General features: G+C 64.1%; 109 protein-coding genes and 2 pseudogenes (2 of these 111 cut by a window edge). 51 read left to right on the top strand and 60 right to left on the bottom strand.

Annotation, left to right across the window (positions count from 1 at the left end; translation table 11 throughout):
* Both ASG79_RS17945 and ASG79_RS17940 read left to right on the top strand, forming a co-directional pair.
* A protein-coding gene (locus ASG79_RS17945; RefSeq protein ID WP_056392918.1) for an OmpL47-type beta-barrel domain-containing protein crosses the window boundary here: on the top strand, positions 1 to 1,993 show its 3' portion. The gene continues 140 nt to the left of window position 1, outside the view; only the last 1,993 of its 2,133 coding nucleotides appear in the window; its start codon lies off the left edge, out of view; its stop codon occupies positions 1,991 to 1,993.
* 175 nt (positions 1,994 to 2,168) lie between these two features.
* A complete protein-coding gene (locus ASG79_RS17940; protein ID WP_056392916.1) occupies positions 2,169 to 2,795 on the top strand; it encodes a maleylpyruvate isomerase family mycothiol-dependent enzyme in 627 nt (208 codons plus the stop codon).
* Here ASG79_RS17940 and ASG79_RS17935 read toward each other — a convergent pair.
* The 6 genes from ASG79_RS17935 to ASG79_RS17910 all read right to left on the bottom strand — a co-directional run bounded on the left by ASG79_RS17935 (position 2,777) and on the right by ASG79_RS17910 (position 7,617).
* Positions 2,777 to 3,139 (bottom strand): ArsR/SmtB family transcription factor, encoded by a 363-nt coding sequence (locus ASG79_RS17935; protein ID WP_018768690.1) that lies wholly within the window; start codon positions 3,137 to 3,139, stop codon positions 2,777 to 2,779. The genes ASG79_RS17940 and ASG79_RS17935 overlap by 19 nt on opposite strands.
* A complete protein-coding gene (locus ASG79_RS17930) occupies positions 3,136 to 3,594 on the bottom strand; it encodes an SRPBCC family protein (protein ID WP_018768691.1) in 459 nt (152 codons plus the stop codon). The genes ASG79_RS17935 and ASG79_RS17930 overlap by 4 nt, the downstream gene beginning before the upstream one ends.
* A 130-nt stretch (positions 3,595 to 3,724) precedes the next feature.
* The gene (locus tag ASG79_RS17925; RefSeq protein WP_056392914.1) at positions 3,725 to 3,937 is read right to left on the bottom strand and encodes a hypothetical protein; all 213 of its coding nucleotides are present in this window, start codon (positions 3,935 to 3,937) and stop codon (positions 3,725 to 3,727) included.
* 517 nt (positions 3,938 to 4,454) lie between these two features.
* Positions 4,455 to 5,804 carry an MFS transporter gene (locus ASG79_RS17920; protein ID WP_056392912.1) on the bottom strand — a complete coding sequence of 450 codons (1,350 nt, stop codon included), beginning with the start codon at positions 5,802 to 5,804 and terminating at the stop codon, positions 4,455 to 4,457.
* 222 nt (positions 5,805 to 6,026) lie between these two features.
* Positions 6,027 to 7,079 (bottom strand): S1C family serine protease, encoded by a 1,053-nt coding sequence (locus ASG79_RS17915; RefSeq protein ID WP_223992434.1) that lies wholly within the window; start codon positions 7,077 to 7,079, stop codon positions 6,027 to 6,029.
* Positions 7,080 to 7,152: 73 nt separating this feature from the next.
* Positions 7,153 to 7,617, bottom strand: a complete 465-nt coding sequence (locus ASG79_RS17910) for a hypothetical protein (protein ID WP_056392911.1) — start codon at positions 7,615 to 7,617, stop codon at positions 7,153 to 7,155.
* A 435-nt stretch (positions 7,618 to 8,052) separates the two neighbouring features.
* On the opposite strand from ASG79_RS17910, the gene ASG79_RS17905 reads away from it, so the two are divergent.
* The 4 genes from ASG79_RS17905 to ASG79_RS17890 all read left to right on the top strand — a co-directional run bounded on the left by ASG79_RS17905 (position 8,053) and on the right by ASG79_RS17890 (position 13,245).
* On the top strand, positions 8,053 to 10,158 hold the full coding sequence (locus tag ASG79_RS17905) for a transglycosylase domain-containing protein (RefSeq protein ID WP_056392909.1): 2,106 nt from the start codon (positions 8,053 to 8,055) through the stop codon (positions 10,156 to 10,158).
* Positions 10,159 to 10,380: 222 nt separating this feature from the next.
* Positions 10,381 to 11,073: a phosphatase PAP2 family protein gene (locus ASG79_RS17900; protein ID WP_235509848.1), complete on the top strand. Its 693-nt coding sequence runs from the start codon at positions 10,381 to 10,383 to the stop codon at positions 11,071 to 11,073.
* Between the two features lie 133 nt (positions 11,074 to 11,206).
* The gene (locus ASG79_RS17895) at positions 11,207 to 12,280 is read left to right on the top strand and encodes a glucose 1-dehydrogenase (protein WP_056392906.1); all 1,074 of its coding nucleotides are present in this window, start codon (positions 11,207 to 11,209) and stop codon (positions 12,278 to 12,280) included.
* The gene (locus ASG79_RS17890; RefSeq protein ID WP_056392904.1) at positions 12,277 to 13,245 is read left to right on the top strand and encodes an aldose 1-epimerase family protein; all 969 of its coding nucleotides are present in this window, start codon (positions 12,277 to 12,279) and stop codon (positions 13,243 to 13,245) included. Before ASG79_RS17895 ends, ASG79_RS17890 begins: the two co-directional genes overlap by 4 nt.
* Positions 13,246 to 13,366: 121 nt before the next feature.
* Here the strand turns inward: ASG79_RS17890 and ASG79_RS17885 are convergent, their stop codons facing one another.
* Entirely contained in the window at positions 13,367 to 13,867 is a 501-nt protein-coding gene (locus ASG79_RS17885; protein WP_056392902.1) for a MarR family transcriptional regulator, read from the bottom strand.
* Between the two features lie 84 nt (positions 13,868 to 13,951).
* Between ASG79_RS17885 and ASG79_RS17880 the strand changes: the two genes are divergently transcribed.
* From ASG79_RS17880 to ASG79_RS17845, 8 genes are all read left to right on the top strand, one after another.
* Positions 13,952 to 14,419 carry a hypothetical protein gene (locus ASG79_RS17880; protein ID WP_018768701.1) on the top strand — a complete coding sequence of 156 codons (468 nt, stop codon included), beginning with the start codon at positions 13,952 to 13,954 and terminating at the stop codon, positions 14,417 to 14,419.
* The gene (locus ASG79_RS17875) at positions 14,416 to 15,081 is read left to right on the top strand and encodes a gluconate 2-dehydrogenase subunit 3 family protein (protein WP_056392901.1); all 666 of its coding nucleotides are present in this window, start codon (positions 14,416 to 14,418) and stop codon (positions 15,079 to 15,081) included. The genes ASG79_RS17880 and ASG79_RS17875 overlap by 4 nt, the downstream gene beginning before the upstream one ends.
* On the top strand, positions 15,078 to 16,733 hold the full coding sequence (locus tag ASG79_RS17870; RefSeq protein WP_056392900.1) for a GMC family oxidoreductase: 1,656 nt from the start codon (positions 15,078 to 15,080) through the stop codon (positions 16,731 to 16,733). The genes ASG79_RS17875 and ASG79_RS17870 overlap by 4 nt, the downstream gene beginning before the upstream one ends.
* 2 nt (positions 16,734 to 16,735) lie before the next feature.
* Positions 16,736 to 18,526, top strand: a complete 1,791-nt coding sequence (locus tag ASG79_RS17865) for a thiamine pyrophosphate-requiring protein (RefSeq protein WP_056392898.1) — start codon at positions 16,736 to 16,738, stop codon at positions 18,524 to 18,526.
* 3 nt (positions 18,527 to 18,529) lie between these two features.
* Complete coding sequence (locus ASG79_RS17860; RefSeq protein WP_056392896.1) at positions 18,530 to 19,636, top strand: enolase C-terminal domain-like protein; 1,107 nt, start codon at positions 18,530 to 18,532, stop codon at positions 19,634 to 19,636.
* A gap of 42 nt (positions 19,637 to 19,678) precedes the next feature.
* On the top strand, positions 19,679 to 20,296 hold the full coding sequence (locus tag ASG79_RS17855) for a hypothetical protein (RefSeq protein ID WP_056392894.1): 618 nt from the start codon (positions 19,679 to 19,681) through the stop codon (positions 20,294 to 20,296).
* Positions 20,296 to 21,051, top strand: a complete 756-nt coding sequence (locus ASG79_RS17850; protein WP_056392892.1) for a ZIP family metal transporter — start codon at positions 20,296 to 20,298, stop codon at positions 21,049 to 21,051. Before ASG79_RS17855 ends, ASG79_RS17850 begins: the two co-directional genes overlap by 1 nt.
* 63 nt (positions 21,052 to 21,114) lie before the next feature.
* Positions 21,115 to 22,920: a glycoside hydrolase family 15 protein gene (locus ASG79_RS17845; protein WP_056392890.1), complete on the top strand. Its 1,806-nt coding sequence runs from the start codon at positions 21,115 to 21,117 to the stop codon at positions 22,918 to 22,920.
* 5 nt (positions 22,921 to 22,925) lie between these two features.
* Here the strand turns inward: ASG79_RS17845 and ASG79_RS17840 are convergent, their stop codons facing one another.
* From ASG79_RS17840 to ASG79_RS17810, 8 genes are all read right to left on the bottom strand, one after another.
* Positions 22,926 to 25,373, bottom strand: coding sequence for a hypothetical protein (locus ASG79_RS17840; RefSeq protein WP_056392887.1), 2,448 nt, complete (start codon positions 25,371 to 25,373; stop codon positions 22,926 to 22,928).
* Positions 25,374 to 25,378: 5 nt separating this feature from the next.
* Entirely contained in the window at positions 25,379 to 26,050 is a 672-nt protein-coding gene (locus ASG79_RS17835; RefSeq protein WP_235509847.1) for a peptidoglycan-binding protein, read from the bottom strand.
* 246 nt (positions 26,051 to 26,296) lie between these two features.
* Positions 26,297 to 27,118: an alpha/beta fold hydrolase gene (locus tag ASG79_RS17830; protein WP_056392884.1), complete on the bottom strand. Its 822-nt coding sequence runs from the start codon at positions 27,116 to 27,118 to the stop codon at positions 26,297 to 26,299.
* A 38-nt stretch (positions 27,119 to 27,156) separates the two neighbouring features.
* Positions 27,157 to 28,053 (bottom strand): diacylglycerol/lipid kinase family protein, encoded by an 897-nt coding sequence (locus ASG79_RS17825; RefSeq protein ID WP_056392882.1) that lies wholly within the window; start codon positions 28,051 to 28,053, stop codon positions 27,157 to 27,159.
* A 10-nt stretch (positions 28,054 to 28,063) separates the two neighbouring features.
* Entirely contained in the window at positions 28,064 to 28,216 is a 153-nt protein-coding gene (locus ASG79_RS23595; protein ID WP_018768715.1) for a hypothetical protein, read from the bottom strand.
* Entirely contained in the window at positions 28,213 to 28,491 is a 279-nt protein-coding gene (locus ASG79_RS17820) for a hypothetical protein (protein WP_018768716.1), read from the bottom strand. The genes ASG79_RS23595 and ASG79_RS17820 overlap by 4 nt, the downstream gene beginning before the upstream one ends.
* Positions 28,488 to 28,739, bottom strand: coding sequence for a hypothetical protein (locus ASG79_RS17815; protein WP_018768717.1), 252 nt, complete (start codon positions 28,737 to 28,739; stop codon positions 28,488 to 28,490). The genes ASG79_RS17820 and ASG79_RS17815 overlap by 4 nt, the downstream gene beginning before the upstream one ends.
* 216 nt (positions 28,740 to 28,955) lie before the next feature.
* Positions 28,956 to 29,231: a hypothetical protein gene (locus ASG79_RS17810; protein ID WP_056392880.1), complete on the bottom strand. Its 276-nt coding sequence runs from the start codon at positions 29,229 to 29,231 to the stop codon at positions 28,956 to 28,958.
* A gap of 265 nt (positions 29,232 to 29,496) precedes the next feature.
* Between ASG79_RS17810 and ASG79_RS17805 the strand changes: the two genes are divergently transcribed.
* A complete protein-coding gene (locus tag ASG79_RS17805) occupies positions 29,497 to 29,775 on the top strand; it encodes a hypothetical protein (RefSeq protein ID WP_056392878.1) in 279 nt (92 codons plus the stop codon).
* Between the two features lie 84 nt (positions 29,776 to 29,859).
* Positions 29,860 to 31,047 carry a hypothetical protein gene (locus ASG79_RS23590; RefSeq protein ID WP_056392876.1) on the top strand — a complete coding sequence of 396 codons (1,188 nt, stop codon included), beginning with the start codon at positions 29,860 to 29,862 and terminating at the stop codon, positions 31,045 to 31,047.
* An 84-nt stretch (positions 31,048 to 31,131) separates the two neighbouring features.
* Here ASG79_RS23590 and ASG79_RS17795 read toward each other — a convergent pair whose 3' ends face one another.
* Positions 31,132 to 31,503 carry a hypothetical protein gene (locus tag ASG79_RS17795; RefSeq protein WP_056392874.1) on the bottom strand — a complete coding sequence of 124 codons (372 nt, stop codon included), beginning with the start codon at positions 31,501 to 31,503 and terminating at the stop codon, positions 31,132 to 31,134.
* Between the two features lie 170 nt (positions 31,504 to 31,673).
* Here ASG79_RS17795 and ASG79_RS17790 point away from each other — a divergent pair, with 170 nt between their 5' ends.
* Positions 31,674 to 32,384: a hypothetical protein gene (locus tag ASG79_RS17790; protein WP_056392873.1), complete on the top strand. Its 711-nt coding sequence runs from the start codon at positions 31,674 to 31,676 to the stop codon at positions 32,382 to 32,384.
* Between the two features lie 24 nt (positions 32,385 to 32,408).
* On the opposite strand, the gene ASG79_RS17785 is transcribed toward ASG79_RS17790, so the two are convergent.
* The 3 genes from ASG79_RS17785 to ASG79_RS17775 all read right to left on the bottom strand — a co-directional run bounded on the left by ASG79_RS17785 (position 32,409) and on the right by ASG79_RS17775 (position 35,809).
* Positions 32,409 to 33,278 (bottom strand): class II glutamine amidotransferase, encoded by an 870-nt coding sequence (locus ASG79_RS17785; RefSeq protein ID WP_056392871.1) that lies wholly within the window; start codon positions 33,276 to 33,278, stop codon positions 32,409 to 32,411.
* A 239-nt stretch (positions 33,279 to 33,517) separates the two neighbouring features.
* Positions 33,518 to 34,918: a glutamate decarboxylase gene (locus ASG79_RS17780; RefSeq protein WP_056392869.1), complete on the bottom strand. Its 1,401-nt coding sequence runs from the start codon at positions 34,916 to 34,918 to the stop codon at positions 33,518 to 33,520.
* Positions 34,919 to 35,110: 192 nt separating this feature from the next.
* Complete coding sequence (locus ASG79_RS17775; RefSeq protein ID WP_018768725.1) at positions 35,111 to 35,809, bottom strand: GntR family transcriptional regulator; 699 nt, start codon at positions 35,807 to 35,809, stop codon at positions 35,111 to 35,113.
* Between the two features lie 228 nt (positions 35,810 to 36,037).
* On the opposite strand from ASG79_RS17775, the gene ASG79_RS17770 reads away from it, so the two are divergent.
* From ASG79_RS17770 to ASG79_RS17750, 5 genes are all read left to right on the top strand, one after another.
* A complete protein-coding gene (locus ASG79_RS17770) occupies positions 36,038 to 36,952 on the top strand; it encodes an ABC transporter substrate-binding protein (RefSeq protein ID WP_082581813.1) in 915 nt (304 codons plus the stop codon).
* A 4-nt stretch (positions 36,953 to 36,956) separates the two neighbouring features.
* Positions 36,957 to 37,919: an amino acid ABC transporter permease gene (locus ASG79_RS17765; RefSeq protein ID WP_056392864.1), complete on the top strand. Its 963-nt coding sequence runs from the start codon at positions 36,957 to 36,959 to the stop codon at positions 37,917 to 37,919.
* Positions 37,916 to 38,680: an amino acid ABC transporter ATP-binding protein gene (locus tag ASG79_RS17760; protein WP_056392863.1), complete on the top strand. Its 765-nt coding sequence runs from the start codon at positions 37,916 to 37,918 to the stop codon at positions 38,678 to 38,680. The genes ASG79_RS17765 and ASG79_RS17760 overlap by 4 nt, the downstream gene beginning before the upstream one ends.
* Positions 38,681 to 38,703: 23 nt before the next feature.
* Positions 38,704 to 39,879, top strand: a complete 1,176-nt coding sequence (locus ASG79_RS17755) for an alpha-hydroxy acid oxidase (protein ID WP_056392861.1) — start codon at positions 38,704 to 38,706, stop codon at positions 39,877 to 39,879.
* Between the two features lie 349 nt (positions 39,880 to 40,228).
* The gene (locus ASG79_RS17750; protein ID WP_056392859.1) at positions 40,229 to 40,759 is read left to right on the top strand and encodes a hypothetical protein; all 531 of its coding nucleotides are present in this window, start codon (positions 40,229 to 40,231) and stop codon (positions 40,757 to 40,759) included.
* 299 nt (positions 40,760 to 41,058) lie between these two features.
* Here the strand turns inward: ASG79_RS17750 and ASG79_RS17745 are convergent, their stop codons facing one another.
* Both ASG79_RS17745 and ASG79_RS17740 read right to left on the bottom strand, forming a co-directional pair.
* Entirely contained in the window at positions 41,059 to 42,447 is a 1,389-nt protein-coding gene (locus tag ASG79_RS17745) for a MinD/ParA family protein (protein ID WP_056392858.1), read from the bottom strand.
* Between the two features lie 247 nt (positions 42,448 to 42,694).
* Positions 42,695 to 43,522 carry an MBL fold metallo-hydrolase gene (locus ASG79_RS17740; protein ID WP_056392856.1) on the bottom strand — a complete coding sequence of 276 codons (828 nt, stop codon included), beginning with the start codon at positions 43,520 to 43,522 and terminating at the stop codon, positions 42,695 to 42,697.
* Between the two features lie 449 nt (positions 43,523 to 43,971).
* Between ASG79_RS17740 and ASG79_RS17735 the strand changes: the two genes are divergently transcribed.
* Together ASG79_RS17735 and ASG79_RS17730 are read left to right on the top strand one after the other, a co-directional pair.
* Complete coding sequence (locus tag ASG79_RS17735; RefSeq protein ID WP_056392854.1) at positions 43,972 to 45,393, top strand: hypothetical protein; 1,422 nt, start codon at positions 43,972 to 43,974, stop codon at positions 45,391 to 45,393.
* Positions 45,308 to 46,510 (top strand): acyltransferase family protein, encoded by a 1,203-nt coding sequence (locus tag ASG79_RS17730; protein WP_156400235.1) that lies wholly within the window; start codon positions 45,308 to 45,310, stop codon positions 46,508 to 46,510. Before ASG79_RS17735 ends, ASG79_RS17730 begins: the two co-directional genes overlap by 86 nt.
* Before the next feature lie 595 nt (positions 46,511 to 47,105).
* On the opposite strand, the gene ASG79_RS17725 is transcribed toward ASG79_RS17730, so the two are convergent.
* The 14 genes and pseudogenes from ASG79_RS17725 to ASG79_RS23175 form a co-directional block, all read right to left on the bottom strand.
* A complete protein-coding gene (locus ASG79_RS17725) occupies positions 47,106 to 47,366 on the bottom strand; it encodes a hypothetical protein (protein ID WP_156400234.1) in 261 nt (86 codons plus the stop codon).
* Positions 47,367 to 47,487: 121 nt separating this feature from the next.
* A complete protein-coding gene (locus ASG79_RS24490) occupies positions 47,488 to 47,730 on the bottom strand; it encodes an SIS domain-containing protein (RefSeq protein ID WP_162256830.1) in 243 nt (80 codons plus the stop codon).
* 18 nt (positions 47,731 to 47,748) lie between these two features.
* A pseudogene (gene glmS, locus ASG79_RS24485) lies at positions 47,749 to 49,427 on the bottom strand (glutamine--fructose-6-phosphate transaminase (isomerizing)); the annotation flags it as partial.
* 1 nt (position 49,428) lies between these two features.
* Positions 49,429 to 49,718, bottom strand: a pseudogene (locus ASG79_RS24185) (glutamine--fructose-6-phosphate aminotransferase); the annotation flags it as partial.
* Positions 49,719 to 50,293: 575 nt separating this feature from the next.
* A complete protein-coding gene (locus tag ASG79_RS23185; RefSeq protein ID WP_235509845.1) occupies positions 50,294 to 50,953 on the bottom strand; it encodes an acetyltransferase in 660 nt (219 codons plus the stop codon).
* 1,464 nt (positions 50,954 to 52,417) lie between these two features.
* Positions 52,418 to 53,698, bottom strand: a complete 1,281-nt coding sequence (locus ASG79_RS17715) for a nucleotide sugar dehydrogenase (protein WP_235509844.1) — start codon at positions 53,696 to 53,698, stop codon at positions 52,418 to 52,420.
* A 101-nt stretch (positions 53,699 to 53,799) separates the two neighbouring features.
* Positions 53,800 to 55,821, bottom strand: coding sequence for an asparagine synthase (glutamine-hydrolyzing) (gene asnB / locus ASG79_RS17710; protein WP_082581810.1), 2,022 nt, complete (start codon positions 55,819 to 55,821; stop codon positions 53,800 to 53,802).
* 7 nt (positions 55,822 to 55,828) lie between these two features.
* Positions 55,829 to 56,929, bottom strand: a complete 1,101-nt coding sequence (locus tag ASG79_RS23580) for a hypothetical protein (RefSeq protein WP_156400232.1) — start codon at positions 56,927 to 56,929, stop codon at positions 55,829 to 55,831.
* Positions 56,930 to 56,931: 2 nt separating this feature from the next.
* The gene (locus tag ASG79_RS23575) at positions 56,932 to 58,083 is read right to left on the bottom strand and encodes a glycosyltransferase family 4 protein (protein ID WP_235509861.1); all 1,152 of its coding nucleotides are present in this window, start codon (positions 58,081 to 58,083) and stop codon (positions 56,932 to 56,934) included.
* A gap of 59 nt (positions 58,084 to 58,142) precedes the next feature.
* Positions 58,143 to 59,081 (bottom strand): NAD-dependent epimerase/dehydratase family protein, encoded by a 939-nt coding sequence (locus tag ASG79_RS17705; RefSeq protein ID WP_056393158.1) that lies wholly within the window; start codon positions 59,079 to 59,081, stop codon positions 58,143 to 58,145.
* Between the two features lie 89 nt (positions 59,082 to 59,170).
* Positions 59,171 to 59,803 (bottom strand): sugar transferase, encoded by a 633-nt coding sequence (locus ASG79_RS17700; protein ID WP_056392847.1) that lies wholly within the window; start codon positions 59,801 to 59,803, stop codon positions 59,171 to 59,173.
* A 35-nt stretch (positions 59,804 to 59,838) separates the two neighbouring features.
* Positions 59,839 to 60,981 carry a DegT/DnrJ/EryC1/StrS family aminotransferase gene (locus ASG79_RS17695; RefSeq protein ID WP_056392845.1) on the bottom strand — a complete coding sequence of 381 codons (1,143 nt, stop codon included), beginning with the start codon at positions 60,979 to 60,981 and terminating at the stop codon, positions 59,839 to 59,841.
* Entirely contained in the window at positions 60,978 to 62,831 is a 1,854-nt protein-coding gene (locus ASG79_RS17690) for a polysaccharide biosynthesis protein (protein WP_082581808.1), read from the bottom strand. The genes ASG79_RS17695 and ASG79_RS17690 overlap by 4 nt, the downstream gene beginning before the upstream one ends.
* 54 nt (positions 62,832 to 62,885) lie before the next feature.
* Positions 62,886 to 64,292: a polysaccharide biosynthesis tyrosine autokinase gene (locus tag ASG79_RS23175; RefSeq protein ID WP_082581807.1), complete on the bottom strand. Its 1,407-nt coding sequence runs from the start codon at positions 64,290 to 64,292 to the stop codon at positions 62,886 to 62,888.
* Between the two features lie 787 nt (positions 64,293 to 65,079).
* Between ASG79_RS23175 and ASG79_RS23170 the strand changes: the two genes are divergently transcribed.
* The 3 genes from ASG79_RS23170 (at position 65,080) to ASG79_RS24180 (ending at position 68,203) form a co-directional block, all read left to right on the top strand.
* A complete protein-coding gene (locus ASG79_RS23170) occupies positions 65,080 to 66,726 on the top strand; it encodes a DUF4012 domain-containing protein (RefSeq protein WP_235509843.1) in 1,647 nt (548 codons plus the stop codon).
* A 170-nt stretch (positions 66,727 to 66,896) separates the two neighbouring features.
* Positions 66,897 to 67,499 (top strand): LPXTG cell wall anchor domain-containing protein, encoded by a 603-nt coding sequence (locus tag ASG79_RS17680; RefSeq protein WP_056392841.1) that lies wholly within the window; start codon positions 66,897 to 66,899, stop codon positions 67,497 to 67,499.
* A 452-nt stretch (positions 67,500 to 67,951) separates the two neighbouring features.
* Entirely contained in the window at positions 67,952 to 68,203 is a 252-nt protein-coding gene (locus ASG79_RS24180; RefSeq protein ID WP_235509860.1) for a VanZ family protein, read from the top strand.
* A 1-nt stretch (position 68,204) separates the two neighbouring features.
* On the opposite strand, the gene galU is transcribed toward ASG79_RS24180, so the two are convergent.
* The 12 genes from galU to paaA all read right to left on the bottom strand — a co-directional run bounded on the left by galU (position 68,205) and on the right by paaA (position 78,724).
* Entirely contained in the window at positions 68,205 to 69,095 is an 891-nt protein-coding gene (galU, locus tag ASG79_RS17675; RefSeq protein ID WP_056392840.1) for a UTP--glucose-1-phosphate uridylyltransferase GalU, read from the bottom strand.
* A gap of 90 nt (positions 69,096 to 69,185) precedes the next feature.
* Positions 69,186 to 70,028 (bottom strand): nucleotidyltransferase family protein, encoded by an 843-nt coding sequence (locus ASG79_RS23160; protein ID WP_235509859.1) that lies wholly within the window; start codon positions 70,026 to 70,028, stop codon positions 69,186 to 69,188.
* 46 nt (positions 70,029 to 70,074) lie between these two features.
* A complete protein-coding gene (locus tag ASG79_RS17670; RefSeq protein ID WP_056392838.1) occupies positions 70,075 to 71,562 on the bottom strand; it encodes a polysaccharide biosynthesis tyrosine autokinase in 1,488 nt (495 codons plus the stop codon).
* Between the two features lie 45 nt (positions 71,563 to 71,607).
* Positions 71,608 to 72,849, bottom strand: coding sequence for a hypothetical protein (locus tag ASG79_RS17665; RefSeq protein ID WP_235509842.1), 1,242 nt, complete (start codon positions 72,847 to 72,849; stop codon positions 71,608 to 71,610).
* A complete protein-coding gene (locus ASG79_RS17660) occupies positions 72,821 to 73,081 on the bottom strand; it encodes a PqqD family protein (protein ID WP_235509841.1) in 261 nt (86 codons plus the stop codon). Before ASG79_RS17660 ends, ASG79_RS17665 begins: the two co-directional genes overlap by 29 nt.
* Before the next feature lie 26 nt (positions 73,082 to 73,107).
* Positions 73,108 to 73,674 carry a hypothetical protein gene (locus ASG79_RS17655; protein WP_156400229.1) on the bottom strand — a complete coding sequence of 189 codons (567 nt, stop codon included), beginning with the start codon at positions 73,672 to 73,674 and terminating at the stop codon, positions 73,108 to 73,110.
* A gap of 181 nt (positions 73,675 to 73,855) precedes the next feature.
* Positions 73,856 to 74,644, bottom strand: coding sequence for an enoyl-CoA hydratase/isomerase family protein (locus ASG79_RS17650; protein ID WP_056392833.1), 789 nt, complete (start codon positions 74,642 to 74,644; stop codon positions 73,856 to 73,858).
* A 24-nt stretch (positions 74,645 to 74,668) separates the two neighbouring features.
* A complete protein-coding gene (paaE, locus tag ASG79_RS17645; protein WP_056392831.1) occupies positions 74,669 to 75,895 on the bottom strand; it encodes a 1,2-phenylacetyl-CoA epoxidase subunit PaaE in 1,227 nt (408 codons plus the stop codon).
* A gap of 9 nt (positions 75,896 to 75,904) precedes the next feature.
* A complete protein-coding gene (paaD, locus tag ASG79_RS17640) occupies positions 75,905 to 76,426 on the bottom strand; it encodes a 1,2-phenylacetyl-CoA epoxidase subunit PaaD (RefSeq protein ID WP_156400238.1) in 522 nt (173 codons plus the stop codon).
* 5 nt (positions 76,427 to 76,431) lie between these two features.
* Complete coding sequence (gene paaC / locus ASG79_RS17635) at positions 76,432 to 77,355, bottom strand: 1,2-phenylacetyl-CoA epoxidase subunit PaaC (RefSeq protein ID WP_056392826.1); 924 nt, start codon at positions 77,353 to 77,355, stop codon at positions 76,432 to 76,434.
* Positions 77,352 to 77,732 carry a 1,2-phenylacetyl-CoA epoxidase subunit PaaB gene (gene paaB / locus ASG79_RS17630; RefSeq protein WP_056392823.1) on the bottom strand — a complete coding sequence of 127 codons (381 nt, stop codon included), beginning with the start codon at positions 77,730 to 77,732 and terminating at the stop codon, positions 77,352 to 77,354. Before paaB ends, paaC begins: the two co-directional genes overlap by 4 nt.
* Entirely contained in the window at positions 77,729 to 78,724 is a 996-nt protein-coding gene (paaA, locus tag ASG79_RS17625; RefSeq protein WP_056392821.1) for a 1,2-phenylacetyl-CoA epoxidase subunit PaaA, read from the bottom strand. Before paaA ends, paaB begins: the two co-directional genes overlap by 4 nt.
* 362 nt (positions 78,725 to 79,086) lie before the next feature.
* On the opposite strand from paaA, the gene ASG79_RS17620 reads away from it, so the two are divergent.
* The 8 genes from ASG79_RS17620 to ASG79_RS17585 all read left to right on the top strand — a co-directional run bounded on the left by ASG79_RS17620 (position 79,087) and on the right by ASG79_RS17585 (position 87,648).
* Positions 79,087 to 80,106 (top strand): hypothetical protein, encoded by a 1,020-nt coding sequence (locus ASG79_RS17620; RefSeq protein ID WP_156400228.1) that lies wholly within the window; start codon positions 79,087 to 79,089, stop codon positions 80,104 to 80,106.
* A gap of 106 nt (positions 80,107 to 80,212) precedes the next feature.
* Positions 80,213 to 80,605 (top strand): cupredoxin domain-containing protein, encoded by a 393-nt coding sequence (locus tag ASG79_RS23155; protein WP_082581805.1) that lies wholly within the window; start codon positions 80,213 to 80,215, stop codon positions 80,603 to 80,605.
* A gap of 154 nt (positions 80,606 to 80,759) precedes the next feature.
* Positions 80,760 to 81,530, top strand: a complete 771-nt coding sequence (locus tag ASG79_RS17610; protein ID WP_026265692.1) for a CHRD domain-containing protein — start codon at positions 80,760 to 80,762, stop codon at positions 81,528 to 81,530.
* Positions 81,531 to 81,799: 269 nt separating this feature from the next.
* Positions 81,800 to 82,261, top strand: coding sequence for a sortase domain-bontaining protein (locus tag ASG79_RS17605; protein ID WP_235509840.1), 462 nt, complete (start codon positions 81,800 to 81,802; stop codon positions 82,259 to 82,261).
* Between the two features lie 48 nt (positions 82,262 to 82,309).
* On the top strand, positions 82,310 to 82,942 hold the full coding sequence (locus ASG79_RS17600; protein ID WP_056392814.1) for a hypothetical protein: 633 nt from the start codon (positions 82,310 to 82,312) through the stop codon (positions 82,940 to 82,942).
* A gap of 74 nt (positions 82,943 to 83,016) precedes the next feature.
* Positions 83,017 to 85,692, top strand: a complete 2,676-nt coding sequence (locus ASG79_RS17595; RefSeq protein WP_056392813.1) for an AMP-binding protein — start codon at positions 83,017 to 83,019, stop codon at positions 85,690 to 85,692.
* Between the two features lie 169 nt (positions 85,693 to 85,861).
* On the top strand, positions 85,862 to 86,836 hold the full coding sequence (locus tag ASG79_RS17590; RefSeq protein WP_056392811.1) for a hypothetical protein: 975 nt from the start codon (positions 85,862 to 85,864) through the stop codon (positions 86,834 to 86,836).
* A 230-nt stretch (positions 86,837 to 87,066) separates the two neighbouring features.
* Positions 87,067 to 87,648, top strand: coding sequence for a hypothetical protein (locus tag ASG79_RS17585; protein ID WP_018768771.1), 582 nt, complete (start codon positions 87,067 to 87,069; stop codon positions 87,646 to 87,648).
* Positions 87,649 to 87,790: 142 nt separating this feature from the next.
* Here ASG79_RS17585 and ASG79_RS17580 read toward each other — a convergent pair whose 3' ends face one another.
* Positions 87,791 to 88,672 (bottom strand): helix-turn-helix transcriptional regulator, encoded by an 882-nt coding sequence (locus ASG79_RS17580; RefSeq protein ID WP_056393152.1) that lies wholly within the window; start codon positions 88,670 to 88,672, stop codon positions 87,791 to 87,793.
* 93 nt (positions 88,673 to 88,765) lie between these two features.
* Here ASG79_RS17580 and ASG79_RS17575 point away from each other — a divergent pair, with 93 nt between their 5' ends.
* The 4 genes from ASG79_RS17575 to ASG79_RS17560 are packed head-to-tail and all read left to right on the top strand — an operon-like array spanning position 88,766 to position 91,916.
* Complete coding sequence (locus tag ASG79_RS17575) at positions 88,766 to 89,623, top strand: aldo/keto reductase (protein WP_056392809.1); 858 nt, start codon at positions 88,766 to 88,768, stop codon at positions 89,621 to 89,623.
* Between the two features lie 25 nt (positions 89,624 to 89,648).
* Positions 89,649 to 90,677: an aldo/keto reductase gene (locus tag ASG79_RS17570; RefSeq protein ID WP_056392807.1), complete on the top strand. Its 1,029-nt coding sequence runs from the start codon at positions 89,649 to 89,651 to the stop codon at positions 90,675 to 90,677.
* Positions 90,674 to 91,048, top strand: coding sequence for a nuclear transport factor 2 family protein (locus ASG79_RS17565; protein WP_056392805.1), 375 nt, complete (start codon positions 90,674 to 90,676; stop codon positions 91,046 to 91,048). The genes ASG79_RS17570 and ASG79_RS17565 overlap by 4 nt, the downstream gene beginning before the upstream one ends.
* Before the next feature lie 37 nt (positions 91,049 to 91,085).
* Positions 91,086 to 91,916, top strand: coding sequence for an oxidoreductase (locus tag ASG79_RS17560; protein ID WP_056392803.1), 831 nt, complete (start codon positions 91,086 to 91,088; stop codon positions 91,914 to 91,916).
* 206 nt (positions 91,917 to 92,122) lie between these two features.
* Here the strand turns inward: ASG79_RS17560 and ASG79_RS17555 are convergent, their stop codons facing one another.
* Genes ASG79_RS17555 through ASG79_RS17540 form a run of 4 tightly spaced genes read right to left on the bottom strand, consistent with a single transcriptional unit; the run spans position 92,123 to position 95,140 of the window.
* Positions 92,123 to 92,671 carry a DinB family protein gene (locus ASG79_RS17555; protein ID WP_056392800.1) on the bottom strand — a complete coding sequence of 183 codons (549 nt, stop codon included), beginning with the start codon at positions 92,669 to 92,671 and terminating at the stop codon, positions 92,123 to 92,125.
* Positions 92,672 to 92,709: 38 nt separating this feature from the next.
* Positions 92,710 to 94,092, bottom strand: coding sequence for an FAD-dependent oxidoreductase (locus tag ASG79_RS17550; protein WP_056392799.1), 1,383 nt, complete (start codon positions 94,090 to 94,092; stop codon positions 92,710 to 92,712).
* Positions 94,089 to 94,793 (bottom strand): aquaporin, encoded by a 705-nt coding sequence (locus ASG79_RS17545; protein ID WP_056392798.1) that lies wholly within the window; start codon positions 94,791 to 94,793, stop codon positions 94,089 to 94,091. Before ASG79_RS17545 ends, ASG79_RS17550 begins: the two co-directional genes overlap by 4 nt.
* Entirely contained in the window at positions 94,790 to 95,140 is a 351-nt protein-coding gene (locus ASG79_RS17540; RefSeq protein WP_082581804.1) for an ArsR/SmtB family transcription factor, read from the bottom strand. The genes ASG79_RS17545 and ASG79_RS17540 overlap by 4 nt, the downstream gene beginning before the upstream one ends.
* A 139-nt stretch (positions 95,141 to 95,279) precedes the next feature.
* Here ASG79_RS17540 and map point away from each other — a divergent pair, with 139 nt between their 5' ends.
* On the top strand, positions 95,280 to 96,053 hold the full coding sequence (gene map, locus ASG79_RS17535; protein ID WP_018768780.1) for a type I methionyl aminopeptidase: 774 nt from the start codon (positions 95,280 to 95,282) through the stop codon (positions 96,051 to 96,053).
* A gap of 3 nt (positions 96,054 to 96,056) precedes the next feature.
* Here the strand turns inward: map and ASG79_RS17530 are convergent, their stop codons facing one another.
* Positions 96,057 to 96,575 (bottom strand): GNAT family N-acetyltransferase, encoded by a 519-nt coding sequence (locus ASG79_RS17530; protein WP_056392797.1) that lies wholly within the window; start codon positions 96,573 to 96,575, stop codon positions 96,057 to 96,059.
* Between the two features lie 166 nt (positions 96,576 to 96,741).
* Between ASG79_RS17530 and ASG79_RS17525 the strand changes: the two genes are divergently transcribed.
* Positions 96,742 to 97,182, top strand: coding sequence for a hypothetical protein (locus ASG79_RS17525; protein WP_056392795.1), 441 nt, complete (start codon positions 96,742 to 96,744; stop codon positions 97,180 to 97,182).
* Here ASG79_RS17525 and ASG79_RS17520 read toward each other — a convergent pair.
* From ASG79_RS17520 to ASG79_RS17510, 3 genes are all read right to left on the bottom strand, one after another.
* Entirely contained in the window at positions 97,151 to 99,127 is a 1,977-nt protein-coding gene (locus tag ASG79_RS17520) for a hypothetical protein (protein ID WP_056392793.1), read from the bottom strand. The genes ASG79_RS17525 and ASG79_RS17520 overlap by 32 nt on opposite strands.
* Before the next feature lie 142 nt (positions 99,128 to 99,269).
* Positions 99,270 to 99,953: a response regulator gene (locus ASG79_RS17515; RefSeq protein WP_056392791.1), complete on the bottom strand. Its 684-nt coding sequence runs from the start codon at positions 99,951 to 99,953 to the stop codon at positions 99,270 to 99,272.
* On the bottom strand, positions 99,950 to 102,523 hold the full coding sequence (locus ASG79_RS17510) for a DUF4118 domain-containing protein (protein WP_056392789.1): 2,574 nt from the start codon (positions 102,521 to 102,523) through the stop codon (positions 99,950 to 99,952). The genes ASG79_RS17515 and ASG79_RS17510 overlap by 4 nt, the downstream gene beginning before the upstream one ends.
* A gap of 141 nt (positions 102,524 to 102,664) precedes the next feature.
* Between ASG79_RS17510 and ASG79_RS17505 the strand changes: the two genes are divergently transcribed.
* A complete protein-coding gene (locus tag ASG79_RS17505; RefSeq protein ID WP_018768787.1) occupies positions 102,665 to 103,411 on the top strand; it encodes an ABC transporter permease in 747 nt (248 codons plus the stop codon).
* 41 nt (positions 103,412 to 103,452) lie between these two features.
* On the opposite strand, the gene ASG79_RS17500 is transcribed toward ASG79_RS17505, so the two are convergent.
* Both ASG79_RS17500 and ASG79_RS17495 read right to left on the bottom strand, forming a co-directional pair.
* Positions 103,453 to 104,814, bottom strand: a complete 1,362-nt coding sequence (locus tag ASG79_RS17500) for a phenylacetate--CoA ligase family protein (RefSeq protein ID WP_056392787.1) — start codon at positions 104,812 to 104,814, stop codon at positions 103,453 to 103,455.
* Positions 104,815 to 104,852: 38 nt separating this feature from the next.
* Entirely contained in the window at positions 104,853 to 105,398 is a 546-nt protein-coding gene (locus tag ASG79_RS17495) for a YceI family protein (RefSeq protein WP_018768789.1), read from the bottom strand.
* 160 nt (positions 105,399 to 105,558) lie between these two features.
* Here ASG79_RS17495 and ASG79_RS17490 point away from each other — a divergent pair, with 160 nt between their 5' ends.
* Positions 105,559 to 105,972: a hypothetical protein gene (locus tag ASG79_RS17490; protein ID WP_056392785.1), complete on the top strand. Its 414-nt coding sequence runs from the start codon at positions 105,559 to 105,561 to the stop codon at positions 105,970 to 105,972.
* Positions 105,973 to 106,013: 41 nt separating this feature from the next.
* Positions 106,014 to 106,784, top strand: coding sequence for a CDP-alcohol phosphatidyltransferase family protein (locus ASG79_RS17485; RefSeq protein WP_235509839.1), 771 nt, complete (start codon positions 106,014 to 106,016; stop codon positions 106,782 to 106,784).
* A gap of 78 nt (positions 106,785 to 106,862) precedes the next feature.
* Here the strand turns inward: ASG79_RS17485 and ASG79_RS17480 are convergent, their stop codons facing one another.
* Together ASG79_RS17480 and ASG79_RS17475 are read right to left on the bottom strand one after the other, a co-directional pair.
* A complete protein-coding gene (locus ASG79_RS17480) occupies positions 106,863 to 107,267 on the bottom strand; it encodes a DUF302 domain-containing protein (RefSeq protein ID WP_056392781.1) in 405 nt (134 codons plus the stop codon).
* 45 nt (positions 107,268 to 107,312) lie between these two features.
* Positions 107,313 to 107,570 (bottom strand): metal-sensitive transcriptional regulator, encoded by a 258-nt coding sequence (locus ASG79_RS17475; protein WP_018768793.1) that lies wholly within the window; start codon positions 107,568 to 107,570, stop codon positions 107,313 to 107,315.
* A gap of 124 nt (positions 107,571 to 107,694) precedes the next feature.
* Between ASG79_RS17475 and ASG79_RS17470 the strand changes: the two genes are divergently transcribed.
* The 7 genes from ASG79_RS17470 to ASG79_RS17440 form a co-directional block, all read left to right on the top strand.
* Entirely contained in the window at positions 107,695 to 108,312 is a 618-nt protein-coding gene (locus tag ASG79_RS17470; RefSeq protein WP_018768794.1) for a rhodanese-like domain-containing protein, read from the top strand.
* Positions 108,309 to 109,067, top strand: coding sequence for a sulfite exporter TauE/SafE family protein (locus ASG79_RS17465; protein WP_018768795.1), 759 nt, complete (start codon positions 108,309 to 108,311; stop codon positions 109,065 to 109,067). The genes ASG79_RS17470 and ASG79_RS17465 overlap by 4 nt, the downstream gene beginning before the upstream one ends.
* Positions 109,068 to 109,087: 20 nt before the next feature.
* On the top strand, positions 109,088 to 109,429 hold the full coding sequence (locus ASG79_RS17460) for a rhodanese-like domain-containing protein (RefSeq protein ID WP_056392779.1): 342 nt from the start codon (positions 109,088 to 109,090) through the stop codon (positions 109,427 to 109,429).
* A 53-nt stretch (positions 109,430 to 109,482) separates the two neighbouring features.
* A complete protein-coding gene (locus tag ASG79_RS17455) occupies positions 109,483 to 109,779 on the top strand; it encodes a rhodanese-like domain-containing protein (RefSeq protein WP_018768797.1) in 297 nt (98 codons plus the stop codon).
* Between the two features lie 50 nt (positions 109,780 to 109,829).
* Positions 109,830 to 110,192: a thioredoxin gene (gene trxA / locus ASG79_RS17450; RefSeq protein ID WP_056392777.1), complete on the top strand. Its 363-nt coding sequence runs from the start codon at positions 109,830 to 109,832 to the stop codon at positions 110,190 to 110,192.
* Between the two features lie 105 nt (positions 110,193 to 110,297).
* Complete coding sequence (locus ASG79_RS17445; RefSeq protein ID WP_056392775.1) at positions 110,298 to 111,698, top strand: MBL fold metallo-hydrolase; 1,401 nt, start codon at positions 110,298 to 110,300, stop codon at positions 111,696 to 111,698.
* Between the two features lie 140 nt (positions 111,699 to 111,838).
* A protein-coding gene (locus ASG79_RS17440; RefSeq protein WP_056392772.1) for an MFS transporter crosses the window boundary here: on the top strand, positions 111,839 to 111,895 show its 5' portion. 1,221 nt of this gene lie beyond the right edge of the window; the window shows 57 of its 1,278 coding nt (coding positions 1-57); its start codon is at positions 111,839 to 111,841; the stop codon falls past the right edge of the window.

Genomic DNA, 111,895 nt, shown 5'->3' with positions numbered 1-111,895 from the left:
CGCCGCTGCCGACACGCTCTCCGCGGGGTCCAAGCCCGCCGTCACCGCCAATGGTGCCTCGCTCAGCGTCAGCTGGGCGGCCGGCACCACGGTCAACGGCCGGGCGGCCACCGGGTACACCGTCACCAGGTACGCGGCGGCCACGGGCGGCACCGGAACACCGGCAACAGGTGGTTGCGCGGGGACCGTCACCACCCTCACCTGCACCGAACAGAATGTCCCGGGCGGCATCTGGTACTACACGGTCACCCCCACCATCGCGCTGTGGACGGGTTCGGAAAGCCCGCGCAGCACCGGCGTCAGCAGTGACTCCACCGCCCCGTTGGCCTCGGTGTCCGGCATTTCGCCCACCCCCAACGCCGCCGGCTGGAACAGCACCAGCCCGGTCACCGTGACCATCACCGCCGACGACGGGACGGCTGGATCCGGCGTCGCCTCCATTACCTACGCGGTCGACGGCGGCGCCAAGCAGACTGTGGGCGGCAGCGTCACCAGCATCCCCGTGAGCGGCGACGGAACGCACACGGTCTCCTACTTCGCCACCGACAACGCCGGCAATGCCGGCACGGCGCAGAGCCAGACGGTGCGGATCGACACCCAGGCGCCTGCCGCACCGGGGCTCAGCGTGCCCGGCTTTGTGAACTCCGCCAACGTTGCCGCCGTACCCGTCACCGGAACGGCGGAGGCGGGGGCCAAGATCACCCTTACTGCCAGCGATACCGGTTCCGCCCATTCCGCTCCCCCCGCGACCGCCACGGCTGACGGGACCGGAAATTGGACCGCGAGCCTGGACCTGACCAGCCTGAACCAGGGCACAGTGACCTACTCGGCGGTGGCCACGGACGCTGCCGGAAACACCAGCACGGCCAGGACGGCGGCGAGCATCAAGGACACCATTGCTCCTGCGCCAGCGCAGGGCGTGGGCGTGCCGGTATACGTCAACAGCTCCACCGTTTCCTCCGTTCGGGTCTTCGGAAGCGCCGAAGCCGGGACCACTGTGACGGTTGCGGCCACGGACACCACTACTGCCCCTCCGGTCACTGGCACGGCCACTGACGCCGGAACGGGTTGGTCACTGAACCTGAACCTCACGCCGCTCAAGGATGGAACGGTCACCTACGCCGTCACCGTCAAGGACGCCGCAGGCAACAGCAGTTCGGCCGTGACACCGAGCCCCACCAGTTTGAAGGACACTGTGGCACCGAAGCTGACCATTGACACCCCGGCGTACATCTACTCGGGCAACGTGGGCGGCTATAAGGTCAGCGGCACCAATGATCCTGGCCTGACCGTCAGCCTGAGCGTCAGCGATTCAACCACCAGTGTCCCGGCAACGGCATCAGGCACGCAGTGGACAACCGGCGGCCTCAATCTGGCGGGCCTCAAGGAGACGTCCACGGTTGTACCGGTGGTCACGGTCACTATCACTGCCACCACCAGCGATGCGGCAGGGAACAGCAGTACGGTCACGGCCACAGCGGTCAAGGACACCCAAGGGCCCACAGTTACCTCAGTCAAGCTGCTCAACGGCGGCTCGACCAATACCCGCCAGGCCTCAGCGGACGCTGGCGACACCATTACCCTCAAATTCTCGGAAAAGTTGGACCTGGCCAAGGTGTGCACCAACTGGACCGGCTCCCAGTTGTCGGGCACTGCAACGATCACTGATAATGCGGGCAATGACACGCTGGGTGTCACGATCCCCGGCTGCTCCGTCGGCACGGTATCCCTCGGCGGGGACTACCTCAACGGCGCCGCGGCTACCTTTGGAGCCCAGGGAACAGGCTCAACCCTCAACTGGGATGCCGCCAACAACGCCATGGTTATCAAACTCGGCAATGCGCCTAACGGCAGCGCAGGCGCGGGCACACTCAACGCGGGTGTCCCTGCGGGCCTGCCGGCGTACGCCCCACCACAGAGCCTGACCGACGTGGCGGGGAACCTGATCGGTACTGTCTCGTTCAGAGACACCCTCTCCTCAGGACTGGGATAGGTGACGCGTTACCGGCTCCCCACCGACTATTCGGCGGGGAGCCGGTGCGTGTCCGGCCGGGGTGTGGTTCACGCTCCTTACGACACACCCCACATACACTTTGGCTAGCGGATCCAGCAAAGGGGCGCGTGATCAAGCACCCCCGGACCGCCCAAGGGAACAGGAACCCAACGTAATGACGGACTTTGATGCCTTGATCGACGCCGAACGGAACCGCCTCATCGGCGCCCTGGAAAGGCTCGACGACGAACGTTGGAACTCACCGAGCCTGTGCGGTGGCTGGCGGGTGAGGGACGTCGTCGTCCATCTCCTGATGCCCTACCAAATGTCCCTACCGCGGTTCTTCATCAATATGGCCGCAGCCGGGTTCGCGTTCGACAGGATGGCGGACCGCTGGGCCACCCGGGACACCCGCCCGAAGGATGAACTGCTGTCAGCCCTTCGGCGCACGAAGGCGGAGCGTTTCGGGGTTCCAGGCACCGGCCCTGAAGCACCGCTGAGCCACCTTGTCATACATGCGGAGGACATCTACAGGCCCCTGAAGATCGACCATGTGATAGAGCCGGAGAGTGCCAACATCGTCCTGGACCAGCTCACCACGCCCCAGGCCCAGCGTTCACTGAAACCGGGCCTGATCGATGGGCTTGCCTTCTCCACCCAGGACACGGGCTGGAGGCACGGCACCGGCGCCCAGGTGCTGGGCAGCGCGTCGGCCCTGATCTCCACCCTTGCGGGGCGGCAGGGATCCGTAGCCGAGCTGACCGGCGAAGGAGCCATTCTGCTTCAGGGCAGGGGCCGCTGACTTTCCCGATCCCGGCTGCTTCGTTGAATGGCTTCGGCCATGCTCTTGATTCTCTGGAGCCGGGCATCCCATGCAGCGCTGACCGACGACAACTGGGCAACGGCGCGGGAAAGCTCTGCCTGGTTCACCTCATAAACGCGTTGCCGGCCTGCGGGCCTGACATAGACCATCCCCGCACGGTGCAGTACCTCCAGGTGCTTCGCCACCGCCTGCCTGGTCACGGGCAGCCGGGTGCTCAGGCCCGTGGCCGTGCCGCCGCCTTCGGACAGGATCAGGTCGAGCATCTTCCGCCGGGTGGGATCACCCACCGCGGACCAGAGATCGTCGTCGATAGCGATGGTCATTGCGCAGCGACCAGCCGGCCGATGTAGGCCACAAGCCGTGGCAGGAAGTAGTCCCAGCCCCGGACGTGGTCATTGTAGTTAAGCTCGACGTCAGCTTGCTCCCATCCCTTGTCCTGGAACCCTGCCTCCGTAAAGCGCAGCAGTGTCCCCGAGCCCTGCGGAATCAGCTCAAAAGTCACCAGGAGGGAGTTTTCCGGCGATGCCGCGGCTTCGTCGTAAACCCACCTGAAGGAGAAGCGCCGCGACGGCTCGACCTCCACAACCGTCAGCTTCACCACTTTTGCATCTGCCGCCGTCCGGTCGCCGAAGACTATGTCCCCGCTTGAACCCGCGGTGGGGTCAAAGGCGGCCTCATCGGGCCACCATTGGCGCAGGTGTTCGGGGGTGCTGATGACCTCGAAAACAATCTCCGGCGCCGCTTCAATGTGGATTTCCCGCTCAATGCTGTTGTGCATGTCCAGTTCCTTTCGCAACCATTGGTTGCTAAGAGCCTAAACGACGCAGGACCCGAAGCGCAACCATCGGTTGCGCAGGCGTCTTCGCCAACCCGGAGCGGCAGAGATGACGACGGCTGAGATCGCCTGCCTACTTCTGCTCGGGTATCCAGAAGGGAGCATTCACCCCCGCTCCTGTGAGGTTGTCGCAGCGGACCAGCTGGGTGCCGATGCGCTCCAGCGGGCAATCCACGTAGGTTTTAAGGACTTCCTCGTCATAGCCCGCGGTGGCCGGGGCTGGCCCTGCGGAGAGGAAGAGTGCCGGAAAAACGGCAGCGATGACCGGGACAGTGCGCTTGTGCAACGGGGGGCTCCTTGGATTCGGCAAGGGAGATTGACGGGCGGCCGGCCCTGGACGAGGGCCAGCGCAACTGGGTCCCCAGCCGATTCCCCAAAATGCGAATCCTGCCAGCTCAGGACTCTCCGGCAGGACCAAAGTACATGAACCGCCCGGGCAGCCATAAGGGTCCCGGGCACCCCTTATGCAGCACGGCCTACCCAATCATGACTCCCGCAATCCCGGGAACGGGCGCGGGGTGGGCCTACGCAACGAAAGGAAAATCCCCTCCTCCTGGAGGCTTATCCCCCAACACCCACCCCTCCGGAACCCTCTCCGGCCCTTAGTTGTTCGCGTGGATATGCGGACTCCTCTCCCCCACAAACCCACAATCCGTTGCACTGGCGCAACTGATGCGGGGGTGGGTCATGTCTCGGAATGGCCCACCCTCACCGCTGAGTTACCGTGACGAGCGCCTACCAGTGACGAGGCTGCGACCGGCATCCCGCTACCGGCGCAGTTGCCCGTGCTGCAAGGGCGCCCGTCAGGATGTTTTCTTCCTGGTTGCTTCTGCCTCTGCCCCGCCGGAGAGGGCACCCTGCAGCCGGGCACCGGACAGCGGCCTGTCACCGCTTCGCCGCAATGCCAGCATCACCAGGCCTGCAGCCAGGAGGCAACATGCCAGGAAGATGGACGTGGCCAGGAAACTGCCGTGCGTCACATCCTGCAGGAAACCACCAACGTAGGGTCCAACGAATCCGCCGAGGTTTCCTACCGCATTGATCAGTCCCATAGCGGTGCCGGCGACGGCCACCGGCATGGCCCGGGACGCTGAAGCCCAGAATGGACCGTCGTAGGCCAAGGCCCCGGCGACGGCGATGCTAATGAGGGTAACCGCAAGGAACGGCATATTGTCTCCGGTTGCTACCGAGACCACCAGCGCAACAGCACCGACTGCCATCGACAGCAGCACGTGAGTGGAGTAGCGGCCGGAACGGTCGGCCGCTTTGGCGTTGTACCAGAGGCCGACCATCGCCAGCACGTACGGAACTGCGGTGATGAGCCCCACCTCCATAGACGATCCGGAGGTAATTGTCTTGATCACGTGCGGCAGCCAGATGTTGATGCCATAGAAGCCAATCTGGATGAGGAAGTACACCAAGGTCAGTCGCCACACAACCGTGTTGGACATAACGTGGCGCAGGCCCAGTTTCTCCTGCTGAGGATGTTCCCTTGCATCCGCAGCAAGCCCATTCTCGATGTACTCACGCTCCTGGACCGAGCACCATGCCGCCTCGCGCGGATGGTCAGCAATCAGGGCCCACCACAGGGGTGCGGCGATGACGAAGGGGAAGATGCCCTCGATGATGAACAGCCACCGCCAGTCCGAGAAGGAGAGAATCCAGCCGGAGAGGGGGGCCGTAATGATGGAGGCGATGGCGATGTTCATCATCCAGAATGCGTAGGCCCGTGCCCGCTCAGCGGCCGGGAACCAGTGGCTGATCAGGACAAGGATCGCAGGCCAGATTCCGGCCTCGGCGACACCCAGGAAAAAGCGCACCACCAGCAGTTGCGTGAAATTTTGGATGAATCCGGAAAGAACGGCCAGTACGCCCCAGATGAGCACCATGATTCCGACGAACTTCTTCGCGCTCCAGTGCTCGGCGAGGTGGCCGCCTGGAATTTGCAGGACGAGATAGCCGATGAAGAAGATGCCTGCAGCCAGGCCCTGCTGGGCGGCGTCGATGCCCAGGTCCTGATGGAGTCCGTTCAGGGCGAACCCGATATTGGTCCTGTCCATAAACGAAATGATGTAGACGACAATGGCGACGGGAATCAACCGCTTCCACCGGGCATTGCCCACTGCCGTTGCTGACTTGACGTTCTGTGCCATTGGAAATGCTCCTTCGCGATATGGCTGATCAGACCGCCCCCCAGTAAAGCTACTGCTCTCCCGCGGACCTCGTCGGGGTTCGCTTTCCGCCAAGCGGCGGAACGAGCGGGACTTGTTCGGACAGAGCCGACCTGACGTTGCAGGCTTTTACGCCTTGAGTTGCGACCCTTACCCGAGCAGCATTTTCTTATTTTCACGCAACTATTGCGTTAGCGCAATAAGTCATTTAGCCAGGTCGCCAAGGGTGACGTGCAGGTTCTGGGATGCTGAGCCGCGCTGCACGATGACGTCCACCTGCTGCCCGGGGTCCTGTTTCCTGAGGGCCACCAGCAGGTCCGTCACGTTTCCAATGTCTGCCTGGGCGAACTTGGTGATGATGTCTCCTGCCTTCATGCCGGCTTGTTCCGCTGGGCTTCCTTGCGAAACGCTCACGATCAGCGCCCCCGCCGTCGTGGGCAGGGAGAACCGTTGGGCGAGTTGCGGCGTGATGTCGGTGGGGACCACACCGAGGGCGGCGTGTTTGACCGATCCGCTGGCCAACAGCTGGTCTGCAACGTCGGTGACAGTGGAAGATGGCGTAACGAACCCGATGGCTACGGCTCCGGTGCTGGGTGGAAGGTAAGCCTCGGAAAGACCGATTACCTGTCCGCCGGCATTCGCCACCGCACCGCCGGAATTACCGGGGGAAATCGGCGCATCGGTCTGCAGCAGGTCGATGGCGCCGTGGGGTGATTCCTTCGACGGCGGCATGTTCCGGTGCAGGCTCGAGACAATTCCGGCAGTGACGGTTTCCTCCAACCCCAGCGGGCTTCCGATGACAACGGTCATCGAACCCACCTCCGGATCTGTTGCAGCAAATTTTGCGGCCGGAAGGCCGGTGCGGTCGACCTTGAGGACAGCAAGGTCCGTGACGTCGTCAACGCCAACTATTGTGCCTTGGGACTGAGAGCCATCAGCGAACTGGACCTCAACGTTCTTAAAGGGCTGTTTTTGCTGGTCCTCCACGACATGGGCGTCTGTGACAATGGATCCATTGCCGTCGTAGATGACACCGCTGCCAAGGCCGACAGCAGTCCTGATGGTGACCACGGATGGTTCGACCTCCCTGACCACGCCGGGAACCGCGGCCAGGCCGCCGCCACCCGACAGGCTTGCCTTGGATGCGTCCGGTGATGCAGTGGAGGAACCGGGCCCCGGTGCCGGGTTTCCCGTACAGCCCGTCAGCGTCAGCGCCGCTGCGGTCATTCCAGCCGCCGCGTAGAGTCTTAACCTCATTGGATACCTCCTCTTTGAGAGATCGCCCGGGAGGGGCGGTCGCCTGTCTTGCCCAGCAGGGCTGCTGCCAGCGTCAAGGGCTGGGCGAAGGAACATAAGGCTGGTACTGGTCAAAAGTCCCGTCCTGAATGGGGACGTTGATTCTGGTTTCCTGCCCCTTCACGCTTACTGTCAGGTCAGTGCGCGCCCCGGGAGCCTCCGCGGCACTGTTGAGAATGAGGGGCGTCTGGTCAAACTCCTTGTTCCCGCTTGCCGGGATCCTGACCTGGACTTGCTCGTCGGAGTCGGCCAGGACCATCTCAATATCAGCAGCCGTGGTGTTGATGATCGTTCCCAACACGCGTGCGGGTTCATTTTGCCCTGATGTCACCAGCAGAACGCTTCGCAACTCCAGCCCGGCAAAGTTCAAGTCGGAACCGAGCGCAATGGGATCGCGGTCCCCTTCGGAAGGGTTGTAGCAGCCGGTAGCCAGAAGGGCCGAGATCACCAGGACGGGCAGGAGGCGGAGAAACCGTATGGTGCCGTGGGCGGGTTTCATGGATGTTCCTTTCCCTGGCGTTGAGATGCTGCCGGCTGGTCAAAACAGAAGCCTGCATGAGATCTGCAGGTGACAATGCGGCGGAGATGGCGCAGGTCGCCTGGCAGCCCAGTACAGCTTTTCCCCTGCCCCACCGTGGTTAGCTTTAGGGCTTCATCCGTGGGCTTCCCCGGTATATCCCCCCCCTCAGTGTGGCGCAGCACTTGCGCCAACGCAATCACTATCCACTTAGCAAGTTCCACTTTTCTGAATTGTTGCCCTCCTGTTACCGGATTCAGCCCTGTCGATGCAGATTCGGGACATAGCATTGTTTGCACATTGGCAATCATTCCGAGACAAGCGGCACTAGACCCAGGAGGGGTTGCTTCCAGGCACCCCTGTCCATGCGACGCCTTGATCGAAGTGCAGTGACGACACGACAAGGAATTCTCCTGCATGCTCCTTAGAGACAAACTGTGGCGAAAGGCTGCCGCCTTCATGGCTGCCTGCGTCATCGGCGGCTTCCTGGTCACCGGGCTCCTGGTCCCCGCGGCGGCGTTGGGCTCATCCCTGGCCGCTACATCCACCAAGCTTTTCGAGCAGCTGCCCTCAGTGCTGGATCTGAACCCCCCGGCCCGGAACTCGGAGGTGCTGGCTAAAGATGGGTCGGTCATCGCCACGTTCTATTCGCAGAATCGCGTGCCGGTGGAACTGGAGCAGGTATCACCGTTTATGCGCGACGGGATCGTGGCCATCGAGGACTCCCGTTTCTATGAGCACGGCGGCATCGATCCAGCGGGCATTCTCCGGGCCCTCTACGTGGACACCTTGGGCGGCCGGCAGGGCGCATCGACCATCACCCAGCAGTACGTCAAGAACGTGCTCATCCAGGCGCTGATCTCCAGCGGCAGGGCGGACGAGGTCAAGTCCAGCGCGGCCAGGACCATCGGCGACAAACTTCGGGAGATGAAACTCGCCGTCAGCCTCGAGGACAAGTACTCCAAGGACCAGATCCTTCAGGGCTACCTGAACCTGGTGTATTTCGGCAACGGAGCCTACGGCATCCAGTCGGCAGCCAAAGAGTATTTCGGCGTCCCCGCAAGCGACCTCAGCCTTACCCAAGCCGCCGCCCTGGCAGGAGTGGTCAACAGGCCCCTGTACTACGATCCGATCACCGAACCAGGCCATGTGGTGGCCCGGCGCAATGAAGTTCTGGACCAAATGCTCCAACAGGGTTACATCTCCACGGTCCAGCACGACAAGGCTACCGCCGCGCCCCTCGCCTTGAACGTCCAGCCAACCGTCCAAGGATGCGCCGCGGCGACTTCTCCATACTTCTGCGACTACGTCCAACGTTTGATCCTCAACGACCCCGCCTTCGGGGCCGACGAGACGGCCCGGCGCAGGCTTTTGTACCAGGGTGGGCTGTCCATCCACACCACTCTGGACCCGGACCTGCAAAAAGTGGCCCAGGGACAGGTCAATGCCTCGCTTCCCCCGGCGGATCCCCTGCAGCGCGGGGCCGCCCTTGTCAGCGTCCAGCCCCGGACGGGCAAGATCCTTGCCATGGCCCAAAACACCATATACAACCCGGCGCCTGGGCCCGGACACTACACGGGCAACTTCGCCCTCCCAGAAACGGACAGCCGCGGTAAGCCGCTCCATGGTGCCGGCGGCTTCCAGATCGGTTCCACGATGAAACCATTCGTCTTTGCTGAATGGCTCAATTCCGGCCGGTCCATGGCTGTCCGGCTGGACGGCTCGGTCCGCACCTACAAGGCCGGCTTCCCATGGAAAAACAGCTGCGGCACGACGGCCGGGTCCTACGATCCCGCCCTCGGCCAGACACCCCTGCCCAACGACGACCCCTACCACTACTACCGGATGAGTGTCCTGGAAGGCCTGTACCACTCCATCAACACCATCACGTTCCAGTCAGCAACGCAGCTGGATTTCTGCAACATCCAGAAGATGGCCACAGCGGCGGGCATCAAGGACGGCCACACCAACAAGCCCTACGACCTCTCCAGTATCGCCAACCTGATCGGCACCCAGGATGTCGCGCCGCTGGACATGGCTACCGCTTACGCAACTTTCGCGGCCGGAGGAATCCGCTGCAGACCCGTCGCCTTGGAGACGGTCACCGGACCCGGCGGACACCACTACCCGGTGCCAGCCGCGGACTGCACCCAGACCATCGACCCGGACGTCGCTGCCGGCGTCACGTACGCCCTGAAGCCAGTACTGACCAAAGGATCGGGCTACAACATTCCCGTGAACAAGGAACAGGACATCTTCGCCAAAACCGGCACCACCGACGGACACACCCAGACATGGACCGTTGGCGCCACCACAGGCATCGCCACCGCCTCATGGTTCGGAAGCTACAAAGGATTCGGGCCGGAATGGGCAAATGAGCACATCACCATCAACGGAAAGTACTACGCCGGTCTGGACGGAGCAAACATCGCCGGCACCCAGTGGGCCCACCTCATGAACGCCGCGGCCCCAAAATACCCAGGCGGCCCTTTTCCCTCGCCACCACCATCAATGCTCCGCTGACGGGGGCGGGCCAGCCCCGTATTCCATTGCGCAATTACAATTATTGCGCTATCGTTCATTGATACTCGGTGAAGCAACGGTGGCTTTTTCACGAGCTTCACTTCCCAAACCGCGAAAGTTCCCCAACGACGAGGAACCAGTCCAGCAGGAGGAATGGGTGCCGCCGTGGCAAGCGATTACGACGATGTCCGCCCTGATGTAAAAGAGTCGCAGTCTCAATCCTTGGCTTTTCGCTTAGGCGACGGATTCATTGTTCCCCCAGGCCGGTTCCTCGTCCTGAGCGCAGTGTCACTTGCGCTGGCCCTGGCCGGCGCCGCTTCCTTCTTGCTGACGCTGGGGGAAGTGCTTCACGGCAATGGCGTCACAGCGGCTGACGGGCCCATGACCGAGTGGTTCGTGAATCACCGGACCAGTGCTGCCACCATGGTTCTGGCGGGACTCGCCATTGTGTTCGGCCCGGTCGCCCTTCCGCTGATAACACTGCTCGCCACCACGGCCTGGGCCCTTTTGACCCGCCGCCTTTGGCGCCCCTTGCTGCTCGCCGGGTCGATGCTCACGGGGGTCATCATTACGGAGGTCATCGCCCACGCCGTGGGACGTTCCCGTCCCCCAGCGGCACTGATGATGCTGGGCGCCGATGCCACTTCATCGTTTCCTTCCGGGCACGTCGTCGGTGCCTCAAACTTTCTGCTGATCGGCGCATACCTGCTCTATTCCCGCTCCTCCCGCACGGTTTCCGTAATCGTTGCCTTCAGCGCTGCAGCCGGAGGCCTGACACTGGAAGCAGCAAGCCGCGTTTACCTCGGCTATCACTGGTTTACAGATACGCTCGCCTCCGCCTCCATCTCCGTGGTTCTCCTCGCGGTCGTGATCATGCTGGATATCAACCGCGGCGGCCATGCGGCAGAACAATGAGTGCGAAAGCCGACTGGCTGCCCGGCTGCTGAGCGGGCTCGATGGACGTTAGCGCTTGCTTCCCCCGCACTGTTGCGTCATCGCAAATAAAGCGAGACACTGGCCAGGACAACCACGGCTAAAGGGAGACATCATGCGTGCGCTGACAGTGACCCCGGGAGTCAAGGACTCCCTTCACCTGCGCGACATTCCGGAACCGGCAGCGGGTGAAGGACAAGTGCTGGTGGATGCCCTGGCGGTTGGCCTCTGCGGCACCGACGCCGAGATCATCGCGGCAGATTACGGCGAGGCTCCGCCGGGTCAGGACTACCTGGTGCTGGGCCATGAAAACCTGGGCCGGGTGCGGGAAGCTCCGCGGGATTCCGGCCTCGCCGAGGAAGATTTGGTGGTGGGCATTGTCCGCAGGCCCGATCCCGAACCCTGCAAAGCCTGCGCCGCCGGCGAGTGGGACATGTGCCTGAACGGCAAGTACACCGAGCACGGCATCAAAGGCCTGGACGGATTCGCGCGCCAGCAATGGCGCGCCGACCCGCAGTCGATAGTGAAACTGGAGGCGGGGCTGAAAGACGTGGGTGTGCTGCTGGAGCCCACCACCATCGTGGCCAAGGCCTGGGAACAGATCACCAGGATCGGGCAGCGGGCTTTCTTCGACCCTCATATCGCCGTGGTGACCGGAGCCGGACCCGTTGGCTTGCTCGCCGCACTTCTGGGCGTCCAGCAGGGCCTGGAAGTCCACGTCTTCGACATCGTCAAGGACGGGCCCAAGCCGGAGCTGGTCCGGGACCTCGGAGCCATCTACCACAGCGAATCACTGCCGGACTCCGGCCTGAAACCGAACGTCCTGGTTGAGTGCACGGGCGTCACCCCCGTGGTCCTGGACGCACTGCGCTGCCGCGCCCAGGACGCCATCACCTGCCTGACCGGCGTCTCGGGAACCGGGAACCAAACGGAAGTGGATGTCGGCGCCCTCAACCGCGAGGAAGTGCTGATGAACGGCGTGGTCTTCGGCAGTGTCAACGCCAACCGGCGCCACTACGATGCCGGCGCCAAGGCCCTGTCCTCTGCCAACCCCGACTGGCTGCGCCGCCTCATCAGCCGCCGGGTACCCCTCGAAAACTACGCTGAGGCCTTCCATCACAGGCCTGACGACGTCAAGGTTGTGCTGGACCTGCAAAAGTCCCGCGGCGGCAGAGGCGACCAGCGATGATTCCCCGCCGGGAACCAACAGAAGCCACCATCGACCACCGGCACCCGTCCGGGCTCCAGTACGAAATCCGGTACGGCGGGCAAACCGCGCACCTCACGGAGGTTGGCGGGGCATTGCGGGACTACCTGCTGGACGGCCGCCCCTTGCTGGACGGGTATGGACCGGATGAGATGTGCACGGGCGCACGCGGTCAGTCGCTCATCCCCTGGCCGAACCGGATCAAGGCCGGCAGCTATGAGTGGGAAGGCCGTCGGCTCCAGCTTGACCTGAGCGAGCCGGACAAAGGCGGGGCCATCCACGGACTGACCCGCTGGCGGAACTGGAATGCCCCGGTTGTGGAGCAGACCGACGAATCCATCTCCTTCGCCTACACCCTGCACGCCTGCCAAGGCTGGCCCTGGGTCCTCGACTGCCGGCTGGACTATCAACTCGGTCCGGACGGATTGACGGTGCGGAGCACGGCGGTGAACCGGAGCGACTCGCCGTGCCCCTACGGGACTGGGGCGCATCCTTACCTCAGCACAGGAACGGTGCGCGCGGGCGCTATCGACACCGCCTTGGTCCAGGTGCCGGGGCGGACGTACCTGCCCGTGGATGAACGCGGCATCCCCACCGGGCACGAGCGTGTGGACGGCACAAAGTACGACCTGCGGGAACTCCAGCAACTTGGTGGCCGGCACATCGACGTGGCCTACACCGACCTTCTCCGCGGCGGGGATGGGCGCGCCCGCGTAAGGCTGCTGCGCCCGGACCGCTCCGGAGGAGTTGAGCTGTGGGTGGACGACACATACCCCTACCTGGAGATCTTCACCGGGGACACCCTCCCCCAACGGGACTGCCGCCGGACCGGGCTGGGCGTGGAGCCCATGACGTGCGCCCCTGACGCCTTCAACTCCGGCGAAGGCCTGATCACCCTGGACCCCGGGCAATCCCACACCGGACAGTGGGGCATCAAGCCAGCCTGAAGGATTCCCTCCGCCGATCCGGGTCCAGCAGAGAAGACATCCCACTTTTGCCAACTATTGCGCAAACGCAAATATTGGGTTTCAATGAAAACATGGCTTGCCGCACCAGGATCCGGTCACGTCACGTACCGGCTCCCAACGTAAAGCGACCGTCGGAGGTACCCTGGCCGCCGGCGGCGGCTGCGAAGGCCTCCAGCGCGGCGGCCAGCGCAGGACGCCGGCCCGCAGGCATCCTGGAAATCACCTCTGCGATGGCCTGCCGCCGGTGCTCCAACACGGAGTTGACCAGTTCCTTGCCCTTGCTGGTCAACTCCAACCGGATGTATCGGCGGTCCGCGGGGTCTTCACGGCGCCGCAGCAGGTCAGCCGCTACCAGCCGGTCGCAGATGCGGGTGGCATTGGATGCGTGCACGCCAAGCTCTGCGGCGACGCCGCCGAGGTTTTGTGGTCCGCGGGTATGGATAAGGACCAGCACCCGCAGCTGTGGCGTATTGACGATGTCCTCAACCTCAGCAACAGAGCGGGCCACCACGCGCAGAAGAGTGTCGGCGGCGCCCATCACCGCTTCGACTTCCCGACTTGAAGGTTCAGGGATCAACGCAGATCCGGCAGATGTATCCATGGGCACCAGTTTCCTCTAATGGTTGCTGTCCCGCAAAGTTTGCCAGCTTCCCTCGTCTGTTCGCAGGCGACCCGAAGGAGAATCATGAAGACGCAACACCCGGCAGATCCGGTCCGCAGCACGGTGAATGGCATCGACCGGCTTGTACGGAATGTGCAGACGGGGAGGTTTGAGCGCTCCTTGTCAGGCCTGACGGCTGCCGGTGCCCTGGTCACGGCGGCGGAAATCTATCTGGAACATGACAAGGCCAGTTTCGGCAACAAGTGGATGTGGGTTCCCGTTGCCTTGGGCCCGCTGGGTGCCGCCGCGGGAGTAGCCGGCGTATTCAGCCGCCGCATGGCAAAGACCGCCCTCCCGCTGGCCAGCGCCGCGATCATTGCCAACGGGCTGCAAGGAACCTGGCTGCACCTGCAGGGCATCCGGCAGAAACCGGGCGGCCTGTCCAACCTGCGCTACAACCTGGAGATGGGTCCGCCGCTGTTCGCGCCGCTGCTGGTCACCCTGGTGGGCGGAATGGGGGTGCTGGCCTCCGTCCTGAGGCGGGAACCATGAGCAGCCTCCCACTGGACATGTCCGACGGCGGCGGCCGCTACCCCGGTTTCAGCACCCGCGCCCAGGCGGGCCATTGGGACCGGGCGACTGCCGCCGTCGTCGAGTCCCGCCTGGGTATGCCGCCGGACGTCCGTTTCTTCACGCCCGCAGAGGAGGCCGCAGCGCGCGCCCTCTTCGACCAGTTACTGGGCCAGCAGGGCGAGCCCCGGGTGCCGGTGGTGAACATGGTGGACGCCCGCCTGGCCGATGAGCAAACCGACGGCTGGCACTATGACAACATGCCGAGGGACGGCGAAGCGTGGCGGGCAACGCTCGCGGCGCTGGACCGTGAAGCGCACTCCCGTGCCGGCTCCACCTATGCCGGCCTGGATCCAGAGCAGCAGGCCGGACTCCTCCAGGACATCTGCAATCTGCACCGGGAACTCTGGCACGGCCTGCCGGCGGACCGGGTGTGGAGCCTCTGGACCCGGTACGCCTGCACCGCCTTCTACTCGCACCCCCTGGCCTGGGACGAAATCGGCTTCGCGGGACCGGCCTACCCGCGCGGCTACAAGAACCTGGGTGTGAACCGCCTGGAGCCGTTCGAGGTGCGCGACATCCGCCCCGATGCTGACCCCACCCACGGGCCAACCCACGACGCAGGCCACGGGGCAGACCGGTGAACAGGGTCCGCGAACGCAATGAGTCCGCGTGGCTGCTCCCTTCCGGACCCGGCAGCAACCTTCGGCTGCGGGAGAACATGCGGCGGTACGCCGAAACCGATGAGGTGGACATGGTCATCGTGGGCTGCGGAGCAGGAGGTTCCACGCTGCTGCAGCGCCTGGCACGGGCCGGGTGGCGGGCGGTGGCGTTGGAGGCGGGTCCGTTCTGGGAACCCGAGCAGGACTGGGTCAGCGATGAAGCCGGATCCCACCACCTGTACTGGACCGAACCACGGGTTATTGCCGGGACTGATCCCGTGCCCTTGGGGTCAAACAACTCGGGCCGGGGGGTGGGCGGCTCCATGGTCCACTTCGCCGGGTACACGCCACGTTTCCACCCCAGCGATTTCCGGACCTTCACTGCTGATGGGGTGGGCGCCGACTGGCCCCTGGAGTACGCGGAACTGCGGCCGTTCTACGAAGACATCGAAGCGGAACTGCCGGTCGCCGGGGAGCGCTGGCCGTGGGGCGACCCGCACGGCTACCCGCACCGGCCGCATCCTGTGTCCGGCAACGGCGAGCTGTTCCTGCGCGGCGCCAACGCCCGCGGCATCACCGCGAAGGTGGGTCCGGTGGCCATCGCCAACGGCAGGTTCGGCAACCGGCCGCACTGCATCTACCGGGGATTCTGCCTCCAGGGCTGCAAGGTCAACGCCAAGGCATCCCCGCTGATCACGCACGTCCCGGACGCGCTGGCCCACGGCGCCGAAATCCGCCCCGACTCGATGGCCACCCGGATCGGCTTTGACGAACGCAGCGGGCTGGCAACCGGCGTCGAATATGTCCAGGGCGGTGTCACGAAGTTCCAGCGGGCCCGCCTGGTGGCCGTGGCCGGCTACTCGATCGAAACCCCGCGGCTGCTACTGAACTCCGCCACGCCGCGCTTCCCGGACGGGATGTGCAACGACTTCGACCAGGTGGGACGGTACCTGATGGTCCAGGGCGCGCCCCAAACCGCCGGGCGGTTCCAGGCCGAGGTGCGGATGTGGAAGGCCCCTCCCCCCGAAGTCAGCACGGAGGACTTCTACGAAACGGACCCGGCAAAGCCATACAAGCGGGGATTCTCCATCCAGTGCGTGTCCCCGTTGCCCATTACCTGGGCCGAGCATGTTGCCGCGCAAGGGCACTGGGGGTCCACCCTCCGCCGCTACATGAGCGACTACCCGCACTGGGCCTGCATGGGCGCCCTGTGCGAATTCCTCCCCCTGAAGGAGAACCGGGTAACGCTGGCGGACGAGACGGACCGGCACGGCATTCCCGTGGCGCGCTTCAGCTACGGCCAGTGCGACAACGACCGGCAGCTGATGTCCGCAGCACAGCAGGTCATGGAAGAAATCCTGACCGCTGCAGGGGCAGAGGAAGTCATCACCATCAACCGCTATGCCCACTTGGTTGGCGGGGCCCGGATGGCAGCCACCCAGGACGCCGGTGTGGTGGACCGGAACTGCCGCAGTTTCGCGGTACCCAACCTCCTGGTCACGGACGGCAGCGTGCTGCCCACCCAGGGCAGCGCCAACCCCGCCCTGACCATCATGGCGCTGGCGGCCCGCGCCGCCCGCGTCCTGGTCCAAGGCGCCCGCCGCGGCGCCACGATGAGCGCAAAGGAAGACTGATCATGGCAACCACAGTGGCCGACTACCTGCTCGCACGCCTCGGTGAGTGGGGTGTGGACAAGGTCTTCGGTTTCCCCGGAGACGGTATCAACGGCATCCTGGCCGCCTTTGGCAAGTCCGGCAACCAGCCGAAATTCATCCAGGCACGGCACGAGGAGATGGCCGCGTTCGAGGCCGTGGGCTACGCCAAGTTCGGCGGCCGCGTGGCCGTGTGCATGGCCACCTCCGGGCCCGGAGCCATCCATCTGCTCAACGGCCTCTACGACGCCAAGCTGGACCACGTTCCGGTGGTGGCCATCGTGGGACAGACGGCACGCAGCGCCATGGGCGGCTCCTACCAGCAGGAGGTTGACCTGCTGACTCTCTTCAAGGACGTGGCTTCCGACTACGTCCAGATGGTGACCGTCCCCCAGCAGCTGCCCAACGTCATCGACCGCGCCATCCGTATCGCGGAGGCCCAACAGGCACCCACCGCTGTGATCATCCCGGCCGATGTGCAGGAACTCGAGTATGCCGCCCCCACCCACGACTTCAAGATGGTCCCTTCCAGCGTCGGTGTCCGCTGGCCCGACATCCAGCCTGACACCGACTCGATCCGCGGTGCCGCGCAACTCCTGAATGAAGGCTCCAAGGTGGCCATCCTGATCGGACAAGGGGCGCGGGGCGCGGCCGCGGAGGTCCGGGAAGTGGCTGAACTGCTGGGAGCCGGGGTGGCCAAGGCGCTGCTGGGCAAGGACGCCCTGCCCGATGACCTTCCCTACGTCACCGGCTCCATCGGGTTGCTGGGCACCCGCCCCAGTTACGAGATGATGCGGGACTGCGACACCCTGCTCACGGTGGGATCCAGTTTCCCGTACACGCAGTTCCTGCCTGAACCGGGCCAGGCGCGTGGCGTGCAGATCGACGTCGACCCCAAGATGATCGGGCTGCGCTACACCAACGAATTCAACATCGTCTCCGACGCCGCTGCCGCCCTGCGCGCCCTGATTCCGCACCTGGCCCGCAAGCAGGAGCGGTCCTGGCGGGAAAACCTGGAATCGAACATCAGCCGCTGGTGGGAAACCATGCACGACGAAGCCATGGTCAGCGCCAACCCGGTCAACCCCATGCGGCTGTTCGCCGAACTCTCCACCCGGTTGCCGGCGGACGCGATGCTCAGCGCCGATTCCGGCTCCTCAGCCAACTGGTACGCGCGGCAGCTGAAGTTCCGGGAAGGCGTCCGCGGCTCGCTGTCGGGCAACCTGGCCACCATGGGCCCCGGTGTGCCCTACGCCATCGGCGCCAAGTTCGCCTTTCCGGCCCGGCCCGCCATCGCCTTCGCCGGGGACGGCGCCATGCAGATGAACGGGCTGGCGGAGCTCATCACGGTGAAACACTACTGGCGCGAATGGAATGATCCCCGGCTGGTGGTGGCCGTCCTGCACAACAATGACCTGAACCAGGTCACCTGGGAAATGAGGGCCATGGGCGGGGTGCCGGCCTTCCGCGAGTCCCAGGCCCTGCCCGACGTCGACTACGCGGGTTTTGCGGAGAGCCTGGGGTTGCAGGGCATCCACGTTGAGGACCCCGACGACGTGGGGCCGGCCTGGGAGAAGGCCCTCGCCGCGGACCGGCCCACCCTCCTGGACGTCCGCACCGACCCCGATATTCCGCCGATCCCGCCGCACGCCACCTTTGAACAGGCGCGGAAGACTGCGGAGGCCATGGTCAAGGGCGACGACAGCGCCTGGGGCGTGGTGAAGGAAGGGGTCAAGACCAAGATCCAGGAATTCCTGCCGCACAAGGAGGGCTGAACCGTGTCCGCCGCCGCCACCCCGGTCACCGCCATCCGGGCAAGCGCCTTCACGGTTCCAACCGACGCACCCGAAGCGGACGGCACCTACAGCTGGGACTCCACCACCCTGGTCCTGGTGGAAGCGGACGGCGGCGGGAAGACCGGGTTGGGCTGGACCTACGCCCCGGTGCCGGCGGCGGCCCTGGTGGAAGGCCTGCTGGCCCCGGCCGTCCAGGGCATTGACGTTTTGGACGTGCCGGCCGCGGCAGCTGCGATGGCGCGGACGGTGCGCAACCCTGGCCGGACCGGCCTGGCATCCTATGCCGTGTCCGCCGTCGACTGTGCCCTGTGGGATCTGAAGGCCCGGCTGCTGGAGGTGCCGCTGCATAAACTCCTGGGCGCTGTCCGGGATTCCGTGGCCGTGTACGGCAGCGGCGGGTTCAGCACCTACTCCGACGACCAGCTGCGGGACCAGCTCCAGGGCTGGGCCCAGGGCCAGCACATCCCCCGGGTGAAGATCAAGATCGGCCAGGACGGCGGGACGCACGTCGCGCGGGACCTGGAGCGCATCCGCCAGGCGCGTGCCGCCATCGGGCCCGGCACGGAACTGTTCGTGGACGCCAACGGTGGCTACAGCGCCAAGCAAGCGGTCCGGGTGATGCGGGAAGCAGCAGATGAGCACGTCACTTGGTTCGAAGAACCCGTCTCCAGCGACGACCTCGCCGGACTGCGGGCGGTGCGCGCCGCCGTCGACGCCGACGTGGCCGCCGGGGAGTACGGAACGGGACTGGTGTACTTCCGGCGCATGTGCAGCGCGGACGCCGTCGACTGCCTCCAGGCCGATGTCAGCAGGTGCGGCGGGATCAGCGAATGGCTGCGCGTGGCCGCCGTCGCTGCCGCCCACGGACTGGAAATCTCAGGCCACTGCGCACCCCACCTCAGTGCCGCCGTCGCCGCAGCCACCCCTAATTTCCGGCACCTTGAGTGGTTCCACGACCACGTCCGGATCGAAAACCTGTTCTTTGACGGAGCGCTTGACCCGGACGGCGGGTGGGTCCGTCCGTCGGATGTCCCCGGCAACGGGCTGGCCTTCCGCGCTGCCGACGCCCGCCCTTACCGGGTCCAGTAAAAGCAGGCACCCGCCAACCATGACAGGACCGAAAGGAAGCCCATGAGCACCAGCCCAGGCAACGCGAACCCCTCGGGGGCAAAGCCACTTGACCCTGACCCCACAGGCCAGGATCCGAGCGCCGAGGACTCCGGCGGGAGGCAGAAAGCGCTGCTGCAGGCGGTGATCTTCGAGGTCGCACGGGAGACCGAAGGCCGGGGGCTGGCGGATATCCGGGACATGCTGCAGTCAGGTTTCGCGCGCGCCGGCGTGGCGGCACCTACCAATGCATGGCTGGACTCGGTGGCTTCCGCGGCGTTCTATGGAGAGCCGTACATCATCGACCTCCCCGCAGCCCTGGCGGCGGAGGGTGCGGTGCCCGCCCCCAACCAGGAGGTACGGGAGCGGCTGGCCGTACGCCGGGAGCTGCGGCGGGAACAACTGCCGTCGGGGATCTTTCCTCCCGCGTCGGCCTGGGAGTTGGATGAGAACGACGTCACCGGCAGAAGGCCGGAGCCGGGCCCCGATGCCCGGGCCGTGCTGGAAAGCACCCGTGCGGCGCGGCGGATGCTTGCCGTGGCGGCGTCAGGCGCGGCCGCGGGCCTGGCCTTTGCGGCGGTCCGGGCGGCGAGGAACGCACGGCGCTGGAGAAGCGGACGTTCGACGGCGGGTGGTGCCTAATGCCGGCATGGCTGCAGGCATGGATGTGGGGCACCATCGCCGGCGGGGCGCTGGTGGTGGGATGCGCGCTGGCGTGGAAATGGAAGATCCCGCCAAAGGTGGTGTCCTCTGTGATGTCGTTCGGCGCCGGTGTGCTGATTTCTGCGCTGTCGTTTGAGCTCGTGGAGGAGGCCGTCAACGGCGGCGGACTGTGGCCCACCATCGCCGGGTTCGCCAGCGGCGCCCTGGTGTATGTGGCTGCCAATGCCGTGTTGGCCAGCAAGGGCGCGAAGCATCGGAAGCGGTCGGGCGGCAAGCAGCCCTCCGAAAAGGAAAAGCCGGGCAGCGGGACGGCCATCGCCATCGGCGCGCTGCTGGACGGCATCCCGGAATCGGTGGTCCTGGGGGTGGGGCTGGTGACAGCGGGCGCGGTCAGCCCTGCCATGCTGGCCGCCGTCTTCATCTCCAATGTCCCCGAGGGACTGTCCAGCACAGCCGGGATGAAAAGGGCCGGCCGCGGGCCTGGCTACGTGTTCGGCGTGTGGGGCGGCATCGCCGTCCTCTCCGGGCTTGCCGCGCTGGTCGGGTTCCTGGTCCTGCAGAACGCCCCCGGGGAACTGGTCGCCTTCATCACCGCCGTTGCGGCCGGCGCCATCCTGGCGATGCTCGCCGACACAATGATTCCCGAGGCCTTCGAGGAGCATCACCTGCTTACCGGCCTGATCGCCGCCGCGGGATTCCTGGCGGCATTCACCGTGGACCAGGTGGGCGGATAGCTTCCCGGCTTCCCAACTGGCGGGAAGCCGCACCATGTCGGATACGAAACCCCGGAGGAACAGATGGCAAGGATCGAAGACTATGCGATCATCGGTGACCTGCACACGGCTGCATTGGTGGGCCGCAGCGGGTCCATCGACTGGATGTGCATGCCAAACTTCGATTCACCGGCATGCTTCGCGGCCCTGCTGGACTCGCCGGAGGCGGGGCGGTGGCGGCTGGCCCCGGCCGGAGCCGGTGACTGCACCCGGCGGCGCTACCGGCCCGGCACGCTGATCCTGGAGACGGAATGGTACACGGCGGACGGAAGCGTCAGGGTAACGGACTTGATGCCGGTCCGCGATGGTTCCGCTGACGTGGTGCGCATGGTGGAGGGCCTGAAGGGGAGCGTTGCCATGCAGGGCGAACTGTCCCTGCGCTTCGATTACGGCCGGATCGTTCCGTGGGTCCGGCGGACCAGCCACGGCATCAACGCCATCGCGGGCCCTGACGCCGCCTACCTCAGCACCCCCGCGCCGCTGGAGGGCAAGGACATGCGGACCGTCAGTGAATTCACCGTCAACGCCGGTGACCGCATCCCGTTCGTCCTGCGCTGGGCACACAGTTACAAGCCCGTCCCGGACCAAACCGAGCCGGAGAAGGCGCTGGCCTCCACGCAGGAGTATTGGGAGCAATGGACCGGCCGGAACTCCATGGCCGGCGACTACAAAGACGCGGTGGAACGGTCCCTGATCACCCTCAAGGCACTTACCTTCGCCCCGACCGGAGGCATCGTGGCCGCCGCAACCACCTCATTGCCTGAGAACCCCGGGGGCAGCCGCAACTGGGACTACCGCTTCTGCTGGCTGCGGGACGCCACCCTGACGCTGCAGTCCCTGCTGGCCTGCGGCTACAAGGATGAAGCAGCGGCGTGGAGGGAATGGCTGCTGCGTGCGGTGGCCGGCAACCCCGCGGATTTGCAGATCATGTATGGACTGGACGGGACACGCCGGCTGCCCGAGGCCGAGCTGCCGTGGCTTGGAGGGTTCGAAGGTTCCAAGCCTGTCCGGACCGGCAACGCCGCGGCCCCGCAACTGCAGCTGGACGTGTGGGGAGAGGTCCTGGACGGCCTGGCCCTTACCCGGGCCGCGGACCCCGGCACCACGGATGATTCCTGGGATATCCAGGTGGCGTTGATGGAGTTCCTGGAGGGCGCGTGGGACCAGCCGGACAACGGGCTCTGGGAGATGCGGGGGCCCCGGCGCCATTTCACCCATTCCAAGGTCATGGCCTGGGTGGCCGCGGACCGGATGGTCAAGGCCGTCCAGGAATCCGGCCTTCCCGGACCCGGGGGGCGCTGGGCCGCACTGCGCAAGCAGATCCACGACGACGTCATGACGCACGGCTTCGACCAAAAACGCAACACCTTCGTCCAGTCCTACGGCAGCAGCGAACTCGATGCCAGCCTGCTGCTGATCCCCCGCGTCGGGTTCCTTCCCCATGACCATCCCCGCGTCGTGGGCACGGTGGACGCGGTCCAGAAGAACCTGACCGAGGACGGGTTCGTCCTGCGGTACCACCCCGAGGCCAGCAATGACGGGCTGCCTGGCACCGAAGGCGTCTTCCTGGCATGCTCCTTCTGGCTCGCCGACGCGCTGCTGGGCATCGGCCGCCGGGACGAGGCCGTGGACCTGTTTGAACGCCTGCTTTCGCTGCGCAACGACGTGGGCCTGCTCAGTGAGGAATGGGACCCCCGCAACAACCGCCAGCTGGGCAACACGCCCCAGGCATTCAGCCATTTCCCGCTCATCCACTGCGCCCTCCAGCTGCAGCACGGCCCGCACCACAGCAATATGCCGCTGAAGGAAAGGCATGCTGGCCTGAAGTAAACGGCTCAGCCTGCGCTTGAGGTCGGGATTGGTGCGGGGGTCCCCCCTCCGCCGGAATCCACGGTGGGTGCCGGCGTTGCCTCGTCAACGGACGACGTCGGCTGCCCGCCTTCCCCGTACTGGCCCGCCGGCGCTGTGGCCACCTCAGTCGGAGCCGGGTTGGGGGCGCCGGCCGGGGCCGTCGGCTGGGCCGGGACGCTGGGTTCGGTTTGGGAACTGGACGTCGTGGGGCCCGGGGAGGCTCCTGCTGATGCCGGAGATGTCGGCCCGGAGGACGACGTCCCGGAAGTGCCCTTAACGATGGCCGTAATCTGCTCCTTGTAGCCGTTCAACGTGGCCTGGATATCGGAGAGCGGCACGTCCTGGAGATTCCGGCCGTACTCGGCGATCTGTGCCCACAACGCCTCGAGCTGCTGCTTGCTGGCCTGATCCAGCGGCCCGTCCAGGGTCAGGACCAGCTGGCTGGCCAGGGCGTAGGCAAGGCAGTCCAGGCAGTTGTAGTTCGCCGCCGCGGAGAGGTTCTGCGGGACGATGACGTCCGCCTGCCCCACCACCAGGACCACCTGGAATCCGACAGCCACCGCGGCGCAGCCCGTGCAGTTGGCGAACGCGTAGGCTTCGTTGGTGGTGGTGACGGGATTGCCGTCCTCGGCCCACACCAGCGCGAACGCCACGCTGTACGTCACCGAGCCGTCGGTGGTGTTGACCGCGAGCGCCTGGTTTCCGTCGCCCTCCGGGGCGGCGGGCCGGTCGAACGGGAACACCCAGGACGGCGCCGCAGTGCCGGAAGCAGCACCCCCGCCGCTGGAGGACGCCCCGGTACCAGAGGCATCTGCGGGTACCAGCACCATGCTCAGCTGCGGGTTGTCCCGCGTGGGCTTGGTGGCGCCTGCCGGCCACAGCGCAACGGTCTGCCCGGTTGCTCCCTGCCGGAGCGCCCCGCGCTCACGCTGGGGAAGGATTGCGCGGGTGGCGTCCCCCAGTGTCCCGCGTTCGTAAGCCTGGACCGGACGGTACGTCCCGCCGTCGGGCCACCATGCCCAGGCGAGCCCTGCCAGAAGAGCCGCGACGGCGGCCATGGCAACGGTGCGCTGCACCGCCTTGCCGCGCGTTTTCTGCCACAGCCCGGTCACCAGCTGCCGCAGCAGCCGCACCACGATGTACAGCACGCCCAGCACCGGCACGGCCACAACAACAACCGCCAGTGCCCGCACCGCCGCGCCCAAAACGTCGCCGGACGACAGACTCGCCGCCAGCATTTCCTGCTGCTTGACCGCACTCGCCCAGCCCGTGGCCACCAGCCGCGGCAGGGAAAGCACCATCATCACCATGCTGAACAGCAGCACCGGAACGGTCACCAGGACCCAGACGGTGACCACGGCCCGGGCCCAGGGCTTGAGCACCTTGCTTTCAGGGTTGCCCCACCGCCACGGAAGGATCCCCAGGAGGGTGGGCTTGATCCGCTGGAACAGGTCGGGCACGCCGGTGGCGTCGGCCAGGATGTGGTAGCCGTCGTACTTCACCAGCGGGATCAGCTGGCGGACCATCTGCAGGATCTGCGTGACCACCACCAGCAGCAGCGCATCAAAGCCGGTGGCCCACCACAGTCCCATGATGGCCACTGCCACGATGGCGTTGAAGTACAGGCCGCCCAGGTCCGTGCGGATCCGGCCGCCGCGGCCCAGCCGGTATGAGTCGGTCACGTCCGTGAAGAACGCGGGCCACAGCAGGTACAGCCCGGCGCCCATTGCCCCGGGTGTTGCCCCGCCCTTGCGGGTGGCGGCGGCATGGCCGAATTCGTGGAAGCCGGCGGAGAGGATGGTGACGGCGAGGATCAGCGGCAGGAGAGCGGGCTGGGCAAACGCCTCGTGGGTGGCCGAGCCCAGGCCCTTGACCATGAGCACCCACCAGCAGGCGGCCAGGAACGCCACCGTTACTGCCACCACGATCAGCGGGTTGAAGAGGACAGCGAACGGGGCCGTGATCCTGCGGGTGCGTTGGGGGTCGGACACGATGTAGCGGAACCGCAGGCCCAGCAGCGGGTTGGCCTTCCTGACTTCGGGCTGGGTGCCGTCGGCAAGCCGGAGCAGGCCCATCGGCAGCAGCTGGGTGTCCATCAGGGTGCGCACGTTGTCCGCGCTGACCAGCCGTCCGGAGCCTTCGCTGACGTGCCGGGCGATGCCCTCAAGGTCCCGCGTCCCGTCGGCGGCCTCCAGCACCAGGTACAGGAGCCTGGTCAGCTGCAGGGTCTGGCCGTCGGCGCGCCGCACCAGGGCGGGCGGTTCGCGGTAGCCGGATCCTTCGGCGGGGCCAAGCAGCTGCACACCGTCGGCCAGGGCTGGAAGGTGGGCGGCCGCCGTCGTAATGGTCTGGCCCGGCGCGTCCTGGGCAAGGGTGGCGCGTGACGACGGCGGGCCCGCCTCGGGAGGCGGCCCGCCGTGGGTTTGGGTCATCTGCCTTACTGCTGCAGGTCGGACTGCTGATCGGCCGTGGCGTTCGCCTCGCCGTCGATGTGCTGCGAGATGGTGGCGCTCTGGTCCGAGATGGCGTAGGCCTGGCTGTCGATGGAGCCGATGTTCGCGGCCACCGCCGCGTCGATGGGAGCGGCAACGTTGGCGTTGGCGGCCACGGCACCGTTGATGGGTGCCGCGATGGCGGCGTCGGCGTCCAGGTTCACGTCGACGTTCAGAAGGTTGCCGTTCAGGGCGCCCGCTGCATCCGTCAGCCCGCCGGTGCCGGAGGGGACCGTTACCGAACCGGACGTTCCGTCCGTGGTCCCGTCTGTGGTTCCGGTGTCGGTGGTACCCCCGTCCGCGGTGCCATCAGCCTGGCCGATGACGCTGTCCTGCGTGGAGTCCGCATTCGCGTCGGCAGTGATGCCCTGGTCAATGACGGCGTCCTGGCTGGACAGTGCCTGCGCGTCCGAGCCGAAGGACAGGATGTTGGCCGAGGCTGCTGCGTCGATCGGTGCCGCCACGTTGGCGTTGGCGGCTACGGCCAGGTCAATGGGTGCTGCGGCGTTGATACCAAGGTCCAGGTCAGCGTTCAGGTCCAGGACCGATGCAACTTCCTTGTCCGGAAGCGCGGTGGCCTGTTCCGACATCAGTTCTTCATCAGTGAGGGGACGCATTTCATTGTCCATGCTTGAGAGACCTCCGGTGCGGCGCGGGTGCTCTGCCCCCAGCGGACAGCCCGCGCCCAACAATAGTAAGCATGATTATTAGTTTTGCGAAGGGACAACCTCGACGTTTCCGACGCGCAGGTTCCATTTCGCGGCCCAAATATGGCCTGCGCCCGGGAAGATGCGAGTCGAAAATGAACCCGCGCGTCGCAAATGCGCTTGCGCGTCGGGGAGGGAGTGGCCCGGCGCCGGGAACTAAGCCCGGGCGAGCCCCAGGATCCCCGCCGCGGTCCCGGCAGCGCCACCGTGCTGGACGATGTGCGGCTTGCCGGGAATTTCCAGGAAGGTGCCGTTGGGGACCGTCGCGGCCAGCTTCTCGCACCAGTCCCTCGGGGCGATGGGGTCGCGGGAGCCGCGGACCACAAGGACCGGCTGGCTCACCAGGGCCAGCCGCGCGTCCAGGTCGTAGCCCATCATGACGGGCAGCTCGGTGAGGTACCAGCGGAGCCCGGACCGGATGTAGTCGGTGAAGACGATGGCATTGCCCAGCGGGCTCTCCTTCAGCCCGTCCAGGCCAAGGGCCAGGGACTGCTCCAGGACGGTCCGGCGGGTCGGGTCCACTACCGGGCCCAGCAGCGCCAGGTGGGACACCAGGTCCGGCCGCTGGACCGCGAGCTCGGTGGCGAACTGCGTTCCCATGGAGTGCCCCACCACCACGGCGCGGGTAACGCCCATCTTTTCCAGGGCCGCCGCCGTGTGCGCGGCGTAGTCGGCCACGGACAGCTGCCGGTCCGGGGTGGGGGTGCCGCCGAAGCCGGGGAGGTCCACGGCGTAGGTGTCCCCGTGCCGGGCCAGCAGCGCCTGCAGCCGCCGGTAATAGCGGTGCGACATTCCGATGCCGTGCAGCAGCACGAAGACCGGGCGCGGGGAACCCGCAGGGCCGGCAAGGAGATACACGTGTGAGGTGAGTCCGCCGGCGGCGACAATCCGGGGCGTAAGGCAGGGCCGCATGCCGGGCAGGTGCATCGGGCGGCGCGCGGGTTCAGCGGCGGGTGGTTGGTCGGTTGCGGCGTGCACCGGCAGTCCTTTTCAAGTTCAAATCCATCGAGCGGTTCCTACCCTAAAGTGGCCAGCGCGGCAGGTGCGCTATGGACGGTGACCTGCGTGTCGGCGTCGAGCGACCTCACCTCACCGTCGATCTGGTACGGGATGGGCTTAAGGGTGGTAAACCCGTAGCTGCTGACGCTGGGCTGGTCCCCCAGCCCCTTGGTGGCTGCGCGGAGCGCTGTCAGGAGCACCCGCAGCTTGGACTTGTGGGGGAAGACCACCACCTCGAACTTGCCGTCGGCCAGCTTGCTGTCGGCGTCGCTGAGGGTGGCGTACTTGGCCATCTGGGCGATGTTCGCCAGGACCAGGCTGTCGAACTTCCGCCGCTTGCCGCCGTCGGGCAGGATCTCGAACGGCTTGAACTTGGCGAACGTGCGCACAACGGACACCGTCTCCTTCAGTGCACCCTTGCTGCCCTTTTCCAGGCCGATGGCCATGATGGGTGTCAGTCCGAAGCCGATGTAGGAGTGCGCGTACTCGTCGGGGGCGTCCCCGGGCTCGCCCGTGGTGATGCGCAGGAGGTCGATGTGCCGGACGTCGCCGCCGGCAATGGCGTGTTCCAGCGGCCTGGTGCCGGTGCTGCGGCTGTGGTCGTTGGCGTTGCCCGCGGCCAGGACGGCGCACACGGCGTCCGGGTTCCCGGCCTGCATGACGCCGTTGACCACCTCGTTGTACCCGCCGTCCCCGCTGACGGAGACCACCAGGACGTGCCCGGTGGCGGCAAGCTCGCGCGCCAGCTGGACGGCGTGCCCGGCATGGCTGGTGGGCTGCAGCCGGATGTCCGTGGCGTACGGAAGCAGGCCGCTGAGGCTGGCCTTGAGCTGTTCGGCGAGCGCGGGGGCGTCACCGGTGCTGTTGGGGTTGAAGATGATGGCGATGGTGTCGAAGGTCCGCGGCGTGCCCATGCGCCGGTTCCTAGCTGTTGCCGGTGTGGACAAGGCTGTCCAGGTCCAGCTGCTGGGCAGGCGCGTCGGCCAGGCCGGCGGGCGTGAGGTCAAAATGCTCGACGGCGGCACGGGCTTCGCGGGCGGCGGCGGGGCCGTGCGGGGTATGGGTGTTGTTCATCATGGGTGTGAAATTCCTTGCGTTTCATGCGGAATGGGGGTGTGCGCGGGAAGCGCCGCCACGTGCTCTGCCGTGGTCTCCAGGACCCGGGAATGGCGGCACTGGGAACAGTGGATGGCCACGGCAACTGTTGAGGCGCGGCGGTTCAGGACGGGCGGCGAGTCAACGAACAGGTGGAAATCCGTGTCGCAGTGGGCGCACCAGGGGCGTTTTCCGTGGGGCTGGAGGGTGTGCCTGGGCACGTAGCTGTTGGAGGCCTGGGTGACGAGGACTGTCACACCACGGCCCGGTAGCTGCACAGGATGTAGTCGGCGGCCGCCGGTCCGGTCATGCGCAGGCAGGCGTCGGGGCGGACGCGTCGGCTCATCGCCTCAAAGAAGACGTGCTCGTCCTGCGGCTCCTGCTGGGACAAGTTGCACCAGCTGGTGTAGAGGCCGTACAGGGTGTCGTCGTCAAGGCTGCTCCCGGACTCGTGGTCCGGGCAGGTGGCTTCGGTGAGGAACTGGTCGAACTGTGATTGCGCCATGGTGGCTCTTTTCAAACAAGGTGCAGTTGTTCGCCGTTCGGCTACAGCGGTTCAAACCCGGAGCCTTGCACAGTGCACCGGGCGGGTTTGCGGGGAGTTGTGAGCGCCCGGCAGGGTAAATCGCAAGTGGGGTGGGAGGAGAACGGGTGCGGCATCCTGGCAGGACGCCGCACCCGGACTTCTCAGTGTCCGGCGGGGGCGCCGGACAACCGCGTGTTAGGCGTGGTTGGTGTGGGTGCGGTTGCCGGCTTTCGCCAGGCCGCGGGCCACCATCAGGCCCACCGTGAGGAAGGCGATGTACTGCATGGCGTGGTTGGCGTTGAACACGTCAACGCCGTTCTCGCTCGCATCGTCCCCCACAACTGCTGCGGTGATGATCGTGGCGAGCACTGCGGCAACGTAAACGGCAAATTCGAGGGTCCGGACGGAAATCCTGATGTCATTGGCGTTGCGGACGGGGGTGGCGTGATCGTTCTGGGTGTGAGTGGACATGTAGTTCTCCTGGGATATGTGTGAGCAGCCGTAGCGGCCATGCAAACTCTGATCCCTTGACTAAAACCATGTCGACAATTTCTCTACACTGTAGACTTTAGGTGTAGACCCAGTAATAAGCAAGCTGGGGGCGGCGTGGCGCACGGCGAGGTATGGGCCGATTTCCAGGCCGAAAGGAATGCCGGGAGCGGACCCATCCAGGGCACCCGCGGCTACGAATGCAGCATGTGTGAGCATACGGCCGCACCCGGCTGAAGGGCCAAACATGAGCGCCCCGAATCATCGACAATTCCTGTCCGAATGCCTTGAACGAGTCCCCGCAAAGCAGCCGGGCCTCAGCGACGACGAGTTGTACGGGCTGTACCTGAGCTGGTGCCTGCTCAATGCCCGGAAGCCCGGCCCCATCGCGTCGCTGTGGGCAGCCGTACGGCAGGAAGGGTACCTGCAGCAGCACCGCGGCGGCCGGACCGAGTGGCCGGATTTGTGTATGACCGGCCCCGCGGCCGTGGACTACATCCTCGCCAGCCGGCCCAGCCTGCTGTAGCCGGGCAGGCTGTAGAGGGAAAAGGCCCGACGGCGGGTGGCCGCCCGGGTGGGTAGCTGGGTCCGGGTTGGGTAAGGTCTGATCATGATCCAGCAGGCTGCGGCCGTGTCCGCGCTGTCGTCCTACCACTGGCTGGGCATCCCGATTGCCGCGGCCGGCGCCGTCCTGCTTGCCTTGGGAACGCTGTTCCAGCACCGCGCCGTGGAAGACCAGCCGGCTGCAGCCGGGCGCGCGGCGGGCAGCATGGGCGGCGGACGCCTGCAGGCCCTGGTCCGGAGGCCGGTGTGGCTGGCCGGGACGGGGATGCTCGGCGCCGCCATCCTCCTCCAGCTCACCAGCCTGCGGTTCTCGCCCCTGATCGTGGTGCAGCCCATCGGCGCCATCGCCCTGGTGGTCACCACCCTGGCAACGGCCCGGATGACCCGCCGGTCCCCCGGGCGGCGGGCCCTCACCGCAGTGGCGCTATGCGTTGGCGGCGTGGGTGTGTTCGTTGCCGTGGCGGCGCTGTCCGCGGAGGACGTGGAGGTCAGCGACCGGCACTTGATCACCATCCTGATCGTGCTCGCCGTGGTCCTGGCCGGTGTTGCCGTGGCCTTCGCCTTATGGCGCCACCGGTCGGGTGCCGTCGTGTTCACCGCCGGAGCCGGGATCCTCTTCGGGTTCGTCGCGGCCCTGGCCAAGACCGTCATCGCCCGGCTGTTCCAGGGCGACTTCGAGTGGTTGTCGCTGACATGCCTGGCAGGCCTGCTCATCGCCGCCCTGGCCGGCAGCTTCCTGGTCCAGAACGCCCACACAAGGGGAACCCCCGAACTCGTGGTGGCCGGCCTGCGTCATCGATCCCCTCGTCGCCGTCGCCATCGGCATCACCATCCTGGGCGAGGCGGACGCAGCACCCCCGCTGGCAATCGTCCTGTTCCTCCTGTCCGGGGCCACCGCCGTCGCCGGCGTTTTCCTGCTCGCCACGGTCAAGAAGCCGCCTACGGCGGCGCGTGCGTCCGTTCGTGGTTGAATGACCACTGTGCCCCAGAGCACAGTCAGGACCCATCCGAGCACCAGGAGGACACTATGGCTGGAATCAACGCAAAGTTCGACAAGGAGTACCTCGACAAGGGCATCGACGAATTGGCGAAGGCGCCCGTGGAGGCGCTGAAGGGATTGTCCGAAAGCGACGCGCAGAAGCTCAAAGAGGCGCTGAACATCAAGACCGTCAAGGACCTGGGCACCAACAAGTTCTTCATCTGGGCGCAGTCCGTCGCCAAGCTCGCGGAGTAGCGGGCACCATCCGTCCCTTCGGCAAACACACGAAAGCTCCCGGCGCAGGCCGGGAGCTTTCCTGTCTTTGGGTGCCTACCGCACCTAGCCGGCCTTCACGGCGTCGGCAGCGCCGGCGAAAAGCCGGATACGGACTATCCGGACCACCACTCCCAGCAGAACCAGGCCGATTCCCAGGGCCATGAGGCTCCACACGGGCACGGAATCGGAGTCGATGGTCCGGTAGCACGTGGCCGCGGCCCCTCTGCCGGCCTCTTCCAGGTCAGCCAGTTCGGCGGCGCGGCTGTTGGGAAGCAACGGGCTGCCGCAGAGCGGGCCGGACGGCTGCAACCCGATGACGAAACCAAGGATGTACACGTCGAATCCCGCGGCGACAATCCACAGCCACGTCCGCTGCTGCCAAAAACCCAGTTTGCCGGCAGGAACAGGCTTCGCCTGGGGATCACGCATCTTCATAGGCCGAGCATAATCCGCGCCCGGATAAAGGTGGAGATAAAGGTGCAGGAGCGGCATTCAGCATTTCCCCAGCCTGCGGTCCTACAGTGAAGCCTGCCGGTCCAACCCGTCGGGTGGACCCACGCGCAAATTTGGAGGAACACACCGTGGTGAAGCCATCAATTCCGTCAATGAGGGCCCGCATCGGCGTCGGAGCGGCAGCAGTCCTGGCCGCCGGTGCCATGGCCGCCGCGGGCGTGGGTGCCGCGTCCGCATCCCCCAGCCCAACATCCGTGTCTGCAACCTCAACCACAGCATCCAGCGACGTCAAGGCAGCAAAGGGCGCTGGCGGCCTGAAGGCCTTCCTGACCCTGAACGCTGACAGCCCACAGGCGGCCGGGGACCGCGCGGCGGAAGCAGCCGCGGCGCTGGTCAACCATCCCAAGCTTTTCGCCAAGCTCCCCGCAGCCCTCCAGGCGGACGTGACAGCCCTCAAGGACGCCGCACCTGCGGACCGCGTGAAGGATGCCTACAAGATCAAGACCACCGCCCTGTCCGGCGGGTACGGCGCCGAGATCCAGAAGCGTGCCGAAGCGCTGGAGAAGGCAGCCACCGGCCTGGCCGGCCTGCGCCAGGAGCTGCGCACCGCGTTCGGTTCCGACAATCCCGGCGCCGGGCTCCAGAAGGTGGCCGACCAGCTCATCAACCACCCCAAGCTGTTCGCCAAGCTCCCGGCCAACCTCCAGGCGGACCTGACCGCACTCAAGAACGCCGCCCCGGCGGACCTGGATGCCCAGGCGAACAAGATCAAGGACACCGCCATCAACGGCGGCTACGGTGCCAAGGTGCAGAAGATGGCCCAGGCGCTGGAGAAGAAGGCTGCCGCGGCGCCGGCCACGTAAGCCGCGCCTTCCGGAGATACACCGTCAGGACATTTGCGACGCCGCCGCGGACGGTTCCAGGTCCGCGAGCGTGAGCGGGTGGGCAGGTTGGTCCGGGAATGGGAAGGTGGACGTCACCGCCAGGTCAGGGCCAACATGCACCAGCTCGCCCGGTGCCATGGGACGCCAGCCGGGGTTCTGGTTCATCCGTTTGGTGGCGAAGAGGACGGAGCGGGACTCGGCCAGTTCGGTGCTTCGGGAGTGGATCCGGGAGCTTCTGGCGTCCAGCGGTGCCACCGGAGCGGGTTCGGTCAAGGGGTCGCGTTCCAGCACGTACAGCGGGTGGGTTGCCGGGTAGCGGAGCGCCCAGAGGTCGGTGGCCGTCGTCACGATGATGTTCAACGCCAGGACGGGCAGCTCGGCGGCCACCCAGCCCACCGCCCGGGTGATGCCTTCCGCCACGTCCCCGCCGGCCCTGCGGCTCTCTGCCGTGATGAGGGCGAAGAGCCGCTCACTGTCGGTCTGGCCCTGCACCAGTTCCGCCACGCCGAACTCACGCAGCCGCGCGTCGAGCCGGTCGAGTCCGTGGAAGGCGCCGTTGTGGGCGAACAGCCGGCCGTCCTGCTCGAACGGGTGCGTGTTCACCAGGGTGTGCGCACCCGTGCTGGCGTACCGGACGTGGGCCAGGAAGGTGGTGCTCCGCAGCTCCCTCGCCTCCCGGGCGAAGGCGTGGTCCTCCCATGCGGCGAGCGGCCGTTTGGTGACCCGCGGGCCGCCGTCGGGATCGAACGTGCCGATCCCGGCGCCGTCGGGCTCCTTCCTGCTCTGCTCGGACAGGCTGTCCGGGGCGTCAAGGAGCCAGAAGGTGGCGCGGACCGGCCGGGACCCGGCGTGCAGCCCGAACAACCGGCACATGGTGCGCTCCTCCCGGCGGGGCTAGTGGCGGGAGGTGTGGTCCATGGCCTGATAGCGGTCGTAGCAGTCACGGGAGCAAAACAGCGCAGAGGGAGTTGGAGGCAGGTCCAAGCCGCAAACCTTGCATTTTGGCTTGGGTCGAAGGCTCCGAAGCATGGTGTTCAGCATGGATGAAGGTTATGCGCCTGGCCGGAAAATTGGACCAGTAACCAGATACTTCAATCTGCGGGCAGCGATACCTAGTGGTGAAACGCTTCCTTGTGCTTGTCGGTGGGCATGGGCGAGGTCAGGGCGTCCAGGTAGGCCACTTCCTTCTTGAGGTCGTCCAGGAAGCTGGAGGCGAGGTCCCGGGTGAAGCCGTTGCGGACCACGATCCGCTGCACGGTGATGCCGCTGAGCCCTTCGGGCAGGGCGTAGGCCGGGACCAGCCAGCCGTTCATGCGCAGGCGTTCGGACAGGTGGTGCAGGTCCCAGTTCCTGGTGTGGCCGTCGGTGAGCTGCCAGGCGAAGACCGGGATATCGGATCCGTCGCTCCAGAGGGTGAAGGCGTCCATGTTCCCGATCTCGTGGGAGAGGTACAGGGCGACGTCGCGGGAGCTTGCCTGCACGGATTTGTAGCCGGCGAAGCCCAGGCGGAGGAACAGGTAGTACTGCAGCAGCACCTGGGCGCCGGGCCGGGAGAAGTTCAGGGCGAAGGTGGGCATGTCCCCGCCCAGGTAGCTGACGTGGAACACCAGGTCGTCGGGGAGGGACTGTTGGTCCCGCCAGACGATCCAGCCCAGGCCGGGATATACCAGGCCGTACTTGTGGCCGGAGGTGTTGATGGAGGCCACCCTGGGGAGCCGGAAGTCCCACACCAGTTCCGGCTGCAGGAACGGCGCCACCATGGCCCCGGAGGCGCCGTCCACGTGGATGGGGATGTCCAGGCCCGTGGCGGCCTGGATGCGGTCCAGCGCGGCGGAGATCTGCTCCACGGGTTCGTAGGCGCCGGTGTAGGTGACGCCCATGATGGCGGCGACGCCGATGGTGTTCTCATCCACGTAGCGGTCCAGGTCATGGCCGTCCAGGGTGGGGTGTTCCCTGGACACGGGAACGTAGCGGGCTTCCACCTCCCAGTAGTTGCAGAACTTCTCCCAGCACACCTGCACGGCGGAGCTGAGGACGATGTTCGGTGCGTCCGTGGGCTTGCCCTCGGCGCGGCGGCGGTGCTGCCAGCGGCGTTTGAGGGCCAGGCCGGCCAGCATGCAGGCTTCGGAGGAGCCGATGGTGGAGGTGCCGATGGCCGCCGCAGGGTCCGGCGCGTTCCACAGGTCCGCGAGCATCCGCCAGCACCGGGTTTCGATCAGCGCGGTCTGCGGGTACTCGTCCTTGTCGATCATGTTCTTGTCGAACGCTTCCGCGTACAGCTGCGAGGCTTCCCGTTCCATCCAGGTCCCCACGAACGTGGCCAGGTTCAGGCGGGAATTGCCGTCCAGCATCACCTCGTCGTGGACCACCTGGTAGGCGGTGCCCGGCAGCGACTCCCCGTCCGGGATGGTGAAGCGCGGAAAGAGGGTGGATTCCCCCGGCCGGCTGAACAACGGGTTCAGCTCCACGCTCGTTTCGGGCTCGTGCCGTTCGCTCCGGTGTGACCTCGTCATGTCCAGTTCCTTCGCCCGCCGTCGTCCGCAGGCAGGCGCCTGGGGCCGCACTTCCGCTGTTCCCAGCACTCCGTATTATTCATGCACCCTGAGCAAAGGGCAGCAGGGCGGCGGGTTAGGGCGCGGCAGGAGTACGACGGCGGTACGCACCAGGGTGCCGGCCGCACCGTACAAAAGGGGGCCGGCAGAGACCTACTGCTGGCCGAACTTCTTCAGGCTCAGCGAGCGGGACCTGATCCCCTCGATGTGGTTGTTCATCGCGGCGGTCGCGGCTGCGCAGTCCCCGGCCTTGAAGGCATCAATGATGGCCTGGTGCTCCTGCACCGTGTGGTCACCGCTCATGTCGTTGTGCACCATCAGCCGGAAGCGCTGGATGCTTCCCTCGATGGACCCGTAGGCCCGGAGCAGGAACTCGTTGTCCGTTGCCTCCACGATCCGCCGGTGGAAGTTTTCGTCGGCCTTCCAGTAGGCCCGGTACCCCGCGAAGGTGTCGCCGCCATGGCGTGACGCCTCAAGGTCGCGGTGGAACCCTTCCAGGTCCGCCACCAGCTCCTGTGTTGAGTTGGTGCAGGCGATGCTGGTGCATGCGGGCTCGAGGATCTGCCGCGAGGTCAGAAGTGCGGCGATGTCGCTGGCGGTGGGCTCCGGCGCAACTTTGTAGCCGCGCAGGGCTTCCCGCCTGACCATGCCGGTGGTTTCCAGGCGTGCCAGGGCTTCCCGCACGGGAGTCGAAGAAACTTTAAAGCGCTTGGCCAATCCGTCAATGCTTAACGGCGATCCGGTGGAGATCTTGTCGTCGAGCAACAGGGACAGGATGGCCTCGAACACCTGGTCGACCAGCATGGGCCTGCCGGGGATCAGGACTTCTTCTTCAGGTGAAGCGGCGTTCATTTCGGAATCCTATGTGAATTTTTTGGTCTGTCGCATGCAGCCGTAACACCACTTCCACGAGCGCGTCGTCACAAACCAAACACGGCGAAAAAGGTGTTTGCAGAAAATCGTGCATGATGTACGGTACATGATACCGGACAGCGAAGTGATCTGTACCACAGCCGAGCTGCCCATCAAGGTTGGAAGCTCTCCTACCACCCCTCCTCCCCCACTTCCGAAGGCGTGTAGATGATTCAGTTTCGATCGATGTTGGTGACCGTCGCCGCAGTTTCCATGGCGAGCGTGCTTCTCTCCGGGTGCTCCAACCCCGAAATGACCAGCTCAGCCCAGTCCGATGCCCCTAAAAGCTCGAGCTCCGCGGAGGCCGTCAAAGTCGACGAAGCCGCCGCCGCAGCCCTCCCCAAGGAGGCGCGGGACAGGGGAACCCTGACCGTCACCATGAGCCAGAGCTCGCCTCCCCTGCATTTCATGGCCGCCGACGGGACAACCATTCAAGGTATTGACCCGGAAATTGCCATGGCCCTGGGCCAGACGCTGGGCCTGAAGACGGAGGTCAAGAGCGGCCCCTTCGACGGCATCATCCCCGGTATTGCTGCCGGCAAGTTCGACATGGCCATTTCCCAGATGTCCCCCTCGACGGAACGCATGAAAGTGCTTGATTTCGTGGACTACTACCAGTCAGGCAGCGGCATTGGTGTGGCTCCGGGCAACCCGCAGCACCTCACGCTGGACACACTCTGCGGGAAGCGTGTTGGCGTGCTGAAGGGTTCATTCCAGGACCTCAAGCGCCTGCCTGCCCTGTCCCAGGCGTGCACTGCCACCGGCAGCCCAGCCATCGAGGCCATGACCTACCCCGATATGCAGGCCCCCAATCTCGCACTGACGGCCGGACGCATCGATGCGGTCTACATCGACGGACCCACCCTGGGCTACGCCATCAAGCAGGGCGGCCAGATCGAACTGCTCGGCGAAAAGGACGTCTCCCCCGTCAGCATCGGCTTCAAGAAGGGCGCTGGCATGGAGAAAGCCGTGCAGCTCGGCATGCAGTCCCTTGCAAAGAGCGGCAAGTACAAGGAGATCCTCGACAAGTGGGGCGTGGGCACCGGTGCAATCTCTGACTTCGCCTTCAACAAAGCGCAGTAGCCAGATGGCCAACACAGCCACGGAACCCGACGCCAAGGCACCCACCGGTGACGCGCTGGACCGGCAGCTTCTCCTGGGCCGTCCGCACCAGCGCCACGGAGGGTTGTGGCTGACGGCGGCAATCGTCCTGTTCGCGATCTTCCTGGTGGGCTACTCCCTCGTCACCAATCCGCGGTTCGAGTGGAACGTGGTCTTCGGCTGGTTCACCTCGGAGCGGCTGTTCACGGGTCTCCTGCGGACGCTGGGACTGACGGCCATCTCCATGGCTGTGGGAATCGTCGTCGGCGTCCTGCTGGCGCTGGCCAGGCTCGCCCCGAACGCCATTGTGGCAGGGACCGCCGCGTTCCTGGTCTGGCTCTTCCGCGGGGTGCCGGTCTTCGTCCAGCTCCTCTTCTGGGGTTTTATCGCCGCCATCTACCCACGGATTGCGGTGGGCGTGCCGTTCGGGCCCGAGTTCTTCTCGGTGGATGCCAACGTTCTCATCACCCCCTTCATGGCGGCGATCCTGGGGCTGGGCCTGAATGAAGGCGCCTACATGTCCGAGATCGTCCGGGCAGGACTCCTGAGCGTCAACCGTGGACAAACGGAGGCGGCCACGGCCCTGGGCATGCGCCGGTTCGCGATACTTTCCCGGATCGTCCTGCCACAGGCGATGAAGATCATCATCCCGCCAACGGGCAACCAGACCATCTCCATGCTGAAGACCACCTCCCTGGTGAGCGTCCTGGCCTTCCCCGAGCTGCTCTATTCAGCGCAGCTGGTCTACAGCGCCAACTTCAAAACCATTCCGCTGCTTATCGCCGCCAGCATGTGGTACCTGCTGGTGACCAGCGTTCTGAGCCTTGGGCAGTTCTTCATTGAACGGCACTTCAACCGGGGCGGAATCACTTCCGGACGCAGCCCCCGGCGGCCCCGCAAGCCCAAGGCGGCGAACCCCCGCACCACATCAGAGGAGGCCCGGCCATGAGCGACGTGATGATCGAAGCACAGGGGGTGACCAAGAGCTTCGGCGACCTCGAAGTCCTCAAGGGCATCGACCTCACCATTCCCAAGGGCAGTGTGACCTGCATTATCGGGCCGTCCGGCTCCGGCAAGTCGACGTTCCTTCGCTGCATCAACCAGCTGGAAACGCTCGACGGCGGGTTCATCCTTGTGGACGGACAGCCGGTTGGCGTGAAGATCAGGAAAGGCCGGCTGCACGCGCAGAACAACGCCGAGGCGGCGAGGATGCGCGAGAACATCGGCATGGTCTTCCAGAGCTTCAACCTTTTCCCCCACATGACGGTGCTGGAGAACATCTGCGAAGCGCCGGTCAGGGTGAAGAGGGAGAACCGGAAGGCAGTGCAGGACCGGGCCCGCGTCCTCCTGGAGCGGGTGGGGCTTTCCGAGAAGGTCCACGCCTACCCGGCGTCCCTGTCCGGCGGCCAGCAGCAGCGCGTGGCCATCGCCAGGGCACTGGCCATGGAGCCACGGCTGATGCTGTTCGATGAGCCAACATCGGCCCTGGACCCGGAGCTGGTGGGCGAGGTGCTGGACGTGATGCGCAAGCTCGCTGACGGCGGGATGACCATGATCGTGGTCACCCACGAGATCGGCTTCGCCCGGGAAGTGGGCGACCACCTGATCTTCATGGACGGGGGCGGCATCGTGGAGCAGGGCGACCCCCGGACCGTCCTGCGCGACCCACGGCACGAACGCACCAAACAATTCTTGGCGAAAGTAATTTAGACCTTCACATTGGAGCAGGACCCTTGAGAAACAAATGGATTGTCAGCATCGATGATTACCGCAAGGCTTCCCGGAAACAGCTTCCGAAAATGATCTCGGACTATTTGGAGGGCGGCGCGCTGGACGAGACCACCATGCGCGCCAACGAGGACCGGTTCGATGCCCTGATGCTTCGCCAGCGGTCCATGGTGGACCTGCGGGGCCTGAACACGTCCACCACCGTGCTGGGCCATTCCCTGGCGCTGCCGCTGATGGTGGCACCGATGGGCATGCTCACCATCTTCCACCCGGGTTCGGATCCTGCCGTTGCCCGGGCCGCGGTCAGGGCGGGGTCGATTTTCATTCACAGCGCGTGGGCCGGCTGCTCCCTGGAAGAGGTGGCCAAGGTGGCCCCCAACAACCTGTGGGCGCAGATCGCCTTCTGGAAGGATCCGGAGGAAACCGCCAGCTACATCAACCGGGCCCGTGCCGTGGGGGTTGAGACCCTGGTGGTGGCAGGCGACGTCGGGTCTTCCAGCAAGCGGGAACGGGACCTGCACCACGGGCTGTCCATGCCGCCGCGCCCGCCGGTTGCAGACTACTTCAATGCCGCCACCCGGCCGGCCTGGCTGTGGCGCTGGCTCACCGGCCGGAAAATGACCTACGGGAACTACCAGATCAACGGCCGCCCGCTGCGCATGGACGAGATGAACAACTGGATGGCAACCAACAAGAACCCGGGCGCCACCTGGGAGGACTTCGCCAGGCTCCGGTCCGAGTGGAAGGGCAACCTGGTGATCAAGGGCATCATGGACGCCGAGGACGCGGCCCGGGCCGTGGACGAGGGCGCGGACGGCATCTTCGTCTCCAACCACGGCGGCCGGCAGTTCGACTCCCAGCCCGCCACGATCGATGTCCTCCCGTCCATCGCTGACGCTGTGGGCGGACGGGCGGAGATTTATCTCGACGGCGGCATCCGGCGTGGGCACGACATCGTCAAGGCAGTGGCGCTGGGCGCCAAGGCTGCACTGGCCGGGCGGCCGTTCGCCTACGCCCTCGCCACTGGCGGGGAGCCGGCGGTGGACCGGGTGTTCTCGATCCTGCAGGAAGAGCTCAAGGGGGCCATGGGATTCGTGGGCAAATCTTCCGTCGCAAATCTGGACAGCAGCATCTTCGCGGCGCCGGCCCAGCCTGCGCCGGTGGAGAGCGTGCTGGTGTAGTCCCCGCTGCACGGAAAGTGGCCGCCCCGTTCATTCGGCGGCGGGCATCTTACGTGCATAGGCCTTGAACGTACGGGCGCCAGCAGCGTCCCGGTCGACGACCGTTTCTGCGCCAGATCTTCGAAGCTTTGCTCACCCGTGCGTCACGCCACCCACCGCACGGACCTAAGTTCCGCGATCTACGCGTCGATGGGCGCCGGCAGTCTGCAGGCGTTCCTGAACCTGAACGCGGACAGCCCGCAGGCTGCCGGGGACCGTGCGGCCAAGGCAGCCGCAGTCCTGGTCAACCACCCGCAGCTGTTCGCCAAGCTGCCCGCCACCCTGCAGGCGGACGTGACCACGCTGAAGGATGCCGCTCCGCGGACCGGGTGCAGGACGCCTACAAGATCAAGACCACGGCCCTCTCCGGCGGGTACGGCGCCAGATCCAGAAGCGCGCCGAGGCGCTCGAGAAGACAGCCACCGGCCTGGCCGGCCTGCGCCAGGAGCTGCGGACCGCGTTCAGTTCGGACAACCCCGGCGCTGGGCTGCAGCAGGTGGCCGACCAGCTCATCAGCCACCCGCAGGTATTCGCCAAGCTCCCCGCAAATCTTCAGGCTGACCTGACGGCCCTCAAGAACGCCGCCCCGGCAGACCTGGGTGCCCAGGCGAACAAGATCAAGGACACCGCGCTGAACGGCGGGGCGGTGCCAAGTTGCAGAAGATGGCGGAAGCGCTGCATAAGAAGGCTGCCACCCCCAGCACGTAGGGAGCCGGCTCAGGGAAAGTTCGACGGTGGTCCCCGGCTGAGGCCGGGGACCACCGCATCGCCGTCGGATTACCGCGGCGCAGCGGGAATCGTCCCGTCGCCGAAGTGCTTGGACAGCGGCAAAATGCTCTAACTGTACCCTGAAGATCAATGTTCAGATCCTAGGCCGCAGTTTGGGCAACTGCACCCTGTAGCCACACTTCTCCCCTCCACGAACCTCGCCAGCTTCGCGTCCTTGAGTACCGGTCACATAAATCATGACAAATTCCTTGTCAGAGAGAAGGAAGGCCCCGCAGCATTGTGACTAGCGCGGGGCCTTCTGGTCTTCTCCACCCAACTGATGAGTACGTGTGAAGCCGACTTGACCAACAGTAATGCAGTAGAAACGGAGTTCCCAAAATTCGGTAGCGTACCGCCGCATCACAATGATGACTACCGGTACCCGTCCACAATGGCGGCGGCGATCTCCTTGTAGGCCCGCCGCGTCTCTGGCTTCAGCACATCCAGCGTCACCAGGTCTCCGTCGGCAACACCCCGGTCGTGAGGTACCGCGATCAGCTCGCGGCAGATCCCGGCCAGGTGTTCCTCGATGGCGACTTTATCCACGCGGGAGGACACCTCGTCCTTGTCCGTGATCACCACAATGGCGTTGCGGGCCAGATCCTCATAGCCGTGGCTGGCCAGCCAGTGCAGCGTGCTGCGAGCCCGCTTGGCGCCTGACACCGCATAACCGGCAGCAATGACCAGGTTGTCCGCCGACTGGAGAATCCCGCTCATCGCATTGTGGGTCACACCGGTGCCGCAGTCCGTTAGGGCGACCGAGTAATAGCTGGAAATGAGCTTGCGGATCCGAAGGTACTCCGCAGCCGTCAGGGAGTCCGAGACCTCCGGGTCCTGCTCGCCCGCGATAAGGTGCAGCCGGCCGGCGTGGTGCATGTAGCGTGCAAGGGCCGTCAGGGAGTCGACGGACTCGATGTTTTCCAGCAGGTCCGTGATCGTGCGTGGGCTGGACTGTTGGTAGATGCCCTCGCCCAAGGCGCGCTCCACGAGGTCCCCCGAGTCGGGGTTGGCGTCAATGGCGCACGGCGCGTCTCCGCGGTATTCAGCGAGGGTCAGGCCAACACCTACGGTGGTGGAGGTCTTGCCGATACCGCCCTTGAGGCTCAGGATCGCCGTATTGTAGCTGCCCTGGAGCTGGCGTGAGATCCGGCGGGCCAACTCGTCCTCCTGGCGCTGCTTGGGGCCTGGCCCCAGGTTCCAGGCGCCGCCGGTCAGGTTGTAGAGGGCACCGCGGAAACCGCCCTTGGGGCGCGGCTTCTGCTCCTTGACAAACAGGCCGGGCGAACTGATGAAGTCCGGCCTGGGGTTGTCAGCGATTGCGTCGGCCGCTGTGGGCCGGCCACGGCGGAAGGCTGGAGCCTCCGCGGGAACGTTCGACGGCCTCTCGGCAGCTTGGGGGGCGGCCTCACCAGGAGCGGAGGACGACATCTCGGGGGCAGCAGCGGGAACGGACGCGATGGGTCCCGCCGGGGGGTGTGCTGGGACCGGTGCAGCCGGAACACCGGGAGCAGCAGAAGATGGCGCACGGGACGGCTTGTTCGCGTCGGCCGCGGCGGCCGCTTCCGCCCAAGAGGATCGGCGTGTCACCGGCTTGCCGGCGCCGCTGGCACTGGACATTTCAGGGGTTACTGCTGGCATGGTTCCTGTCCAGGCATCCTGCGCTGAGCCGTCGGCACGACGAAGATCGCGGCGTCGGCGCAGCTGCGGCTGCCCTGCATCCTCTGCTTGGGCACCTGCATTCTGATCCGCCGGTTCTGGCATGTCTGTCCCCCCGGACGTTTCGGCAAACGATTCTGCGGCACTGGTTCAATGAGTAAGTCTAGGGGGTCCGGCGGAAGGCCCTGCTCAGTCTTCGCAGGTAGGTGGCGGATGAGCACGGCCGAAACCACGACCGTCGTAGCACGAGGAGAACTGCGAGGAAGGCGTAGGCCGCCCATTAGGGGCGCACCAAGATCTGTCGGAGGATTAAGGACCTGGTTCCCAAGTGCGGCCCGGGCAAGCCCACTTGCTAGGCGTCTTCCTGCACGTTCCGCCGGGTTTCCTGGAGCCGCTTGATGAACCAACGGGACTGCTCCGGGCCATAAGGCAGGACGGGAATGGCCTTCGTGGCATCGCTGGGCGTATCACGGATGGACTGTCGGGCTTGGCGGACAGCGGTGGTCATAGTATCGGCCATTGTTTTCACAAATTGGTCGCTACACGGCTTGCCGTGTCCGGGTATCAGGAACTCATATCTGTGGCGCAGTGCTGAAATGTGCCGGAGAACGTCGGCCCACTCCTCAGGGTAAGAGTCCTCGAAGGACGGATGGGCACCCTGCTCGACAAGATCGCCGACGTAAAGAGTGCTTGGCGTGCCAACCAGAAGGTCCCCGTCTGTGTGGCCTCGGCCGAGGTAGAACAGTGTTGCTGTCACGCCACCAAGGTCGACCAAGACGGGCTGGTCCTTGACGATGGCGTTCGGCACTACTAGCTCGACGTTCTCCCCTTCACCGGCGTACATCTCGGGTTCAAGTGTTCCGACGTGCCGTCGCTGCAGGTCACCGTGCCGGTCAATCTCTGAGGCACAATTCTGGTGGGCCCAAAATTCAGTGACGCCGGCTTCGGCGAAAACGACGTTGCCGAAAAAGTGGTCGAAGTGTGCGTGTGTGTTAGCGACAACCAGCGGCCGGTCAGTCCTTCTCCTAACGGCATTCAAGATCTCGCGTCCCTGACGGGGACCGCATCCGGTGTCAATGATCATGGCGCGCTCGGAGCCAACGATAAGACCCGTATTAAGAAGGGATCCTTCAGTGACAAGCACGTAGTTGTCTGCGCCGACTTCGAGCCATTCGGACATTATTCTTCATACCTCCGGCAAAGAGCAGCTTGCGTTCGTCTTTGGTGAACGATTCTACTCACGGTTATGCCGATTACCGGCAAGCCTCAAAGCCAAGGTGCGGTCTCCGCTTCCGTCGCTCGCGCTACGCCCAGCTCACAGATGAATGCCGGCACGGGCATCCCACGAGTGGGATGCCCGTGCGAACTCCGCTCCGTAAACACCTTCGGCGCGGAATAAGCAGTTAGCTGCAACTGAACCTCCGGACCGTTCGCTCAGGATTAGTCGCCCGTCCTTGGTCTCCGCCGTCGCTCCTTCATTCGTGGGAGCAGGTGGCGGATGCCAACACTGGCGGCAGTATTATCCGGCTGCCCCTTCTCCTCAGCCTGCACTGGACTGACAGGCACATTTCAGCGCCGATCGCACGGGTTGTATGCCCGGCAAACCGTGCCGTCGAATAGAATCGAGCAATGATTAGTGGGGGGCGCGGCGAGCGCGGCATCTTCGGCGAAACAGCGGCGCGACGAATCGCAGTACTATCGTTCGCGTTTTTGCTGTTCCTACCTGTGTCGCAGGGGACTGTTCTGATCATTGTGCAGGCTGTCTGTGCCGCCGTGGCGCTAATCACGTCGCTACTCACCAAAAGGGTGCTGTCGGCGCACGCCGCCGCCGCCTTCGCGTTAACGATGCTGATCGGACTATACGGACTGTTCCTGGGTGCCGCAAACCCCGGCTTCTGGAACGCTGGGATGATTTTCATTGTCACACCGGCCCTGTTTTTTCTGTATATCTCCGTCCTGGGCGGAAGGGTGATAAAGGACCTCGTCCATACGTGTGCCATCATGACTGTTGCCGTGGGGGCCTTTATCCTCGCCTATGTCGGAACCCAGACTGGACTCTTACCCGCCAGCATCTTTCCCTCCTGGTTCCTTGAGCTTGTCGGGGCAGGCTATGGAGAAAAAGGAGATGCATCTTCAGTTAGGTTCTACGGACTCTCCACTTTGGCCGCAGCAACACCAATGTGGGTCGCTTCCCTGTTCGTGGGACGGGACCAGTACCTTCCAACTCTAAAACTCCGAATTATGGCAGCAAGTTTCGGTATCGGTGGAGCAATGGTCGGCGGACGTCGGGCAATCGTACTCGGGCTGCTCCTCGTGCCCCTACTCCTGTGGGGGCTGGGGCGTCTAGTCAAATGGCGGGGCCGGACACGGCCAAGGACGTATCCTCCCGCTCTTGTTATTGGGGGACTGATTGGGTTGGCAGCAATCGCCCCCTCCCTGCCCGCCATCATCGCGCATCCGGCAATTACAAACGTTTTTGATTCCGTCAGTTACTACTTCAGCGGAACGGCGCAGACGGTAGCCGATGACGAAGCGATTCGAGCTGACCAGATCGACGGCCTCCTAGACTACTGGTCCACAAGCCCGATATTTGGCCACGGACTTGGTGCTGTTGTCCCTGGGCTAGTGCGCAGTGACCGGCAACCATGGCAGTTTGAGACCCAGTACCCTGCACTTCTGATGCAGGTTGGACTCGTAGGTGCGATTCTTCTTGTGGGTCTCGCTGTGACTGTAACGCAAGCGGCCATAAAGGCTGTGGCCTCCCGTCCGAGCATGCGCCCCACTCTCGTCGTCACACTCGTGGGGGGCGTCGCTATGTTGATCGCGAACGCAACGAACCCCTATTTGCAAGCACCTGCACACCACTGGGCGATATTTCTCCCGCTCGCCGTCATTAACTACATGATTCGAGAACCACAATCTCCCGTGGATATGGATGGCGGCCAAGCACCTTTAGACTGTGGCCATGCAGAAACCGCAAACGCGCAGCTCAGCCACGCCCGTCGCGATGTTGCCGAGCCGAACTTCTCCTGGCCGCATAAGATCACTTGATGGGCTCCGCGGGGTAGCCGCGCTTTCCGTCCTTCTGCACCATTCCATGCTTTTAGTCCCGACTCTCGCCGGGCCCTACTACGGCCAAGGCCCCGCCGTTCGCTGGACAGCCGAATGGTGGCTCAGCCATACCCCCCTGCACGCGCTATGGGAGGGAAAGGCAGCCGTTTATGTTTTTTTCATTTTGAGCGGTCTCGTGCTAGCCCAGATGGTAACTAAGGGAGACCGCTTCGACTGGAGAGCCTACTACCCGCAAAGATTAGCGCGCCTCTACCTCCCGGTGTGGGCAGCTGTCCTGTTCACCGTCGCAACATTTTGGGTCGTTCCCAGGACCGGGGCTCCGTCCAGCGCCTGGTTAGATGAACGGCCAGAGGCAATAACTGTCATGGCTTTCCTCAAAGATATGACGCTGCTGCTTGGTAATGGTGGGCTGGCAAGCCCCTTGTGGTCCTTACGGTTTGAAATACTCTTCTCCCTGACACTGCCTCTCTACATGTGGGCCTCCCGTTTCGCGCCTAAGCTGACGTACGTCAAGGTAGTTGTCTGCCTCGTAATCATTACCCTCGGGGGTTACCTCAACAACACGACGTTGCTCTATGTACCGATGTTCCTAATAGGCACCTTGTTTGCCACGGAATCAGAGCGCTTGCGTAGTATGGCGAACAACATTGGGGGGCACAAGTTCGGCTGGCCCGTTACAGCAGGGGTGGCTACGCTGCTCATGGCTTCGAACGGCATAGTGGGCGGCTTCGGGGTGGCCCCAGGCCTTCAGGGAGCGATGTCCGGGCTGACAACTATCGGGGCGAGCCTCCTGGTGCTCGCCGCGACACACTGGGCGGCCGCCAGAGATCTTTTGGAGCGTAGGACGGTTCAGTGGCTCGGCACAGTGTCGTTCAGCCTCTACCTTGTCCATGAGCCCATCGTTGTAGCCTTCGGTTTCCTTTTCGGTTCCAACCTAGCAATTCTTGCCATCGTTGTAGCTGTGGTGACATCCTTGATGGTCGCCCAACTCTTCCAAATCTTTATCGAGAAGCCAAGCCATAAGTTCTCGAAACGACTTGGAGCAAGCCTGTCCAGCAAAAGGCGATCCTCTACTCGAGAACATGGAATCGGCTAGAGCAGTGGCAGCACCTGCCACTGGTGTAGACGTAGGGACAGCGCTTAGCCGCTCCGCATATCACTAACCAGCGCCGCAGTATTGAAAGCTTAAGTTCTCGATTATGCCAACACTCGGGGCATATTTGGGCGGCTGCTTCCTTGACGTTCAAGATATTCACGCCCGCATCATAGACGCCTTCTTCAAAGAAATGCTTGTCAAGTCCGCGCCGATGCGGCGTCCGGGCCGGTTCGACTCCTCTCCTTGCCGAGGCACGCCAACCTGACCGCAGCTATGCTAAATATTTGATCTGCAATGTAAAACGGCGGTAAGGGATTCTGACAGCGTTCCCAGTCCTCTCCTATATCGACGTCATGTCCACTACTTGGGGATTCCATTGCAGAGAAACACGGGCATCTGTGCCTGCACATTGATTCGTGGGGCAAACGATGGCTTCGATTTTGTAGCGACAATAGATAGTGCTGTAAGAGCCTCGTTCCCAGCTGCAACCTGATTTGCGCCACAGAAAATGCTCACAGCTACCAAATCGCAAATTTGGACGCCGCTCTACCGATAGGAGCGCCTACGCACGATCTACTTTTGACTGGCTTGCCCGTCAAGCCGCCATGTCGTTCAGCTGCGCCCAGACCAGCTGCATCGTTCCGGTTGCTTCCCGGCGAACAGCAATCGTAATGATCCGGGAGGAGGTCCACCTTTCCACCAACACATCATCCGCCGAGCGGGTGACGAAGACATCGTCAGCAATCCAGACAACACCATTCCTGATCCCAAAAAGCCCAATATCTCCTCTTCGGCTACCTTCCGAGACGGGCCTTTTGTGAGGACCTGTACCACTCCTGCCGACAATGTCCTTCATGCAAAAGAACATAGAGGGGAGCTCATTCAATGGCACGAGTACCGAGTACTCGAAAACGAAGAACCGGACCACTCATGCCCCTCATTTACGGAGCGGAGGGTCAATCAAGCCAGGACCATATCTATTCGACGGTGACGCTCTTTGCGAGGTTGCGGGGCTGGTCCACGTCGTAGCCCTTGGCTGCCGCGAGTTCCGCGGCGAAGATCTGCAGCGGGACGGTGGTCAGCAGGGGCATGAGCAGGGTGGGGGTTTCGGGGACGTAGAAGACGTACTCGGCGTAGGCCTTGACGGCTTCGTCGCCTTCCTCGGCGATGACCAGGGTGCGGGCGCCGCGGGCGCGGACTTCCTGGATGTTGGAGACCACCTTGGCGTGCAGCGAGTNGCGAGGTTGCGGGGCTGGTCCACGTCGTAGCCCTTGGCTGCCGCGAGTTCCGCGGCGAAGATCTGCAGCGGGACGGTGGTCAGCAGGGGCATGAGCAGGGTGGGGGTTTCGGGGACGTAGAAGACGTACTCGGCGTAGTCCTTGACGGCTTCGTCGCCTTCCTCGGCGATGACCAGGGTGCGGGCGCCGCGGGCGCGGACTTCCTGGATGTTGGAGACCACCTTGGCGTGCAGCGAGTCGCGGCCGCGCGGGGACGGGACCACCACGAACACCGGCTGGCCTTCATCGATCAGGGCGATGGGGCCGTGCTTGAGCTCACCGGCCGCGAAGCCCTCCGCGTGGATGTACGCGATTTCCTTGAGCTTCAGCGCGCCCTCGAGGGCCACCGGGTAGCCCACGTGGCGGCCCAGGAACAGCACGGACTTCTCCTGCGCCATGCTGCGGGCCAGTTCGCGCAGCGGCCCGGCGTTGTCCAGGATGGTCTGGATCTTCGCGGGGATCTTGTTCAGGTCCGCGAGGACGTCCTTGATCTGGCCGGAGAAGATGTTKCCGCGCAGCTGGGCGAGGTACAGGCCCAGCAGGTASGCGGCGGTGATCTGCGCCAGGAACGCCTTGGTGGACGCCACCGCGATTTCCGGGCCGGCGTGCGTGTACAGCACGGCGTCGGATTCGCGCGGGATGGTGGAGCCGTTGGTGTTGCAGATGGAGATGGTCTTGGCGCCCTGTTCGCGGGCGTACCGGACTGCCATCAGCGTGTCCATGGTCTCGCCGGACTGGCTGATGGAGACCACCAGGGTGTTCTGGTCCAGGATCGGGTCCCGGTAGCGGAACTCGTGYGCCAGCTCCACTTCCGTGGGGATCCGGCACCAGTTCTCGATGGCGTACTTGGCCACCATGCCCGCGTARGCSGCGGTGCCGCAGGCCAGCACGATGATCTTGTTGACCTGCTTCAGCAGTTCCGGATCAATCCGCAGCTCGTCCAGGGTCAGCTTGCCCTTGATGTCCGAACGTCCCAGCAGGGTCTGCGCCACGGCGTCGGGCTGGTCGTGGATTTCCTTCTCCATGAAGGAGGAGAAGCCGCCCTTTTCCGCGGAGGCCGGGTCCCAGTCCACGTGGTATTCCTTGCCCTSGGCCGGGTTGCCGTAGAAATCGGTGATCTCCACCGTGTCCGCGGYGATGGTCACGATCTGGTCCTGGCCCAGCTCCACCGCGCGGCGGGTGTAGTCGATGAACCCGGACACGTCCGAGCCCAGGAAGTTCTCCCCCTCGCCCAGGCCCACCACCAGCGGTGAGTTGCGGCGGGCGGCCACGACGACRTCGGGCTGGTCCGCGTGCACGGCCAGCAGGGTGAAGGCGCCCTCCAGGCGCTGGCAGGCCAGCTCCATGGCGCGGGTCAGGCCACCGTTCGCGGTGTCCCCGCCCAGCTTGTTCCGGAGGATGTCGGCCAGCAGCGCGGCAGCGACCTCGGTGTCCGTCTCGGACAGGAACGTGACGCCCTTTTCAAGCAGCTCGAGCTTGAGCTCGGCGAAGTTTTCGATGATGCCRTTGTGGATCACGGCCAGCTTGCCGCCGTCAGCCAGGTGCGGGTGCGCGTTGCGGTCCGTCGGGCCGCCGTGCGTGGCCCAGCGGGTGTGTCCGATCCCGGTCACCGTCTCAGGCAACGGGCGGGCCTCCAGCTCNTGCGGGTGCGCGTTGCGGTCCGTCGGGCCGCCGTGCGTGGCCCAGCGGGTGTGTCCGATCCCGGTCACCGTCTCAGGCAACGGGCGGGCCTCCAGCTCRGCAATCAGGTTGCTCAGCTTCCCGGACTTCTTCCGCGACTCAATGGCGCCCTCGGACACCACTGCCACGCCGGCAGAGTCATAACCGCGGTACTCCAGACGCCGCAGCCCCTCAAGGACAACATCCAGGGCACTGTGACCATTAACTGCACCGTCCACCGAACGGCCTACGTAACCCACGATTCCACACATAAGGGCCCTTCATAATCATCGGCAACTGCCCCGGAGGCGCCCCCTGATCTTCTAAATCAGGAGCGCAATGCCCGAGCTAGGTCGGAGAACAAATCTGTATTATCAAACGAGCGCGTACCGATTTCGACCATCTGGCAAGACTCGCACCGTCCAACATACTGGTGAGCGCAGTCCAAGGGTGCTTCACCTTCCCCTAAAGGCAGCATAACTTTCACATTCCCTTTTATATCATCTACCCGGCAGGGCGCCCGCGCCTTCCTGAGGCGGGGTTTATGCCTTCCAGTCCTTTTGATCAAATTTTGAAGCAGTGCCAGTTCGGGTCGAAACGGATTATGCCTTCGGCTGGCACCCGGCACTGCTGTGTAGGTCGAGTCCGATCAGCAATGCGGGACGGACCACAGGAACGAAATTAGTTGAGTGACTTATGCAGTCACCGCCCACGGAATTGCTCACTTCACAACGGAGAGAAATTTACCGACATTCTAATGGAGTCTGGAGAATTTCGGCGTTTCCACGAGTAGCACAAAGGCCATTTGGGCCTCGGTTCTGCGAGGCAGCGTGAATAAACAGCACCTTCAACGGGCAGGAACGCCTTTTACCACCTTGTCCGCTTCAACGTCCCGGGTTACAACGCCTCCAGCCCCGACTGTCGATCCAGTGCCCACGGTCAATCCTTGGAGTACAACAGCGCCAGCGCCAATAAGGCAGGACTCTCGAATCCTAACCTCGCCGGAGATGATGGCCCCCGGGTTTATAGAGGAAAAATTCTCCAGTGCAGCGTCATGCCCGATGATGACCCCAGGGTTTATATGAACATAATCCCCAATAGCGACATTTGTAGAAATTTTCACTCCGGCGCATATCACTGCTCCTCGCCCGAGTCTTACTCTGGACCCTATTACGGCACTGGGATGGATGGCACTCAAAGGCTCATGTCCTGCCGACTCAAGAGTGGAGCAAATCCGCCTCCGGATTTCAGGTGCTCCAATGGCAACAACATAAAGGGCTTCTCTTTTGCATCCAAGCCACTCCTGAAGACTGCCAAGATGCATGTAGCCCCTGTCCGCCAAACGTGAAAGTGAAGAAGAACTCGGATTGTCATCAATCACCCCAAGGACCTTTAGCTTGGAATCAAGTTCCTGAATATTCATGGCCTCAAGGACGTCCAAGGCTTCGCGACCAAAGCCGCCCGCGCCAACTACAACCACTTCTTTATACAAACTCAAATCCTTCACTTGCGAGCATGAAGATACTTGCCCAAACATTAATCCGCAGGGCCAAACATAAGAGACGCTTCATTCTAAAAAATCACCAATGCATGGCGCACAACGATGCGGCGGATCTGACCGACGACGGAAGGGATTCTTTGCTGCTTCGAGATTCCCAGGCATAAGAAGAATCAAAATCTGCTGCGACGACTATACGTACGCCCTCTTGAACCCGGGACTACCAGCTGTGCAGGCAACTTGCTATTGGCCGCTTCCGGCGACCCGGATCCGTGAAACCTTATAGGCGAGGCAAGAGCCATCCATATCAGGGAACTAATTGCCGCCGACCCAGCAAAACCCCAGATTGCTCCTTCTAACCCTAAGCTGAAATACCCTACAATCGGCATTGCAATAACGAGCAACGTCTGCGAGATGCGCCCTCGCATGATGGTCGCTTTGGGCGAACTTGTTCGGCACACAATATAGTACAAAGTCCCCAGGAAGCTCGCCGCGGAAAAGAGACCCGCAGGTGCTGCAAAGGCTGTCATTTCAGACAACGTCCCTAACCCGAACGGAAGGGCGGGGACAACCCACTCGAGGGCGAAGTAACAGGCCAAGGCAATGAATACCGTGATAACACCGACAAGCCCCATGACAAGGCCGCTGAAAAAGAACCGCTGAGGTCTTCGCCCCACCGCGGGCCGAAGGGGGTCCAGTAATAAACGTACCGGCATTGCCGCATTAGCGATCCCACGATAGAGCCCAAAATTGGCTGGACCCATGAATCCCACGAGTAGGAATGGTGCGCCGATTGCGCCGGCATCCATCAACACTGAGTCGAACAGAAGCGGGACAATATCCTGCTTGTGGGTCTTCCACCAACGGCAGGGGCCTCTCCCCCGACGCAGCAGAGGCAAGCCCAAACCAACAGCACCAGCCATGGCAGAAACCCCCCAAGCAATCGACAGCGACCAAATGTCATCCCGGCGAGGAAGCAACACGAAGACACTGACGAATGCGGATATACCGAGAAGGTCGGACAGGATGACACGCCGGACCACTCCCTGAGCCATCCAGTAATACCTGGCACCGTTCCGATATATACCAAATAAAACTGCGAGTGAGAGCCAACTTGCCACGGGAGCAAGCTCCGGGACAAGTACTGCTACGGCGAGCGCAACAATTGAGACCGCTAGGGCCAAGGCAAAAAGAGCGTTCGAATAGTCGGCCCGAGCCGTCGCAGCTCGGTACTTGCCCCTCGCCCGGGCCCATGCCTCACTAACAAACGAGTACTGCAAGGAGACGCCGTATGCAAAGAACAAATATATGGTAGAAAATGATCCGTATTCTAGGGGCTGCAATGTCAAGAGCGCGACGATAGGTACCATGGCACCCCACAAAGCGCCACTAATCGCAGAAGCAGCTAGGTAAGCAACGCGCACGCTAGCTTCTCCCCGCGATAAGCGTATGAGGACCCTCCATGAAGGCCTACTACAACCGCTCTACGCAACCGGCAACTAAACGGTTTTTTGTGTCGAGCAGCGGAAGATCATGAGCTGTCAAGATAGATAGGTCCAGATCATCGTGATCGGTCAGCAATACCGCGATATCGGCCTCGGAAATTGCATCTTCATTGAGAGCAACACTTCTCACGCCTGCCGGCCAACGGTGCGCTTCAATGTGAGCATCAACTGCAATAAGTTGAGCGCCGGCGTCCGAAAGGAGTTCAATCAGACGAAGCGAAGGAGCTTCCCGGATGTCGCCCGTATTCTTCTTATAAGCCAAGCCTACGAGCAGTATTGTCGACCCAGAGATGGAACGTTGCTGCTTGTTCAGCATCAGCATCAGACGCTGCAGCACGTAATCAGGCATGTGGTCATTAATATCGTTGGCGAGTTCCACGAAGCGAAAACTTTGCCCAAGTTTCCGACGTACTTGCCAAGACAGGTAGCTCGGGTCCACGGGTAGGCAGTGCCCTCCGACACCGGGTCCGGGTGTGAACTTCATGAATCCAAACGGCTTCGATGACGCCGCCTCAATAGATTCCCATATGTTCACGCCTAGCTGATGTGCATAAATGGCCAACTCGTTGACCAGCGCAATATTGACATGACGAAACGTGTTCTCGAGAAGCTTTGTTAGCTCAGCTTCTTTCGGGGTACTGACCGGAACAGTAGTGGTAACGAGCCGATTATAAAATCTTTGCACTTTATCAAGAGACTCTGCATCTATTCCGGAGACGACTTTCGGGGTCTCAACGAAGCCCCAAACTTTATTTCCTGGATCAATTCGTTCGGGAGAGTAACCAGCAAAGAAGTCTTTGCCAGCCTTGAGTCCCGATCCGGCCTCCAGGATAGGGACGAGGAGCTCCTCCGTTGTACCAGGATAAGTCGTGGACTCAAGTATCACCGTTGCCCCGGGTTTAAGATGAACTGCCAATGAGCGGGCAGACTCTTCGATAAATGACAAGTCCGGAAGGCTTTCCCGGAGAGGTGTGGGCACCGTGATGACGGCGATGTCGTAACCGGCGATGTCGTCATAATCGGTGGTCGCTAGGTACCGGCCAGATTCTGTAGCTGATCGCAAGGTGGATGAATCTATGTCATCCACATAGGATCTGCCCGCAAGAAGGTCGTCGATTCTTCTTTTATCTACGTCGACGCCTACGACGGTATACCCCACCTCCGCTGCCCGGATGGCAACTGGCAGGCCCACGTATCCTTGACCGACAATGACGACTTTTTCTTGGTCTAACGACATTTGTTCTTCCATTTCGTTCTAGTGTTAATCTGCATATCGGCGCTGCTCGCGAGACCTAAGCACCGCGCAACCACTAAGCATCGGGATCGAATCCCCAAGGCTTCATCTTGGGTTCAATTACAAGGTTGATCTATTACCCGGCGATTGGATATTGAGCTAGCGAAAGCATCTTCCTGGTGAGTCTCTTGCTCGTCCAGCCACGCTTGAAACATCAAAATTGTCCATAACTGGTGGTGGTGATTCCGGCGACCACCAATATGGTCCATCCACATTTCGCGCACGAGTTTCGCGTGGAAAAAGCCTTCATGCAGCAAACGTTCTTCTCCAAGCAAAGTTTCCGCCCACTCACGAAGCGGACCCCTTAGCCATTCCTCCAACGGAAAGCCGAAGCCCATCTTTGGACGGTCGATGATTGCTTTAGGTACATGACGGTAGAGAACCTGGCGCAGAAGCCATTTCCCCTCTCCGGCTCTAATTTTCTTGTCTAACGGCAAGCTCCAACCGAGCTCCACGACGGAGGGGTCCAGCATCGGGACGCGCGACTCGAGACTGACTGCCATGGCCGCTCGGTCGAGTTTCACCAAGATGTCGTCTGTCAGGTAAGTGAGCGTATCCATAGCCATCATCCACTCAACAAAATTGGTGGTTTGTGGCCACTGTGGAGCGTCGGTGATAATCGTTCGAGGTTCGATTCCCCCGATCACGACTTCGGATGGGTTATCCCAGTGGCTTGTAATCTGTCGGTAAAAAGACTCTCCGGAGTTAGTGTTCAGCACTCCTGCTAGCTTATGGGCTTTGTCACCTGGATTGTTCAGGTGAAAGCGCTTTGGTATGAGCGAGCTGGAAGTCTCAAACACCATATCCCAGGCTCGAGGCGGCACCGCTTTGAGTCCTGCAGCAGCTGCTCTTCGAACAGGCGCGGGGAGGCCCGACACCCGTGACCAAACGCGGCGGGCGTCTAGGTAGCGGTTGTAGCCCCCGAACACTTCGTCCCCCCCATCTCCGCTAAGGACAACTTTCACCTCGGCGCTGGCCAGTTGGCTCACCAAAAAAGTTGGGATTTGGGAGCTGTCAGCGAATGGCTCGCAATACATTGATGGCAAACGCGGAATAATGTTCAGGCCGTCTTCGGGACGGAGGATCAGTTCTGTATGTTCAGTTCCTAGGTGTTTGGCTACCGCCCTGGCGTGTGTGGACTCGTCATATTGGGAGTTAGATGAGCCGATAGTGAATGTCTTGATAGGTTGCGGCGTGGACGCTTGCATAAGCGCTGCCACCGTACTGCTATCTACACCCCCGCTAAGGAAGGCGCCCAGGGGCACATCTGCCATCATTTGTCGCCGAATACTGGACCCTAGAACACCTTCCAACGCGTCAACCGCCTCTGTGTCATTACCCACAAAAGGGTTAAGACGGCCGCGTTCAACAACTTCCTCCAATTGCCAATAAGGACGCTGTTCCGGCAACGACCCAGCCGTCAGCATCGCTTGGGACAGACTCAAGTAATGTCCTGGTCGGAGTTTATAAATACCCTCATAGATTGAGTGAGGGGCAGGTATGCAGTTATGCCGAAGTAAGAGGCACAGGGAATTTCGGCTTATCACGCCTTCGAAGGCCGGGTGGGCCTTCAGCGCTTTCATTTCAGACCCGAATAGGAAAGCTGAGTCTTGCCATCCGAAGTAAAGCGGCTTCTCACCGAAGCGATCGCGAGCCAGTGTAAGCGTTTTGAGTGACTTATCCCATAGCGCGATAGCAAACATGCCCTCGCAGGCCTTTAGAGTGCGCTCCACTCCCCACGCAGCGAAACATTCCAGTATTGTCTCCGTGTCTGAGTGACCACGCCACGCGACGATCTGTTGGGCGTCCAGCGAAGCCCGCAGATCTCTGTGGTTGTAGATCTCGCCGTTGAACACCATCACAAGGTTTCCATCAGCTGAAACCATCGGCTGCGCACCAGCTGAACTCAGGTCCAAAATCGACAACCGTTGGTGAGCAAGGGCCACGCCCATCACTTCGTCAATCCATACTCCGCTGTCATCAGGTCCCCTATGGCTGATGCGCGAGGCCATCGCTGCAGCTAACTCCATCCGCGACTGAACCCTATGCTCGTCGTAGAATCCGCTGATTCCGCACATTAACTGCCTACCTTCGTCCGTCCATGTGTCGAGGAGCGCTGCCGAGTCGAGTCGCTCGCCGCCACGTATCAGCCCATGAAGCGTAGCTGTAATGCTTTTCAACTCCCCGCCGGCCGCTAGTGCCCATTGACCTTCGTTCCTCAGTTGTGGCCTCAATGATCGATGAGACAGCGTTCTGCCAGCCCAAGCCCGCAGATTCCGCAGGTATCCCGGCTATACGGTCTAGGGCCTGTACATTTGCCCCAACAGGACTCCCAACAGTGGGGAGGCCTGACGCGGCATACTGCAAAAGCTTATAAGCGCACTTACCTCGTTCAAACTGTGTGTCCGGTAACGGCATGATTCCTAAATCAGCACTAGCCAAGTGATGATGGAAAGTGTTCATATTCCACTGGATGCGATCCACAATGCGGTCGAGCACACCCAGGCTGGCGCTTCCTGAACTGATTACGCGCAGTCGCAAACCCCATCTCTCATGAAGGGCGAGTAAGGCTTCGGCAATACTGCCAAGAAACTGCTCCGTCGATGGTGTACCGATCCAGACAGCGATGGGGTATGCCCCGATCTCGTAGTCATGCTTAAGTTCGTATCTACTAGGTTCGACGCAACTCGGGATTAGAATGACGTCACTTCGAATCCGGGCGGCTGCTTCGGCCAGAACTTCGCTGCCTGCGATGACGACGTCAGCTGCGCAGACGGAACGACGCCAGGCTTTTTTCTCTGACCAGATACGCCGTCTTAGGGAATGTGACCCTACGTAAATGGCATCATCGAAGTCATAAACAGAGAATGCGGCTCGGTTCAACAGTGATTCTTCCAGCGCTCCGGAACTGAAGGGTGACGCACCTCGACTCATTATCACCGTCCGATCAGCAACTGATGAACTCGAAAATCGCAGCCGCATCTCTTCTTTTCCTATTTCTTTTATCCGGGGCAAGAGTGTCCGGGCTTGATTATTCGGTGCGCCCACATAATCCCAGCGCTCGGCTTGGATTCCCAGATGGGCAAACCAGTCATCAAGCCGCACGCGCGTGCTGGCACCGAACGTTCCGTAGCGGGATACTGCAATCGGAGCCTCTTGATTTGGCCTTTTTTTACCTGCTTTCAAGGCTAGCCCTCCTTCGACGTATCCTGATTACGGAAATCAAGTCCCCCCGGCAAAGACTGAATATAAAAATCTTCTAAATTGCGCCAGACAAGGCGCTGCGCATACTGGTCGTGCACACGAACCCTGGCTGCGTCTCCCATTCTCCTTCGAAGTTCCGCATTTTCGAGCAGGGAAGCGAGTGCGTTAGCGAGCGAATGCGCTGAGTCTAACTGTGTGACGAAGCCGGTTTCACCGTCGATAACCGAATCAACCGCACCAGTCGCATCGGTGGTCACAGTTGGAATCCCAGAAGCCGAAGCTTCCAGAACCACATTAGGGAATCCTTCCCTGCGAGTGGGTAAACACAGTAGGTCCATCAACTGATAGTAGGGCGCCGTATCCTGAACATGTCCGGTCTGTATTGGACGCCTTTTGGCCTCTTCCAATCGTTTCAGGGCTTCCCTCGCAGCCGAATCATCAAGGCCGCCAACAATTAGGAGTTGATAGTCTACTCCCCGATCCGACAAAATTTGAAGCGCTTCTGCCATGTGCCTCAAGCCTTTATCCTCGGTTAATCTGCCGACAAATCCAATAATTGGAATGCCAAATTCTAACCCCAGCTTTGTAGCTAGAGGCTTGCCGGGTCCCTTTGGCGTCCCAGCCGTGCTCGGTTTTGAGGGCCTGAAACGGTGCAGATTAACGCCATTCGAACTGCCTGCGCCGAGCACACGGATCTTCCCAGATTTGACAAGATTCAGCTCGACGGCACGTGCACTCAAACTACTGCTGACTGCAACGGACATATGGGCTGTAGCGAACGAAATGCGCTCCATCACCTTAAGAATTGTCAATTTAAGGCCTGTAGCAGTTTCCAGAGGAAGTCCGCGTAATAGGTAAATTCGCGTTGGGACTCTAGTAATCCAAGCGGACATGCCTCCTAGGAGGCCAGCTTTCGGAGTCCCTACCGAAACCAGGTCCGGTCTGAGACGCAGCAACAGGATGGTCCAACGAATGAGAGCAACAAGATCGGCTAGGGGCGCCGGCTTTCGAGCCATATTGAGGGCATGGGTGGTTACACCAGCTACTTCAGCAAGGCTATCCAGCTGCGGACCGGGCGAGCTAATGACATGGACATCCCATCCGCGGTTTGCGAGGAATTGGGGGAAACCCTCCATGAGACGAATCGACATGTCTGAGGTAACGCCCAGAAGTATCCTTGGTTTCAACCGCTGCACTAGGCATCCTTCAGACTCTGAAACCATTTGATTGTTTGCGACAATCCTTCATCGAGATCCACGGGCACGATTGAAGGAAAGAGCTCTTTAACTCTGAGACCATCTGATTGTGAGGCCCGCACGTCGCCAACTCGTGGGTCGGCGTGTTCGACTTCGATCTGGCATCCAAGAGCTGACTCCATTCTCTGAAGCAGGTCCATAAGCGTGGTGTTAGTTCCAAAAGCGAGATTGACCGGATCGAGCGATGAAACGCCCCTCTGTACAGCGTCAAAAATCGTCGCGCAAACTGTCTCGACGTAGGTGAAGTCACGTGATTGGAGTCCGTCTCCATGAACTGTAACCGGCTCACCTCTAAGGGCCGCATCGAGGAACCGAGGTATCACTGCTGCGTAATCGTGGTCCGCAGGCTGTCCCGGGCCGAACACGTTGAAGAATCGGAATGCTAACGTCTTCATCCCGTAGGAAAATCCATAGGCAATTGTGTAACCCTCAGTTGCATGTTTACTGACTGCGTATGGGCTCATCGGCCGAGTCCAGTCAAACTCCGATTTAGGCAGCGCCTTGTTGCTGCCGTACACCGAGCTAGAGGAGGCGACAATCACTTGAGGGATGCCGTTTTCCCTAGCGGCCTCAAGCACGTTTAGAGTGCCCGTCGCATTGGCGTCGTGGCTGGGTCGCGGCGCACCTACAGACCGCGGCACACTTCCTATTGCCGCAAGGTGGACGACTGCATCGACGCCCCGAGTGACGCTGCTTAGAAGGGACTGATCCAGAATGGATCCTTCAGTGAACTGGACGCTCAGACCGTCGAGATTCGCCAGGCGCCCGGTGCTTAGATCGTCGAGAACGCGAACCTCTACGTCCGGGGTATGCCGGTTGAAATAGGCGACAAGGTTGGAGCCTATGAAGCCAGCACCGCCAGTGATCAAAATTTTCAACAAAACTCCTTAGAAAGGTTCCTATTATTCAAAGCGACGAGGGTCTGACGACTGCGGCTACCGGACTTAGCCCCTAACCGAACCACAAGTCACGTAGAAGACGGATTTGACTCATTTTCTTCGATTGGCGAACTGCCTCCACCTGGCGTCAAGTTGCCCATAAACTCAGACATGGTCGCCATTCCTGGCTGGGAGATCCCGTCACGTTGAACGACCTTGAGGACAGTCCCGGCGAGAATGCGAAGGTCCAGTCCCAGAGAGCGGGAGTCCACGTACTTCACATCGAGCTGGAACTTCTCATCCCACCCGATCCCATTCCGGCCTGTCACTTGCGCCAGTCCAGTAATTCCCGGGCGTACTTCGTGGCGGCGGTTCTGTTCAGGCGTATACCGCTCCAAGTACTGTGGCAACAATGGTCGGGGACCAACGAGACTCATATCGCCCTTGACCACATTCCACAGCGAGGGAAGTTCATCGAGGCTGCTCGCCCGGAGCGCCCGCCCAAATGAAGTTAGCCGCGTAGCGTCAGCCGGCACTGGGCTTCCAGGAAGCGGGGGCTTCATGCTACGGAACTTGAGCAGCATGAATATCTTTCCGTCTTTACCTGGACGTGCTTGGCGGAACAGAACCGGACGTCCAAGATTCTTGTAAACGAGGATTGCGATAACGCACTGGATGGGCAGAGTCACAATACAAGCCACAAGCGCGATAGCTACGTCCATCAAGCGCTTTAAACCATCGTAGTCACGTCCAGCTTTCACGCCGGGACCGGCATGGTCAGGAACGCTCGGATAGCACCGGCCACGCGTTCGAGGTCTCGGCTGTCCAGCACCGAACCACTCGGTAAGGTTAGCCCTGTTTCAAAAAGCCGCTGAGAAACTCCAGTGAGAAGTGCGGGTGCATCTTTATATACAGGTTGCATGTGCATAGGCTTCCAAAGGGGACGGCTTTCGATATTCTGTTCGTCCAACCATCGCCGAAGATCATCAGCAGACCAGCCCGCGGTTGCTGCATTGACTTCGATAGATGTCAGCCAAAAGTTATCGTCGTCGTCATTGTCTCCACCGAAGATTTGAACTCCCGGGACATCAGAGAAGAGGTCTCGATAGAAGCGTCGAACGAGCTTTCGCCGACCAATCATCTCATCCAACCGTGAAAGCTGAGCTCTGCCCAAGGCAGCGAGCAGATTACTAAGTCTGTAGTTATATCCCACTTCTGTATGTTCATAGTGGGCAACGGGTTGTCGGGCTTGGGTTGCGAGGTATCGAGTCCGCGCGGCAAAAGAGGCGTCGTTCGTCAGCAACATGCCACCCCCCGACGTAGTCATTATCTTGTTCCCGTTGAAGGACAGAATCGACGTGTCCCCCCACGCCCCGGCACGCTTGCCCGCATGTGATGCCCCCAGGGACTCAGCCGAGTCAGCGATAACGGGCAACCCGAATTGGCGCGCTATGGCACAAATACGAGTGTAGTTGGCGGCCTTGCCAAGTAGGTCTACGGGCACCACTGCTGCGACCTTCACTCCGTCGTGAGCCAGCTGCGTTAAAGCCCGCTCAAGGAGATCCGGATCCATGTTTCCGGTGTCAGCCTCTGCATCGAGAAAGTACGGTTCAGCGCCGACGTAGCGAATTGCATTGCTGGTCGCTGCAAATGTCATCGTGGACGTCACCACTACATCGCCCGCACGCACACCGTGGCCCAAGAGAGCCAGGTGGAGGGCTGCTGTTCCGGAACTGAGCGCCACTGCATGTGCGACTCCGACCTTCGCGGCCATTTCCAGTTCAAAAGCATCGACGTCAGGTCCTAACGGCGCAATCCAACCAGAGCGGAAGGCCTCAATTAGGTATTTTTCCTCTATAGCGCCTACGTCGGGGGATGATAAAAATAGCCTGTTTTTCATCGTGACTCTTCGCTCCTCGCATCCACACGAAAGGCCGAGGAAACCAACCCGGCGGCCTCCTTATCATTGTCACGACGATCAGGGGACGATTGCCGGGTCACCAAGTGCTGATCCGCCAAGTCTGCGGGTGACAATGGAGGCACACCGGTGTGGCTAATCTTTGGATGCTTCGGCCGTTCGTCGTTTTCGCCGAGGCCGACTAGCTCCTCGTGCAGCTTCTCGCCCGGGCGTAAGCCGGTAATGACGATCTCAACCTGACGGCCAGACTTGGCAATCATTCGCTCCGCCACGTCCATGATTTTCACAGGTTCACCCATATCCAAAATCAGAACTTCACCTGGACCCCCGATCGCTCCCGCCTGGATAACGAGTTGGCAGGCTTCTGGAATTGTCATGAAGTAGCGGGTCACATCAGGATGAGTGAGGGTAAGGGGACCTCCGGCCTCAATCTGTGTCGTGAAAGTTGGCAGCATCGATCCACGGCTGCCGATAACATTCCCAAACCGGACTGAGAGATATGACAGGTTAGTTTCTTTGGCGAACCAGGCGGTCAGCTTCTCACCGAGGCGCTTCGAATGACCAAGTATGCTTGTAGGATTAGCCGCCTTATCAGTGGAAATATTTACAAACGTTTCCACTCCGGCAGACTTAGCTGCGTTCAGAACATTAAGAGTACCTAAGACATTCGTCTGCCACGCTTCGCTTGGGTACTGCTCCAGCATAGGCAAATGTTTCAACGCAGCGGCATGGAAAACTATTTCAGGACGACGCCGCCTAAAGATTTCTTCAATTGTCGCCGCATCACGAATGTCAGCTAGCACGACTTCTTTAGTATCAAGCAGTCCATGTCCAAATATGGAAATCTGGGTTCCTTGAAGGCCTGTTTCATCCCGGTCGAGCATTATAATTTCTGCCGGGGAAAACCGAACCAGTTGCCGGCAGAGCTCGGAGCCGATGGATCCGCCAGCCCCAGTAACCAGCACGCGCTTATCTGTTACAAAGCTGGCGATGGCCTCCAACTCGGTGTCTATTGGATGGCGCCCAATGATGTCGTCAATGGATACATCCCGCAAGTCCCCTAACTGAGCGTGGCCTTCAAGAATATCGGCTAGCAACGGCAGCACGAGAAGTCGCAAACCCGCTGCATCCGCTGCGTCCGATACCTCCCTCATGAGCACCGCGTCAGCACGGGCAATAGCAAAAATCAATATCTCCGCACCTGTATTCCGCGCTACACGCGTCATATCGACTCGGCCGCCGAGTACTGATACGCCCTCCACTCGATACTCGCGAAGTCGCGGATTATCATCGATGATTCCGACAGGACGATACGGAGAGTATCTATCGCGATTCATTTGCTGAATAACGTGCTGTCCCAGGTGCCCGGCACCGTACACCAAAGCTGGTGCCGCTGTCTCGGAGGGGCGGCTATTACGCTCCATCACGTACCTGTGAAGTAAGCGAAGCCCCGCCATTAGAACAAATGCAACGAGCAGTCCAATGAATGGAACGCTGCGAGGGAAGTCATCCGATGCAGGAACAAGGAGCCGACCTACTGTCAGAGTTACGCCAACAACAACCACGACGAGCATGAGGTTGTTCGCATCATGCCTCGAGCCATAGGGGTGCCGATAGCGATAGAGGCCGAAAATATAGCCAGCAACAGCCTGCAAAACCGCCGCCAGAATCACAACTGCACCCACAAAGACAGGGGCTACTCGTGACGGATCAAAATCCAGGCGAATCAGGCTTGCGATGGGCAGTGACAACGCCCAAACACAAGCGTCCAAGAGATACTCCCGCCACCGGAATATCAGGGCTTTCCGGAACGGAAAATATTTATGGCTCATTCTGCAATTTCCCCCATAGGAATATCAATCGAGAAAAACTAGCGCGGACAGCAGCTAGTACCTTTGAACGTCGGATCGAAGACTTGGCTGCCGCGTTCTTGATTTGCCCCGTTTTCCAGATTCCAGGGATTCGGGCCGGTAGTCATAGTAGGCATGAGTGTTAGGCTTTTTTTCCAGTCGGTTCACCACAACGCCAAGCAATCGCGCTTTTACCGAATCCAGGTTTGCCGCCGCTTGCGCGACATCCGCCCTGTTAGTTCGGCCATCGGCACTAACCACCAGGACAACTCCACTGGACATCGAGCCAAGTATTGCCGGGTCGGTAACGGGCAGGAGAGGCGGGGCGTCAATGATGATTACCTCGTAAGCGTCCTCAAAGCGACTAATAAGTTTTGCCATCGTCGAGGAACCAAGTAGTTCACTCGGATTCGGTGCCGGCCGGCCGGAAGCCAGCACATGCAGAGCTTCGCCTCGTCCCCAAACTTGGACTGCATCTTCGAACTCAACAGTGTGCGAAAGGACACCAGAAAGCCCGACGGTCCCTTCAATGCCGAGAGCTTTTGCAACTCGCGGACGCCTCAGCTCGGCGTCGACGAGGAGCACCCTACTGCCACCTTCTGCCAACATGATTGCGAGATTTACTGCCGTCGATGTTTTTCCCTCTCCCGCAATTGCGGAAGACACCACGACAGTCTGAGGACCACCGTCAAGATTTGTGAATTGGAGATGCGTCCGCAACTGACGGAAGCTTTCCGCCCTGTGACTGAACTGGTCGCCTTGGGTGACCAATGGCTCACTTTCTACAGTGCTGTCCGTGGAGAACGTTCCAAGAACGCCAGCTCCCAGGGTCCGCTCGACATCATCCAAACTTCGGACTTTAGTATCCAGCAGCTCGCGCAGAAGGGCATACGTAGCACCTATTAGCAAACCGAGGAGTGCCCCAAGCGCAAGATTAGTTGCCACCTTCGGCGAAGAGGGTGTGGTGCTTGGCATTGCCTGCTCAAATACGCTTAGGTGCACGATGTTGACATCCTCAACCTCATTTACGGCTGAGATGAGCTCCGTTGCCACCGCATTCGCAACATCCGCTGCCAATTCTGGGCTAGAGTCAGTCGCAGTCACGTTGATGAGGACGGTTTGCGTCGGCGATGTCGCAGTCACCTTGCCCGCCAATGCCTTTCCGTCGCCCAAACGTAGCTGCTGCGCTGCGGCCTGGAGAACGCGGGGGCTGGTCGCCAAACTTACGTACGAAGTGACTCGCTTTTCAGCAAATGCATTGCCCTGGGAAACATCCGTTGCTGAGGCTCCCGCCTTTACCGACACAAAGAGCTGGCTCTTGGCTTGAAACTGCGGAGTCTGCGTCAACGTGTAACCGGCTGCCAAACCTAGGCCGATCAAAGTCACAGCCGCGATGGATATCCACCGCCGCCGGACGACACGCAAGTAGTCCTTCAACTCCATATGTTCCCCGGCAAGTCCCGCCGCCGAAGCAGCTCTGTTGAGTGGTTTTAGGAGATCAGAACACCCCCGCGGAAGATTTTACACGCAGCGTACCTCGTTTCCTGCCACGATCAACTCATCACGAAACAAGCTGACACCCCCGTTTAGGACTGATACTCTCGCGTAACATTTGTTGCACCAGGGCTTTCGTGATACGGCGACGAAGCGTTTAGGTTGTGCGTGTCCGCGTCTGGATCCCCTTATTGACACCGCTCCGAAAGCAGTCGTTTCGGCCTCGACAGATACCGAGTTTGGTTCGCTGCTCCTTCGACCAACCCAGCAGCTGTCTTTTGCCTCTAATAGCTACTACGACGCAGTTAGATCGTGTCCACAACCCAGCCAGTGAGGGTTGTTGCCCGTAAAGTAAGGTTGTTTTGGTTATCGGCGCCGTCGAGGACTCCGCCTGCCGCCCCTTTCACGGAGAAGCAGTAACACCTTTGACCAGATCGAGTAATCGCGGAGACATGCAGTTGTAACCTCGCGAAAGACTATAAAGCCAGAAGAGGGAAACATGTCAGTCGAGCAGACATCGGCAAGAGGCGATAAAACCGGCGCTGCGAGCTCCGTTGGCGGCTCGGACACCCTTGAGGCAAGGCCCCGCCGCGGCATGCGGCGGCGGGGCACGTACGGCGTAGTTTTCCTAGTTCTGTTGCTGCTTTGCGCATGTCTGTGGCTCACGCTCCGAGTCATAGACGTTAGAAACCATTTGACGTCGGCGTCGACATTAGTTTCTCAACTAAAGACCCAAATGACCAACGGCAAGATAGCCGAGTCGAGGGAGATCTTGGGGGACATAAAGGACCATACTCGATCCGCCCTCTCGGGCGTACGCGACCCCCTGTGGCAGCTATCGAGTGGAATGCCATTGGTGGGCACAAACTTCGCTGCCGTCAGCGAGCTGGCGGAAGCAGCAAACTCTGTCGCTTCGGAAGCGGCGGAACCCCTCTTGAATACTTTCGACCCGCTTACCTCAGGACTGCTGACCCCTAAAGGTGGCGGGATTGACCTGCGTATATTCAGCAGTGCAGCACCAAACATAGTGACTGCGGCCAGGACAACTGACGCGGTCACAACTCGCCTTGAGGCAGTGGATAGAAGCAATCTCCTTACGCAGATTGCCAATCCACTTGATGAAGTCCTTCAGCTGCTGCATTCTGTCCGCGGACCTCTCAACGAAGCCGCCAGACTGAGCGGGCCCTTGCCTGAAATGCTCGGGTCAGTCGAACCACGGAACTATCTCATACTTATCCAAAACAACGCAGAGCTGAGAGCTACCGGAGGCCTCGCCGGAGCACTCGCAGTCATCCGGGTGGACCATGGAAAGATAGAGATGACTGCCCAGACGACGGCCTCCGCACTAGGCAAGTTTGTCCCGCCAATACCAGTAGACCCAGAACAAGAACATATCTATTCAAATAAGCTGGGCAAGCAGGTTAGCGGCGCGAACCTTACCCCGGATTTCCCCACGGCAGCTCAAACAGCGAAATCCATGTGGGAAACCCGGTTTGGCACTTCTATCGACGGAGTGATAGCTCTCGATCCCATCGTCCTCTCTCATCTCCTCAGAGCAACTGGTCCTCTTCACCTTGACTCGGGCCAGAACACGGGCTTGCCTACCTCACTATCAACGGCTCTTACAGCTGACAACGTTACGAAAGTCCTCTTGTCCGACACCTACACAACGTTGGACTACACCGACCAGGACAAGTTCTTTGCAGAGGCAGCAAAGAGTGTCTTCGCCGCTCTTACGTCTGGAAAAGCCCCAGGAGCGGAGCTCCTCAATGCTCTGGCTCAAAGCGCGGTTGAAGACCGGCTCAAGGTTTGGAGCTCTCGGGAGCAGGAACAGCGTGTTTTGTCTTCTTCAGCAATTGGAGGATCCGTACTGGCAGGTCCCGACGCTACGCCCGGATCTTTCGGCGTCTTTTTCAATGATGGAACTGGCTCCAAGATGGACTACTACGTCAGGCATACAGTTCAGCTAGTGCATGAGTGCGCCGTAGGCGGCTATGGGCAAACAACGGTTAAAGTTACGCTTACGAATGATGCACCAATTGACGCCGCAACCTCGTTACCCGCTGGCGTCACCGGGGGCGGCGCCTATGGTGTGCCTCCCGGAGTGGTCCAGACGAACGTGGTCGCTTACGGACCACCAGAGGCACACGTCAACACCGCCATAGTTAATGGAACCAAGTCTGACTTTGCTCCCTTCATTCACGGGAACCGGCCAGTCGGCGTGGTGTCTATACGAGTCGCACCAGGCGAAACTCGAACTCTAGAGTTTCTGTTCTCAGAAGTGTCCATGCAGACGCAATCACACGTCGTTGTCACGCCAACCGTCCAGGATGTCAAGGATGTTGTCGTTCCACCATTAGCAACCAAATGCAATAGCGAATAACGCAAGTCTTGTAGCTGTGCTTCAAACCTGCTTGCCAGATTGCTCACAAGTAACAGGAGGTGATAGCGTCTGTTCGGGATAGCTATCCGTAATTCTGCACTTGGTCTCGTGTGGATGGGGACACTCCCCAATGTCGGGTACAAAAAACTCAAAAGTCTCCGGGGGGACACATGAAAAAAACACTCGCAGCACTGGCACTCGCCGGTTCCATCGCTCTCGTCGGCTCAGCTCCTGCCATGGCGGCAACTTATCCACCTCTTCCGCCGCAGGCTGCCGTATCCGATGGCGTAGTTGGTCCGGGCGAAACATTCATCTTCAGAGGCCAGGGCTTCCTTGCCGGCGAAACGCTCACCATCCGAGTTACGCCCGGTCAGGCACCAGCTTCCAACGGTGCAAACATCGCCGGCAGCCGAGCCGTTGCAGGTCGCATCAGTGTCTTGGCGGAGGCACAGACCCTCTCAGCAACAGCTGACGCACAAGGTGCAGTTGCCTTGCCGATAGCTATCAATCAGCCGGGAACCTACTCCATCACCGCGACCGGCAACACTTCCGGCGTCACCGTTGGCCCCGTTGTGGTAACTGTGGCTGCGTCGTTGGCCAACACCGGTGGTGACGTTGCTGGTGCTCCATTGGCGAACACGGGTGGTTTGGCCAACACCGGCGCCGACTCAGGCTTGGTTCTTTGGACCTTGGTGGGTGCCGGCGCCCTTGCTGCCGGCGCGACTTCGATAGTGGTCGTTCGTCGCCGGGGCAAGGCTGACGCCGCAGCCTAATCGCAACCCTCTTCAGCACCGGAAGGTGGGTGGTTCTTCTATAGCCGGAGAGCCACCCACCTTTTTACATTGTGTGATATCTATTTGAAGTATGGGGAGACATTGGCGCAGGGCACCACGAGAGTATGACTTTTCACTTCCAGCGCCCTCCCAGCAGGCATGCCGCTACATCTTGCTTCTTCTCCTCGCTGCACTTTCCACTGGAATAGCCACGCTTGCGCTTCTGCGGATCTCCTAAGCCTCCTTTGCGAGTACTCGGTAACTACCCCTTCTGGCGGCTAGTTCTCGGCGCCACGGCGGCCCCCCTCGGTTTTATCGCCTTGTGGCCAACACCGGTAGACCAGCCTGTATCGAGGCAACTCTCGGCGGCTCTTGCCCTTCTCCATTACATTGGCGTTCCCGATTGGTTCAACTACGCGTTAATAGAACCCGGCGCCAACGTTTTGCTTTTTATGCCGATCGGTTTCGCGGCTGCACTCGCATTTCCATCAAAACATTGGTGGCAAATCGGCGCGTTGGGGCTGTTTGTTTCCGGCGGTATCGAGCTGGGACAGCTTCTATTTCTTCACAATCGATTTGCAAGCCCATCTGACATCATCGCGAACACGTCCGGCGCGGTCATTGGGGCTGTACTCGCGCTGACCGCAAAAAGGGGAGGCCTACCGCCTTCCGGCAGTAGGCCTCCTAAGGGCGTCAAGAGCTGAGTTAGCCTACGAAGCTCTTCATCCAGGTCTTTAGGTCCTCACCGAACTCCACGCGCTCCGAGGCGAGGGTGATGACGGCCTTAAGGTAACTAAGCTTGTCGCCCGTGTCATAACGACGTCCTTTGAAGACCACACCGTAGACGCCCGAGCCCTCGCCTTCAGCGGCAGCGAGGGTCTGCAGCGCGTCCGTCAGCTGGATCTCGCCGCCACGGCCCGGCTCTGTCTTTGCCAGGACGCCGAACACGGAGTGGTGCAGCACGTAGCGGCCAATAACGGCAAGATTAGACGGTGCCTCGCCAACGGCCGGCTTCTCAACCAAACTGTTTATGCGTACGTAGTCCTCGCCGTCCATAGTAGTGATGTCAGCGCAGCCATAGGCACTGATCTGTGACGGATCGACCTCAATCAGGGCAATCACAGAGCCTCCCGTCTTCTGCTGGACCTCCATCATGCTGCTCAGAAGATCCTCGGCCTCGTCGATGAGGTCGTCACCCAGGAGCACAGCGAATGGCTCTGCGCCCACGTGCTGTTCAGCGCAAAGCACCGCGTGGCCCAAGCCCTTGGCTTCGCCCTGACGCACATAATGAATGGGGCCGAGATTGGAGGCGTACTCGACCATGCCCAACTTGTCCTTATCGCCCTTGGCCTCAAGGGCAGCCTCTAGGCCAGGCTCGCGGTCAAAGTGGTCCTCAAGGGCACGCTTGTTGCGGCCCGTGATCATCAGCAGGTCCGTGAGGCCCGCGTCAACCGCTTCCTCCACCACATACTGGATGGCCGGACGGTCCACTACCGGCAGCATTTCCTTCGGCATTGCTTTGGTGGCGGGCAGGAAGCGTGTTCCCAATCCGGCAGCAGGGATGACGGCCTTGGTTATAGCTTTCCGCTTAGTCATAGCTGAACCTTAACAAATTTGTTGGAGTGAGAGGCAATTGGACAGAGATGCAGCCGCTAGGCTCCCGGAAAATTACTATGAGCATCCGGGCTAGCCGGAGGAGCTGAAATCTTTGGCGATATGGGGAAGCGCGCGCAAGAACCTCCCCCATCTCGCCCGATGTTGCCCGAGTCGTCCGGCAAAGGACATATCTGCGTAGATGTTCTTGCTGAGGAAGACTTCTGACCGTGGGAACACGGCCCGCCAGAGCTCCCTTGGTTTGTCGTTCCAAGGCGCCTGTGCGACTGTTATCATTCCGGCCCGTCCCGGCTCTCGGACCATTGTTCGGTTGCACCACATTCGCGAGGGCACAGGCCACTCCCGAGTCCACGCGGCTGGGCTTATCCCCTCCAAGAAGGGGCGCATTGCGGCACACGAACCGGTTTCTCGGGCGATCTCAACGATTTCTTCCACCAAGCCTGGTTGGCATGGGGTAATCCGAGACAGGAAGGAGAGGTCCCGCACAGACACGGACAACCAAGGCGAACGCAATGAATGCAGTGCCAGTATCAAGATTCCCAGTCCCTTTGACGGTACTCGTATCTGCTGGGCTGCGAGTTCCTGCCACTCGACGCGCGCCCACATAGCCTCGAAGCATTCGTCGGGACCATTCTCCATTCCGGGAAAACGGAAGTGAACATCGATACAACAAGGCCAGCCGGCGTGGTCCATAGTGATGGCGTGCTTTGCAAAGGCCCTGCTGTCAGGGGCCGCAGGGCGTTGCCGCCATCCCTTGCGCCGCAGGGCTTGCAGCAGTAGATCGAGCCCGGGTGGTTCCACGAGAACATCGACATCTGCTGAGATTCTGGGCTCCCGCAACCCTTGCACTATTGTCGCTGGACCCTTGATAAAGAAGAGCCGTATACCCAAGCTGTTTGAGATGCCCTGCACCATCCCATGTGCAAGAAGAATCGCTTCGGAGATGCTGAGTTGCGTTTCACTAGAGGTGGTCAACATAGTTGGCCCCCAGATCTGCGGTGATCGCCCGTCCAGACGAAGTCGTATAAGTGCCATAGTAGGAATAGGCATCGGCTCCGCGCGTAGGCACATAGTTTAGGACTGCTCCCAAAATTCGGCCTTTGACCTTCTCTAAGTTACCCAAAGACTGGGACAGCTGGTCCTCAGTGGTTCTCCCGGCGCCGACGACCACAATGGCGCCGTCAGCAGCCCTCGTCAGCACCGCGGCATCAGTCACTGGCAGTAGAGGAGGTGCATCAATCAACACGATTGCCTCTTCCGCCAGCAACTCGAGCATGTTCTTCATGGCGTTGGACCCCAGAAGTTCACTGGGGTTTGGTGGGATACGGCCTGACCCCAGGACCGAAAGGTTAGGCAGGGCCGCCCAGGGCTGGAGGACATCTGCAAGCTCAGCGGTGCCGGTGAGCACGTCGGTGACGCCTACCCCCGGAACCAGATTGAAGACGTCCACCAGCGTGGGTCGGCGGAGGTCGCCGTCGACCACAACAACATTCTCGCCGGCCGCGGCCATAGCGACGGCAAGATTTGCGGTGACGGTAGACTTACCTTCCGCCTGTACGGAGCTTGTGACAACCATGATTCGCGGAGGTCGATCCACGTCAAGAAAGCTCAGGTTGGTACGCAACTCGCGGAGAGCTTCAGCCATAGCGCCCCCAGCATCATGAAGCTGTGCAGCGGTGCCTGCATCTACAATGGTGCTCTTCCCATCCAACCGGTGGTCCACCGGAAGGGTGCCGATCACGGGAACGCCGAACATCCGCTCGATGTCCGCAGCCTTCCGGATACGCCGGTCCAGATGGCGGCGGACCAACGAATAGGCCACACCCAAGGCCAGCCCGACAAGGGCGCCCAGCGCCAGGTTGAGCTTGGTGTTGGGCGACGTGGGGCTGGTGGGGAGCACAGCTTTGCCCAGCGGGAGAACACGGACAGCCGTCTCTGCACTCGGGGACGACCCGGCCGCGTCGGCAGAGGGTGCCGTCTCAATGGCCTCCACTTGGGCGGCGAGACCGTTGACCCAGGCATCGGCCACGCGCTGGGCAGTGGCAGGATCCTTGGATTGTGCGGTGACCCTGATCTCGGCCGTGTCCAGCGGCACCTTGACGCTGATGCTGCCCAGCAGGGCATCGGCAGTCGTCTTCAGGTCCAGGGCTTGGATGACACGGTCCGCGACGAGCCGCGATTTGGCCACCGACTCGTAGTTCTTGACCTTGGCCTTAGCCAGACTGTCCCCGGCCAGCGCCAGACTCACGTTGTTCGACCCCGGTGTGACAACAATCCCGCTGGAATCGGAGGAGTAAATCTTGGGCTGGAGAGCGGTCCATCCTGCCGCTCCTAGGGTGGTCAGTAGGGTGAAGGCGACAATTGCCTTCCAGTAGACCCGAAGGACATTCAAATAGTCCGCGAGGTCCAGGCCCGGAGATGTCTCCGCAGGTACTGCTGTTGTGCTCAAAGTGCTTCCTTAAACTCAAGTTCTTGGGTGCGTCGTGCGGGCCGTTTAGTTATGACCGCGGACCAAAATCGACTTTGCGAGGAGCTGCTCCACCGCTCCGGCGACGGCGACCCGGTAACCATCGGGTTGGCCGTGCATCCTACCGACGTGTTTCGTGATCTGTTCCAGATTTGCAGGGCCCGCGCAAGCTTCCCAGACGGCCGGGCCAATGCCGCTCAGGCGCACGATTTCGTTGTCCAACATGACCAGCAGATCATCCCCGATGGCCACCGCGTCCCTTAGGTCCCTGCGCCGGACACTGCTCGCTGGAAGTTGCCCTGGTTGGACAGCTTCTCTTGCGGCCGGTTCCCACTGCGTCCCTGACGCCGGCTGCAGCCGGAACAGGGGCTCTAGGGCCGTAGGAAGATCGGCCGCCTCGGAATAGGTCACCTGCCACACTCCGCCAACACTTTCGATAAGGCGGCAGAGCGACTGTAGCGGATCCACGACGTCTGCCTGCGAGGACGAGTCCGGGATCAGCGCGAGCACGGCATCGGCCAGCGGTACCTTTTCCAGCACGGGAGCGGTTGCACGGTTCCCCTGGATCCGGTTCAGGAGCACGATGGACCGGATAAAAGGCATAGCCGGGGCCGGCTGAAGTCCGAACTCGTCCGGCCCAGCCTGGCGCTTCGGTGCGCCCGCCCCCTGCTTCACAGACAGCGGTTTGGGATAAGGAATTACGGAGCCATCCCAGGCAATGGCCACGGTCTCGTCAGTGACGTAGCCATAGCTTCTGGCGAGCACCGACGCTGCGGTTGTCTTTCCCGTTCCCGACTTGGCTACCAGCGCGACCACCGCCCCCGTGCCGGGATCCGCCACGCCGCAGGCGTGGAGCATGGTCAGTTCACCGGCATTTGCCAGAATGGCGGCAATCGTTAGACGAGACGTCAAGTTCTCAGCCAATTCCTCGAAGGAGCCGGCTTCCAACCGGAATGTACCAGCCGGGTGCTTGGTGGACGTGCTGGTGACAGAGGCAGTGAAGGGCGCGCCTGGAGTGGGTTCCGGTGGTACCAGCGGCAACTGAGGCTTATCAGTGCTGATGCAGCGAGACCAGGCGGAACTCATGGCGACCCTCTGCTGCCATGTGACCGCTCGGCCCCAGCGAACCATAAACAGCTGCCCCAGGACATCCAGGGACAGCAGATCACTGCCTCTTGCCAGTTCCGCAAGCAGACGCTGCTGCCACCCCGCGCGTTCGATGCCCGTAGCCGTCGTGCCGTTAGAGCCCAGCACCGTGGTGAGCCTCAATCAGGCGCTGCGCTTCGAGGCTGGCCAGGAAGTCCTCCACCTGGGCCTGCATCTGACCTGAGTGATCCTCGAAGGTGGCCTCAAGCTCGGCGAAGATGTCCTGCTCGCTCCGCTCGCCGTCTATCAGGTCCCAAATAACCGCCGCCGGACCTTCGAGAACCACGGGGCAGGTTGCGTCAAGGTGGAGCAACGCAACGCGTTCCCGGGGCTGAGTGCAGACTTCTGCGACCAAGCCGCCATGTTTCCAGACCATAGCGTCTAGTTCAGAGTCAGAGTTGTGGCCAGATCCAAGAGCCCGGTCGGCGAAGTGAAGGAGACTGTAAGGTCGAACTTCTTGCCGACACCCGCTGTTTTGCTGCCGCCTGTGTAGTAAAAGCCGAGGGAGAACTGCGCTGTTGTACCGTTCGCAACTCCTGACTGGAGTTCGAAGTTTGCAGTGTATTTTCCCGGCGCCGTGGACGCCATGCTGAGGGTTCCCCCGGAAAACGAATAGACACCCACCGAGGGGTCCGCCGTATTCGTGGAAGAGATTGATATGGAGCCCTTGACGGGGCCTGAGGACAAGCCACTGGAGTTCTTCAGATGGAACCCTGTGGGACCAAGTCCTGAGCGATATTGGCCACTGTTGGTGGGCTTGTCAAACTGAACAAACGTGGCCGCCTGGAGGTTGGCGTAGTCAAGCAAAGCCTCGTACTTTCCGGGGGAGGCCGACGCAGGCGGGACAGCGACCGTCGTCATTATCACCGGGACGGACCAAGCCACACCTTTCACAACCCTGCGCCGGCTAATGCCTTTCTCTTCACGACCATCAACTTCCGCGCTCAAAACTTCAGACAATTGTGCCCCCAGAATAGGTTTCCAGCTGCGGCTGCCTGTTTGAGACCGGCAGCGCGCAATAGCCGGAGTTGCCCGGCTTCGCCCACTCTCGCGAACACAAATAAAGATTTCTGCAAACGCGTTGAAAAGTCTACTCAAGAATTCTGCAAGGCCTCTTGATCAAACTCGTTTAGCTAATGGAGCCCGTGAACTTCGGCTCGCGCTTCTCCTGGAAAGCCCGGAAACCCTCCGCGTAGTCGTCGGTTTTGCAGAGGCGCGCCTGCTCCTCGTTCTCCTCCTGCATGGCCTGCCACAGGCCCAGCCGCTGGTCACGGATGTGCGCCACCAGCTCCTTCGAGGCAACGAACGCCTCGGTGGCACCGGCAGCAACGCGCGAAACGATCGCCCGGGTTGACTCCAGCAAAGAATCAGCAGGCATGGCACGGCTGAACATGCCCTGCGCCACCGCCTCGGCACCCGAGATCAGGTCCGCCGTGTAGATCAGGTCCAGCGTCCGGTGCATGCCCAGCCGCTCCGTGAAGTACCAGTGCCCGCCCGAGTCCAGCGTGGCCCCCAGCTTGGCGAACGGCGAGCCGAACTTAGCGTTCTCCGCCACGTACACCACGTCCGTGGCCAGCAGCAGCCCCAACCCCACACCCAGGCACGCGCCCTGCGCCGCGGCAAAGGTAGGAGCTGGAAAAGAAGCCATCTTCTTCAGCAGCGGCTCCACCAGGCCACCCAGGTAGGCGGCGGCGTCGTCGCTCTCCGGGGTGACCCCCGCTATGTCCCGGCCCGCGCAGAAGGCGCGGCCCTCTCCCCTCAGCAGCAGCGCCCGCACCTCACCGCGTGAGGCGGCGGCAGCAGCGTCGTCGTACGCCTGTGCTAAATCCCGCAGCGCCTGCTCATCCAGCGAGTTCAGCTTGTGGGGTGCGTCCAGGACGACTTCTGCAACACCGTTGCTGATGGAAAGGGAAATCATGGGGCTCCTTTGGTGAGTAACAACTTAGACGTCGAAGTCGACCGTGACTTCCTTGCTGGTGGGGTGGCTCTGGCAGGTCAGGACGTAGCCCCTGTCCAGCTCATCCTGCTCCAGCGCATAGTTCTCGTCCATGGTCACGCTGCCGGTGACCACCTTGGCCCGGCAGGTGCCGCACACTCCGCCGGCGCACGCGAACGGCACGTCCGGGCGGACCCGCAGCGCGGCGTTGAGGATGGACTCGCGGGCATGGGTGGGGCTGGCCACCTCGCCCTGCAGGCCGTCCAGCTTGAACGTGATCTTGTACGTCTCCTTGGACTCGTCCACCGCCACGGGACGGCCGGCCTGCCCTTCCGGGCGGTCCGGCTTACCGGAGGTGAAGAGCTCGAACCGGATGTTCTCCGGCTTCACCCCGCGCTCGGCCAGGGTGTCCCGGCACAGCTGCACCAGTTCGAACGGCCCGCACAGGAACCACTCGTCCACATCATCCGCGTGCAGGGCGGTGCCCAGCAGCTGCTGCAGCTTCTCCGCGTCGATCCGGCCGGACAGCAGCGGCGCGATCCGCTGCTCGCGGGAGAGCACGTGGTGGATGGCCAGCCGCTGCGGGTACTTGTCCTTCAGGTCCGCCAGTTCCTCCAGGAACATCACATCCATGGCGGCCTTGTTGGCGTAGATCAGGTCGAACCGGGTGTCCGGGTTGGCGGCCAGCAGCGTCCGGGCGATGGCGATCACCGGGGTAATGCCGGAACCGGCCGCGATGGCCACGAAATTCCCCGGCTCCCCCGCCAGGTCCTCCGGGTGGTTCATGGAGTTCATGACGTTCTGCTCCACGGCCACACCGTCGCGGCCGTGCTTGGACACGAACGCGCCCATGGGGCTCATCACGTCCAGGGTGTCCCCCGCCTTCAGCTCGGCGTTGGCCCAGGTGGAGAACAGCCCGCCCAGGTCCTTTTTGATGGCCACGCGGATCTCGCTGGTGCCGTCCGCGAAGCTGCGCGGCTCGGCGCAGATGGAGTAGCTGCGGCGGATTTCCTTGGGCTCGCCGTTCTCATCCGGCAGCGTGGTGCGCAGGGCCACGTACTGGCCGGGCAGGTAGTCGAACTTGCCGGCGAGTTCCGCCGGTACATGGAAGCTGACCTCGATGGCATCGTCGGTGAGCCGGCGCACCTCCTTCACCGTGAGGGTGTGGAAGGACGGACGACGGCGGCCGGTCAGCTCAGCCTCTTCGGCGGCGGTCTGGCGGACAACAGGCATGGGGCTTCCTTACAGGACTTTGAAGTAGTCGAACGGTTCCTTGCAGTCCTGGCACACATACAGCGCCTTGCAGGACGTGGAACCGAAGCGGGTGAGTTCCTTGGTGTTGAGGCTGTTGCACTGCGGGCACTTCACGGCCAGGCTCAGCCGGACCGGGCCGGAGTGGCCCCCGGCGTTGCTGTGCCCGGTGGGCGGGGCGATGCCGTACTGCTGCAGCTTCTGCTTTCCGGCCTCTGTCATCCAGTCCGTGGTCCACGCCGGGGCCAGGACCAGGTCCACGTGCACGTCCTCGTAGCCCTCCTTCTTGAAGGCGGCGTAGACGTCGTCGCGGATGGCATCCATGGCCGGGCAGCCCGAGTACGTGGGCGTGATGGTCACGGTGACGCTTTTGCCCTGCACGTCCACGTTGCGGAGGATGCCCAGGTCCGCGATGGTGAGCACCGGGATCTCCGGGTCCACCACGGTGGCGGCGATGTCCCAGGCCCGCTGCTGCGGGGTCCGGGTGCGGGTTTCGAAGTCCGAGACGTACATGGCTGTCACCAGCTGGCCCCGGGATGCTCGCGGGCCAGCACCTGCATCTCCGCAAGGATGTAGCCCAGGTACTCCGAGTGCTTGCCGTACCGGCCGCCGCCCGGGGCTGCGGGCACGTCCGGGACCTCCAGTTCGGCCTCGGTGAGGATTTCCGCGGTGAGGCGGTCAAAGTCCTCCCTCAGCGAGGAAGGGGCGACGGCGGCACCCGCCTGGGCGAGGCGCTGCGTCAGGTCATCGTCCTGGAACAGTTCGTTGACGTACGGCCACATGAGGCGCAGGCCGTGGATCATCCGCTTGCGGGATTCCTCGGTGCCGCCGGCCAGGCGCAGGACCCACTGGGCGCTGTGGTCCCGGTGGTAGTCCACTTCCTTGACGGCCTTGGCGGCGATGGCGGCCAGGGTTGCGTCGGTGGATCCGGTGAGGCGGCGGTAGAGCTCGTACTGGTAGTAGCTCACCACGAACTGGCGGGCGATGGTGGCCGCGAAGTCGCCGTTGGGCTGCTCGAACAGCTGGACGCTGCGGAACTCATGCTCGCGGCGGAAGTACGCCAGGTCATCCTCGGACTTGGCCGAGCCGTCCTCGTTGGTGAACGCGGCGCCGGCGTAGGTGAGGAAGCTGCGGGCGTGGCCCAGCTGGTCCAGGGCGATGTTGCCCAGGGCGATGTCCTCCTCCAGCTCCGGGGCGCGGGAGATCCAGTGGCCCAGGCGCTGTGCCAGGATGAGGGCGTCGTCGCCCAGGCGGAGGGCGTACTCGGCGATGTCCTCCGAGGGCTTCACCAGGCCGGTGCGGACCTCGAGCGCGATGTCCTCCGGGCGCAGGGCGTTGCCGGGGGTGATGCGGGTGGCGGAGGCGTTGGAGTCGCCGCCGGCCACGCCGGTGGAGATGTCGCCGTGGCCTGTGGTTTCGGGGCTGGTGTGGGCGCTGCTCACAGGTGCTTCACCCCTTCGCTCTTGGTGTAGTACGTGGCGTGCCGGTAGTCCTTGCCCTGCGGGGACTCGAAGAACGAGCCCTTGGAGTCGGGATCGCTGGCGGCGATGGCCTCGGCCGGGACCACCCAGATGGACACGCCCTCGTTGCGGCGGGTGTAGAGGTCCCGTGCGTTCCGCAGGGCCATGGCGGCATCCGGGGCATGCAGGGATCCGGCGTGGACGTGGCTCAGGCCGCGGCTGGACCGGACAAAGACCTCCCAGAGGCCCCACGCGCTCTTGTCATGGTGTTCCTGCGGGGCTGGCGACGCCTTGGGGGCTTCGCGGTTGATCTCGGTGGCGGAGCTGGCCGGTGTTTCCGGGTTGCCGTGCGGGCTCATGCTGCGTATTCCTTCTGCTGCTTTGCTGACTGTTTTGCTGCGTAAGCCGCCGCTGCCTCGCGGACCCAGGCGCCGTCGTCGTGCGCTGCCCTCCGCCGCTCGAGGCGCTGGGCGTTGCAGGGACCGCGGCCGGCCAGGACTTCCTGGAACTCGTGCCAGTCCAGCGGGCCGTGCTCCCACTTCCTGGTGTCCTCGTTGAAGCGGACCTGGTCATCGGGGAGGGTGAGGCCCAGGACCCTGACCTGCTCCACCATCATGCCCACGAAGCGGCTGCGGAGCTCATCATTGCTGAACCGCTTGATGTTCCAGGCCATGGACTGCTTGGAGTTGGGGGAATCGTCGTCCGGCGGGCCGAACATCATCAGGGCCGGGGCGTACCAGCGGTTCACGGCGTCCTGGGCCATCTGCTTCTGCTCGGGGGTGCCGTTGGAGAGTTCGAGGAGGATCTCGAAGCCCTGGCGCTGGTGGAACGATTCTTCCTTGCAGATGCGCACCATGGCGCGGCCGTAGGGGCCGTAGGAGGCGCGGCACAGCGGAACCTGGTTGCAGATGGCTGCGCCGTCCACCAGCCAGCCGATGGCGCCCATGTCCGCCCAGGTCAGGGCCGGGTAGTTGAAGATGCTGGAGTAGCGGGCCTTGCCGGCGATGAGGTCGTCCATCATCTTGTCCCGGGACTGGCCCAGGGTTTCGGCGGCGGAGTAGAGGTAGAGCCCGTGGCCGGCCTCGTCCTGGACCTTGGCCATGAGGATGGCCTTGCGCTTCAGGCTGGGGGCGCGGGAGATCCAGTTGGCCTCCGGCTGCATGCCGATGATCTCGGAGTGCGCGTGCTGGGACACCTGGCGCAGCAGGGTCTTGCGGTAGGCCGCGGGCATCCAGTCGCGGGGCTCGATGCGCGAGTCCTCGGCGATGATCCGGTCGAAGTGGGCCTCGCCTGCGGCTTCTTCTTCCGGGGTTAGCTCAGCGGGCACTGACTGCAGGTTCTGCGCTGCCATGGTTGCTCCTATGCAAAGACCGTCTGGGACGTGCCGAATTATTTACCGACCGTTCGTTCAGGATATGCGGGAGCGCCGGACCTCGTCAAGCGTCCCCCTCCCCCTCGCGACGCCCCATCACTTCCTGCCCCCTTTCCCGCGATCCCCCATCACTTCCTGCACCCTTTCCCCAAACGCCCCATCAGGTCCTGCAAAAGGTGCGTGCCGCCGTCGTAATGGCCTGTCAACTCTGGTTTTGGCGCTGAGCCCGGTCATATACTTTCCACGCCCCACCGGGCCCAAATAACGAAACATCCCATGGTTCGGCGTTCCGATGCCGGCGACAGCAATGCGCGCAGTTTCTCCGTGAAGGATGGATGCTCTTGAGACGGTTCCTTGTCCTGGTAATAGCTGTTGCGCTGGCCTTCATTGCCATAACCGGGTTGGGTCCCGGTACCGCCAGGGCTGCGGCCGGGCTGTGCATGGGTGCGCCGCCTGCCGACGGCACCGTGTACGCGGAGACCCGGCAGTTCGTGGATACGCAGTCGTGGTGGATGCCGGACGCTGACCAGGCCAACAACGCCGTCACCAATACCGGCCACCTCCACCTGGGGGCCTGCGTCCCGGAACGGGAAACCATCAGCTCGGGCAACCTCACCGTGAACGTCCGGGTGATCCTTCACGACAACCCTGGCACCGCCGACTACGTGGCCATGGTGTTCAAAACCTCGGACCGGGAAACCACCGTCCAGAAGTGCTACCTGCGGGCCACGGCACCGGACTTCAGCTGCCCGGGCCCGGCCGGTTCCGGCGGGGGCGATTTCACGTGCACCGGCACCTGCGAGCGCTGGCTTACCTTCTCCGCACCCATCTCCGACTTCAACCACTCAGGCACGCAGGAGGTCCGCTTCCGTGGGTTCGTTTCCGAGCCGGACGGCAACGAAATGAGGGCCAACTTCAACTGGCAGGCCAACATCCAGAACGGCAAGTCCGCCTCCGATGTGACCAGGGACCCCTTCCTGCGGGGCAAGGGCTGGTACACCCACGCCGGATACTGCGAGTCCTCGGTCCGCAGCCTGCCCCTTCCCGACGGGCCGGTGTCGGGAATCTGGGCTCCCCTCGTGGGGCTGACCAGCCACACGGACGGCTCGCGGCCGGCAACCCACTCCTTCATTTCGGTAGACCCGGACTTCCACGCGGTTCCGGCCAACCCGGGGCTGGTCCTCTGGGATTCGGCGGGCGCCTTCGGACCCGAGCCCTTCGGCGCCGCTCCCCTCGCGATCGACACCCGCGGCCTGGCCAACGGCGTGCACAAGCTGCACCTCCGGACGTCCTGCCGGGACGACAAACTGGGCTCCACCAACTCCGGGGTGATGGTTGTGCCCTTTACGGTGGCGAACTGACCCCCCATCCTGGAGGCCGGGGGCAACGAATAGGGCGCACAGGGTAGTTTCCTGAAGGCCCGCCATCCGGCGGGCAACGGACGCATCCCTCCTGAAAGGGATTGCCATGAAAGCTTCTTCTCGGATCTGGGCCGTCACCATGGCCATCGCCTTGGTCGGGATCACCGGGTGCGCTGCCGGGAGTGGGAATACTCCTGCCACGCCTTCAGCCGGTTCCCCCAGATCGTCGGCAGAGGGATCGGCGCAAGCCGGCACTTCGGTGATCACGATACGGAATTTCAAGTTCGAGGTCCCCACTACGGTCAAACCGGGATCGATGGTGACGGTGACGAACGCCGACAGCGCCCCGCACACGGTGACGGCAAAGGACAATGGTGGGTTTGACGTTGCGGTCGATCCCGGTGAAGCCGCAATTTTCAAAGCGCCCGACTCACCCGGGGAGTACGGGTTCGTCTGCAGCTTCCATTCCCGAATGACGGGAACGCTGACGGTGAAGTGACCGCCACAGCCTCCACCAAAAGAGCATTGACCACACGGAAAAAGTGAATCAGGCCACGTCCACACCCATCCGCTGATGGTGCCGCCGCGAAGTACCGGTGTCTCCTGTCTGGGGACGCCACCATCACACGGACGTGAATGAGGAGATTTTCCGAATGAATAAGTCACTTCGCTTTATGGCAGTCCCCACCCTTGCCCTCGCCGCACTCGCCCTGTCCGGTTCACCTGCAATGGCCGCCGACGGCTCGTACCAGTCAACGCTGAAGCAGATCAACGGCAGCGCCGGATCGGGCACCGTCACAGTTGATGTCATGGGCAACCAGGCCCACGTCGTCCTCAAGGTGTCGGGCCTGCCCGCCACCTTTATGGATGCGCCGTACCCCCACGTCCAGCACATCCACGGCGGGGCCAAGGGCGTCTGCCCCGACCCTTCTGCGGACAAGGACGGCGACAAAGTCATCTCCACCACCGAGGGCGCACCCTCATACGGTGGCATCGTCACCACCCTTTCCACCAGCGGCGATACCAGTAAGGCAGCAGGCCTTGACCTGAAGGTCGCCGGACAGGGCGCTTCCTATACGGTGGACCGCACGTTCGAACTGAACGCCGAAACCAAGGCGGCCCTGGAATCCGGAACGGCAGTGGTTGTGGTCCACGGCCTTGACCCCGCCACCCTCAGCGCCGCAGGCCAGGCCGCCAAGAGTGACCTGGTTCCATCACTGCCGCTGGCGGCTACGTCCCCCGCCCTGTGCGGAACGCTTACGGCCGGCCAAATGAAGATGCCTGCAGGCGGCGCCAACACCGGCATCCCCTCTGAACCCGGCTCTGGCACCGACACCGGCGCCCTCGCCATCGGCGGCGGCCTGGCCCTGGTTGCCCTCGCAGGCGGAGCTTACGCCGTCCGCCGCCGGAACGCGGCAGCATAGCCAAGGCTGAACGGATCAATTCTGTGACATCAAGGAATTTCGGCCGCCGTGGAGGTCCCGGGGCCTCTGCGGTGGCCGGGGTTCTGCTCGCGCTTTCCCTGGCGGGCTGTGCCGCCGGGAGCGCCACTACTTCAGACCCCAGGCCTTCCCCTTCCGCCTCCGCACCACAAGTGGCTTCCCTCGCGGTTACATCAACGGCACCGGCGCCCCCTGTTCCACCAGCAGCCTCTTCTCCACCAGAGGCCCCGGCTGCGCCGCAGCCGCCGGCCGTGCTGGATGCCTCGCCTCCTACTGTCCTGAGCATTCCTTCCATCGGGGTGCGGACGGACCTTCTCCACCTGGGACTGGAGGAGAACGGTTCGCTGAAAGTGCCGGAGGATGTGGGCAATGGCGCACCGGCCAGCTGGTACAACGGTTCCCCCACGCCCGGCGAACGGGGCCCCTCAGTGATCCTGGGCCACGTCAACGCCCTCGGAGGGCACAAGGGTGTGTTTGCTGACCTCCGGAAGCTCGGGCCCGGTGCCGAGGTCAACGTTTCACGGGCCGATGGCAGCACTGCCGTCTTCACCGTCGACCACGGGGCCCTTTACTCCAAAAACGAATTCCCCACCCTCGAGGTTTACGGCAACACTGCCGGTGCAGAGCTTCGGCTTATCACCTGCGACGGCTACGACCCCGCAACGGGGCTCTTCGATGACAACTACGTGATCTACGCCAAGCTCAAAGCCTGACAACAGCCGCGCACCCCACTCCCAGGGGCCGGCAGAATTGGATGCGCCATGAAACAGCACAAGTCCCTGCTGGCCTCCGTGGCCCTATGCACCCTGCTGCTTTCCGGCTGTGCAACAGCGGCGGGATCCGTCACCGCAGCTCCAGGCAGTTCGACGGCGGCCCCGCCGGCAACGTCACCGGCGGTGGGCCACGACGGCGGCGGCCACCACGCCCAGGGGTCAGCATCCCCGGGTCCGCCGGCGGGCGGGCCGAGCGCTGCTGCCCTGATGGTTTGCGGCGACCAGCCGAAGGAGAGGCTGCGGTCCATCCTGGACCTGGCTTCGAACCCGCACACCGTGGACAGCTGGGCGGACAGCACCTTCACCTGCACCTACCATCTGGCCGAGGGATCGCTGGTCATTTCTGTCCAGGAAACGGCGGACAAGGCATCGGCACTCAAGTACTTCACCGCAATGCAGGCCCTCGCAAAAGGCGCAACACCCATCGACGGCCTCGCAAATCTTGGTTTTCCGGCATACGAAACGGCCGACGGATCCGCCGTCTTCCAGAAGGACAGCTTCGTGCTGCACGTAGACGCGTCAGGTCTTCCCCCCACCTTGGGGCCGGACAGCATCACCCGCAACGCCCTGGCCTACCAGCTTTCGACGACGATCCTGGCCTGCTGGGTGGAACACCACTAACCGACGGCTTTACGGCACAAAAAGCTTTCCTAATCCATTTGAGTTAGGTTAGGTTACCCTTCTATGGTTCTCCGGTGACTACAGAGACAAAGCTCGCCGGGGTTCCGTTCGCCGCGGACCTGGCCCGCTTCGGCGACTGCCCAGCCGTCAGCGCCCACGGCCGGTCGCTGAGCTACCGGGAACTGGCCAGGCAGGTGGAGGACATGGTCCGGGCGTTCGGGCCGGGCCGGCGCCTCATTGCGCTGGAAGCCGGGAACACCCTGCCGGCCCTGGTGTCGTACCTGGCGGCCCTGTCCTCCGGCAATCCGTTACTGATCCTGCCCGCGGGGGACTCAGCCGCGGCCGCACTGGTGGCCGCCTACGACCCCGACGTTGTTGTCAGCGCGTCGGACGGCGAAGCGGTCCTGGATGTCCGGCGGCAGCAGACCCGGCACGACCTGCACCCGGAACTCGCGCTGCTGCTGAGCACGTCCGGGTCCACCGGCTCCCCCAAACTCGTCCGGCTTTCCGCCGACGGCATCCAGGCCAACGCCGCCGCGATCGCGGAGTACCTGCAGCTGCGCCCCAGCGATACCGCGGCCACCACCCTGCCCCTCTCCTACTGCTACGGCATGAGCGTGGTGAACAGCCACCTCCTGGCGGGCGCATCCCTGGCGCTGACCGACCTCTCGGTGGTGGACCCCTGCTTCTGGGACCTGGTCCGCAGGGAACACGTGACATCCTTCGCGGCAGTGCCGTACACCTTCGACCTGCTGGACCGCGTGGGCTTCAAGGACATGGAGGTGCCAAGCCTGCGCTACATCACCCAGGCCGGCGGACGGCTGGCCCCGGACCGCGTGCGCGCCTACGCTGAGCTGGGCCGGCGGCAGGGGTGGGACCTGTTCGTGATGTACGGGCAGACCGAGGCCACCGCCCGCATGGCCTACCTGCCGCCGGACCAGGCCCTGGAGCGCCCGGAGGCCATCGGCGTGCCCATCCCGGGCGGGTCCTTCCGGCTTGAGCCGGTGCCCGGCCTGGACGCGTCCGAGCTGGTGTACTCCGGCCCCAACGTGATGCTGGGGTACGCCGAACAGCCGGCGGACCTCGGCCTGGGCCGGGTGGTCACCGAGCTCCGCACGGGCGACCTGGCCCGCCGCGGCCCGGACGGGCTCTACGAGATTGTGGGCCGGCGCAGCAGGTTCGTGAAGATCGTTGGGCTCCGCGTGGATCTTGGGCAGGTGGAGCGGATGCTGGCGGACCTGGGGGTGACGGCTGCGGCCGCGGGCTCCGACGACGCGGTGGTGGCCGCCGTCGAAGGCGACCACGACGTAGCGCTGCTCGCCAAAACCCTTGCGCAGGGCCTGGGCCTGCCGCGCGCCGCCGTCGACCTTTACCCGGTGGAAGCCATCCCGCGCCTGGGCAACGGAAAACCGGACTATCCCGCCGTCGCCGCCCTGGCCTGTGGAGGAGAAGCGGACGACGGCGGCCCGGCCGGGGTTGTGGACGCGGGCTCGGATGACGTGCGGCGCATCTTCGCCGAGGTGCTGGAGGTGGACGAGGTTGCCGGGACCGATTCGTTCGTGTCCCTGGGCGGCGATTCACTGTCCTATGTGGCGGCGTCCGTCCGGCTGGAGCGGGCCCTGGGCTACCTTCCCGGGGGCTGGCACCTGATGCCGGTCTGCGAACTGTCGCCATCGCCGCACGTGGTGCCCGCCGCCGTCGCACCTCCCGGCAGTGCTGGGCCTCCCGGCAGTACCGGGCCTTCCGGAATTGCCGGGCCTTCCGGCACTGCTTCCGGCACTGCTTCCGGCAATTGGGTGCGCAGGGCCCGGCGGAGGCTGCTCGCGCCGATGGAGACCGGGATAGTGCTGCGCGTCGTCGCCATCATCGCGATCGTCTCCACACATATTGGGTTCTTCCACTGGCAAGGCACGGCCCACGTGCTCATGGCGGTGGCCGGCTACAACTTCGCCCGCTTCCAGCTGTCGGGGGAGCGTACGGAACGGTTCCGGCGGCACCTGCGCAGCGTCGCGCGGATCGTGGTGCCGAGCGTTGCCGTGATCGCGCTGGCCTTCGCCGTGACGGACAAGTACGCCCTGCACAACGTTTTCCTGTTGAACTCACTGGTGGGGCCGGCGGGGTGGAGCGACTACTCGCGGTTCTGGTTCGTGGAGGTCCTGGTCCACATCCTGCTGGGCCTGGCCCTGTTGCTGGCGGTACCGGCCGTTGACCGGGCGGTGCGGCGCTGGCCGTGGGCGTTTGGGGTGGCCCTGGTCCTGGTGGATCTGCCCCTGCTTTTTGGCCTGGTGGAGAGCCGGTACCCGGGGCAGGGGCCGGTCCTGTGGCTGTTCGGGCTGGGTTGGGCGGCCGCCGCGTCCCGCACCCTGTGGCAACGTTCAGCCGTTACGGTTCTCGCCGTCCTGGCGGCTCCGGCCTCCTTCGACAACCCGTACCGCAGCGCCACCATCCTGGCAGGATGCCTCATCCTGCTCTGGCTGCCCACGCTGCGGGTGCCCCGGGGACTCCACCGGATCATGGCGCTGCTGGCGAGCGCTTCGCTCTACATCTACGTCACCCACTGGCTGGTGTATCCCCTGTTTGATTCCGTTGACCTCTTCGAGCGGGCGGACAAAGGTTTGGCCGTGCTGGCGTCCTTGGCCTGCGGCGTCCTCTACTGGGCAGGGGCCGCCCGGGCCATGGGTGCGGCGGAACGGTGGATCAAGCGGCGGCGGTCCCTCTCCCGCGCCTCGGTTGAGCCGGCCGCTATGTAGCGGGTTGGGCGCAGACCGGTTTTCGACGCGCAGATTCCCCTGCGCAGACCGTATGTTGGGTGCGCCGGGGAGCATGCGAGTCGAAAATGGGCGGCCGCGTCGCCGGGGCTTTTCCACATAGCGGCGCTCTCCACTCCTGCAGCGAAGGTGTGCCGGGCAATGTGGTTGCATGACCGATCTTCCACCGTTGCTGTTGTCGCGCGACCGCAACCTGCACGGGTTGAGTGCCAACGATCTCGCCAAACGCGTGCGGTCCGGCGCTATGGTCCGGGTGCGGCACGGCATCTACATCGACGGCCCAGCGTGGCGGGCCATGAAGCCGTGGGAACAGTACCGGGTCCGCATCCAGGCGGCCGCGGAAGCATTCGAGAAGCCCACAGTTTTCGCCCGCCATTCCGCGGCAAGCGTGTGGGAAATCCCCACCATCGGCTTTCATCACCCGGTCCAGGCACTCACATTGAAGAACGACGGCGGCCGGTCCCGCGCCGGAGTCAGCCGGCACTTTGCGGCGCGGGCGGATTTGAAGGTTATCCGGTTGGAGGGCCTCCTGGTCACCGACCGCATCCGGACCGTCCTGGACCTGGCGGCCTTCAGCCCCTTCGCCGAGGCCGTTGTGCCGCTGGACCATGTGCTCCGGCCGGATCCGCGCCGGCAGCTGCCTGCCATCACCAAGGCTGAGCTGGAGAGCGGGATGGGATCGGTTTACTCCGCCGCTGCCACGCGGAGAATCCGGGCGGCCATCGAGTTTGCCGATCCCGCTTCAGGCTCGGCCGGGGAGTCCTGGAGCCGGGCGCTGATCCATGCGGCCCGCTTCGAACCCCCGGTCCTCCAACAGCGGTTTTCCGACGCGGACGGGCTGGTTGGTTATTCGGATTTCCACTGGAAGGAGTCCAGGGTTGTTGGCGAATTCGACGGCGAGGAAAAGTACCTCAAGTCCGAGTTCCTCAAGGGCCTGACCGCATCCCAGGCTGTTGTGGCTGAAAAGCAGCGCGAAAACCGGATCCGCGCCCTGGGCTGCAACGTGGTGCGCTGGGACTGGGCCGACCTCAAGGTGCCCGGGACGCTGGAACGGAAGCTGGCGGCGGCAGGTGTGGGCCGCCGTCGGACGCGCTCTGCCGTTATCGACGCGCAAAACCGCCTCTGACGCGCATATCCCTTCCCGCGCCCCGTATACGCGCGTCGCAAGGGAGTATGCGTGGCGGCGACAAATATGCGCGTCGAAAACGGCAGCCGTGCACCGAAGCGGGGCCAGGAGCGGACGGTGCATCAGCGGGTGAATTTTCCTTGTTGACGGCCACGCGACGGGGCTATGTTGGAGCTACGCCCGGGCCCGGCTGGGACGGCCATCGCTGACAGGTCTCGCAGAGGTATGTCATGAGTTATGTCCCCGTCAGCAGACGCACCATCAGGCTGCACCGTGAATCCGAGCGGTCCACGCGGCGCCTTGTTGCTGCCCTGTCCGGTGTTGCCATCGCGGCGTGGCTATTGTCCGTGTTGCTGTCAGCCGCGGTCAGCGTTGACGGCTTTGTCCACGACGTCGATCTGGTGGTGCATGACCTTTTCCTCGTTGTGGCTTTCGGCGCCATCATCCTGGTCGACTGGCATGGATTCCTGTGGCTGATCGGCCGGCGGACACTCGGTGAAATCATTCGACTCGATGGGGCAGCAACACCGTTAATCTGGGGTGGCCTGGCCGGCATGCTTGCCACCGGGGTGTTCCTGAGCCCGCACCTGGACAGCCCGATGACAGAGGTCAAGCTCGCGGCGGTCCTGGTGCTCAGCCTGAACGGAATCATGCTGATCCCCCTGATGCGGCGGCTGGCGCGGCTCCCTGCCAGGACTGCGTTCAAGGATTTATCCACTGGCCAGCGCGTCCACCTGATGTCATGCCTGGTGGTCTCGCAGCTCTGCTGGTGGACGGCGATCATCATTGGGTTCATCAACGCGCAGTCCTGACGCGCAAAGCCGCTGACGACGCGCACATTCCCTGGCGCGGCCCAAATATGGGGTGCGCTTACGAATATGCGCGTCGAGGACGGATATGGGGAGCGCATATGAGTATGCGCGTCGAGAACGGGTTTGCGCAGCGCAGGCTGGCTCAGGTGGCCTTCTCCTGGGCCGGAACCCCAGCCGCCGCCTGCGTAGCCGCCCAGCTGGCGAGGACCTTCAGCGCGTCCTCGGACGGGCTGCCTGGCTCGGCGGTGTAGATGTTGATCCGCAGCCCGGGATCCGCGGGGAGCTCCATCGCCTCGTAGGCCAGGTCCAGATCCCCCACAATCGAGTGGTGGAGTCGTTTGCGGCCGGTGCGGTGGTACTTCACGTCGTGCCGGGCCCAGCGGACGCGGAACTCCTCGCTGCGCGTTGAGAGCTCCCCGATCAGGTCGGACAGGTCCTTGTCGTACGGGTTCTTCCCGGCCGTGGACCGCAGCACGGCCACGATGTCGTCAGCGGCGCGCTCCCAGTCGGCGAAGAACTCCCGCGCCTTCGGGCTCAGGAAGGTGAACCGTGCGCTGTTGGGTGGGGTGCCGCCGTCGGTCATCATCTCCAGGTACAGGGCCCGGCCCAGCTCATTGGACGCCAGCACATCGCCACGGTCGTTGCGGACCCAGGCCGGCGCCGCCGTAATCGCATCGATCACCCGCTGCACGCTGGGCCGCACCGTCTGCGGGCTCCGCTTGCGCCGCGCCCGCGGAGCAGCCGTGGACGCGCGGGCCAGGTCGAAAAGGTGGGCGGTCTCGGCGTCGTCCAACTGCAGGGCGCGGGCCAGGGACTCCAGGACACTGTCCGACGCTCCGGACAGATTTCCCCGCTCCAGCCGGATGTAGTAATCGATGCTCATTCCGGCGAGCATGGCCACCTCCTCCCGGCGCAGGCCCTTAACCCGCCGGTTGCCGCCGTACGCGGGCAGCCCGGCGTCGTCCGGTGTGATCCTGGCGCGGCGGGAGGTCAAGAACTTCCGCACGTCGTCGCTGTTCGTCATGGCACCCACGCTACGCCGGGCCAATATCCCAAGGGAGGGACTGCCAGCCCCTCCCACAAACCCGTCCACCCCAATACCGTGAAAGGCATGGTTATGGAACTCACGCTCAACAACAAAATCACAATGCCGGCGCTCGGCCTGGGCGTCTTCCAGAGTCCCCCGGAAGAGACGACGTCGGCGGTCCAGACCGCGCTGGAGGTGGGCTACCGGCACATCGACACCGCCGCCGCCTACGGCAACGAGCGGGAGGTTGGCGAGGGCATCCGCCGCTCCGGCCTGGACCGGGCCGACGTATTCATCGAGACCAAGGTCTGGGTGAGCGACTACGGCTACGACCGGGCCCTGCACGCCTGGGACAAGGCCGCCGGCAAGCTGGGCGTGGAGCAGCCCGCCCCGGACCGGTTCGAGAAGACCATCGCCGCGTACAAGGCGCTGGAGACCCTGCTCAAGGACGGGCGGGTGCGGGCCATCGGCGTCAGCAACTTCATGCCTCACCACCTGGCGCAGCTGCTCGAGGAAACCGACGTGGTCCCGGCCGTCAACCAGATCGAACTGCACCCCTACTTCGCCCAGCGGAACGTCCAGGCGGCGGACGCCGAGCACGGCATCCTCACCCAGGCGTGGTCGCCGATCGGCGGCATCACGTTCTACCCGGGCTGGGGCGAGAACCGGAAGAACGTCATGCGGGACCCGGCGATCGCCGCCGTCGCGCAGGCCCACGGCAAGACCCCCGCCCAGGTGATGCTCCGCTGGCACCTGCAGCAGGGCCGCTCCGCCATCCCCAAGTCCACCAACCCGGCCCGCATCGCGGAGAACTTCGACGTGTTCGGCTTCGAGCTTTCCGCGGCCGAGCTCGCCGCCATCGACGCCCTGGACACCGGCGTCCGCAGCGGTCCCGACCCGGACGTGGCCCGCCCCGAGCGGTTCGCCATGGTCATCCCCGAAGCCTAGAAGCCCAAGAAGAGAAGGAACCAGCATGGAATACCGCCCGCTTGGCCGCACCGGTGTGCAGGTCAGCCCCCTCTGCCTCGGTGCCATGATGTTCGGCCCGTGGGGCAACAACGACCGCGCCGACGCCACCCGCATCATCCACCACGCCCTGGACGCGGGCATCAACTTCGTCGACACCGCGGACGTCTATTCCGCCGGGGCCTCCGAGGAGATTGTCGGGGAGGCGCTCGCAGGAAAGCGCGATGACGTATTCCTGGCCACCAAGTTCTTCATGCCCATGGATGAGGACCGCCCCAACCGCCGGGGCGGCTCCCGCCGCTGGATCATGCGCGCGGTAGAGGACTCGCTGCGCCGGCTGAACACCGACTACATCGACCTGTACCAGGTACACCGGCCCAGCCCGGACACCGACGTGGAGGAAACCCTGGGCGCCCTCACCGATCTGGTCCGCCAGGGCAAGGTGCGCTACATCGGCTCCTCGTCCTACTCCGGCTCCCAGATCGTGGAGGCGCAGTGGGCGTCCCGCGAGCGGAACCTGGAGCGGTTCGTCACCGAGCAGCCGCCGTACTCCATCCTGACCCGCGGCATCGAGGAGGATGTGCTGCCCACCGTGCAGCGGCACGGCATGGGGACACTGACCTACAGCCCGCTGGCCGGCGGCTGGCTTTCCGGCCGGTGGCGGAAGGACTCGGCATCCAGGCCTACTTCCAGTGCCCGCCCCAGCGCCCGGTTCGACATGACCCAGCCCGCCAACCAGCGCAAGCTGGACATCGTGGAGGAGCTCGCCCAGGTGGCCGAATGGGCCGGCGTCACCATGATCGAGCTGGCCATCGCGTTCGTGATCAACCACCCCGGCGTTACCTCCGCCATCGTGGGTCCGCGCACCATGGAGCAGCTGGAGTCCTACCTCCCCGCGGCGGACACCAAGCTGGCGCCCGAGGTGCTGGACCGCATCGACCAGCTGGTGGCGCCCGGCGTCACCGTCAACCCTGACGACAACAGCTACGGCGCCCATGAACTGACGGCACAGGCACGACGGCGGCACCACGCATGAGCAACGACGTCACCGCAGCGGAGGTGCGGGAGCTTCACGACGTCCTGTGTGAAGCGATGGTGTCGCGCGACGTGGCACAGCTGGACGGCATCCTCGCCGAGGACTACACACTGACGCACATGACCGGGTACGTGCAGCCCAGGGCCGAGTGGCTGGCTGCCATCCAATCGGGCGAGATGCAGTACCACCGGATGGAAACCGTCGAGGCCCGCTTCGGTGCCGAAGGCAAGGCTCCCCAACTCAATGCCCGCACCCTCACCGATGCCACGATTTGGGGGTCAAGGGGCAACTGGCGCCTGAGGTTGCGCTCCTGGTTCGAGCCGCGCGGCAACGGCTGGGTCATCACCCATACCGTCGCCTCCACCTGGTAACCCCCACCTGTTTTCAAACCCTATGAAAGGAAAACCCATGGCAACATGGCTCATCACAGGCTGCTCCACCGGACTCGGCCGGGCACTGGCGGAAGCCGTGCTCGCGTCCGGGCACAACGCCGTCGTCACCGCCCGCAAGGTGGAAACGCTGCAGGAGGTCACCGCCGGCTTCCCCGACACCGCGCTGGCACTCCCCCTGGACGTCACGGACAAGGCGCAGATCAGCACGGTGGTCAAGGCAGCGGAGGAAAAGTTCGGCAGCATCGACGTGCTGGTCAACAACGCCGGCTACGGTTACCGGGCCGCCGTGGAGGAAGCGGACGACGGCGACATCCGCCGCCTGTTCGACACCAACTTCTTCGGGGCCGTGGACATGATCAAGGCAGTCCTCCCGGGCATGCGCGCCAACAAGGCCGGGTCCATCCTGAACATCTCCTCCATCGGCGCCCGGATCACCCCCGCCGGCTCGGGCTACTACGCGGCCACCAAGGCGGCGCTGGAGGGCATGTCCGGGTCCCTGCGCAACGAGCTGAAACCGTTGGGCATCAACGTCACCGCCATCGAACCCGGCGGCTTCCGGACGGACTTTGCCGGCCGCTCACTGACCCAGTCCGCGACGGCGATCGACGACTACGCGGACACGGCCGGCAAGCGCCGCAAGGAACACGACACCGCCCACGGCAACCAGCCCGGCGACCCTGACAAGGCCGCCCGGGCGATCATCGCCGTCGTGGAATCCGCCAACCCGCCGGGCCTCCTGGTCCTGGGCACCGACGCCTTCGGCGCGTTCGGCAAGGTGGCCGAGGCACAGCGCGCCGAGCTGGAGCAGTGGCAGGACCTGAGCACCAGCACCGACATCACGGACTGAGCCGGTCAGCCACCGGCCGGGCTGGCTTTAGCGACGCGCAACTTCATCTTCGCGGCTCATATTCCCCCGCGCAGCCCAAATCAGGGCCGCGAATGGGAATGTGCGCGTCGGAAATGAAGAGGCGCGTCGCAGCAAAATCAGGCCAGCAAAATCAGGTAGTCAATACCCATGACACGGCGCAGGCCAGCTGCGAGAGCGAATTCGCGCTACCTGCCTGGGGGCAGGGACGGCAGCGTGGTCAGGCTGAGCTGCGCGCGGTGGTGACGGTAGTGCTTGGGCGCCCACTCCAGGACGTCCCGGCGGCTCATCCACGGCAGGAAGTAGGGGTCCCACGCGGTGGGCATCGTCATGCCGCGGCCCAGCGCATCCTGGTTAGCATGGCCGTACCAGTTCACGATCACCGCCGTAGTCCGGTCCATCATCCGGAGCATGCCGGCTGGCTTCAGGACCCGGCCCCCGGCCGCGCTCCCGGCCCAGTTCACCCAGTTGTACGGGCGGGCACAGGAATCCAGGAGGCGGCTCCAGGTCCGGGAGGCCGCGGGCGGCAGGTGCGAGAACAGTCCCAAAAGCGGTATGCCCGCAAGCGTGATGTTCTGGCCGAGGACCATGTGGAAGAGCAGCTGCCGGTTGGTCCACCGCGTTCCGATGGACGGGAGGTCCAGCTCGTCATCGCTGGCGCCCAGGACGATGTTCCGGAAATCGGCCGCGATCCACAGCAGGTCCGCCTTCACTGGATCACTGTCCGGTTTCGTCATCGGGGGCTCCCGTCCTTAGGCATCAGCCGGTGGTCACATCATAGGCTGGCAGGTTCGGCGGTGCGTCCGTGCTGCAGGCCCGTGGCGAAGCCGATGGTCACGGGCACCGGCGCGGGCGTTCCGCAGCAGGAGTCCCCGGCCGTGTCGCCGGCGTCACCGGCCTCAGGGAGGCTGGTGGAGCACACCCCGGTCTCCGGCAGCTCAAGTTCCACGGCGTCCGCGGCTTCGGTATCGCCAGCCAGGGCTGCAGCGATGGAGCGGACCTGTTCGTAGCCCGTGGCCATGAGGAAGGTGGGCGCGCGGCCGTAGGACTTCATGCCGGCCAGGTAGAAGTCCTTTTCCGGCTGCTCCAGGATCCTGGCGCCATGGGCCGGAACCGTGCCGCAGCTGTGGAAGTCGGGATCGATCAGCGGGCCCAGGGCCTTGGGGGCATCGACGGCCGGGTCCAGGTCCAGCCGCAGCTCCGACAGGATGGACAGGTCCGGCCGGAACCCTGTGGCCGGGATGACCCTGTCCACGGTGAGGCTGCGGCCATCCGTTGCGTGCACAGTGACCTTGCCGTCACGGGTTTCGAGGCGGCCGGTGTGGAAGTTTGTGAGGAGCTGGACGGCACCGGTGTCGACGGCGGTGTGCAGCCGGGCGCCCAGCTGGCCGCGGGCGGGCAGCTGGTCGGCGTCCCCGCCGCCGTAGGCACGGGCAGGCGTGGCGGCCCGGATGGCCCAGAGGACTTCCGTTCCCGGGTTGGCGCGGGCCACGCGGGCCAGGTCCAGGACCATGTTGGCGGCGGAGTGTCCGGAGCCGATGACAAGGGTGCGGCGGCCGGCGAATCCGCCGCCGGTCACGTCCGGCAGGGGCCCGGTGACCAGCCCGGCGGCCCGGGCTTCCGCCTCACCCGGGGCGGGCAGGCCGGAAGCTCCCAGGGGCGCCGGCGTGGTCCAGGTTCCGGAGGTGTCAATCACGGCGCGGGCCAGGAGCTCCGACGTTTCCCCGCTGCCGTCCTGGATGCGCAGGAGGAACGGGGCGTTGTCGCGGCCGTGGCTGCGGCCCTTGTCCATGCCCTGCCGGCTGACAGCAACTACCTTCGTCCCGGTCCGGATCCGGTCCTTGAGTTCCGGTGTGGCGGCCAGCGGTTCCAGGTAGTCGGAGACGATCTGGGAGCCGTACGGCAGCGCGGTGGGGCGGGGCGCTGCCCAGCCGGCCCGTTCCAGCAGGCGCACGGCGGCGGCATCCAGGTTGTACTTCCACGTGGAGAAGACGCGCACATGGCCCCACTCGCGGATGGCGGCACCCACCGTGGGCCCGGCCTCGAGCACGATGGGTTCCAGTCCGCGTTCCAGCAGGTGCGCGGCCGCGGCCAGGCCGACGGGCCCGGCGCCGATGACGGCCACGGGGAGGGATGCGGAGCTTGCCTTGTAGCTCATGAGAGCACCTTTCGGTCGGCCGCCGGGGCGGCGGAAACAGCAGCAAAGGAGGGGTAGAGGAAGCGGACCAGGAAGAATCCGGCGGCGCCGCCCAGCAGCTGCGCCAGGATGAAGGCAGGGGCCGACGGCGGCGCGATGCCGGCAAAGGTGTCCGTGACGGTGCGCGCCATGGTCACCGCAGGGTTGGCGAAGCTGGTGGAGCTGGTGAACCAATAGGCGGCCGTGATGTAGCCGCCGACGGCGAACGCCACGCGGTCAGCACGGCCCGACCGGACGGTGCCGAAGATGACCAGCAGCAGGCCCACCGTGGCAATGACTTCCCCCATCCAGAGCGGGACGCCGGTGCGCTGGTGCGTGGACCAGCTGACGGCGTCCAGCCCGAACATCAGGTTGGCGGCCACCGTGCCGGCCAGGCCGCCCAGGATCTGCCCCGCAACCAGGCCGGCCGCCGTGGTGGTGTCGATCATCCCCAGCGCCCGCTCCACCAGGGTCACCACCGGATTGAACGACGCCGACACCGGCTGCAGTGCCATGATCAGCGCCACCAGCGCGGCACCCGTGGCGAGGCTGTTCTGCAAAAGCTGCAGGCCGACGTCGTCCGGTGACAGCCTGGAGGCCATCACGCCCGAGCCGACCACTGCCATGACCAGGAACGCGGTGCCGAGAAACTCTGCCGTGGCACGCCGGGCCAGACCGGTCATGCGGCCTGCCCGCCGATCAGGGCGGCCAGGTTCTGCAGGGCCTCGGTGCGGGCCCGGTAGTAAACCCACACGCCGCGCTTTTCCCGCTCCAGCAGACCCACCTCATGCAGGATCTTCAGGTGGTGGCTGATGGTGGGCTGGGACAGCTCGAAGGCATCGTTGAGGTCGCAGACGCAGGCTTCGCCGCCCTCACGCGAGGCGACCATGGACATCAGCCGCAGCCGGACCGGATCCGCCAGGGCCTTCAGCAAGGGGGCGATCCCTTCAGCTTCCGGCAGGGACAAAGGCTCCCGGGCCAGCGGCGCGCAGCACGCCACCGCCTGGACCGGGGTCAACTCCAAAGACATAGACACACGTAAATATTTACACTCATCTATGTCTTTGGCAACCCCAACATTCCGCTGTACGAAAGAGCCCCTTGCACCCTTCTGCGCACGGGCAAATAGGATGGCACCTGGAGCTAACCCCGCACACGAAGGGCGCACCATGATCGAGATCCTCACCCCGGCTGAGGTGGCCCGCGCCCGGGAGACCGGCGCCCTGGTGGCTGACATCCTGCAGGCGATGAAAAGCCGCGCAACCGTCGGCACCAACCTCCTGGACATCGACCAGTGGACCAAGGAAATGATCACCGACGCGGGGGCGGAATCCTGCTACGTGGACTACGCGCCGTCCTTCGGCCGGGGTCCCTTCGGCCACTACATCTGCACGGGCGTCAACGATGCCGTGCTGCACGGGCTGCCCCACAACTACGCACTGGCCGACGGCGACCTGCTGACCCTGGACCTCGCCGTCGTCAAGAACGGAATGGCCGCGGACGCCGCCATCAGCTTCATCGTGGGCGAATCACGGCCGGCGGAGAGCGTGGCCATGATCGAGGCGACCGAACGCGCCCTGGCAGCCGGGATCGCCGCCGCAGGGCCGGCAGCCAAGATCGGGGACATCTCGTACGCCATCGGCCGCGTCCTCATTGATGCGGGGTATCCGGTCAACACGCAGTTCGGCGGCCATGGCATCGGTTCCACCATGCACCAGGACCCGCACGTGCCCAACACCGGGCGGCCCGGCCGCGGCTTCAAGCTGCGGCCCGGGCTTCTGCTCGCGCTGGAGCCCTGGATCATGGCGGACACGGACCAGCTGGTGACGGACGACGACGGGTGGACGCTAAGGAGCGCCACCGGCTGCAGGACGGCCCACACCGAGCACACCATCGCCATCACGGAGGACGGCGCCGAGATCCTGACGCTGCCTTCGCGGTAGGCCTTACTCCATCCCGGCCACCGCGCTGCGGCGTTCCAGGAGCAGGGTGTCCTGCCAGTGCCCGGCCTTGGGGCCGTGGCTGATCCGCGCGATCCGTTCCCTGGTTCCCACCACCCGGAAGCCGAGCTTCCGGTGCAGCGCCAGGCTGGCCGTGTTCTCCGGGAAGATGCTGGACTGGATGGTCCAGATTCCTGCCGCCTCCGTGGAATCGATCAGTGCACCGAGGAGCAGCCTGCCCACGCCCCGGCCGTGCGTTTCCGGCGCCACGTAAATGGAGTGCTCCACGACGCCCCGGTAGACCTCCCGGGACGAAACGGACGTCACGGCGGCCCAGCCCAGAACCCGGCCCGCGTCCTCGGCGATGAGCCGGTGCCCGGGCAACCGGCCGCCGTCGAACGCCTCCCAGGTGGGCGGCTCGCTCTCGAACGTCGCCTCCCCCGTGGCAATGCCGGCGGCGTAAATCGCGTGGACGGCGTCCCAGTCCTCGGGGCACATGGGGCGGATGGTGACGGGGCTGTGCATGGGTTCCATTATGGTGGCCGACCACGGCGCTGGTGGCCCAGGCATCTCCCCGGCGGGACAGGCTGTAAATATTCCGTCAATAAAACGGCCCTGCCGCCCCGGCCGCGCGTGCACCGTCCTTTGATGGAGGCAGGTCAGCACATGCACGTGACGGCAAGGAGCGGAGATGCGGTGGGATGAGGCGCCCGATGACCGTGGCAGGGTCAGGTTTGCCGCGGCAGCCGAGGCCGTGGAGGGCTACGGCGGGCGCGCACTGAACGGCCGCGCCCTCCACCCGGCCGGCGGCTACCTTTTCCCCGACCAGGACGGCGAGGGGTGGTGGGTCATTTTCCAGCCGTGGCCCTCGACGGGCGGGCAGGGGCACAGAGTGCCCGGCGACATCCTGGCCTGCAACGATTCCTACGGCGACATGGTGCATGTGATGGTGCTGGCGGCGGGCGTGCGGGAGGACGACGCCGAGGCGGCCTTCCGCGCGGACGTCCCGGTCAGCCTGGCGGACGCCGCGCGGGTGGCGGCAACAGTGCCGCACGTGGCTGCCCCTGCGCACAGGGACGGGACGACGACGTATCCCCCGGTCAGCCGACGTGGACCCACGGGCGCTGGGTGACGTCCGGGACGGCCTCGCGCAGCACCTCCCTGGTCACCGGCGCGATTTCGCCCTCGCCCAGGAACAGGAACCGCACCAGGTTGGTGATCGGATTCCCCTCAGTCCAGCGGAAGTAGATGTGCGGCATGAGCCCCGTGACGTCCCTGATATGCAGCAGTACCGAGGCGATGGTATTGGGAACAACCGGCCCGTGGACTTCCAGGATGTGGTAACCGTGGCGGTTCACGCCACGGACATATAGTTCCGTTTCAAAGTCGGAGGAGTCATCCACGATCACTTCCAGGAACAGGGCATCGCCTGCCAGCGGGAGGTGGCTGACCTCGATGGCAGACTCAAGCTTGTCCCGGTATGCCTCCGCAGACATCCGCAGCGGCTCGTGCGCGATGATCGCGATGGGGCCGTCCAGGGTGCTGGACATGAACTCCAGGGCCTGCTGGTCCAGGTGCACCCGGGTTGCATGCAGCTCAAAGGACCGGCGGACCCTGGACAGCAGGGAGATGACGATGATGCCCAAGATGAAGATCGCCGCGATCCGGATGCCTTCGGGCCGCTCGAAGATGTTGGCCACCGTGGTGTACGCGAACACCACGGAGATGGCACCGAAGCCGAAGGTGAGGTTCCGTTGCCCGCGCCGGCGCGCCGACAACGTGACGGCCACCGCGGCGGAGGTCATCAGCACCAGGACGCCGGTGGCGTAGGCACCGCCCTGGGCGTCGACGTCGGCGTTGAAGATGAAGGTGATGAGGAACCCGACCAGGGTGAACACAAGCACCAAGGGCCTGACAGCCTTGGCCCACTCCGGGGCCATGCCGTAGCGGGGCAGGTACCGGGGAACCAGGTTCAGCAGGCCGGCCATGGCCGAGGCACCGGCAAACCAGAGGATGCCGATGGTGCTGATGTCGTAGACGCTGCCGAAGCCCACGCCCAGGTATTCGTGCGCCAGGTAGGCCAGGGCGCGCCCGTTCGCCTGGCCGCCGGGCTGGAATTCCTGTTCCGGAATCAGGACAACGGTAATGAAGCTGGTGGTCAGCAGGAACACGCTCATGATCGCCGCAGCCGTGGTGAGCATGCGCCGGGCTCCGCGGATTCGGCCGGCCGGGTTCTCCTCCGTGTCATCCGCCGCTCCGCGGACCTGCGGCATCACGGCAACGCCGGTCTCGAAGCCGGACAGGCCCAGCGCCAGTTTGGGGAACACCAGCAGTGCGATGGCCACCGTCATCAGGGGGTTGCCGTGGGACACCCACAGATTCGTCCACCAGTCGCCCATCGCCACCGGGTGGGAGACCACCTGCACCAGGGTGGCAACCACCACCACCGCATTAAGGCCCAGGTACAGGACAACCAGGAAGACGGCGACGCCGATCGCTTCCTTGAACCCGCGCAGGAACACGGCAGCCAGCAGGGCCAGCAGGAAAAGCGTTACGGGGACGTTCTGGTTTTGGAGCCAACCGGGGGCAACAGGATTGCCGATCAGGTGCGCGGTGGCATCGGCGGCCGAGAGCGTCATGGTGATCATGAAGTCGGTGGCGGCGAACCCGAGCAGGACCAGCACCAGGAGCTTTCCTCCCCAGCGGGGCAGCAGCCGCTCCAGCATGGCAATGGAGCCCTCACCGCGGGGGCTTTCACCGGCAACCCGGCGGTAGACCGGCAGGGCGCCCAACAGTGTCACGGCCACAAGGACCAGGGTGGCCAGCGGGGAGATGACACCGGCTGCCAGCGCGGCGATGGCCGGCTGGTAGCCCAGGGTGGAGAAGTAGTCCACGCCGGTAAGGCACATGACCTGCCACCACGAGTGCTTTTTTTCGTGCTGGGTGGGAACACCGCCGGGGCCCTGGTGGGTGCCCTTGCTGTCCTGCAGCCCGAACAGCAGCCAGTCCTTCAGCGCCTCCCTTCCGTGCGGGTGGGTGGCGGAAGGATCCGCCGGGGGCCTGCTCAACGTGGTCATGTCTGCCTTTCCGCGCTGCCCGTTGCACCGCGATCATTGCGAAGCTAGCACCGGCGAAATTGGCGGAAGCGCCAGAAAGGGAATTCTTGATGTTTCCTTTACGCGTGATGTTCGACGGCGGCCGGAGCGGTCCGGCGGCAGGTCACGGCTCGAAGCGGTAGCCCATGCCGGCCTCGGTAAGCAGGTGGCGGGGGCGGGCGGGATCCGCCTCCAGTTTGCGCCGCAGTTGGCCCATGTAGACGCGCAGGTAGTGGGTCTCGTTGTCATAGCCGGGACCCCAGACCCTGGCGAGCATCTGCTGTTGCGTTATCAGCCGGCCGGGATTCCGCACCAGCATTTCCAGGATGGCCCACTCGCGGGGGGTGAGCCGGACCGGGTCCCCCGCCCGGGTCACCTTCCGGTTGGCAAAGTCCACCTGGAAATCACCCACATCGATGGCGGCCCCGCCGTCCGCCACGTCCAGCGTGCCGCTCCGGCGGCCGGCAACGCGCAGCCGGGCCAGGAGTTCGTCCAGGCCAAACGGCTTGGTGACGTAGTCGTCCGCCCCGGCGTCCAGGGCCCGGACCTTGTCCACGGACCCGTGCCGGGCGGAAAGCACGATGATGGGCATGCTGCTGGTGCGGCGGATCCTGGTGATCACGTCCACGCCGTTGATGTCCGGCAGTCCGAGGTCCAGCACCATGGCATCCGGATGGCCGCCTTCCGCGTGCTTCAGGGCGGCCACCCCGTCCAGGGCGGTCAGCACCCGGTAGCCCTCAGCCTCCAGGTTGACCTGGAGGGCACGCAGGAACTGCGGCTCGTCGTCAACGATCAATACTGTCCTCATGAGGTGCTGGTGCCTGCTTTCCGGCGAGGGGTGGAAACGTCCGGTGCGGCAACCTGGGGCAGGCGGATGACCATGGTCAGTCCCCCGCCCGGGGTCGGCTCGGCCAGCAGGTGACCGCCCATGGCCTCGGTGAAGCCTTTCGCGACGGCGAGGCCAAGCCCCATCCCGAGTCCCGCGGGGGCGTCGTCGAGGCGCTGGAAGGGCTGGAAGATCCCCTCGACGGCGGCAGCGGGCACGCCCTGCCCGTGATCGACGATGTACAACTCGCCAAAGGGGGCGCCGCCGTCGACCACTCCCCTGGTTCCCGTCGAAACGCCGACGATGGCCACGTCGGACGCCGGCGCGTATTTAAGCGCGTTTTCCACGATGTTGGCGATGACCCGCTCCAACATCCCCAGGTCGGCATAGATCGCAGGGATGTCCGGGGGAAGCTCCACCCGGATCCGGTCCGCCGGGAGGCCGCGCAGCGCGTCCTCGATTGCATCACGCCACGTGACGGGCGCTGTCAGTGGCGCAGCCGAACCGCTGGAGATCCGGGACATGTCCAGGAGGTTGGCGATCAGGGCGTCCAGGCGCTCGGTGTAGGACTCGACGGTCTCGAGCATCTCGGCCTGCACCTCATCGGGAAGCCTGCGGCTCTGGCGCCGCAGGGCCGTTACGGCCAGTTTTATCCCCGCCAGCGGCGTGCGCAGGTCATGGCTGACCGCCCGCAGGATGGCCGTGCGGACGTTGTTGCCCTCGGCCATCTTCGCGGTGCTCTGCAGCGTCCGCTGAAGGGCATGGCGCTGGCGCAGCAACAGGAGGTGGGCGCCGTGGGCGGACAGGAGGAGCCGGTCCCCGGCGGTGAGGGTGCGTCCGGAGAGGACCAGGGCGGTCCGCTCGTCGGCGAGTTCCACGCTGTCCGTCAACCCTGCCGTGTCCGGGGAGGGAGGAGGCGCCTCCCCGGAGAACGCCTGGAGCTCCCATGCTGCGTCCTTGTCCCCGGATGTGGTGAAGAGCCCGGCCGAACGGACCTGGAAGGTTTCCCGGACCTTGCCCATGAACGCTGCAACGGTGTCATCGGCCAGGAGGGCATCGTGGGCGAGGTCCGCGAGGGTGGCGGCTTCCGCGCGGGCCCGTGCGGCTTCCCGGGCGCGCCTTGCAGACAGTCCCACCACCAGTGACACGGCCACCGCGGCACTGAGGAAGACCAGCAGCGCGAAGACGTTTTGCGGGTCGCTGATATTGAGCGTTCCCACCGGGTCCGTCTGGAAGTAGTTCAGCAGCAGCGAGTCCAGGACGGCGGCGAGCACCGCAGGCCACAGGCCGCCGATGAACGCCACGGCCATCACCCCGGTCAGATGGACCAGTGCGTGGGTGGCGAGGTTGAGCTCCGGATTGCGGGACAGCGCCGCCGTTACCAGGACCGGGAGGACCACAGCCAGGACGAAGCCGATCAGCGTGCGCCTGCCGCTGAGCGCCGCGGGAGATGGCCCCGGCAGTCCAGGGCCGCCCTGGGGAAGTGAGACGATGTGCACGTCGATATCGCCCGAGCCCCGGACCACTTTGGCGCCTGCACCGATACCGAGGATCCTGCTCCGGAGCGTCCCCGGTGAGGCGCCGATGACGATCTGGGTGGCGTTGACGCTGCGGGCGAATTCCAGGAGGGACCCCGCTGCGTCCTCACCGGACACCGTATGGCAGGTGCCGCCGAGGTCGGCGACGAGGCGCCGCTGCGCGTCCAGCAGCTGCCCTCGCGTCGCGGCCGTGCTTTCGGCGCGCCGGACGTGAACCGCCAGCAGGTCCCCGCCGTTGACCCGGGACAGGATCCGGGCCGCCCTCCTGATGAGCAGCTCCCCTTCGGGGCCTCCACTGAGTCCGACGACAACCCGCTCGCGTGCCGGCCAGGTGGCGGTGATCCCCTGGCTTTTCCGGTAGCCCGCCAGCCCCTCGTCCACCCGGTCCGCCAGCCAGATCAAGGCGATTTCACGCAGGGCAATGAGATTGCCCAGCCGGAATTCGTTGGCCAGGGCAGCGTCGATCCTGTCCCTGGGCACAACCTTCCCGTCTGCAACCCTCTGGCGCAGGAGTTCGGGCGATATGTCCACCAGCTCGATGTGGTCTGCCCGCCGCACCACGGCGTCCGGGACCGGTTCCCCGTCTGGTTCGTCGGTGATTGCGGCGACGACGTCTTTCAGCGATGCCACATGCTGGACGGCAAGAGTGGTCAGCACGTCCGTCCCCGCCGCCAGAAGCTCCTCGATGTCCTGCCAGCGGCGGGTATTCCTGCTGCCCGGAGCATTGACGTGCGCATACTCGTCGACGACGGCCACCTCCGGTTTCCTTGCCAGCACAGCGTCCAGGTCAAGCTCGGGTACCTCCGCCCCGTTGCCGTCGGGCAGAAGGCGCGGCGCCACGACGTCGAGCCCGTCAAGGAGCTGCCCGGTGTCAGGCCTCCCGTGTGCGGCGGCGATGCCGACCACGACGTCCCTGCCGCCGGCCAGGATCTGGTGCGCCTCGCGCAGCATGGAGTACGTGGTGCCGGCCCCCGCTGCCGCACCCAGGAAGATCCGAAGCGTTCCCCGTGCCATACCCACAGTCTTATCCCCTCCGGCCATACTGACCAACCCGCTGCCTCCGCGGGTCAGACCGTGGGCGGGCGCTCGAGCAAAACCTGCCGGGTGTGAGCGGGCGTGGCAGGGGCAGCCGCGGTAGCTCAGTAAGCTGGCGACATGCCCGCCCTTTCCGCCCTGCTGCCCACCCTGGTGGCCCTTGCCATCCTGGCGGCACTCACGGTGGGAATCCTCTGGGGCGCGCGGACGCCGTCGTACCTCTCCCCTGCCCTGGCCATCCTCCGCGGGGCAGCCCAGCTCGCTGCCATCAGCCTGGTGCTGGGCGGCGTCATCAGCAACCCGCTGTGGGTGGGGGTGGCCCTGCTGGTCATGTTCACCGTAGCGTCCGTGACGGCAACACGAAGGCTCACCTGGTCCTGGCGCCGCTTCGCCCTGGTGGCGGTGACCATGGCTGCCGGCATCCTGGTAACGGTGGCCGTCGTGTTTGGAACGGGCGCCATCGAATTCGCGCCGCGGTACCTGCTGGCCGTGGGCGGGATCGTGATCGGCAACTCGATGACCATCGCCACCCTGGCCGGACGCCGTTTCTTCGAGGCCGTCCTGGAGCAGTGGGACCAGGTGGAGGGCTGGCTGGCGCTGGGGGCGACGCCCCGGCAGGCCACCCTGCTCCAGGCGCGGCAGGCAGTACACTCGGCCCTGATCCCGTCCACGGACCAAACCAAGACCACCGGGCTGGTCACCCTTCCCGGCGCGTTCGTGGGCGCGATCTTCGGCGGCGCCTCACCCCTGGAGGCCGGCCGGTTCCAGGTGGTGGTGCTGGCCTCGATCATGGCGGCCGGGTCCATCACCGCCGTCGCTCTGATCCGCTCGCTGGGCAACGTGAAGGTGCGGCCGGAACCGGTGTAGGCCGGGCGTCAACGGGCCGGTTGCCTCCGTCCGGGGGCACCTTAGGGCCGGTTTTTCCAGGCGCGCACGAATGGTGCTTTCCCCAGCGCAGTCCGTTCAAGCCGATCCACCAGCCGGATGTCCACGGGCATGTGCGCCGCGCCGGCAGCCATAAGGGCGGCGGTCACCGCAGCCCGGACCCCTTCCTCGGATTGCCCTGGTGCGAGTCCGGCCAGCAGCACCCGCAGGCCGGACGGTTCCTGGATAACCTGCCAGCCTGCGACGGCCGCCTGGTCCAGGACCTGGTGGAAGACATTCGGGTGCACGCTGACGGTGCCGGTCCTGCCCGGCAGCTGCAGGACGTCCTCGATGCGCCCCTCGATATCCTCCATGACGGTGAAACTGCGTCCGCAGGGGCAGCCCCTGCCGCCGAGCCTTACGGTGTCCGACATCTCGTACCTGATCAGCGGCACGGTCCGGGAGAACAGGACGGTGACCAGGAGCTTGGACCCGGTTGTCCCCGCCGGGACGGGGTTGCCGGCCTGGTCCACGGGTTCGATGATGAGGAGGTCCTCGTAAACGTGGCGGTTCCGGTAGGTGCAGGGGGATGCGATCCCCGCCGTTTCGGTGGCGGCGTAGACGTCAAAAGGGGCGCTGCCCCACGCGGATTCCAGTTCCGCTGCGGCCTGGGCGCTGAGCACCTCGGACGCTGACATCACCCCCTGCGGCGCGATGTGCAGCCGCCCTGCCAGCTGTTCCGCGGCCAGGGGTTTGAGTGCTGAGGCGTAACCGACGAGGACCCGGGGCTGGAACCGGTTGAGGGCGGCGACGTTCTCCTCCATGGGTGCGGTGACGTCCAGGCGAAGGGTGGGGACCACTCCGGAGCGCACCGATGCGCCGACGACGGCTGACTGGTGGGTGGGGACCCGCGAGCTGACCAGGGCCACCTTCAGCGGCCGGGTCAGCCCCAGGGTAAACCCTGCCCAGTCGTTCGCGCGGGCGTACGATGCCAGGACGGTAGCCCACTCCGCGCGGTTCCAGACGAACGTTCCGCGCCGGCCGGTGGTCCCGGCTGTCGCCGCCGCCCACCAGCGGCCCTTCCATGGCAGCCCGGGGTCTCCACCGCTCTCGACGAGCGACCGCAGATGGCCTTCCACTTCCGCCAGCGTCAGGTCCGGGGTGGTGATGGCCTCGTCAAAGTGCTCCATCAGGTCTGCTTTGGTCACCGGCGGCAGCCGGACCAGCGGAGCGTCGTGCAGGCCGGCATGGTGGCGGCGGTAGAACTCCGAGCCGGCGTAGGCCGCCCGGCGCAGTTCCGTCAGGGCATGGTCCTGGTGTGCGGCGATCCGGGCGGCGTCCCAGCGGTCCCGTTTCCGCCACGCAGCCCGGAGGAACAGCACACGGGGGACCAGGCGGAGGTCCACGGCGGTTGCCTGACGTTGCCTTGCCGCGGTCCGGCCTGTCAGCCCTGCTTGACCAGAGCCGCCTCGAGGTTGATCTTGACCTTGTCGCTGACCAGCACGCCGCCGGCTTCCAGCGCGGCGTTCCAGGTGAGCCCGAACTCCTTGCGGCTGATTTCGGCTTCCGCGGAGAATCCTGCCCGCGTGGCGCCAAAGGGATCCACGGCGACGCCGGTGAACTCAACCTCAAGCTCCACCGGCCGGGTCACGCCCTTGATGGTCAGGTCCCCCGTCAGGGTGTATTCCTCCCCGTCCCCTTCGATGTGGGTGCCGCGGAACGTCATTTCGGGATACTTTTCGACGTCGAAGAAGTCCGCGCCCTTCACGTGCGCGTCCCGGTTGGCGTCACCGGAGTCAAAACTTGCCGTGGACACCGTGGCATGCACCGAGGACTCCTCCAGGGACCGCCCCACCCTGGCTTCGGCGCTGGCCTGGGTAAAGCGGCCACGGACCTTGCTGATTCCGGCATGTCGGACGCTGAAGCCGATCTCGCTGTGGGACATGTCCAGGAGCCATGTTCCCGGCGTGAGTTCCTGGGGAAGGGTCATTGTCATTCTCCTTACTCGTAGGGCCGCAGGCTTCGCTGCCCGCTACAGGCGCAAAACCACGGATGCCCCTAAATATTCCCCATAAAACCCGCAGATATAAGGGTCCGGGGTGAACCGGGAGGGAACTTCGGGCGTATACATAGACGTGGCTCTACGTTTATTGACCGCTCTGGCGCTGTTCATCGATGCCGGCGTCCATCTCTTCCTGGCCCCGGGCTACCAGGCCGCGCAGCCGGGCACCATCAGCCAGGGCGCCCTGTTCCTGCTCGAAGCCGCGGTTGCCCTGGTGGCCGGCCTCTATGTCCTGGTCCGCGGCAGCCGCGCCGCCTATGCGCTCGCCCTGGCGGTGGCACTGAGCGCCTTCGCCGCCGTCATGCTCTACAGATACGTGGACATCCCGGCCATAGGTCCGATTCCGGCAATGTACGATCCCGTATGGTTCTTCTCGAAAACCCTCAGCGCCGTCGCCGAAGGAGCGGGATCGCTGCTGGCCCTGGCGGGCCTGGTCCGTAGCGGCCGCGGGAGAAGGGCCGACGACGGCACGGGGGTCCGTGCCGGGCGTCGCCGGCCGTGACGATCGCCGGGGCCGTTGCCAGCATGCGGGGGAGGTGGCAGATGGGCGCAGCCGGATGGGCGATGTCCGGGCGCGCGATGCCTGACGCGGTGGCAACCCTGGCCGCCTACATGCTCCCGGCCTTGTGGCTGTCATCCCTGTCCGCCTCCGGACCGGTCCTCCAAATGGCCGGCCTGTGTGCAGGCGCCCTGGTGACCGCGGCCGCCGTCGGCTCTGTCCTGCGGCGCATCCCGCGCTTTTCAACTCCGGCAGACCGCGTCACCCTGCTCCGTGCCGTCCTGGTGGCACTCTGCGCCGTGGTGGCCGTCCCGGAACTGTTCACCGGGCGCAGCAGTTTCCTGGTGCCGGCCCTTGGCGGCGTCGCCTTCCTGCTGGACGGGCTGGACGGCGCCGTGGCGCGGCGGACCGGGACAGCATCCCCGGCGGGGGCACGCTTCGATGCCGCCACCGACGCCGCGCTGGTGCTTGTGCTGTCCATCGCGGCCGCGGCGGTGGCGGGCCCGTGGACACTGGCGATCGGGGGCATGTACTACGTGTTCACGGCCGCCGCGTTCTTCAGGCCGCACCTGCGTGAGCCGCTGCCGCCCAGTGTTTCCCGCAAGGCCATCGGGGCCTTCCAACCGCTGGCGCTGCTGGTGGCGCTTGTCCCTGGTATCCCGTGGGCTGCCGCCTTCCCGGCGGTGGCGCTGGCGCTGCTCACGTATTCCTTCACGCGCGATGTGGTCCAGCTGGAGATCCGCCACCGCTCCCGAGAGCTTCCCGCTGCCCACGCTCACTTTCGACACCCACATTCCCCGGCGCTGCCCGAATAGCCCGAGCGCTAGGGAATATGCGCGTCGCAGGTGTTCAAGCGCGTCGCCACAAGAAGTCTGGTGCGGACTTCCCCTGCCTCACCCCAGGCTGGCGAGGGCCTTCCGAAGGCGCGCGCCGGCGTCGTCCGCAACCTCTTTGACCGCGGCAGCGTCACTGAGCTGGACCATGGTCTGCGGGTCAATGGCCTCGACGGTGGTCTCGGTGGCATCGGCCTTACGCCGCACCACCACGTTGCAGGGCAGCAGCGCACCCATTTCCGGCTCGGCTGCGAGGGCACGGCTGGCAAGGGCCGGATTGCAGGCGCCCAGGATGACGTAATCCCCGACGGCGTCCGCGGCCTCGGCGCCCAGCTTGGCTTCGAAGGTGGACCGGACGTTGATTTCCGTCAGGATCCCGAAGCCCTGTGCCGCAAGGGCCTCGCGGGTGCGCTCCAGCGCTTCCGCCCAGGGCAGGGACACGGTGGTGGCCAGGGTGTACGTCATGGTGCTCCTCGGGATATTCGACGGTCCGCTGATAATGCAGGCTGATTAGGCCAGGGAGAGGAAGAGCTTCTCCAGGTCCTTCCGGTCCATGGTCTGGTCCTTCTGCGTGATGCACTGCTCCAGCCCGGTGGCAATGATGGCGAAGCCGGCGCGGTCGAGGGCTTTGGACACGGCGGCCAGCTGGGTGACCACGTCCTTGCAGTCCCGGCCTTCTTCAAGCATCCGGGTGACGGCGGCGAGCTGTCCCTGGGCGCGCTTGAGGCGGTTGATCACGGGCGTGAGTTCGGTTGGGTTCAGTTCCATAAGAAGGGTCTCCATTGATGGGGTGCTCCCGTCAACTGTATACCCCTCCGGGTGTTTTGACTACCCCCGGGGGTATCTGTGATACTCGGTGGGGTATCCAGCCCATCCCTTCCGAGAGGCATCAATGACTTCCCCTTCAAAAGCAACCGCCGTTAAAGCGCTTGCCCCCGAAACCCTCCGGTCCTGGTTCACGGAGCACCAGGACCTCGTGGTCATCGACGTGCGCTCCGCCGCCGAATTCGAGTCCATGCACATCCGCGGCTCCTACAACGTGCCGCTGCCGCTGCTCTCGGAGCACACCGATGAGCTCGCCGCCCGGCTGGGTTCACGCGTGGTCCTGGTCTGCCAGTCCGGCGTCCGCGCCGAGCAGGCCCGGCAGCGGATGGCCACCGTCGGCCTCGACACCGCCTACGTCCTCACCGGCGGCGTTCCGGGCTTCGCCGCCGCGGGCGGCGACGTGGTCAAGGGCAAGGACCGCTGGGACCTGGAGCGCCAGGTCCGCCTGGCCGCCGGCTCCCTGGTGATGCTGGGCCTGGTGGGCGGCAAGTTCGTCTCCCCCAAGGTCCGCATGCTTGCCGGCGCCATCGGAACCGGCCTGACGTTCTCGGCCGCAACCAACACCTGCGCCATGGGCAAGGCCCTTTCGGCCATGCCGTGGAACAAGGCCGCCAAGGAGCCCACCCGCGAAAGCGCCATCCTCCAGCTTCCCGTTCCGGCAGCAGAAGAGGACGCCGCGGCATGATTCCGGCCCTGGGCCTGGGGCTTGTCGTCGGCATCGTCCTGGGCGTCGTGGGCGGCGGCGGCTCCATCATCGCCGTTCCGGCCCTGGTGTACGGCGTGGGCATGAGCCCCGCCCAGGCGATTCCGACGTCGCTGCTGGTGGTGGGCGTATCCTCGCTCACGGCCCTGCTCCCCAGGATCCGGGAGGGCCTGAACTGGCCCGTGATCGCCCTGGTCGGCGGCGCCGGGATTCCGGCGGCCTGGGCCGGCGCGGCCGTGGGCAAGCTGCTGGACCCGAACCTCCTGATGCTGGCGTTCGCCGGAATCATGGTGGCCGCAGGCATCCGGATGCTGATGAAACCCCGTGAAACCGAAGGGTCCTGCAGCACGGGGCCGCACCGGGCGTTCCGCTCCTGCGCCCCGAAGGCCGTAGGCGTTGGCCTGCTCGTCGGGTTCCTCACCGGGCTGCTCGGCGTGGGCGGCGGCTTCCTCATCACCCCGGCGCTGACCATCTTCCTGGGCCTGCGCATGAAGCAGGCCGTCGGAACGTCACTGGCAATCATCGTGGTCAACTCCGCTGCCGGCTTCAGCGCCCACGCCGCCGGCTACACCGTCGACTGGGCCACCACCCTGGCGTTCGCGGTCCCGGCAATCCTGGGATCCGTCGTCGCCGCGCGGCTGGCCCGCCGCCTGCATGACAAGCACATCCGCATCTCATTCGCGGTACTCATCTTCGCCGTCGCGGCATGGGTCACCGCCGGCACGGTCACCGCCTGACCCACCAAGAGGAGAACACCATGGGACTCATCGATTCCCTCAAAAAAGCCTTCAGCAAGCCCTACAAGACGGTATCCGTGGCGCAGGCCAAGGAACTCCTGGGCTCGGGGGCCACCCTGATCGACGTCAGGTCAGCCCAGGAATGGCGGACCGGCCGGGCGCCGCAGGCCAAGCACGTCCCCCTGGACCGGCTGCAGGCCAGCACCGCCGGGATCCAGAAGACCCGCCCCGTGATCGCCGTCTGCGCCTCCGGAGTACGGTCCGCCTCAGCAGCACGCCTCCTGGCCGCCAAGGGGTACGACGCCTACTCGGTACGCGGCGGCATGGCCGCATGGCGCCAAGCCGGCGAGCCCGTCCGCTAGGCAAGCAACACCACCCGGCAACCCAGCCGAAACCACTTCAAAGGAGAACCACCATGGCTGAAATCACCATCACCGAAACCGACCAGCGCCGCTCCACCGCCCGGATCCTTGACGTCCGCGAGGACTTCGAAGTCGCCGAAGGGATGATCCCCGGCGCATTGCACATCCCCATGGGCGAGCTGCAGGCCCGCTTGTCCGAACTGGACCCGGCCGTGCCCGTGATCGCCATTTGCCGCAGCGGCAACCGCAGTGCCGCCGTCGCTGAAGCCCTCAACGGCGTCGGCTACAAGGCGGACACCATGGCCGGCGGCATGACCGCGTGGACCCGCGCCGGACTCCCCACCACCTAGGCCCTGCCGCGAGGCAACAACCCCACCCGCCCGAAAGGACACGACAGACCATGGCAACCATCGACATCACCGAGCAATCCTTCGCCCAGACCCTGGAGGACAACAACATCGTCTTCGTAGACTTCTGGGCAGCATGGTGCGGCCCGTGCCGCATGTTCGCCCCCACCTACGGCGCCGCCGCCGAACGCCACCCGGACATCACCTTCGCCAAGGTGGACACCGAAGCCGAACAGGCCCTCGCCGCCGCAGCAAACATCACCTCCGTCCCCACCCTGATGGCCTTCAAGGACAAGACCCTCGTCTTCTCCCAGCCCGGAGCACTCAACGCCACCGGCCTCGAGGAAGTCATCCAGGCCGTCAAGAACCTGGACATGGACAAACTCCGCGCCGAAGCCGGCCACCAGCACGCCTGAGCCACCGGCGGCCACATCAGTTCCCCTCGTTGCGTTATACCCCGGGGGGTATCTATACTTGATTCAGAACCCCTCCATCCCCTTTCACCCGAAGGAGAGCACCAGATGCTTATCGAACGCATTTACGACGAAGACCTGGCCCAAGCCAGCTACCTGATCGGCTGCCAGGCCAAGGGTGAAGCCATCGTGGTGGACGCCCGCCGCGACATCGCCGTCTACCAGGACCTCGCCGCGAAAAACGGCATGAAGATCGTGGCCGTCACCGAGACCCACATCCACGCCGACTACCTCTCCGGCACCCGCGAACTTGCCGCTGCCACCGGCGCCAGGATCTACGTCTCCGGCGAGGGCGGCCCGGACTGGCAGTACGAATTCGACGGCGAGCGGCTGTACGACGGCGACACCATCACCCTGGGCAACATCACCATCAAGGCGGTCCACACCCCGGGCCACACCCCGGAGCACCTGTCCTTCCTGGTGACCGACGGCGCGTTCAGCAACCAGCCCGGCTACCTGCTCTCAGGCGACTTCGTGTTCTCCGGCGACCTGGGCCGGCCTGACCTGCTGGACGAAGCAGCCGGCGGCGTGGACACCCGCTTCGTGGGCGCCAAGCAGCTCTTCGCCAGCCTGCGCGACAAGTTCCTGACCCTGCCGGATTACGTCCAGGTCCACCCCGCGCACGGCGCGGGCAGCGCCTGCGGCAAGGCCCTCGGCGCCATCCCGTCCTCCACCGTGGGCTACGAACGCCTCTACGCCTGGTGGGGCCCGTACCTCGCCGCCAATGACGAGCAGGGCTTCATCGATGAACTCCTGGACGGCCAGCCCGACGCCCACGCCTACTTCGGCCGCATGAAGCGCGAAAACCGCGTGGGGCCGGCCGTCATGGGCGAACGCGCTCCGCTGAAGGAACTGGACACCGCCGTCGTGGCCAAGGGCCTGGCGGAGGACACGCTGACGTTCATCGACACCCGTTCCAAAGACGAAGTGCACCGCGGCACGGTGGCCCGGTCCCTGAACGTCCCCGCCGGGAAGTCCGTGGCCAGCTACGGCGCCTGGGTGGTCAACCCGGAAACGGACAAGAACCCGCTGGTGCTCCTTGCCAAGGACCGGGACCAGGCCCAGGACATGTGGGACCATCTGGTCCGGGTGGGCATCGACAACGTGGCCGGCTACGTCACCGGCATGGAGGGCCTGCCCACCTTCACTCCCAAGCTGATCCAGCCGGAGGAACTCGGGAAGTTCGACGCCGCGATGCTCCTGGACGTCCGCAACAAGACCGAGTACAAGGCCGGGCATGTCCCGGGCGCGTACCAGCTCAGCGGCGGCCGCCTCATGTGGCACCTGGATGAACTGCCGGCCGGCGGAACCATCGTGTCCTACTGCCAGTCGGGCGTCCGGAACTCCGTCGCCGCCAGCGCCCTGCGCCGGGCCGGGTACGACGTCGTCGAACTCGATGGCAGCTACGCCGCCTGGAACGCCTGGCAGAACAGCGTCCCCGCCGCCTAGCCACTCCACCCAAGACCACCCGGGCAGGACCCCCCTCCTGCCCGGGTTCAGGTCCGGGCGCGTCCTCGCGTGTCCGGACCCGGCCCGGGCGTGCCCCCGCACGCCCGGGCCACCTTACGTCCCCACGAACGGAGCACCCTATGCCGGGCAGGACCCTCCCCCGCCATGCCACCGGAACAGCCGGTGCCGTGCTGGGC

This window comes from Arthrobacter sp. Soil761 (assembly GCF_001428325.1).
Lineage (GTDB): Bacteria > Actinomycetota > Actinomycetes > Actinomycetales > Micrococcaceae > Arthrobacter.
Note: the sequence above shows the minus strand (reverse complement) of the source record. Positions and strands in the feature narration are given on the sequence as shown.

What these genes read in the sequence shown, in the direction of transcription:
- ASG79_RS17455 (WP_018768797.1), top strand. Translation starts at nt 109,483, where the DNA reads ATGGCTGAAATCACCATCACCGAAACCGACCAGCGCCGCTCCACCGCC.
- ASG79_RS24180 (WP_235509860.1), top strand. Translation starts at nt 67,952, where the DNA reads ATGCCGATCGGTTTCGCGGCTGCACTCGCATTTCCATCAAAACATTGG.
- ASG79_RS17930 (WP_018768691.1), bottom strand. Translation starts at nt 3,594, where the DNA reads ATGCACAACAGCATTGAGCGGGAAATCCACATTGAAGCGGCGCCGGAG.
- ASG79_RS17880 (WP_018768701.1), top strand. Translation starts at nt 13,952, where the DNA reads ATGAAGACGCAACACCCGGCAGATCCGGTCCGCAGCACGGTGAATGGC.
- ASG79_RS17810 (WP_056392880.1), bottom strand. Translation starts at nt 29,231, where the DNA reads ATGTCCACTCACACCCAGAACGATCACGCCACCCCCGTCCGCAACGCC.
- ASG79_RS17875 (WP_056392901.1), top strand. Translation starts at nt 14,416, where the DNA reads ATGAGCAGCCTCCCACTGGACATGTCCGACGGCGGCGGCCGCTACCCC.
- ASG79_RS17600 (WP_056392814.1), top strand. Translation starts at nt 82,310, where the DNA reads ATGAAACAGCACAAGTCCCTGCTGGCCTCCGTGGCCCTATGCACCCTG.
- ASG79_RS17740 (WP_056392856.1), bottom strand. Translation starts at nt 43,522, where the DNA reads ATGTCCGAATGGCTCGAAGTCGGCGCAGACAACTACGTGCTTGTCACT.
- ASG79_RS17790 (WP_056392873.1), top strand. Translation starts at nt 31,674, where the DNA reads ATGAGGGCCCGCATCGGCGTCGGAGCGGCAGCAGTCCTGGCCGCCGGT.
- ASG79_RS17510 (WP_056392789.1), bottom strand. Translation starts at nt 102,523, where the DNA reads ATGGCACGGGGAACGCTTCGGATCTTCCTGGGTGCGGCAGCGGGGGCC.
- ASG79_RS17895 (WP_056392906.1), top strand. Translation starts at nt 11,207, where the DNA reads ATGCGTGCGCTGACAGTGACCCCGGGAGTCAAGGACTCCCTTCACCTG.
- ASG79_RS17840 (WP_056392887.1), bottom strand. Translation starts at nt 25,373, where the DNA reads ATGACCCAAACCCACGGCGGGCCGCCTCCCGAGGCGGGCCCGCCGTCG.
- ASG79_RS17785 (WP_056392871.1), bottom strand. Translation starts at nt 33,278, where the DNA reads ATGTGCCGGTTGTTCGGGCTGCACGCCGGGTCCCGGCCGGTCCGCGCC.
- ASG79_RS17915 (WP_223992434.1), bottom strand. Translation starts at nt 7,079, where the DNA reads ATGAGGTTAAGACTCTACGCGGCGGCTGGAATGACCGCAGCGGCGCTG.
- ASG79_RS17795 (WP_056392874.1), bottom strand. Translation starts at nt 31,503, where the DNA reads ATGAAGATGCGTGATCCCCAGGCGAAGCCTGTTCCTGCCGGCAAACTG.
- ASG79_RS17920 (WP_056392912.1), bottom strand. Translation starts at nt 5,804, where the DNA reads ATGGCACAGAACGTCAAGTCAGCAACGGCAGTGGGCAATGCCCGGTGG.
- ASG79_RS17815 (WP_018768717.1), bottom strand. Translation starts at nt 28,739, where the DNA reads ATGGCGCAATCACAGTTCGACCAGTTCCTCACCGAAGCCACCTGCCCG.
- ASG79_RS17560 (WP_056392803.1), top strand. Translation starts at nt 91,086, where the DNA reads ATGGCAACATGGCTCATCACAGGCTGCTCCACCGGACTCGGCCGGGCA.
- ASG79_RS17445 (WP_056392775.1), top strand. Translation starts at nt 110,298, where the DNA reads ATGCTTATCGAACGCATTTACGACGAAGACCTGGCCCAAGCCAGCTAC.
- ASG79_RS23160 (WP_235509859.1), bottom strand. Translation starts at nt 70,028, where the DNA reads ATGGTGCAGGGCATCTCAAACAGCTTGGGTATACGGCTCTTCTTTATC.
- ASG79_RS17725 (WP_156400234.1), bottom strand. Translation starts at nt 47,366, where the DNA reads ATGAAGGACATTGTCGGCAGGAGTGGTACAGGTCCTCACAAAAGGCCC.
- ASG79_RS17550 (WP_056392799.1), bottom strand. Translation starts at nt 94,092, where the DNA reads ATGAGCTACAAGGCAAGCTCCGCATCCCTCCCCGTGGCCGTCATCGGC.
- ASG79_RS17760 (WP_056392863.1), top strand. Translation starts at nt 37,916, where the DNA reads ATGAGCGACGTGATGATCGAAGCACAGGGGGTGACCAAGAGCTTCGGC.
- ASG79_RS17580 (WP_056393152.1), bottom strand. Translation starts at nt 88,672, where the DNA reads ATGACGAACAGCGACGACGTGCGGAAGTTCTTGACCTCCCGCCGCGCC.
- ASG79_RS17730 (WP_156400235.1), top strand. Translation starts at nt 45,308, where the DNA reads ATGCAGAAACCGCAAACGCGCAGCTCAGCCACGCCCGTCGCGATGTTG.
- ASG79_RS17520 (WP_056392793.1), bottom strand. Translation starts at nt 99,127, where the DNA reads ATGACCACGTTGAGCAGGCCCCCGGCGGATCCTTCCGCCACCCACCCG.
- ASG79_RS17735 (WP_056392854.1), top strand. Translation starts at nt 43,972, where the DNA reads ATGATTAGTGGGGGGCGCGGCGAGCGCGGCATCTTCGGCGAAACAGCG.
- ASG79_RS17765 (WP_056392864.1), top strand. Translation starts at nt 36,957, where the DNA reads ATGGCCAACACAGCCACGGAACCCGACGCCAAGGCACCCACCGGTGAC.
- ASG79_RS17465 (WP_018768795.1), top strand. Translation starts at nt 108,309, where the DNA reads ATGATTCCGGCCCTGGGCCTGGGGCTTGTCGTCGGCATCGTCCTGGGC.
- paaB (WP_056392823.1), bottom strand. Translation starts at nt 77,732, where the DNA reads ATGAGCCCGCACGGCAACCCGGAAACACCGGCCAGCTCCGCCACCGAG.
- ASG79_RS17545 (WP_056392798.1), bottom strand. Translation starts at nt 94,793, where the DNA reads ATGACCGGTCTGGCCCGGCGTGCCACGGCAGAGTTTCTCGGCACCGCG.
- ASG79_RS17865 (WP_056392898.1), top strand. Translation starts at nt 16,736, where the DNA reads ATGGCAACCACAGTGGCCGACTACCTGCTCGCACGCCTCGGTGAGTGG.
- ASG79_RS17485 (WP_235509839.1), top strand. Translation starts at nt 106,014, where the DNA reads ATGGGCGCAGCCGGATGGGCGATGTCCGGGCGCGCGATGCCTGACGCG.
- ASG79_RS23595 (WP_018768715.1), bottom strand. Translation starts at nt 28,216, where the DNA reads ATGATGAACAACACCCATACCCCGCACGGCCCCGCCGCCGCCCGCGAA.
- ASG79_RS17690 (WP_082581808.1), bottom strand. Translation starts at nt 62,831, where the DNA reads ATGAGCCATAAATATTTTCCGTTCCGGAAAGCCCTGATATTCCGGTGG.
- ASG79_RS17585 (WP_018768771.1), top strand. Translation starts at nt 87,067, where the DNA reads ATGAGTTATGTCCCCGTCAGCAGACGCACCATCAGGCTGCACCGTGAA.
- ASG79_RS17850 (WP_056392892.1), top strand. Translation starts at nt 20,296, where the DNA reads ATGCCGGCATGGCTGCAGGCATGGATGTGGGGCACCATCGCCGGCGGG.
- ASG79_RS17610 (WP_026265692.1), top strand. Translation starts at nt 80,760, where the DNA reads ATGAATAAGTCACTTCGCTTTATGGCAGTCCCCACCCTTGCCCTCGCC.
- ASG79_RS17540 (WP_082581804.1), bottom strand. Translation starts at nt 95,140, where the DNA reads ATGTCTTTGGAGTTGACCCCGGTCCAGGCGGTGGCGTGCTGCGCGCCG.
- ASG79_RS17475 (WP_018768793.1), bottom strand. Translation starts at nt 107,570, where the DNA reads ATGGAACTGAACCCAACCGAACTCACGCCCGTGATCAACCGCCTCAAG.
- ASG79_RS17575 (WP_056392809.1), top strand. Translation starts at nt 88,766, where the DNA reads ATGGAACTCACGCTCAACAACAAAATCACAATGCCGGCGCTCGGCCTG.
- ASG79_RS23155 (WP_082581805.1), top strand. Translation starts at nt 80,213, where the DNA reads ATGAAAGCTTCTTCTCGGATCTGGGCCGTCACCATGGCCATCGCCTTG.
- paaE (WP_056392831.1), bottom strand. Translation starts at nt 75,895, where the DNA reads ATGCCTGTTGTCCGCCAGACCGCCGCCGAAGAGGCTGAGCTGACCGGC.
- asnB (WP_082581810.1), bottom strand. Translation starts at nt 55,821, where the DNA reads ATGTGCGGAATCAGCGGATTCTACGACGAGCATAGGGTTCAGTCGCGG.
- ASG79_RS17555 (WP_056392800.1), bottom strand. Translation starts at nt 92,671, where the DNA reads ATGACGAAACCGGACAGTGATCCAGTGAAGGCGGACCTGCTGTGGATC.
- ASG79_RS17530 (WP_056392797.1), bottom strand. Translation starts at nt 96,575, where the DNA reads ATGCACAGCCCCGTCACCATCCGCCCCATGTGCCCCGAGGACTGGGAC.
- ASG79_RS17680 (WP_056392841.1), top strand. Translation starts at nt 66,897, where the DNA reads ATGAAAAAAACACTCGCAGCACTGGCACTCGCCGGTTCCATCGCTCTC.
- ASG79_RS23590 (WP_056392876.1), top strand. Translation starts at nt 29,860, where the DNA reads ATGATCCAGCAGGCTGCGGCCGTGTCCGCGCTGTCGTCCTACCACTGG.
- trxA (WP_056392777.1), top strand. Translation starts at nt 109,830, where the DNA reads ATGGCAACCATCGACATCACCGAGCAATCCTTCGCCCAGACCCTGGAG.
- ASG79_RS17495 (WP_018768789.1), bottom strand. Translation starts at nt 105,398, where the DNA reads ATGACCCTTCCCCAGGAACTCACGCCGGGAACATGGCTCCTGGACATG.
- ASG79_RS17525 (WP_056392795.1), top strand. Translation starts at nt 96,742, where the DNA reads ATGCGGTGGGATGAGGCGCCCGATGACCGTGGCAGGGTCAGGTTTGCC.
- ASG79_RS17845 (WP_056392890.1), top strand. Translation starts at nt 21,115, where the DNA reads ATGGCAAGGATCGAAGACTATGCGATCATCGGTGACCTGCACACGGCT.
- ASG79_RS17910 (WP_056392911.1), bottom strand. Translation starts at nt 7,617, where the DNA reads ATGAAACCCGCCCACGGCACCATACGGTTTCTCCGCCTCCTGCCCGTC.
- paaD (WP_156400238.1), bottom strand. Translation starts at nt 76,426, where the DNA reads ATGTACGTCTCGGACTTCGAAACCCGCACCCGGACCCCGCAGCAGCGG.
- ASG79_RS17805 (WP_056392878.1), top strand. Translation starts at nt 29,497, where the DNA reads ATGAGCGCCCCGAATCATCGACAATTCCTGTCCGAATGCCTTGAACGA.
- ASG79_RS23175 (WP_082581807.1), bottom strand. Translation starts at nt 64,292, where the DNA reads ATGGAGTTGAAGGACTACTTGCGTGTCGTCCGGCGGCGGTGGATATCC.
- ASG79_RS17590 (WP_056392811.1), top strand. Translation starts at nt 85,862, where the DNA reads ATGACCGATCTTCCACCGTTGCTGTTGTCGCGCGACCGCAACCTGCAC.
- ASG79_RS17470 (WP_018768794.1), top strand. Translation starts at nt 107,695, where the DNA reads ATGACTTCCCCTTCAAAAGCAACCGCCGTTAAAGCGCTTGCCCCCGAA.
- ASG79_RS17745 (WP_056392858.1), bottom strand. Translation starts at nt 42,447, where the DNA reads ATGCCAGAACCGGCGGATCAGAATGCAGGTGCCCAAGCAGAGGATGCA.
- ASG79_RS17650 (WP_056392833.1), bottom strand. Translation starts at nt 74,644, where the DNA reads ATGATTTCCCTTTCCATCAGCAACGGTGTTGCAGAAGTCGTCCTGGAC.
- ASG79_RS17695 (WP_056392845.1), bottom strand. Translation starts at nt 60,981, where the DNA reads ATGAAAAACAGGCTATTTTTATCATCCCCCGACGTAGGCGCTATAGAG.
- ASG79_RS17890 (WP_056392904.1), top strand. Translation starts at nt 12,277, where the DNA reads ATGATTCCCCGCCGGGAACCAACAGAAGCCACCATCGACCACCGGCAC.
- ASG79_RS17700 (WP_056392847.1), bottom strand. Translation starts at nt 59,803, where the DNA reads ATGGACGTAGCTATCGCGCTTGTGGCTTGTATTGTGACTCTGCCCATC.
- ASG79_RS17480 (WP_056392781.1), bottom strand. Translation starts at nt 107,267, where the DNA reads ATGACGTACACCCTGGCCACCACCGTGTCCCTGCCCTGGGCGGAAGCG.
- ASG79_RS23575 (WP_235509861.1), bottom strand. Translation starts at nt 58,083, where the DNA reads ATGGAGGGTTTCCCCCAATTCCTCGCAAACCGCGGATGGGATGTCCAT.
- ASG79_RS17940 (WP_056392916.1), top strand. Translation starts at nt 2,169, where the DNA reads ATGACGGACTTTGATGCCTTGATCGACGCCGAACGGAACCGCCTCATC.
- ASG79_RS17935 (WP_018768690.1), bottom strand. Translation starts at nt 3,139, where the DNA reads ATGACCATCGCTATCGACGACGATCTCTGGTCCGCGGTGGGTGATCCC.
- ASG79_RS17770 (WP_082581813.1), top strand. Translation starts at nt 36,038, where the DNA reads ATGATTCAGTTTCGATCGATGTTGGTGACCGTCGCCGCAGTTTCCATG.
- ASG79_RS17715 (WP_235509844.1), bottom strand. Translation starts at nt 53,698, where the DNA reads ATGGAAGAACAAATGTCGTTAGACCAAGAAAAAGTCGTCATTGTCGGT.
- ASG79_RS17565 (WP_056392805.1), top strand. Translation starts at nt 90,674, where the DNA reads ATGAGCAACGACGTCACCGCAGCGGAGGTGCGGGAGCTTCACGACGTC.
- ASG79_RS17825 (WP_056392882.1), bottom strand. Translation starts at nt 28,053, where the DNA reads ATGGGCACGCCGCGGACCTTCGACACCATCGCCATCATCTTCAACCCC.
- ASG79_RS17885 (WP_056392902.1), bottom strand. Translation starts at nt 13,867, where the DNA reads ATGGATACATCTGCCGGATCTGCGTTGATCCCTGAACCTTCAAGTCGG.
- map (WP_018768780.1), top strand. Translation starts at nt 95,280, where the DNA reads ATGATCGAGATCCTCACCCCGGCTGAGGTGGCCCGCGCCCGGGAGACC.
- ASG79_RS17780 (WP_056392869.1), bottom strand. Translation starts at nt 34,918, where the DNA reads ATGACGAGGTCACACCGGAGCGAACGGCACGAGCCCGAAACGAGCGTG.
- ASG79_RS17515 (WP_056392791.1), bottom strand. Translation starts at nt 99,953, where the DNA reads ATGAGGACAGTATTGATCGTTGACGACGAGCCGCAGTTCCTGCGTGCC.
- galU (WP_056392840.1), bottom strand. Translation starts at nt 69,095, where the DNA reads ATGACTAAGCGGAAAGCTATAACCAAGGCCGTCATCCCTGCTGCCGGA.
- ASG79_RS17835 (WP_235509847.1), bottom strand. Translation starts at nt 26,050, where the DNA reads ATGCGTCCCCTCACTGATGAAGAACTGATGTCGGAACAGGCCACCGCG.
- ASG79_RS17905 (WP_056392909.1), top strand. Translation starts at nt 8,053, where the DNA reads ATGCTCCTTAGAGACAAACTGTGGCGAAAGGCTGCCGCCTTCATGGCT.
- ASG79_RS17855 (WP_056392894.1), top strand. Translation starts at nt 19,679, where the DNA reads ATGAGCACCAGCCCAGGCAACGCGAACCCCTCGGGGGCAAAGCCACTT.
- ASG79_RS23170 (WP_235509843.1), top strand. Translation starts at nt 65,080, where the DNA reads ATGACCAACGGCAAGATAGCCGAGTCGAGGGAGATCTTGGGGGACATA.
- paaA (WP_056392821.1), bottom strand. Translation starts at nt 78,724, where the DNA reads ATGGCAGCGCAGAACCTGCAGTCAGTGCCCGCTGAGCTAACCCCGGAA.
- ASG79_RS17570 (WP_056392807.1), top strand. Translation starts at nt 89,649, where the DNA reads ATGGAATACCGCCCGCTTGGCCGCACCGGTGTGCAGGTCAGCCCCCTC.
- ASG79_RS17775 (WP_018768725.1), bottom strand. Translation starts at nt 35,809, where the DNA reads ATGAACGCCGCTTCACCTGAAGAAGAAGTCCTGATCCCCGGCAGGCCC.
- ASG79_RS17460 (WP_056392779.1), top strand. Translation starts at nt 109,088, where the DNA reads ATGGGACTCATCGATTCCCTCAAAAAAGCCTTCAGCAAGCCCTACAAG.
- ASG79_RS17750 (WP_056392859.1), top strand. Translation starts at nt 40,229, where the DNA reads ATGCCGCTCCGCGGACCGGGTGCAGGACGCCTACAAGATCAAGACCAC.
- ASG79_RS17505 (WP_018768787.1), top strand. Translation starts at nt 102,665, where the DNA reads ATGCCCGCCCTTTCCGCCCTGCTGCCCACCCTGGTGGCCCTTGCCATC.